The following is a 115,343-nucleotide window of genomic DNA, read 5'->3' as shown; positions in this document are numbered from 1 at the left end:
GCGAGCGCGGTGGCGATCGGCTCGTCGGCCATCTGGGCGCCGCCCGGACCGCCGCCGCCGCCGCTCTGCGCCGCCGCCTCGGCCGCCGCCGCCTCGGCCTCGGCGGCCTCCTTCTTGGCCTGGAGCCTGGGCAGGTACCAGGCGGCGCCGCCGACGGCGGCGACCACCGGCAGCAGGGTCATCATCGGCATGCCGGGCAGCAGGGCCAGCACGCCGACGGCGCCGGCCGCCAGCGCCAGCGCCTGGCTGTGGCCGGTGAGCTGGCCGACCACAGCCTTGTCGGTCGAGCCGCCCATGCCGGCCTTCGACACCAGGAAGCCGGCGGAGATCGAGATGACCAGCGCCGGGATCTGCGAGACGAGGCCGTCGCCGATGGTCAGCTTGGTGAAGGTGTCGAGCGCCGTCATTACCGGCATGTCGTGGCGCAGCACCGCGATGGTGACGCCGCCGATGACGTTGATGAACATGATCAGCAGGCCGGCGACCGCGTCGCCCTTCACGAACTTCGACGCGCCGTCCATCGAGCCGAAGAAGGCGCTCTCGTCCTCCAGCTCCTTGCGGCGGGCCCGCGCCGTGCCCTCGTCGATCATGCCGGCCGAGAGGTCGGCGTCGATGGCCATCTGCTTGCCGGGCATCGCGTCCAGGGTGAAGCGCGCCGCCACTTCGGCGATGCGGCCCGAGCCGGCGGTGATGACCTTGAAGTTCACGATGGTCAGGATGGCGTAGATGATCACGCCGATGACGAAGTCGCCGCCCATGACGAGGCTGGCGAAGGCCTCGATGACGTGCCCGGCGGCGGACGTGCCCTCGTGCCCCTGGGTCAGGATCAGGCGCGTCGAGGCCATGTTCAGCGACAGGCGCAGCAGCGTCGTGATCAGCAGGATCGTCGGGTAGGAGGAGAGCTGGAGCGGCTTCTCGATGAACAGCACCACCATCAGGATCAGGATCGAGATGGTGATGTTCAGGCCCAGCATCAGGTCGAGCATGACCGCCGGCAGCGGCATGATCAGCCCGACGACGACGATCAGGATGCCGATCGCCATCACCACGTCGCCGCGCTTCAGCGACGCCTTGACGACGGCATACATCTCGCCGAACGCGGCCATGTTGCCGGTCGGGCCGGGCGGGCCTCCTGGGTTGTGCTCGGTCAGGGCCATGGGTGGGTCCGTCGTTCAGCCGGTGCCGCGCGGGTTACGCCAGGGCCCGCTGCTCGCCGCCGGAACCCTCGCCGGGGGCCGGCACCGTGCTGCCCTCGTCGCCGTACTGCTTGAGCTTGTTGCGCAGCGTGCGGATCGAGATGCCGAGGATGTTCGCGGCGTGAGTCCGGTTGCCCAGGCAGTGGGTCAGCGTCTCCAGGATCAGGTCGCGCTCGACGTCGGCCACCGTGCGGCCGATCAGCCCCTGGAGCGTGCCGCCCCCCCCGGCGCCGCCGCCGTAGGCGCCGCCCCTGGCGCCCTTCGGCCCGTAGCTGGTCGGCAGGGCGGTGGGCGGGGCCACCGACAGCGGGGTGGGCAGGGCCGGCTGCTGCGGGGCGGCCGGCACGGTGCCGCCGGGGCCGGCGAAGGGGTTGGCGACCGGCGAGTTGGCCGGGATCGAGGAGTGCCCGCCGCCTTCCGGCGCCAGCAGCTGGCTGGTCAGCATGATCGCCTCCGGCCCGACCTCCTCGCCGCGCGACAGCAGGACCGCGCGGTGCATGGTGTTCTCCAGCTCGCGCACGTTGCCGCGCCAATGGTGGGCGCGCAGCATCAGCAGGGCGTCGTCGTTCAGCCGCTTCTCGCCCAGCCCGTTGGCCTCGGCGTATTTCCGCAGGAAATGCTCGGCGATCATCGGGATGTCGGCCGGGCGCTCGCGCAGGGCCGGGATGGCGACGCTGAAGACGTTGAGGCGGAAATACAGATCCTCGCGGAAGTTTCCGGCGCGGACCTCGGCCTCCAGGTTGCGGTTGGAGGTGGCGATCAGGCGGACGTTGACCTTGACCGGCTGCGAGGAGCCGATGCGGTCGATCTCCTTCTCCTGGATCGCGCGCAGCAGCTTGGCCTGGAGGCGCGGGTGCATCTCCGACAGCTCGTCGAGCAGCAGGGTGCCGCCGTTGGCCTCCTCGAACCGGCCGAGCCGGCGGGCGACGGCGCCGGTGAAGGCGCCCTTCTCATGGCCGAACAACTCCGATTCCAGCAGGTTTTCCGGGATGGCGGCGCAGTTCACCGCGACGAAGGGCTCGCCCGACCGGCGGCTCTTGCGGTGGATGTAGCGGGCCATCAGCTCCTTGCCGGTGCCGCTCTCGCCGGTGACCAGGACGGAGGCGTCGCTCGGCGCCACCTGGTCGGCCAGCCGCAGGGTGGCGAGCATCGCCGGGTCGGAGCAGACGATGGAGTGGCTTTCCTCGGCCACCGCCTCCAGCACCGCGGCGATCAGTTCGGCGTTGGGCGGCAGCGGCAGGTATTCCTTGGCGCCGGCGCGGATGGCGCGCACGGCGGCGGCGGCGTCGGTGCCGATGCCGCAGGCGACGACCGGGATGGTGATCCGTTCGGCCTTCAGGCTGTCGATGAAGGTGGCGATGTCGAGCTTGACGTCGATCATCACCAGATCGGCGCCGGCGGCGGCCCGCAGCGCGGTCAGCGCCCCCTCGATGCTGTCGGTGTGCGACACCTTGGCCCCGCGCTTCATGGCGATCTTGCCGGCGGCGGTGATGTAGCCTTCCAACGTTCCAACGATCAGCAGACGCATAGCCTTACGCTCCCACTCTCGGGGCTTCCCGGTCGAAATACTGGATCCGCTTTCCAGGCGGCAGGACGGCGTTCAGGAGCATCTCCAGACGCCGGGGATTTTCTTGGCGCGCGATGGACACGGCGCCGATTGTGTAGAGGGTCTTGACCAGCGCGTCCTCCTCCGCCGCCCGCTCGACCTTGGCGGCGAGCGGGGCGAGGATGACGTTGCCGAGCACCGCCCCGTAGAAGGTGGTCAGCAGCGCCAGCGCCATCGCCGGGCCGATGGCCGACGGGTCGTTCAGGCTGCCCAGCATCTGCACCAGCCCGACCAGCGTGCCGATCAGCCCCATGGCCGGCGCCACCTCGGACGCGCGGCGCAGCACGCCGGCGCTGCGGGCGTGGCCACCGACCGACGCCTCGACCTCGCCGGTCAGCATGCGCTCCATCACGTCGGGGGGCAGCCCCTCGGTGATCAGGGTGACGCTGCGGTGCAGGAAGGGTTCGGCCCGCAGTTCCGGCAGGACGTTCCTCAGCGTTTCCGGCCCGGCCCGGCGAGCCGCCTCGGCCAGCAGCAGGACCTGCCGGGCGACGCCCTTGGGGTCGAGCGTCTGGTGGATCAGCACGGCCGCCGCGTTCTTCCAGGCGACGGCGACGTCGCCGAGCGAGAAGGAGGCCGTCGTCACCGCCAGCGTGCCGCCCAGCACGATCATCAGCGAGGGCGGGTCGAGGAAGGCGCGCAAGGAGCCACCCGCCGTGATGGCGACCAGGATCACGCCCCCCGCCGCCGCCAGCCCGACCAGCGTCGCCACGTCCAGCCCGCCGCGCAGCCGCACGCTGCGCGGCGGGCTGGTCGGGGGGGCGGCGGGCGGCGGCTCCGGCCGGGGGGCCGGCCGGCCGCGCTGGGCGGACGTGTCGGAGGCGTTGGCCATCAGCCGCGGTCCGACTTGATGATTTCGGTCATGGTCACGCCGAGCCGGTCCTCCACCACCACCACCTCGCCGCGGGCGACGAGGCGGTTGTTGACGTAGATGTCGATGGCCTCGCCGACCTTGCGGTCCAGCTCCACCACGGCACCGCGGCCCAGCTTCAGCAGCTGCGCCACCTGCATGGTCGACTTGCCCAGCACCGCCGAGATCTGGACCGGGATGTCGTAGACGGCCTCCAGATCCTTGGCGACCCCGGAGCTGCCGTAGTCGTCCTCTCCCGGGTTCAGGTCGTTCAGCGAGAAGTTGTCGCTCGGCATATCGGTCTCCGGCCTCCTTGTGTCCAGCCTCCCGTCAGACGGGGGCCGGAGTCTCCAGCATGCGGGCGGCGCAACGCTCCACCTCAACCATCAATTGGGCCGTGTCGCGCTCCATGCCACCCTCCGCCCATTCGATCCGGCAACTTCCGGGTGCGAGCCCCGGATCGCCGAGCACCATCAGCCGGGCGCCGAAGCCGCGCGACGCGATGGTGGCGTCGAGATGCTCGCGCACCAGATCCATGGTGTCGTCGGCGACGCGGATGACCAGCCGTGGCTCGTCGATCAGGTCGGTCAGGCAGGCGCGGACCATCGCCTCGACCTCCATCGCGCCGCCGCGCCGCGTCCATTCGGGCATCAGCTTGCGCACGATGGCGAGCGCCAGATGGACCGGCTGGTCGGCGCGCATGGCGTTGGCCGCCTCGCTCTGCGCCAGCAGATGCGCCACCCCGTTGCCGAGCTGGTCGAGCGCGTTGGCGATGCGGGCGTTGACCTGCTCCTCGATCTCGGACTTGCCGCGCTCGTAGCCGGTGTTCTGGCCGGCGACCAGCCCCTCGCCGAAGCCCTTGCCGTAGCCGGCCGCGGTGCCTTCCGACTTGCCGGCGGCGAAGCCCTCGGCGTGGCCCTGGGCGCGCGCCGCCTCGATCTCGGCCTCGCCGAAGGTTGGGGCGGGGGGCGGTTCCGGTTCCGGCTCCGGCTGGGGGAGCGGATCCTCCGTCTCGGGCAGCAGGTCGTCGTCGTCGACATGCGTCATGCGCGGCACGGCGTCCACGTCGAACGACTCGTCGAACAGGAACTTGCGCACGCTCATCGGCGGGCCCTCCGGCCGTCATGGGGAGAGGCGGGCATGACTCAGCTCTCCTGATACAGCCAGTTGCGCAGGATCGACACGGCCTCTTCCGGGTGCTTGTCGACGATTTCGCCGACCTTGCGCAGGGAGGAGGCGCGGACGCGGCCCTCGACGCGGTTGATGTCGATCATCTGCTCCAGCTCCTCGTCGGCCTGGGCGGCCTCCAGCGCCAGATCCTGGGCCAGCGCCCCGGTGGGGGCGGCGAGCGCCGCCGGCATGCCCGCCTGGTCGGTCAACAGGCGATCCATCTCATCCTCCTCCTGCATCTCGGCCTTCTCGAAGGCGCGGGCGATCAGGGGGCGGATGACCAGCAGGATGATGAGGACGGCGACGATGCCGAGCACGACCATCTCCGCGATGCGGAACAGGTCGTCCTTGGCGAGGCCCATGAACAGCTCCTCCGGCTTCTGGATGTCGTCCTCGGGCGACCAGAAGCGCATGTTGACGACCTCCAGCGTGTCGCCGCGCACCGCGTCCAGCCCGACGGCCGAGCGGACCAGCGCCTTGATGCTCTCGATCTCCTGCTCGGTGCGCGGCTGGTAGGCCGGGGGGGCGTCCTTGGCGAGCTGGTAGGTGCCGTCGACCAGCACGGCGACCGACAGGCGGCGGACTTGGCCCGACTCGCGCACGTGCGACTTCACCGTCTTGGTGATCTCGTAGTTGATCGTCTCCTCGGCGCGGTTCGACTTGTTCGAGGAGAGCGGCCCGGCGTTGTTGCCCGACTGGGCGGTCGGCAGGTTCTGGTCGACCGTCACCGGGGCCAGCGGGTCGCGGTCGCTGCTGTCGCTGGATTCGTTGACGGTCTGGGTCGAGCGGACGACCTGGCTTTCCGGGTCGAAGATCTCGGAATTGGTGGTGATGCGGTCGAAATCGAGGTCGGCCGACACCTCCGCCCGCACCTTGCCGTAGCCGAGCGTGCGGCCCAGCAGATCCTCGACGACGCGGGCGAGCCGCGTCTCGTAGGCCTGCTTCTTCTCCTCGGCGTTGGCCATCATGGCGTCGGGCGTGTCGCTGCCGGTGCCGCGCGCCAGCAGCTTGCCCTTGTCGTCGACGATGGAGATGCGGCCGGGGTCGAGGTTGGGCACCGAGGCGGCGATGAGCTGCTGGATCGCCTGGATGTTCTCGCGCGAGAGCTGGGCGCCGGGGCGCAGCTTCAGGAAGACGCTGGCGGTCGCCGGGTTCTGCTGGCGGGCGAACAGCTCGCGCTTGGGCAGCACGAGGTGGACGCGGGCGTTCTGCACCCCGTTCAGGGTCTGCACCGTGCGCGCCATCTCGCCTTCCAGCGCGCGCAGGTGGTTGATGTTCTGCATGAAGCTGGTGGCGCCGAAGCCTTCGGACTTGTCGAACAGCTCGTAGCCGACCGAGCCGCCCGACGGCAGGCCCTGCGCCGCCATCTTCATGCGGACCGGGCCGACCTGGTCGGCGGGCACGGTGATCCTGGTGCCGGTCTTGTCGACCGTGAAGGGGATCTTGGAGGCCTCCAGGCTCTTGGCGATGGCCGCCGCCTCGGTCGGCTGGAGCTCGGCGTAGAGAAGCTCCATCTCCGGCGTGGAGAGGCGCGTCGTCAGGTAGACGAAGAATCCGATCAGGAGGAGACCGACGCCGCCGATCGCCGCGAGGCGCGCGGGGCCGAGATTGCGCAGGGTCTGCAAAAGGTTGTTCACGCGCCATCCCCGATCGGGTTCCGTCCCGGCATTCCCACCTCAAACCGTCAGCTTCGCGATTGCGAAGACAAGGTCTGCAAGTTCCGCGCCGGTCCTGTGCATCAAACAGGCATGCTGCGTCGTCTTGATGAAGAGACGGTTAATTGGCGGCAATTTTTGCCCAGTGCCCGGCAAAACATGCCTAGTGTCCCACAAATGTTGCCGATCGGGCACGGGCCGTCCGGCGATGCCACGTTCGGAAGCGGACGCTCAAAGTCCCCTGCGCGAATCCGGCGTAGGCGTTCTGACCATTGGTCAAGTATCGGGAAATTCCATTCATCCAAACGGAGTAAACGCCTCAGCCCTGGTTGACATCACCCCGGCCGTGACATAGCTGAGTTGTAATTCATGCCCGCATCCGACCAAATCGATTTGTATCCGGGACGGTCCCGGTGCTTCGGACGACCGGTGCGATGGCAGGCCTCCATTTTGCACAAGGGGAACGCCATGAAAAAGCGTGGTCGCGAGAAGAGGGAAGGGTTGAACGACGTCGATGTCTTCGTCGGCCAGCGCCTGCGGGAGTTGCGCATGTTGGCCGGTCTCAGCCAGAGCGACGTGGCGTCGGCGCTCGGCCTGACCTTCCAGCAGTTGCAGAAATACGAGCGCGGCTTCAACCGCGTGTCGTCCAGCCGGCTGTTCAAGCTCGGGCAGTTCTTCCGGGTGCCGGTGTCGGTCTTCTTCGAGGGGCTGGAAAGCCGGCCGGCGACCGAGGACGCCGAGGCGCAGATCGTCCGCACCGATGACTCCGACACCACGCTGCGCTCGCGCGAGGCGCTGATGCTGGCCCGCTACTACCAGAGCATCCGCGACCCGCAGGTGCGCGGCGCCATCCGCGAGCTGGCCGAGCGCTGCGCCGAGCAGTCGGAGGCCGCCGAGGCCGCCGGGGCGGTGGCGGTGCCGCCGGAGGCGCGGCGCGGACGCGGACGGCGTGGCGGCGCGCAGAGTTCGGCCGGTCAGGCCTGAGGGGGACGGGGAGGCCGGCCGCCGCTCTTCCGCCTGCCGGTGCCCGGCCGGTCGGCCGGCTCGGCCAGATGCCTGAGCTGCTCGTAGCGTTCCAGGAACAGCGCGCAGGCGCGCTCCGGACCGACGGGTTGGATCGTCTCCTCCGCCGGCGGCGGCAGGTGCCCCCAATCCATCCAGGCGGGGGGCAGCAGGTCGCGCAGCTCGGTCGCCATCGCCACCAGATCGGCCCGCTTGACCTCCGGCAGGTGGGAGCGGAAGCCGAAGCGCCGGGCCAGCGCCGCCTCCAGCGGGGCAAGCTTGCGGTTGATCTCGTCGCGGCCGAGATAGACCTTCAGCGGCGACGGCCAGTCGCCCTGCACGAACTCGATGCTGTCGTGCCACAGCGCCGAATAGGCGAGCGGCTCCGGCACGAGGCGGGACACCATGACGCTGTGCTCGGCCACCGAATAGAAGGCGCTCGTGGCGCCGCACCAGCGCGGCTGGTAGGCGAGCGCGCGCGCGACGTCCTCCACCGGCAGGCCGGTGGCGTCCGGCTTGGCCAGATCGAGCACGAAGCCGGAGGCGGTGAGGATCGAGGTGCGGCCGCTGGGCTTCCGGAGGAGATCGAGCTGGATCGCGCGGGGCATGGGGACGGGATTTCCAGGAAATCGTGGAGGATGAAGGGTCGGAGGCAGGGGGCGGGGGCCCGTGGGTGGAAGCCGGTCGCCTCAGCCGTCGCCGCCGGATTCGAGGTTCAGGACCATCCGGCTGGTGGCGGCGACCACCGTTTCCAGCAACGGCAGCAGGTCCGCGATGGCTTCGGGGTCGTCGTGCCGGTCGTTGACCGCCCTCGCGATGGCGGCCATGCGCGGCGTCCCGAAATTCGCCGCGAGCCCGGCCAGCGTGTGCGCGGCCTGCCGGATCTCCTGCGGGCGGTCGCCCTGAAGGGCGGCGCGGATGGCCGACAGTTCCCGCATCGCGGTTTCCGGCAGCATGCGGAGCATGCCGTCCAGGCTGTCGCTGCCCAGCGCCAGCCGCAGCTCGGCCTGCTTCACCCGGTCGACCAGCGGCAGGCGCGAATAGCCGCCGCCGTCCGGCACCGGCCGGCCGGGAGCCGGCACGACGCGCCCCTCGCGCGATCCGGTCGCCAGATCGACGATGACGGCGTTCAGGTGCTCCCAATCGATCGGCTTGGTCAGATAGGCGTCGAGGCCGGCGGCGAGATGACCGTCGCGGTGCTCCGGCAGGGCGTCGGCGGAGACGCCGACGATGGGCGTCCGCGACGCCGGGCCATCCATCCGCCGGATCGCCCGCGTGGCCGAGCGGCCGTCGAGGACCGGCATCTCCATGTCGAGCAGCACCGCGTCGTAGTCGTTGGCCCGCACCGCGTCCACCGCCGCCTGCCCGTCCGCCACAGCGTCGACCCGATGGCCGATGCGGGTCAGCATGGTGGTGATCAGCATCCGGTTGATGTCGTTGTCCTCGGCCAGCAGCAGGCGCAGGGACACCGGGCTCGTCGGCTGCGACGCCGGCGGGTGGAGGGCGGCGTGGCGGTGGGCGGCGAGTTCGCCGGTCGGCGGCGCCTCCGCCAGACGGACCTCGATCGAGAAACGGAAGACCGAGCCGCGGCCGGGGGTGCTCGTCACCGCGATGGTGCCGCCCATCGCCTCGACCAGCCGCTTGCAGATCACCAGCCCGAGCCCGGTTCCGCCATACTTCCGGCTGGTCGAGGCGTCGGCCTGGACGAAGGCGCCGAACAGGCGGGCGCGCTGCTCGTTCGTCATGCCGATGCCGGTGTCCTCCACCTCGAAGCGCAGGGTGAGCGGGCGGCTTGGATGGAGGCCGGAGCCCTGGTCGACGCCGGGCGGGGCGGGCGACCAGACGGCGATCTCGATGCCGCCGCGGTCGGTGAACTTGATGGCGTTCGACACGAGGTTGAACAGGACCTGCCGCAGCCGGGTCGGGTCGCCGCGCACATGGCGCGGCGTGTCGTCGGCGATGGAGGCCGACAGGTTCAGCCCCTTGGCGGCGGCGCGCACCAGGAAGAGCTGCACCACGTCGTCGACCAGGCGCGGCAGCGAGAAGTCGATGGCCTCCAGCGTGAGCTGCCCGGCCTCGATCTTCGAGAAGTCCAGCACGTCGTTCAGGATGCTCAGCAGCGTGTCGGCCGACGAGCGCAGCGTCTTCGCGAAGGCCCGCTGCTGGTCGTTGAGGTCGGTGCCCATCAGCAGGTCGCCCATGCCGATGACGGCGGTCATCGGCGTGCGCAGCTCGTGGCTCATCATCGCCAGGAATCGCGACTTGGCGCGGCTGGCGTTCTCGGCGGCGATCCGGGCCTCGTCGGCCTCCTCGCGGGCGCGGTCGAGATCCTCGGCCAGCGCGAAGGTCTCGGCGGCGAGCTTGGTGAGCTGGTCCTGGGCGTCGCGCAGCTCGCGTTCGGAGCGGTGGCTGCGGGTGACGTCGGAGAAGGAGCCGGCGAACCAGCGCACCCGGCCGTCCGGTCCGAAGATCGGGCGCAGCGACAAGGCGTTCCAGAAGGGCGTGCCGTCCTTGCGCCGGTTGAGGATCTCCACCGACACCGCGCGCCCGGCGGCGATGGCGGCGCGGATTTCCGCCGCCGTCGCCGGGTCGGTGTCCGGCCCCTGGAGGAAGCGGGGGTTGCGGCCGATCACCTCCTCCATCGCGTAGCCGGTCATCTCCAGGAAGGCGCGGTTGCAATAGACCAGCGGCGTGTCGGGCAGCGTCGGGTCGGCGACGGCGATGCCGGCGCCCGTCGCCTCGACCACGGCGGCCAGCATCTCGGCCGTCGGCGGACACGGCATGGCGCCGGGCGTCTGGAAGGGGGGGGCGGGGGTCGGCAAGGGGCGGTCCTGGGAGCGGTCCTGAAGGTGGCGGCGGGCTGGCGGCCGGGATGCCGACAGGATACGGCGTCGCGGCCGTCAACGCCACCGCCGCCGGTCATGGTTGGGTCGGCGGATCGTTGCAAAACCCCTGGACAACACGTCCGGAGAAGCATTCTGTTAACGTCTGCGCAACGATGCATCACGAGGATCGGTTCGGCCGGAGCTTTCTTTTCCGGCCTCGGACGATGCACCGCAATTCGGAGAACGGGATGATGCTTGAGGCCGGCAACGGGACCCGCCGCATCCGGACGATCCACGATCTGGGCGTCCTGCTGATCGAGGACGACGACTTCACGCGCCGGCTGATCTCCCGCCTGCTGCACGACATCAGGCTGCGCGTGGTGTTCGAGGCGGCGGACGGCGTCCAGGCGCTCGACATCCTGCGGAAGAACGGCGACGACGTCGACATCGCCATCTGCGATCTGGAGATGCCGCGCATGGGCGGGCTGGACCTGCTGCACGCCCTGCGCACCGCCACCGGCAACCCGCTGGCCGAGCTTCCGGTGATCGTGCTGACCAGCCACCGCGAGGCGGAGGTGGTGAAGCGCGCCATCGCCTACGGCATCTCCGGCTATCTGGTGAAGCCGGTGTCGAAGGCCGACCTGATCAAGCGCCTGACCTTCACCCTGCAAAAGGGGCAGTAGCGCGGCGTCACGGCCGGTGCGCTTGCCGATCCTCCGAACGGCCAAGGGCCTCAACCCGCGCTGGCGCTTTGCCCTGCCATCCTGTAGAAGGGATTCCCTCGCCGTTGCGTTGCGAAAGGTCCATGGGCCCGCATTTCCCGTCTCCCGGCCGCTCCCGCCCGTCTCCACGGCGCCGGGGATCGTCGTGAGCCAAGACCGACCTCCGGGCCGACCTTCGGGCCGATCTCCGGGATTGTCCGACGCCAGCCGTGCCGACCGGGACGCGTCCCACGGCCGCGTTTCCGATCTTCTGAACGAGTTCCTGGCGCGCGACCACGGCCCGCGCATCGCGCTCGGCGACGTGATGACGCTGCTGGGCGACCGCGCCTTCGGCGCGCTGCTGCTGATCCTGTCCATTCCGAACGTCCTGCCGGTGCCCGGCCTGTCCACCGCGACCGGCCTGCCGATGATCCTGATCGGCGCCCAGATGGCCGCCGGGCGGTCCGGCCCCTGGCTGCCGCGCCGCATGGCCGCGGTGACGCTCGACCGCGACGCCTTCCTGGCGGTGATGCGGCGCGCCGAGCCCTGGGCCGGGCGGATCGAGCGCCATCTGCGCGAGCGGCTGCCGCAACTTGTCGGCGCCACGGCGGAACGGCTGCTCGGGGTGGCGGTGATGATCCTGGCCGGCATCCTGGCCCTGCCCATCGTCTTCGGCAACCAGCCGCCCGCCTTCGCCATCGCGCTGATCGCGCTGGGGCTGATCGAGCGCGACGGCGCCTTCGTCCTGGCCGGCCTGATCGCCGGCCTTCTCGCCATCGCCATCATCGCCGCCGTCCTGCTCGGTCTCGGGCAGGCGGGGACGATGCTGTGGCAACAACTGTTCGGTTGAGGGAGCGCCCTTCGGGCACGACGCCATGATCTGGGAACTGCTGGTCATCTTCCTGCTGATTCTGCTCAACGCCTTCTTCGCCATGTCGGAGATGGCGCTGGTCTCGGCGCGCCGTGCCCGGCTTCAGCAGATGGCCGAAAGCAAGGGCGCCCATGGCGCCCGCACCGCGCTGGAGCTGTCGGAGGATCCGGGCCGCTTCCTGTCCACCGTGCAGGTCGGCATCAGCCTCACCGGCATCATCGCCGGCGCCTATGGCGGCGCCACGCTGGCGGAGCGTTTCGGCTCGGTGCTCAACGAGGTGCCGTGGATCGCGCCCTACGGCCAGCCGGCGGCCTTCGCGCTGGTCGTCGCGGCGATCACCTATTTCTCGCTGATCATCGGCGAGCTGGTGCCCAAGCGCATGGCGCTGGTCGACGCCGAGCGCATCGCCGCCTTCGTCGCCGGCCCGATGCGGGCGCTGTCGCGCATCGCCTCGCCCGTCGTCTGGCTGCTCGGCGTGTCCACCGACACGGTGCTGAAGCTGCTGCGCCTGCCCACCTCCCGCGAACAGACGGTGACGGAGGAGGAGGTCAAGTCCCTCATCAAGGAAGGCACCCAGACCGGCGTGTTCGAGCCGGCCGAGCGCCAGATGATCGAGGGCGTCCTGCATCTGGCCGACCGCAGCGTGCGCTCGATCATGACGCCGCGCCCCGACCTGATCTGGCTCGACATCAACGACCCCGCCGAATCGGTGGGGCGCGAGATCCGCGAGAGCGGCTATTCGCGCTTTCCCGTCTGCCGCGGCGACGTCGACGAGCTGGAGGGCATCGTCTCCGCCAAGGCGCTGCTCGACCAGTCGCTGAACGGCGTCTCCTTCGACCTGAGGGCGGCGCTGTCGGAACCGCTGGTCGTCCATGACGGCACCCCGGTGCTGCGGCTGCTCGACCTGTTCAAGCAGGCCAGCGTCCACATGGCGGTGGTGGTCGACGAGTACGGCAGCGTCGAGGGCATCGTGACGATGACCGACATCCTCGAGGCCATCGCCGGCGAGCTGCCCGAGCACGGCCACGAGGGCGAGGCCTCGGCGGTCCAGCGCGAGGACGGCAGCTGGCTGGTCGACGGCATGACCCCGATCGAGGAGGTCGAGGCGCTGGTCGGCATGAAGAACATGAAGGGCGAGGGCGATTTCCACACGCTGGCCGGCTTCCTGCTCGACCGCTTCGGGCATGTGCCGACGGCGGCCGAGCATTTCCATTGGAACGGCATCCGCTTCGAGGTGGTGGACATGGACGGGCGCCGCATCGACAAGGTGATGATCCAGCTCAATCCGGAGCTGTCGGAAGGCTGAGGAACACCGGAAGAGGGAAGGGAACGGGGATGAGCGGCCGCTATTTCGAGGATTTCCGCGTCGGCGACGTGGTCGAGACCGAGGGGATGACCCTCACCGACAGCCAGATCATGGATTTCGCCCAGCGCTTCGACCCGCAGCCCTTCCATGTCGACGCGGTCGCTGCGGCGGACGGGCCGTTCCAGGGGCTGATCGCCAGCGGCTTCCACACCCTGTCGCTGACCTTCCGCCTGCTGCGCGACACCGGGATCATCACCGGCACCAGCCTGGGCGGGTCGGGGGTGGACGAGCTGCGCTGGCTGCTGCCGGTGCGTCCCGGCGACACGCTGCGCGTCCGGATCGAGGTTGCCGAGACCAGGCCGTCGCGGCGCGGCGACCGTGGAACCGTCAAGCTGGCCTACGCCACGCTGAACCAGCGCGGCGAGACGGTGATGACCTGCTTCATGCACCACATCATCGCCGCGCGGACGGTGGCGGTGTGAGCGGGCACCGCGTCACGGCCGCCGGACGGTCTTGACGGACCCGCCCGCGTCCGTACACTCGGGCGCGGGTCTGGTCGGACCCTCCCGTCCGCGGAAAGGGCTGCGCCCGCGACCACAGAGCCCGAGGCCGAGTTTCCTCTCCCTTTTCTGTCTGTCGGCGGACACGGATGCGCATGAAAAGGGATCGTCATGTCCGACCAGAACCGGCGGCCCGGTTGGCCGTTCCGTCTCGACCTTGAGCAGCAGAGGACGCGCGCCAAGGAGCTGCTCCGCGCGCTCCGCGCCGGCGACCCCGAGGCCGTGGCCCGCCTCCGGGAGCATCACCCGAACGCCACCACCACCATCGCCGCCGACGGGCCGCCGCGACTCGCCGACGCCCAGCTCGTCATCGCGCGGGAACTCGGCAGCCCGAGCTGGGCGCGGCTGAAGACGCACATCACGGCCCTGCGACGGGCCCAGGACGCGATCGAACGGACGCTCAACCATGGAGCGCCGCCGCCGGACGCCGGTCCGCGAACCCTGCACCTCCGCTGCGGCTCCGACATCCGGAGCACCCTGGCCGGGGCGGGTTTCGTCGGCGATTTCCTGGAGCATTCCGACCCCTGCGCGTTCGGGCCGGTACCGGAGGGCGACGGCCTGTCCGCCATCCGGGCACGCTTCATCGTCGAGGCCGACGACGGCCTTTCGGACTGGGTGACGGAGGCGGCCATCGCCGGGAAGATGGCGCGGGAGGAGGAGGGGCTGGCGCGGGCCGCCCGCGACTACGAGCGCGTCGTCCTCTGGTGCGAGCATGACAGTTACGACCAGTTGGCGCTTGCCCGCTGGCTCGCGCGATTCCATGAAACCGGATCTCCGGCGCTGCTGGAGATGGTCGCGATCAGCCATTTTCCCGGTGCCGCGCGCTTCATCGGCCTCGGGCAGTTGCCGCCCGAGGCGATCCGCATGCTGTGGTCGACCCGCCGCCCGGTGGCGGCGCCCGCCCTGGCGGCGGGCCGGCGCGTGTGGAACGCGCTGCGCCGCGACGACCCCTCCGAGCTGGCGGCCATCGCCCGGTCGACTCCGGAGGGGTTGCCGGACATGCCGGGGGCGCTCCGCCGCCATCTCCAGGAGTTGCCCTGGACCGGCGACGGGCTGTCGCTGACCGAACGCATCGTCCTCCAGTCGCTCGCGGAGGAGGAGCTGACGGTCGGGCAGGCCTTCGCGCGGCTGATGCGCCAGCGGGATCCTCTGCCCTGGCTGGGCGACCTGATGTTCCTGTGGATCGTCCGGGCCATGGCGAAGGCCGGGGAGCCGCCGCTGGCGATCCTGGACCAGGAGACGGACCAGCCCTGGCCGCGCTGGCGGCTGGCGATCACGCAGGCGGGGCGGGCTCTGTTGCGGGGGGAGCGGGACGGGCTGTCGCTGGCGCCTCCGGTGCGCTGGGTCGGCGGTGTCCGCGTCGCGCCGGGCGTGCCGGGCTGGCGCTGGAACGACGCGGACGCGCGGGTCGAGCGGAGATAGGCGGACGCCGGTCTAGCCGCGCAGGAAGGCGTCGTAGGCGCCCAGCGTCTTCGCCATCGCCGCGTCCTCCTGATCGGGATACCAGACCGTCGCCGGGGTTCCGGTAACGATGGTGCCGGCGGGGGCCAGCTCCCTGGCCTCCGCCAGCCCCTCGACCAGCATGTCGGTGGGGCCGGCGCAGATCAGCGCCGGGCGGGTCAGGCGGGGCAGGGCGGCGCGGGTGTCGTAGCGGAAGGCGGCGCGGTAGGAGCGGTCGTAATGCGCGCCGCTCTTCAACAGGCCGATCACCCAGTCGTGCAGCACCTCCGGGGCGGGAACGCCCAGCGCGCGGCCGGCGGCGCGCTCCTGCCGGTACCACGGCCAGAACAGGAACATGTCGCGCCGCATGTTCCAGGCCTGGAGCAGGTGCAGCCCCCAGCGGTCGGGCCGCAGCGGCGGGAAGTAGTTCTCCAGGATGTCGGCGTTGAAGCCCGGCGGAATCAGCACCGGGGCCTCCAGCACGACGCGGCCGACCCGCTCGGGATGGCGGACCGTCAGTTCCAGCGCCACCAGAGCCCCGGTGTGGGTCCCCCACAGGTCGAAGCGGGCGAGCCCCAGCGCGTCGGCCACCGCCAGCGCGTCCCCGGCCAGAGTCTCGATGTCCACCGTCCGCTCCGGCTTCTCCGAATCGCCGTTGCCGAGATAGTCGGGGGCGATGACCTCCCGTCCGCCGGCAAGCCCTCGGATCAGCGGCAGCAGCGGCGCTGACGACCCCGGCGCCGACTGGAAGGCGAGCAGCGGCGTGCCTCCCGACGCATCCCCCGGCCCGGCCCGCCGCAGATGGACCCGCCCCTTGGGCGTGTCGGCGTAATCGTGCCAGACCGCCGCCGGCTCCGCGAAGGGCCGTGTGGTGGAGGGCCGGGTGGTGAAAGGCCGGGTCGGCGGCAGCGGCCGGCCGGCCGGCAGACCGGCCCTGACGGCGGCGAGCAGGGCCGGGGCCTCCTCCAGCCCCGTCCGTCGTGGAACGGGGCCGCCCGTGCGTGCGCGGCGCGGCATCGCCCCGGCGCAGGACGCCCACAGCGCCGCGTAGCGTTCCGGCTTGACGGCGGCGGCGACCGCCGTGGCGTCGAGCCCGGCCGCGTCCGGCAGCGGGTCGCCGGTCAGGGAGGGGCGGCGCGGGTCGCGCGGGGCGAGGATGTGGGCGTCGCGCAGATGGGCGCACAGCACGGCGAGGTGGGTGCCGTCGGCGCGCGGCGCCAGCGGTGGCGGTTGCAGGCCGCGTTCGGCCCAGGCCTCGGCGGCGTCGGCGTTGACGAGCAGGACGGCGGCCGGCGGGATGGCGAGGGCGTCGGCCAGCGCGACCGCCAGCGGTGCGGTGAGATCGAAGGCCAGCAGGGCGCAGGGGCCGATCCCGGCGGTCGCCGCCGCCTCGGCGACGACCGCCGCCAACCCGTCCACGCCGTCGGCCCAGGCGTTGGCGGAGCCGCCGATGCCGGGCAACTCGACCACCGTGACCGTCCAGCCGGGCAGGCGCCGGGCCAGATCGCCGGCGCGGACCGACGCCGCCGTGATCAGGCCGGGCAGGACCAGCAGGTCGGGGCCGGTGCCCTCCCGCCACAGGCGCAGCTGTCCGGACGCGGTGGTCACGTAATGGGCCTTCGGCATGTCCTCCCTCCCTCTCGATGGATTGATTGTCTGGCGGATCGCGTGTCGGCAGGCCGTTGTAGGGCGGCACTCCGGCTGTTGTTCGATGCCAGGATTGTGCCATTATTTGACACTCAGTTCATAGAATGACATAATTTTCGAAGGAGGAACAAGCCCGACGCGCCGGACGGCTCCGTGTCGCTCCGCGCGCGGGAGCTGGAAATCCATGAAAAATCAAAGAGGAGAGACGCAGGATGGCGTGGCCGGACGGTGAGGGCTTTCCCAAGCGGCGCGAGTTGCTTTTCGGCACCCGCCTTGTACCGTGCTACAGAGAGCGGCCCGCCACGCTCGACGCGATGGTCCGTGCGGCGGTGGAGCGCGCGCCTGGCAGCGAGGCGGTGGTCGATGGCGAACGGCGCTTCACCTATCGGGAACTGGACGCGCTGGTTGCGCGGATCGCCGGGGCGCTGGTCGCGCGCGGCGGCGTGGCGGGCGACCGCGTGGCGCTGGTCCTGACCAACCGGGCGGAGTTCCTGATCGCGTTGCTGGCGGCGGCGCGCATCGGCCTCGTCTCGGTTCCCGTCAGCGCCCGCGAGCAGCGGCCCGGCATCACCGGCATCCTGGCCGACTGCGACGCGAAGTTCCTGATCCACGACGCCGCCCTGGCCGACCGCATGCCGGAGGAGGGCGCGGTGCCGTCGCTCGTGCTGCGCCTGTCCGTCGGCGGGGCGGTCGCGGGCGCCGAACCCTTTGAGGATCTGCTGTCCGAAGCGGAGCGCCCCCTGCCGGAGGTTCCGCGGAGCGAGGAGGACACCGCCGTCATCCTCTACACCTCCGGCACCACGGGCAAGCCGAAGGGCGCGCTGCTGGCGCACGTCAACATCATCCACTCGGCGATGCATTTCGAGGAGTGCTGGCGGTACCGCGACGGCGAGCGCGCGGTCCTCGCGGTGCCGGCGTCGCACGTCACCGGGCTGGTCGCCGTTCTTCTGGCGATGGTCCGCGTCGCCGGCTGCGTCATCCTGATGCCGGCCTTCGACGCGAACGCGTTCCTGGCGCTGGCCAGCCGGGAACGGATGACCACCACGGTGCTGGTGCCGGCGATGTACAATCTGGTCCTGCTGCGCGGCGACGTCTCGCGGCACGATCTGTCACGCTGGCGGGTCGGCGGCTTCGGCGGCGCCCCGATGCCGGAGGCGACGGTCGAGGCGATGGCCGAACGGCTGCCCGACCTGCATCTGTTGAACGCCTACGGCTCGACCGAATGCGCGACGATCATCAGCGTCGTGCCGGTCGGCCGCACGCGGGACGGGCTCGACACCGTGGGGATGTGCGTTCCCTGCGGCGACCTGCGCATCGTCGGCGAGGACGGCCGGGAGTGCCCGGCGGGGGAGACGGGGGAGGTGTGGATCCGCGGGCCGATGACGATCCCCGGCTATTGGAACCGCGAGGACGCGACGCGCGCCGGCTTCGTCGACGGCTACTGGCGGTCCGGCGATCTGGGGGCGCTCGACGCGCGGGGCTGGCTGCGGCTGTTCGACCGCAAGGGCGACGTCATCAACCGGGGCGGCTACAAGATTTACAGCGTCGAGCTCGAGAACGCGCTGGCCCGGCATCCGGACGTCGTCGAGGTGGCGGCCGTCGCCCATCCCGATCCGGTGCTGGGCGAGAAGATCCACGTCTTCGTCACCACCGCCTCGGCGGCGCTGACCGCCGAGAATGTGCGGGTGTTCTGCCGCGCCGCGCTGGCCGAGTACAAGGTGCCCGACCATGTGACGCTGCTTCGGGAGGCTCTGCCGCGCAACGCCAACGGCAAGGTGACGAAACGGGTGCTGCGCGACCGGGTAATGGGCCGGGTGGCGGGAGCGTAGGTCAGGCCGCCTCGGCCTGCAACGCGTCGGCCGTCTCGCTGGTCCAGCGGTAGCCGAAGCCCGGATAGTTGCCGATGCTGTCGAACTCGGCGTCGATGGCGCGGAACTTCTGGCGGATGCGCTTGATGAAGGCGCGGACGTTGGCGCGGAAGCCCTGGCCGCCATGGCCGGCCATGAAGCCCGGACCATGGACCAGGTCGTAGATCTCGCGGTAGGAGACGTCGGCGTCCGGCCGGGTCGCCATCAGCTTGACCATGTTGAACTCGGTCAGCGTCAGGTCCAGGCGCTGGCCCTTCCACAGGGCGCGGCTCTGGTCGAGCCGCAGTTCCAGGTCGCCGATCACCTGCATCGCCGGCCCGGTTTCGGCCGGCGCGTCGCCGTAGGCGACGAGGCCCCGGGTGCTGTCCATCGCCAGCGCCATGCGGCGCAGCAGGATGGGCAGGCGGCGGGTCTTCTCGACGAAATCGACGGCGCCGTTGGCCAGCGCCATCTCCTCGGCGGCGTCGTGGACCTTGTCGGCGAGGCAGATCACCGGCGCGCTCAGGCCGCGGTCGCGGGCGTCGCGCAGGATCGCGGCGGTGTCGGTGCCGGGGATGTTCCAGTCGAGCAGCACGATGTCGGTCTGGCCGCCGTTGGCGAGATAGTCCAGCGCCGGGCCGCTGCGGTCGAACAGGCGGACGTCGTATCCCTGGTCGGCCAGCGTGGTGCCCAGCGCCTCGCGGAAGCGGTCGTCGGCGTCGACCAGGGCGACGCGGGCGATGGCCTCGGCCATGCGGGCGGTGCTGGTGTTGGCGCTGGGGGCGGCGGCGAAGGAAGAAAGGTCGGTGATGGTGGCGGTCGTCATCGGCTTGCTTCTCGCGGAGGTTGGGGTGGGCGGGGCCGGTGTGGCGTCAGTGCCCGCGTCGGTTGCCCAACAATGCGGCCGTTAAGGTTAATGAGCTTTTAAAGTCACATCCGCTACCACTTCTTTGCAACCAAACAGTCACGGAACAGGCAGCGGACGGGGCGAGCGGCCGGATCAGCCGTCCGGCAGATTCAGCCGCTCGCCCCTGTGCAGACGGCGGATCGCGTCGATCAGGACGGCCAGGGAAACCGCGACGGACAGGACGCCGCTCAGGCCCGACCGCCGTCCCTCCTCCAGCAGGGGGGGCCGCATCCGCTCGGTCAGCACCGCCACCGGCGGGTGGGGCCGCTCGGCCAGCAGGGCCTCGATCACCCGGCCGATGCGCCCGACGCTCGGACCGGACCGGCCGATGGCGACCAGCACCACGTCGGCCCGGCCCAGCACCGCGCGCAGGTCGGCGAGCGCCTGCGCGCTCGTCGCGTGCCACGCCGACAGGCCGCTGTCGCTGCCGTTGATGGCCTTGACCAGGCTTTCGCCGAACAGAACCCGGTCGTCGATCACGCCGAGCAGGAGAGGGGCCGACGACGCGTTTCCGTCCCCCCGTCCCGGAGCGTGCCGTGGCGTCGACGGGCGGTCGGCGGCCGTCAGGCCGCACAGCATGACACTTTCCACCGACGTCCTGCACACGCGACCGCCCCCTTCTTCCGGATGCCGACCGTCTTCCGTATCGGGAAACCCACGCAGGCGCGCTGGACGCCAACCTGACCCGTCGAGGCTGCTGCGAAACCGATCCTCCCTTTCCCGGCCGTCATCCCCGCGAAGGCGGCGATCCGACCCTGCCCATTGGTTCCGCTTGGAAGGACCCGTCTCCCCGTCTTCGCGGGGATGGCGGAGGGAAAGGCGGATCCCGGTTCCGATGAGCATCGAGGCTGCGGAGCCGGTGCTTGCGCACGCGGGCGGGGACGATGAAGGATTCTTCGTCCGTCCAAGTCTTCCAATGCAATAATACCGCCTTGTTTCAAGTAAACTTCCGGACGCTTTCCCGTCAACAGCAACATTCCGCCGATCCGTCGTCAAAGCTGACTAAGCCAATCCCGATGGCGGCCATCCGTTTTGACCCCGCTCGATCGCCAGGCATTTTCGGGCAAAGCCGTTCCGGGTTCCGCACGGCACGCCCCCGGTGCCGGGCGGGCGCGGTCGCCGGCCGTCTCTACGTCGGAATTGGTACGGGCAGCCCCCTTCTCCCTGGCGAGCTTCACCGAACTGTGCATTTACCGCCTAACCTTCCCTCAGTACAGTGACGACGCCAGGGAGTGATCACTCATGATCATCGCCGATCATGATAGGGAAGACGGCGACTGGAGAAATCCATTCAAAGACGAATGGGAGAATCATCGGATGGATTTTCTCCGATCGGACTTTGGATGGGACGGGAATGTTCCCATCGAAAGGGGATGGCGGGGGCGCCACGGAAGATTCGAGGTATCACGCCGCAAGGAAAACCATACCGCCGGGGGGCCGGCCACATCGAAGGGAGAAGGGCGACGATGAGCAGCATCAGCATCCATGACGACCCGGCGGCCAGGGCGGGGGGCATCGGCGGGCCGGCGGCACGGACGAGAACGGACCGCATCCTGGTCGTCCTGGTCGACGAGAACAGCCTGACGCGGGACTGCTTCGCGCTCAGCCTCGGCACGCTGGGCGAGGGGATGACGGTGATTCCGGTGGCGTCGCTGCGGGAGGCCGGCGACCTCATGGCCGGCGGGGAGCGCATCGACGTCGTCCTCTGCCACATCGGCGCCGACCGCGCGCTGGGCGAGGCGCGCACGGCGGCGCTCCGGGAAGACGGCGCCCCGGTCCGCGACACCCCCCTGATCATCATTTCGGACCGCGACGACATCGACCTGATCCTGGAATGCCTCGGCCTCGGGGTGCGCGGCTACATCGTGTCGAGCCTCGGTCTGGGCGTCGCGCTGGAGGCCATCCGGCTGGTGGTGGCGGGCGGCACCTTCGTGCCGGCCTCGTCGCTGCACAAGCTCACCCGTTTCGGCGGCCCGCGCGGCGAGCCGGCGGCGTCCGCCCAGGCCAGCATGGAGGGGCTGACGCCGCGCGAGCTGGCGGTGCTGAAATGCCTGCATGAGGGCAAGTCGAACAAGCTCATCGCCTACCAGCTCGGCATGTGCGAGAACACGGCCAAGGCCCATGTCCGCAACATCCTGAAGAAGATGGGCGCCACCAACCGGACGGAGGCCGCCTATCTGGCCCACCGCTGCCTCCTCGACAACGCGCCCCCGGCGGCGGCCCAGGCCTGATCCTCCTGCCGGCGCTGCGGTCCGGGCGGGCGACCGCCCGCCTCCGCTCTTGCGACTAGTCAGGAATGCGCAGGGTTTTTAAAATACTCGCGTGGTGACCACGACCTTTTTTCTACGGTCCACCCATCCGCTTCTTTGGCCGGAGGCGGGGATGTGTCCGATAGTCTCGGGCATCTCCGCCACAGCCGAGGGCCATCCGATGACAAGCGCCAGAATCGACGTGGTCTCGGACATCCGGGGCCTCGCGGCTCTCCGGGACGACTGGAACGACCTCGCGGCGGGCGGGAATCCGCTGCTCCGCCACGAATGCGCGATGGCCTTCACCGAGGCCTATGGCCGCCTCTACGAACCCCGCGCCGTGGTCCTGCGCGACGGGACCGGCGTCCGCGCCATCGCTCCGCTGGCGGCGCCCCGCCTCACCGGCAGCTCAACCCTGCATCTGATGGGACAGCCGCTTCACGAGCCCGCCTCCCTGCTGTACCGGGACGGGGCGGCGCTGGAGGATCTGCTGGCGGCGCTGGTCGGCTGGCGCCGGCCTTTCCTGCTGCACCGGCTGCCAGCCGACCGGCCGGAAACCGACCTGCTCCAGGCGGGGCCGTCGCGCCTGACCCGCTGCTTCACCCGGACCGGGCTGGACAGCGCCTGGGTGCCGCTCGGCGTGCCCTGGGCGGGTTTCGAGGCGGCGATGGCGTCGCGCCACCGCAGCGCCGTCCGCCGGAAATGGAAAGCCGCCGAGAGCCGCGGCGCTGTCGAATTCGAGGCGCTGGCACCCGACGAGGCGCGGGCCGAGGCCGTCCTGCGCGCCTTCTTCCGCATCGAGCATTCCGGCTGGAAGCGCCGCGACGGAACCTCGATCCTGTCGAACCCGCCGATGGAGCGCTTCTTCCTGCTCTACGGGCGGGCGGCGGCCCGGCTCGGCATGCTTCGGATCTTCTTCCTGAAGATCGGCGGGGAAACCGTCGCCGGCCGCGTCGCCGTCGAGCACGGCCGCACCCTGTGGGAACTGAAGATCGGCTATGACGAGCGCTGGAGCGAGTGTTCGCCGGGCATCCTGCTGACCCACGCGACGCTGCGCTACGGCTGCGAGAACGGCCTCGCCGCCCATGAGTTCCTCGGCGTGCTGGAGCGCTGGGAAAACCTGTGGTCGCCGCGATTGCATCGGTACAACGCGCTGCGCGTCTACCCGGCCACCCTGCGTGGCGGCGTCTCCTTCGCCTGCGACCTGACCGAGGTCGCGGTGCGGCGGTCGCGGACCAGGGCCGCCGCCGCCTGCCGAACCGCGCTCGACCGCCTGTCGGCGGCCTGGCCGGGGGCCCGTCCCGGCGCCCGCTTCGCTCCGATGGAGCCGCGCGAGGAGCGCTGAAGGCGGTGGGGGAAGGCGGCGGGAAAAGGCGGGGCGGAATCGAGAAGAAGGCCGGCAGCGGGTGCTGCCGGCCTCAAGTTTCTTCCAATGACCCGTGATCAGGCCGCGTGGGCGAGGTGCGCGGCGTCCAGGTGGCCGAGCGCGTAGGCGCTCAGCTCCGCCGCCGACGCCGTCAGGCCCGTCGCCGTGTCGTGGTGGCTGTCGAGCGCCGCCTCGGCCGCCGGCGCCTGCTGGGCGGCGAGGTGGGTCCACATCGCGTCCGACACCGAGGCCGCGGAGGCCATCGCCGCCTTGGCCGCCGGGAAGAAGGACTTGTCGGCGTTGACCACCAGCGTCCCCTCCCACCACATGTCGGCCTGGCCCTTGACGACCTCCTTGCCGTCCAGCGCGTACTTGTCGTAGCTGACGATGCTGTCGGTCGGCGACACCGCCTTGCCGTTGATCGTGATCTTGCTCACCGTCAGGTTGCGGTCCTGGCCGGCGGCCCAGCCGTCGTTGTCGTACTGCACCTGCACCTTGTGCGCCTGGTCGGCGGTCAGGTTGGTGGTGAAGCTGTAGTCCTTGGCCGTCGTGCCGGTGGTGGCCTCGCCGACCTGCTTGCCGTCGACCAGCAGCTTGAAGTGGGCGTTCACGCCGCCCGCCGGGGTGCCGGTGGCGTTGACCGTGATGGTCGAGTTGCCGTTCGTCGGCGTGGTGGTCGCGCCGGCCGGGAAGTCGGCCTTGCCGGCGTTGACCACCAGCGTGCCGTTCCACCACAGGTCGGCCTGGCCCTTCACCACGTCCCTGCCGTCCAGCGCGCCCTTGTCGTAGGTCACGGCGCTGTCCGTCGCCTTGTAGACGTGGCCGTTGACGCTGACGGTGTTGACCTTCAGGTTGCGGTCCTGGCCGCCGGCCCAGCCGTCGTTGTCGTACTGCACCTGGATCTTGTGGGCCTGGTCGGGGGTGACGTCGGCGGTGAAGCTGTAGTCCTTGGCCGTCGCGCCGGCCGTGCCCTCGCCGACCTGCTTGCCGTCGACCAGCAGCTTGAAGTGGGCGTTCACGCCGCCCGCCGGGGTGCCGGACGCGTTGACCACGATGGTCGCCTTGCCGGCCGTCGGGCTGGTCGGCTCGGTCGGGGCGGTGGGCGTCGTCGGCGTGGTGGGGGTGGTCGGGGCCGTCGGGTTGGTGGGCGTGGTCGGGGTGGCGCCCGGCCCGTCATAGCCCTCCTGCGGCGTCACCGCCTTGGCGCCGGCGTCGTAGGAATAGGCGCGGACGTAGTCCACCTGCTTGGTCGCGCTCATGGTCGAGGCGGCCGGCTGGATGTCCTTGAACACCGCGAGGTTGGTGATGATGTTGGTCGGGGCCGAGGGCGAGCCCGACGCGCTGGCGACCTTCACGCCGTCGATGTACCAGGTCGTGCCGGTGGGACGGATGTCCACGCCGTAGGTGTGGAAGTCCGTGGTCGGATCGAAGGGCAGGTCGTGGATGCTGCCGCCGCCCGAGCCGGCGTGCGAGGTCAGGTAGATCTTCGACTTGTTGTCCGAGTAGTACTCGTAGGCATCGGTTTCCTGCCAGGAGTTCACGCCGGGCGCCTGCCAGGTCCAGAAGGCGGGCCAGAAGCCCTTCTCCGCCGGCATCTTGGCGCGTTCCTCGATGTAGCCGTACTGGAAGGTGAAGGACGGCGAGGTGGTCAGCAGCCCCGAGGTCCAGTCGTAATGGGTGCCCGAGGCCGAGGTGTAGGACTCGCGCTTGGCGGTCAGCGACAGAATGCCATCCGAGACGGTGGCGTTCTTCATCTGGTTCCACTCGAGCTGCCGGTTGCCGAGGTTGCCGTGGCCGCCATCCGCTTCGGCGCTGGAGCTGTCGGTCCATTTGGTCGTGTCGACCTTGGTGCCGTTGAACTCGTCGTCGAAGACGAGTTTCCAGGTGCTGCCAGCCGGGGCCTGAGGGGGGAGGTTCGCCATATCACCGAGTCCTTTGCGAAGTCTGTCGTCAAGCGCTGTTTGCTTGAGACAATATCGCCGCGAACTTATCTAAAATGTTGTGATGCATCCGGGAGACAGTTGGGACGCCTCGCGAAGCCTCCAATCCTGGATTTTCCCCGAATTGTCACGGAACGGTTCAGCGGCCGTAAACCAGTGTGGCCCCTACGGGCCGGGACGCCGGGATGCCGTCCAGCGCGGCAGCAGGAAGACGACGAACCACAGAAGCGTCGCCTGAAGGCGGTTGGTGCCCGCGGTGGGGATGAAGGCGTAGGGGATGGCGATGCTCCACAGGGCGATGATGGTGATCGCCCGGTCGCGCGCCGTCGCCAGGGCGTCGCGCATCAGGGTGCCGTAGAGCGCGACGAAGATCGCGGCGGCCGGAAGCCCGAAGGGGATGGCGATGTCCATCAGGATGTTGTGCGCGCTGTCCACCTTGGCCTCGTACTGGAACAGGTAGGTGAACCAGGGGGCGTAGAAGTCGTGGAAGGCGGTGCTGCCGACGCCGAACAGCGGCGCGTCGCGCAGGATGGCGAGGCCCGTCTCCAACAGGAAGGTGCGCTCCAGGTTGCTCGGCGTCTCCAGGTCGGAGCCGTAGATGGCGTCCGACGGCATGTAGACGGTTCCGACGATCGGCATCAGCGGCAGGGCCAGCAGCACGGCGACCAGCAGCGCCGTGCAGAGGCGCCGGCCGACGACGCGCCCGCCGATCCGGTCGGCCAGGACCCAGCCGAAGCCGAGCAGGATCATCAGCAGCGTCGTGCGCGACAGCGTCACGGCGCAGGAGATCAGCGAGGTGGTGCAGGCGAAGCGCCAGAGCCGCAGCTGCCCGCGCGACATCACCGGGCGCAGCGCCCAGGCGACCAGCAGGCAGGCCGTCGGCGCCGGGGTGATCCATTTGAAGGAATCGGCCGACTCGTTCAGCGAATAGCCGGTGTCGACCCCACCCAGCTCGGCGAGGCTGATGGTGAAGAAGAACAGCCATTTCGACGCGTACATGCCGACGCACATCTTCATGAAGGGAAGCTGGTCCTCGGCGGTCGCGAACAGGATGATCGGCAGCAGCAGCACCGGAAAGCGGAAGGCGGTCTTGGCGATCCCGTCCGCCCCGGTTCCGGCCATGACGTCGGCGAGCACCGTCCACAGCGCGAGCGCGCCGATCAGCGCCAGCCCGACAGCGTGGAACCGGCGCTGGCGCGGGTCGGCCGGAAGGCCGGCGCGCGCCAGCAGGGCGGCCAGCATGACGAACTCGCCGAACTTGACCGGCGCCACCGTCTCCACGGCCATGGAGACCAGATCGGCCGCCAGCCCGAACAGGAACCAGGAATCGGTCAGGGTCAGGGTGCGCCCCGGCGCCACCGCCCCCCCCGGCCGGAAGGCGGGCACGGCGGCGGCCGGCCCGGCCGGGGGCGGCCCGCCGGTCTTCAGCAGGGCGCTCATCCCACGCCCCGCGTGGCCGGGGTCAGCGCCGTCGCCGCCGGGCGGCGGAGCCTCCAGGCGATCGCCGCCAGCGTCGGCAGCAGCACCACGACGGGGTAGGCGGCGACGCCGCCCCAGACGATGCCGGCCGGGCCGAGATGCTCCGCGAGGACGATCTTGGCGGCGACCATCACGACGGTGGCGACGGTCATGATGCGGGCCAGCGCCGGGACGAAGGGGGTGTTGCAGGCGCAGGCGCTGGTCGCCGCGCCCAGCGCGTAGAGCGGCAGCCAGACGGCGCAGGCCAGCATCAGGCCGGCGGGAACGGCGATGCCCGCCCCGACCCAGAAACGCAGGATGTCGTTGCCGAAGCCGGCGAGGGCGGCCGCCAGCGGCAGCGCGATCAGCAGCGCCATCGCCAGCGAGCGGCCGAGGATCCGCCACACCTCAGCCACCCGTCCGCCGGCCAGCGGGGCGGCGTAGAGCGGCCAGTAGGGGACCAGCATCATGCCGATCACCGCCTGGAGCGAGGTGACCAGCTTGACGGCGACGCCGCACTGCGCCGCCACCTCGCCGCCCAGCGCGTAGAGCGCGATGATCGCGTCGGTGCCGATGCAGACGAGGGTCGCCACCGAGATGACGAAGAACAGCGCCCCCGAGCGCAGGAAACGCAGCGCCAGCCGGAAATCCGCCGCCTTGGCTGCGGGGGCGATGGCGAGCCGCCCGCGCCGGAAGAACAGGATGGTGTTGACGACGTTGACCGCCACCGGCGGCACCGTAATGGCCAGCGTCAGCGTGATCATCCCGCCGCCGGCGACGCAGGCGACGGCGACGCACAGCACCATCAGCCCGGTGGCGACCGTGTCCCAGAAATAGTGGATGTGGCTTTCGTGGCAGGCCAGCCGCATCTTGCCGACCACCCCGACCGGCGCCAGCAGGCCGAGGCAGACGACGGCGATGGTCAACGCCAGCGCCCCCTCCCGCGCGGTGGCGGACTGCTGGACCGGCAGCCACTGGTCGATGGGCAGCGTCGCGTGGGCCAGCAGGCTGCCGGCGACGATCAGCGCGCCGAAGGCGAGCAGGATGGCGTAGGCGGTGGCGATGCAGCGCCGGGCGCCGGATTCGTCCCGCGTCTCGATGGCGAGCCCCAGCCGGTTGACCAGATCGCCGCCGATGCCGAGGTCGATGACGCCGCCGAAGGCCATCAGCCCGGTGACGGCGATCCACAGCCCGAACTCCTCGGCGTCGAGGTGGTTGGCGACCAGCGGGATCGTCAGCGCCGTGCAGGCCGCCTGGGCGATCCGTCCGGTTCCGGCGGTGAGCGCCGTCAGGAAGGGCGTCGGGCGCCGTGCGAAGGGTTTCATTCGGTCCCTCGACCTGTCTTTTGCGGGAAAGTGCGATGCCCTCGGGAGATCCGCGCGGAATCCCGAGGCTTGTCCGGGGATGCCCGTGCCTGGCACGGGCATGACGGGCCGGAAGGGCGGGGTGGCCGGTTTCGATCCGGTCATGGCCCCCTCACGACGCGCCGACGCCCGGATGGCTGGCGTAGCCGTAGCTCTGGACCTGCGGCTGGTAGAGCGCCTGCCGGCGCATGTCGACCTGGGTCAGCACCACGCCGATTCCCTGGAGGCCGCCGCTGCGCAGGCTCTTCAGCGCCGCCTGGGCGACGTTCGGCCGCGTGCTGTCCCAGCGCAGCGCCAGGATCATGTGGTCGGCGAGCGGGGCGATGATCCGCGCGTCGGACACGCTCAGCACCGGCGGGGCGTCGAGGACGATCAGGTCGTAGCAGCGCCGGGCCTCCAGGATCAGCCGCTCGAAGTCCAGGCTGCGCAGGATGTCCTCGGGATGGGCGTCGCCGTCGCCGGCCGGGATGAAGTCGAGGCCGGTGTCGGGATCGGTGTGGACCAGCCGCTCGAGTCCGGCGAAACCGGCCTCGAGCGAGCGCAGGCCGGCGATCGGCCGCGGCGGCCTCGCCGACAGCAGCCGGGCCAGGGTCGGGCGCCGCATGTCGCACTCCACCACCAGCGTGCGGATGCGCGACAGCGCGGCGCCGCGGGCGAAGGAGGCGGCGAAGACCGACTTGCCCTCCCCCGGGATCGAGGAGGTGACGAGCACCACCTTGGGGGCCAGCCCGTCGACGCTCTGCTGGACGCCGGTGCGGATCTGGGCCAGCGATTCGCTGTAGGCGCTGGAGCGGTCGCGCGCCACCAGATCGACCGGCCGGCTGTTGCGGCCGCTGTTCCGCCCGCCGCCGCCCCGCCGGGTGTCCAGCGTCATGCCGAGCACCGGCACGCCGAGCAGGGCCTCGGCGTCGGTTTCCGTCCGGATCCCCGCCCGCCGCCGTTCGAGCAGCAGCGCCAGCAGCGCGGCCAGCACGGCCGAGACGACGACCCCGCCGGCCACCAGCAGCGCGCGCGGCGGGAAGGCGTCCTCCGGCACCGGCGCCTCGGAGACGATCCGCGCGTCGGGCGTCTCGGTGCTCTGCTCGGCCAGCGTCTCGCCGGCGCGGTGCAGGAAGGATTCGTAGAGGCTGCGGTCGGCGGCCGCCCGGCGCTGGAGTTCGCGCAGGGCCACCATGTCCTCCTCGGCGATGCCGGCGCTGGATTGCAGGACCTTCAGGCGCTCGCGCGCGGCGGCCTCGCGGCGGGCGGCGGTGTCGACCTCGCCCTGGGCGTTGCGGATGATGCGCTCGACCTCGTCGGCGATCTTGCCGCGCAGGTCGCGCAGCGCCGCCGTCGCCGCGACCACCTCGGGGTGGTTGCCCATGTAGCGTTCGCGCAGGTTGGCGAGCCGCTGCGTCATGTCGGCCTCGCGCTCGCGCAGGCGCTCGATCAGCGGGGATTTCAGCACGGCCGAGCGCGAGGCGGCGCCGTTCGGGTCCTGGGCGGCGCGCCTCAGCTCGGCCAGCGCCGCCTCCTTGTCCGCCCGGTCGGCGGCGATCTGCGACAGCTCCCTGCCGACGCCGCCGAGCTGCTGGGCCGCCAGCGTCTCGCCGCCGACCTGGAACAGCCCGTGGTCGGCGACGTAGCGCTGGACCGCCATGTCGCTCGCCCGCGCCTGGCGTTCCAGCGCCTCCAGCCCGCCCTCGATGCGGCCGTTGGCGCCGCGGATCAGCGCGCGCTTGAGGTCGAGCTGGTCCTTGATGTAGGCGCCGGCATAGGCGTTGGCGACCGCCGCCGCGAGCGCCGGGTCGGTCGAGCGGTAGCGGATGTGGAAGACGTAGGAGCGGCCGTCGACCAGGATCTGGATCCGCTCCTGAAGGGTCTTCGCCACCCGGTCGAGGAAGACGTCGGCGTCGGGGAAGCCCTCGGGCGCCGCCGCCGTCGCCGGGGCGGGAACGGCGGGCAGCAGGCCGGCCGGCAGCCAGGGCGACAGCGCCGCGCGCAGGCGCGCCGTTTCGTTGCGGAGGCGCAGGCCGATGCCGTCGCCCATCCCGTCGCCGAGCGCGTCGCGCCGCCGCGCCGGATCGAGCCGTTCGGCGACCTTGCGGGCCAGCGCATGGGATTGCAGGACGTCGGTTTCCGACTTCACGACGGCGAGGTCGGGGGGCAGGCTCGACACCACGTTGGCGAACTGGAACACCTGCCCCTTGCGGGGTTCGATCATCACCAGCGCGGTTGCCGTGTAGCGCGACGGCACCAGATCGGCGACGAGCGCGAAGAGTCCGCTCAGCGCGGCCGTCACGGCGACGATCAGCGGAAGATAGCGGCGGAACGCCAGGGCCACCCATCTCAGCCCGGCGTCTCCCGGCCCGGCGTTCCACGACGCGCCCGTCCGCGCGGGGTTCGGTTCGATCACCAGCTCATGGTCGAAGCTGTTCCTCCTTGCGGAAAGCGAGCGACGTCTCTCGTCCTGACTGATTGCCATGTGAACACCCCTTGTTTCCCCAACGGATCTTCCAGCGGATGGCCGGTGCGTCCGGCGTCGCCGCTGAAGGCATCCCGGTGGATCGTCGTTCCGACGCCGCACTCGGGAACGCCGGCAGGGCCGGCGTCGCGCGCCCCCGTCCGCCGTCCGGGCGGTTCGGTTCCCGGCATGGCGCACCAAATGATGGGCGTCGGGAAAATAAAATCAGGGCAAATCGGCGAATGCCGACAGAGGGACTGTATCAGCAGGGCGCGCCTGTTTAAAGATTTTGGTCTTTTTTCATTTCGGCTACCGCAAAGAGTACGGGCGATCAACGATGCCTACGCCAAGTTTTTCATGGAAATCCCCAACTCATCATTTTGGCTGGATGGGAATGGGGGCGGTATCGTCCCTTCTGACGAGAGGTGGGAAGCGTCGTCCGATCCGTGGGGGCGGGCATCGTCCTTTGTCGGGCCTGTCGCGGAAACGGCGTCCCTGGCCGGCCCGGCCCCGTCGTCCCGGAACGCGCAACCCGCCCCCGATGCGCTCCGCTTCCTCTTTGGCCTTCGGTTGGGTGCCGCCGGACCTCCGGAATGAGTATTCAAAAAAGACGAGGGTGGAGTTTTTTGAAATCAATTCGAATGAACTTCCATAATTCAATAAAATTCTTGTCGGCAATCCGGACGAACGTAGAGTGATTATTGATAAATATGCATGGTCTAAATTATAACACAAATATACGGCGTGACCTTTGGCCGATCGGGATGGGAATCGTTTTTCAAAAAAGACGAAACCCAAGAATAAAGTTACCGGACAGGATTTATTCCCCCTTTTCGGCCCCGTTTTCGGTCCCATGAACGATGTCCATCCATTCAACATTCATGGCGATCATTCGGAAAGCCGAAGTGCCGCAATGATGGCCTTCGCTTCCTGCCGGAAAGCCCGACGTCCGTGGCCGCGCCGTGATGCAAAGGAGGAACAGCAATGACTTATGGTGTGCTGCGCTCCGACTGTCCTCTTCGCGAGGGCGGCGCGCAAACCCATCAGCGTACCGATCCCCAAGGCCGTCCCCGGATACTCCACGTCACCGAGTGCTTTTCGACCGGCGTGCTGACGGCGCTGGCGATGATCTGCAAGGAGCTGCAAGGGGATTTCTCCTTCTCGATCCTGTACGGACGGCGCTGGGAAACCCCGGCGGACTTCGAGGCGATGTTCCCTCCGGAAACCGTCTTCCAGCCCTGGGACGTCTCGCGCAGCCTCAACCCGCTCAAGGACGTGGCGGCGGTCCGCCAGCTCCGCCGCACGGTGCAGGCGCTCGAGCCCGACCTGATCCACGCCCATTCCAGCAAGGCCGGCGCGCTCGTGCGCCTGGCGTTCCCGCGCGGCCGTCCGTCGGTGATCTACACCCCGCACTGCTACGCCTTCCTGCGCGGCGGCCGGGCGCGGCCGTCGAACCGGCTGTTCTGGGCGGTGGAGTGGCTGCTGGGACGCACCGCGCACACCACCGTCGCCGTCGGGCGGACGGAATACGCCTACGCCCGGCAGGTCGCCCGGCGCGCGGCGATGATCCCGAACATGATCGAGCTGGCCCAGCTCGGCGATGGCGCGGGCCGGACCGCTCCGGCGCCGGACGCCGCGCCGTTGCCGGGCCGCCGCCGCACGGTGGTCAGCGTCGGCTCGATCCGCCCGCAGAAGAATTTTCCGCTGTTCTGCGAGGTCGCCACCCGGCTGGCCGGCGAGGCCGTCGATTTCCTCTGGGTCGGCGCCGGCGAGGTTCCCGCCGGCTGCGCCGTGCCGGACAACGTCGCCATCACCGGCTGGCTGCCGCACGACCGCGTCGCCGGCATCCTGCGGGACGCCGACATCTACATGCAGACCTCGGTGTGGGAGGGGCTGCCCATCTCGGTGCTGGAGGCGATGTCCTGCGGGCTTCCGCTGGTCGTCACCCCGGCGGACGGCAACCGGGAGCTGCTGACCAGCTTCGTCAACGGCTTCGTCTGCGACACGGCGGCCGAGTTCACCGAGGCGATCCGGCTGCTGTGCTGCCACGCGCCGATGATGGAGCGCATGGGGCTGGCGTCCCGGCGGCTGGCCGAGGAGTACGGGGCGGCGCGCGTCGCCATGCGCTGGGTCGATTTCTACACCCACGAGATCGCGGAGCGGGCCGGCCTGCCGCAGGCCGCCCTCCAGGCGCGGCTGCAATAGCGCCGGGCCGGCCGCCACGACCGGGTGCCTGACCACGGACAATGGGGGGAGACATGTCCATAACCCTGCACAACCATCCGCCCCGCCGCTCGGGCCGCCGCCCGGACCGGGCGCGGCGCCGCGAGGCCGCCGGCCCTCCGGCGCTGTACGACAACGCGCTCAAGCGGCTGGTCGACGTCGTCGGAGCGTCGGCGCTGCTGCTGCTGTTCGGCCCCTTGATGATCCTGCTGTGGCTGCTGGTGCGGCGCGACGGCGGGCCGGGCATCTACCGGCAGCCCCGGCTCGGCGCCGAGGGCGTCCCGTTCGACTGCCTGAAGTTCCGCAGCATGTGCGTGGATTCCGAGGCGGCGCTCCAGCGCCAGCTCGCCCGCGATCCCGCCGCCGCCGAGGAGTGGCGGCGGACCCACAAGCTGAGGAACGACCCGCGCGTCACGCGGATCGGCCGTTTCCTGCGGCGCAGCAGCCTGGACGAGCTGCCGCAGATCCTCAACGTGCTGCGCGGCGACATGAGCCTCGTCGGGCCGCGCCCGATCGTCGCCGCCGAGGTGGCGCGCTACGGGCGCTACTTCACCAGCTACAGGAGCTGCCGGCCGGGCATCACCGGCCTGTGGCAGGTGAGCGGCCGCAGCGACACGCGCTACCGCCGGCGGGTGGCGCTGGACCACGCCTACCGCCGGAAATGGCGGCTGCTCCTGGATGCGCGGATCATCCTGGCGACGCCGATGGTGATGATCCGGGGGTCGGGCGCCTACTGACGTCGAGCGCCTTGCACTCCGGACTTGAGAACCCAACCGCGGACCCGAACTTGGCAGGGGGGTGGCATGCTTGGTTTCAAAGCCTCGTCGACGGGACGAACGGCGGCCCTGGGGCTGGCGGCGGAGGGCGCGCCGGCCGCCGCGCCGGCCGCCGCCGCCGCTGGTGAGGCCACTGGTGAGGCCGCCTGGGCGGGCGCGGTCCGCATCCGGTGCTTCGACGCGTGCGAGCCGCTGCGTGAGCGCTGGGAATGGCTGGAGGCGCGGTCGGACGGCTACGCCTTTCAGAGCGTCTTCTGGATGGCGGCGCTGCTGGACACCATCGGCCGCGACCCGTCGGTCCGCCCGGTCATCACGCTGGTCACCGATGCGGATGGGAAGGGCGGGGAGGCCCCGGCCCTGATCCTGCCGCTCATGCTGCGCCGGACGCATGGCGTCGCCACCCTGCGCTTTCTCGATTTCGGGGTCACCGACTACAACGCTCCGCTGATCCGCGCCGACGTCGCCCGGAGGCTGTCGCGCGGCGGATTCCCGGATCTGTGGCGCCGCATCCTCGCCGCCATCGGCGCGGCGGCCGGACCGGTCGACGTCGTCCGGCTGGAGAAGATGCCCGAGCGGATCGGCGGCCTGCCCAATCCGCTGCTCCAGCTTCCCAGCAGCCCGCAGGACATGAGCTATCAGGCGCCGCTGAACGGAGGGTACGACGATTTCCTCAAGCGGCGTTCCCACGGGCTGATGGCGGATTCCCGCGCCAAGCAGCGGCGGCTCTCCCGGCAGGGGGCGGTCGAGTTCCGCATCGTCCGCGACCCGGCCGAGGCCCGGCCGCTGGTCGAGGCGATGATCGCGCAGAAGTCGCGCCGCTACCGGGACACCGGGGCCGAGGACATCTTCCGCAACCCGGCCTGCGCCGCCTTCTACCATGCGCTGGCCGCCGATTGCGGCGAGGGCGGGCGCGGCCATGTCTGCGCCCTGACGGTGGACGGCGAGCCCGTCGCCGTGCATGTCGGCATGGTGGCCGGCGACCGTTTCTATTGGCTGATGCCTGCCTTCGACGGCGACCGTTTCGCGCGCTTCTCGCCGGGGCGGCTGCTGCTGCTCAACCTGATCCGCTGGGCCTGCGACCGCAAGCTGGCGGTCTTCGACTTCACCATCGGCGGCGAGCGCTACAAGCTCGACTGGACCGAGGGGACGATGGCGCTCCACGCGCACGGCTCGGCGCTGACCGCGCGCGGACGGCTGCACGCCTGCGGCTTCACCCTCTGCGTCAACGCGAAGACCGCCCTGCGGACGCGCCATCCCGACGCTTTCCTGGCGTTGAAATCCTTGCAGGCGCGGCTGCTGCGCCGGCCGGTGGCGGAATGAGGCGGGTGGCGGCTCTGGCGGCGCTGGCCGCCGGCCTGTCGGCGTTGCCGCCGGCGGGACCGGCGGCGGCCCTGCCGGAAACCCGGCCGGGGCAGGCCCCCTGGCGGCTGGTCTTCGCCGACGAGTTCGACGGCGACCGGCTCGACGCCGCCCGCTGGGCCACCGCCTACGACCGGCCCGGCGGGATGGCGCGCTCCAACTGGGACAACGGCGAGGCGCAATGGTACCGGCCGGAGAACATCGCCGTCGGCGACGGCCTGCTCCGCCTCGTCGCCCGGCGCGAGGAGACGGCGGATCCGCTCGGCGGCCGCCGCTTCGCCTTCACCTCCGGCATGATCACCAGCAAGCCGTCCTTCTCCTTCCGCTACGGCTACATGGAGGCCCGCATGAAGCTGCCGGCGGGCCGCGGATTCTGGCCGGCCTTCTGGGCCTGGCCGCGGAACGAGCAGTGGCCGCCGGAAATCGACGTCATGGAGTTCTACGGCGACGACCGGACCCGCATCCACCTGACCTTGCACGGCCCGGAGGGGGAGAGCGCGTCCACCGTCCTCCTGCCCGACTGGACCGCCGGCTGGCACGTCTTCGCCGTCGACTGGCAGCCGAACCGGGTCACCTGGTACGTCGACGGGCTGGTGCGCAAGACGACCAGCCGGTCGCCCGACCTGCCGATGTACCTGATCGCCAATCTCGCCGTCGCCAATGGCAGGCGGGCCCCGGCCCCGGACGCCGGCACCCCGTTTCCGGCCGATCTGGCGATCGACTACATCCGCGTCTACGCGCGCGGAACCGCCGCGACGGCGGAAAGCCCGGTGGCGGAAAGCCCGGCGGAGAAGCCGGCGGCGACGCCCTGACCGCCCTGGCCGGCGGGATTTGACCGGCTTATGGCCTCTGGCCCGGCCTCCGGCGATCAGCGGTGGTCGCGGCGCACCGCCTCGAATCTGTCGAGGAAAGCGGCGAGCCCGCGGGTCAGCCCCTCGATCCGGTCGGGCGGCAGGTCGCGCAGGGCGGCGAAGAGGTCGAGATGCGGATCGTGCCGCAGCGCGTCCGCCCCCCCGGGGGTGATCTCGATCCGCTCGACGGGGTCGTCGTCGCGGTCCGTCCGCAGCTTCAGCAGCCCCTTCTCCATCAGGACGCGCACCGTCCGCGCCACCGTCCCGCGTTGCAGATGCTGGAAGCGGGCGAGGTCGGCGACGGTGTGGGCCTCGGCCGGGGCTTGCCGGAAATAGCGGAGCGCCGCCCATTGCGCGGGGAACAGGCCCTCACGGTGGCCGACGGCGTGGATGGCGCGCGAGGTCTGCTCGATGAGCCGCGCGGTGTTTTCCAACGAAGCCATGTCGATCATGGGGCCTACCGGGTCATTGGCTGAGGAGCTTGCGGCCCGTGGCTCGGAGATTCCGTCTCCGGGGCTCGGTCGATGGTGAGTCGGGCGTGTCCAGATCGGGATCGCGCTCCCATCATGTTTCCAAGCATAGCACGTGTATATGATGGCGAATCCATCAATTGTTTGCCGATACTTCGGCCTAATCACTTGAGTTGATAAAATACGCATCCTCTAATTATTTATTTTCTGTCGCCATCCTCCGGATTGGTCGCTCCCGCCCGTCATGACGATGGCGGGCCCCGTCAATCCGGGTCTGGCACCGGAAAATCCGAGGGCGGCGCATGAGCGGTCGATGCCCGCCTCGACTTCCGGCGATCCGCATTGTCCACTCAACGGTGGTAATGAATATTGTCGGGTATTTGCGGGTTTTCATCCTCAGTACCATGAAGCCGACGAGAATTTTGTGAACACCCGGTTTTCTTTGGAGTTCAGCGCCAATGACGGTCAGGATTCTGCTGGTGACCGATGCCGACGACGTGCGCCGCTGGCATCGGTCCATCGACGAGGAGCTTCGCACGGTCGCCGCTGTGCGGACCGTCGGACTGCGGATGGAGACCGTTCCGACGGAGCGTCGGCCGGACCCGTGGTCGGTCCTGCCGGCGCGGGCCCTGCCGCGCGCCGTTCCCGACCTGCGCGCGGCGGCGCGGCCGTCCTGGCCGGCCCTGTCGCCGTCCGATCTGGCGGATTTCGGGCCGGCCTCCACCGATCTGGTCATCGATCTGACCGTCGGGCGGCGCGCGACCCCGCCGCCCGGCGTTCCGGTCTGGAGCCTCGTCACCATGGACGGGCGGGCCTTTCCGCAGGGTTTCCCCTTCCTGGAGGAGGCGTACCGGGCCGGAAGCGTCGCGACCATCGTCCTGGCCGAGCGGCGGGGGCCGGGGGAGGCGGACGGGATCGTCGATTCGATCACGCTGTCGCCGACCCGGCGTTCCTACGCCGCCTTTCTGCGCGAGGCGCTGCGCCTGTCCCGCTCGATGCTCACCGCCCGGAGCGCCGGCCGCCCGGCTTCCGCCGCCTCCTCCCCGCGCCGTGCCCCGCCGGCCCCGGCGGGGCGGCGGCGGGAGCCGGGCGCCGCCGCCCTGCTGCGCTTCCTCGCCCGCGGCCTCGTCGACCATGTCTGGCACCGGCACAAGGACAAGCTGCTGATGGAGGAGTGGAGGATCGGTTATCTCGACCGGCCGATCGGCTCCACCCTGGCCCGGACCGGCATGGCCGACGCCCGGTGGCTCGACATCGGCCGGCCCGGCGGGTATGCGGCCGACCCGTTCGGGCTGCCCGGCGCCGACGACCGGCTCTATTGCGAGGTCTACAGCTGGGCGACCGGGCGCGGCGTCATCCGCGAGATGGCGGTGTCCGGCGATTCCGGCGCGCTGGGGGCTCTCCAGGACTTCGGCTGCGACGCCCATATGTCCTACCCGTGCCTGTTCGAGGAGGGCGGCGAACTCTACTGCGTGCCCGAGCAGCTGGAAGCGCGCGCCGTCACCCTCTTCCGCCACGACCGCGCCGCCGGGCGGTGGCGCCGCTTCGCCACCCCGCTGACCGGCACCCGCGCCGCCGATCCCGCCTTCTTCGTTTTCGGCGGGCGCTATTGGATCGCCTACACCGACGTGGACATCGACGGTTACAACAACCTGTGCCTGCTGCACGCGGAGTCGCTGGCCGGTCCCTGGCGTCGTCACGACCGCCTTCCGGTGAAGATCGACGTGCGGTCGGCGCGGTCCGCCGGGACCCCCTTCTGGCATGACGGGGCGCTGTACCGCCCGGCGCAGGATTGCAGCCTGACCTATGGCGGGGCCATCGCGCTGAACCGGATCCGCGTCTGCACGCCGGACGCCTACGAGGAGGAGGTCGCAACGGTTTTGCGCCCGGACCCCGCCGGCCCGGCGCGGCACGGGTTGCACACGCTGTCGCGCTGGGGCGGGCGGACCCTGATCGACGGCAAGCAATACGCGTTCAGCCTGCCGGTGCTCGGCCGGAAGGTGATGAGAAAGCTGTCGGGACGCCTCGCTCGTCCCGTTCCGGCGGCGGCGGCGGCGGCGGCGGCGGAGAAGGGAAACGGGTCGGGGATCGGGGGTGCGGGCGAGGGGCCTGCGCCGCAGGCATTCAGCGAACGGGGTGGAGCATGAAGATACTGTACCTCATCAACTCCTACGCCGACGGCGGCGCCGAGCACGGGCTCGCCACGTTGGTCGAGAACGGGTTCTTCCAGGGGCACGACCTGTCGGTCCTGGCGCTCTGCAAGGGGACCGGCTGGGCCTGCGAACGGCTTCGCGCCGCGCTGGGGCGCACGCGCGTCGGTTATCTCTACGAGGACGAGGACGTCGGCAACGCCGTCCTCGCCCGTGCCATTCCCCGGCTGGTCGGCGCGCTCATGGACCGTCGGCCCGACGTGCTGTTCCTGTCTCTGCCGCAGGCGAACCTCGCCGGGCGCCTCGCCGCGCTGGCCTTTCCGGCGATGCGGGTCGTCGCCTTCGAGCACACCGTCGATTACCGCCGGCGCAGCGCCGGCCTGCTGATGCGGCTGACGGCCGGCCGCGTGAACGCCGTCTTCTACGACGCTCCCGAAACCTGGGCATCGATCCGCCGCGCCTACGGCGCCGGATGGAGCGGCCCGGCGCTCTACGTGCCGCTGACGGTGCTGCGCTGCCGCGAGGACGAGCCTTGCCGGTCCCGCCGCGGCGAGCCGGACGGCGGCGTTCTGCGGATTCTCACCACCGGCCGCCTGATCGCCCAGAAGAACCAGGAGAACCTGATCCGGGCGATCCGCATCGTGGTCGATCGCGGCCATCGCGTCGTCCTCGACATCGCCGGGGAGGGCGAGGAGCGGGGGCGGTTGCAGACGGTGATCCATGAGCTGGGCCTCGAACGCCACGTCACCCTGCTCGGCTTCATCCGCGACTGCGCGCCCCTGCGCCGTGGCAGCGACATCTACGTCCAGGTCAGCGTCCGCGAGGGGCTGTGCATCGCCGTGCTGGAGGCGATGGCGGAGGGCATGCTGGTGGTGGCGACGGACGTCGGCGGCATCCGCGATTACGGGGTGGACGGCGAGAACATGATCAAGGCGGCGGGAACCGAGCCGCCGGCGATCGCCGATGCCCTGATCCGCGCCATCGACGGGCTGAAGGACAGCGGCCGCATCCGGGGGAACGCCCTGGACACCATCCAGCACCAGTTCACGGAGGCGGCCATCACCGGCGCATGGTCGACAGCGCAGTCGGCCCTGTGCATGCGTTGACGGTCCACTCCCGCGCCGTTCACATCGTGGCGCGCTGTCAACCGGAGCGCGGCGTCCTCCCACCGCAAGTGATCGCTAAGGGAACGGGCTGCGGTTCGGCAGTCGGGGCGCAATCGAAGATTAGGGAGATGACTGTCGCATAGCCACAATGGGCCCCGTTCCCTCTTCCCGTCTGCCCAGATCAGGTTCCGGAATGACCTGTGTATTTGCCCATATTAGACATCGGAAAGGCCATTGTCGTAATCTATAGTGGCTACGGATATGACGGTGTGTTTCCGGTTTCGCAGGAAGCGGCGAACCGCCACGCGCCAGCCCGGCGACGGCCAAACCTTCCAGAAGAAGGGTTGCCGGTGCAGCGGTGATCGGACGCAAACCCCGTCTGTTCCGAAAGCGAGGGGGAGCCGCATGCAGTCTGACAGGAGAGTCCTCGAGCCGCCCGGCCCGCCCGGCGGCCGCGTCCCCGCCATGGCGGACCATGCGGAAGGATCGGCCTACGGTCTGCCGGTCCGGCCCGGCGCGCGGTCAATCCGGGCCTTGCTGCTGGACGGGACGCCGCTGACCCGCGAAAGCCTGTCGATGAGCCTGAACCTGTGCGACGGCGGGCTGCATGTGGCGACCGCCGCGACGGAGGCGGAGGCGGAGGCGGTGATCGGCGCGGCGCCGCCGCCCGACGTCGTGCTGTGCAACCTGAGCGGCACCGCGCCCGACGATCCGGAGATCCGCGGGCTGCTGGAGCGGCTGCTGGGGCGGCTCGGCGCCATCCCGCTGATCGTGCTGGCCGAGTATGAGGACACCGCCGACGCGCTGGCCCTCTTCCGGCTGGGCGCCCGCGGCTACATCGCCACCAATCTCGGCCTGTCGGTGGCGGTGGAGGCGGTCCGGCTGGTCGGCAACGGCGGAACCTTCATTCCGCCGGCCTTCCTCGGCCGTCTCATGCAGGACCCGCTGCCGGGCTTTCCGCCGGGCGGCGGGGCGGTGGCGCCGTCCGGCGATGAAGCGCCGCCGGGCGATCTGACGCCGCGCCAGATCGCCGTGCTGTCCTGCCTGCGCGAAGGCAAGGCGAACAAGATCATCGCCCACGAACTCGGCATGCGCGAGAGCACGGTGAAGGTCCATGTCCGCAACATCCTGAGGAAGCTCGGCGCCACCAACCGGACCCAGGCGGTCTATCTGACCTTCAACCGCCCGTCCGGCTAGCGGCGGCGTCCAGCCGGCGCGCGGGGCGGATCCGGCGTTCGGGCCGCCTGCTTTTTCCCGCCGGCCGCCCCTGCAAAGACATGGCGAAACGACAAGGGGTTGGGCATACTCCGGCCGGTTTTCGATCAGGGTCCGAGCCGACGCCAGGGCTGAACCGCTCCGCGCCGCGCCGGTCCGTTCCGGGGAATTGGGGCTTGTCTCGTATGCTGCGTGCGCTGGCGCCTGTCTGTGCCGTTCTTGTCGCGTCCACCGGGGCCGTTCTCGCCGCCGATCCGCCGGCCGAGCCGGTGCCCTTCGGCGTCGCCGGGGTCGAGGTGGTGGCCGAGCGCGACGCGCCGCAGGCCTGCTTCGCCTTCACGGACCGGCTGGAACGCTCCCGCGCGGTGAGCTTCCGTGATTTCGTGGAGGTCCAGCCGCCGGTCGAGGGCGCCGCCGTGGCGCGCGACCGCACGCTGTGCGTCGAGGGGCTCCAGCACGGACAGAAATACCGCATCACGCTGCGCGACGGGCTGCCCGGCGCCGACGGCAAGCGGCTGCCGGCCGCCGACACCCGCGACGTCGAGGTGCCCAACCGCAAGCCGTCGCTGGCCTTCCGCGGCGCCGGCTACATCCTGCCGCGCGTCGGCGGCGAGGGGCTGCCGCTGCGCTCGATCAACCTCGACCGCGCGAAGCTCCAGGTGCTGCGCATCGCCGACCGGGCGCTGGTCGAGAAGATTTATTTCGGCCGCATCACCCAGCAGATGACCGACTACGACATCGGCGAGATCCTCGACCGTTCCGGCCAGGAGGTGTGGCGCGGCGAGATGGGGATCGGCAACCAGCCCAACAAGGCCGTCACCACCGCCTTCCCGATCGACGGGGTGCTGGGCAGGCTGGAGCCGGGCGTCTACGTCGCCGTGGCCGGCGCCGACGAGATCAAGCCGGGCGGCTGGGAGCAGAAGGCGACGCAGTGGTTCGTCGTCTCCGACCTCGGCCTCAACACCATCCTCGGCGAGGATTCGCTGGTCGTCTTCGCCCGCTCCGTCCAGACGGCGGCCCCCGCCGCCGGGGTCGAGCTGCGGCTTGTCGCCCGCAACGGCGCCGAGCTGGGCAAGGTGCAGACAGGGCCGGACGGGCTCGGCCGCTTCGATGTCGCGGCGTTGCGCGCCGCCGGGACCGAGCCGGTGCAGGCGCTGTTCGCCGCGCGCGGCGCCGGCGATTTCGGCGTGCTCGACCTGACCGCCGGCGGACCGGGCCCGGCCGACCAGTCTCCCGGCGGCCCCCCGGCCGCCGGCCAGCCGCCCGGCGGTCCGCCTTCCGGACAGCCCGCCGCCGCCGCCCGTCCGGCGCCGGGGCAGCCCGACGCCTTCCTCTACACCGAGCGTGGCATCTACCGTCCCGGCGAGGCCGTCCAGGTGACGGCGCTGCTGCGCGACGCCGACGTCAACCCGCCGGCCGCCGCGAAGCCGCTGACCCTGCGCATCCTGCGCCCCGACGGCTTCGAGGCCGAGCGCCGCAGCCTGACCGACGCCGGGGCCGGCGGCTACGCCACCCGCATCGACCTGCCGATGAACGCCTATCCCGGCACCTGGAGCGTCGTCGCCCACGCCGAGGGGGAGGGCGGCGCGCCCGGCTCCTCCGGTCTGGGTCCGCTGCTCGGCCGCGCCGAGTTCCTGCTGGAGGATTTCGTCCCGCCGCGCATCGACGTGACGCTGGCCTCGCCGACGCGGGAGCTGACGACCGAGGGCGCCGCCACCCTGTCGCTGGACGGGCATTACCTCTACGGCGCCCCCGCCGCCGGGCTGCCGGGCGAACTGGCGGTCACGCTGCGCGCCGCCGGCAACCCCTATCCGGAACTGCCGGGCTACCGCTTCGGCCTCGCCCAGGAGGAGGTGAAGCCGGTGCGCAGCGAGCTGCCGGGCTTCATCACCGACGCCGCCGGGTCGGCGACGCTGGCGATCAACCTGCCCAAGCCGCCGGACAGCACCCGGCCGCTGGAGGCGGTGGTGCGCGCCACCCTGTTCGACATCGGCGGGCGTCCGGTCGGCCGCGACCTCGTGCTGCCGGTGCGCCACCAGCCCTTCGCCATCGGCATCAAGCCGCGCTTCGAGGGCGACGGCGTGCCGGAGGGGGCGACCGCCGGGTTCGACGTGATCGCCGTCGGTCCGGACGGCAAGCCGGTCGACCGCGCCGACCTCTCCTACGACCTGTTCGAGGAGGAGTACGACTACGCCTGGTTCGAGGCGAACGGCCGCTGGGACTACAAGGTCACGGTGCGCGACCAGCGGGTGACCGGCGGCACGCTGGCGCTCCAGGCCACCGCCCCCGGTTCGGTCGAGGCGCCGGTCGCCGCCGGCCGCTACCGGCTGGAGGTGTTCGATTCCAAGACCGGCGTGGCGAGCAGCCTGCGCTTCGCCGCCGGCTGGTGGATGACGCCGACGGCGGGCGACCGGCCCGACCAGGTCGACGTCACCGTGATGATGCCGGCCCACACCGGCGGCGAGACCGCCTGGGTCCATGTCAAGCCGCCCTACCGCAGCCAGGTGCTGGTCGCCGTCGCCGACCGCGCGGTGAAGCACGCGGTCACGCGCGAGATCGGGCCGGAGGGCGCCTTCTTCGAAATCCCGGTCGATTCCGGCTGGACCGGCGGCGCCTATGTGCTGGCGACCGCCTTCTCGACCCCCGACCCGCAGGATCCGGCCTCGGCCAAGGGGCCGCCGCGCCGCGCCGTCGGCCTGTCCTGGCTGGCGATGGACCCGGCGCCGCGCACGCTGGGCGTCCGTCTGGCCGCCCCGGCCGAGAGCGAGCCGCGCCGCAACCTGACCGCCGAGGTGACGGTCGAGGGCGTCGCGGCGGGCCAGCCGGCCTTCGTGACGCTGGCGGCGGTCGACGAGTCGGTGCTGCAATTGACCGACCAGCCCTCCCCCGATCCGGCGGCGCATTATCTCGGCAGGCGCCGGCTCGCCGCCGAGCTGCGCGATTCCTACGGCCGCCTGATCGACCCGGCCGGGCTGGATTCCGCCCGCCCGCGCGGCCCGGCGGCGCCCCGCCTGCGCCAGATCGCCGGGCTGGTGCCGCCCAAGTCGGAGCGGGTGGTCTCGCTGTTCTCCGGCATCCTGCCGGTCGGCGCCGACGGCAAGCTGTCGGTCCCCTTCGAGCTGCCCGACTTCCAGGGCCGGCTGCGGCTGATGGCGGTGGCGTGGAGCGGCGGCAAGCTCGGCCGCGCCGACGCCAACGTGCTGGTCCGCGACCCGCTGCTGGCCGACGCCGTGCTGCCGCGCTTCCTGGCGCCCGGCGACTCGGCGCAGGTGCTGGTGACGCTGGACAACCTGAACGGACCGGCCGGCGACTACCGGGCGGAGCTGACCGCCGGGGGGGCGGTGACGCTCGACAACGGCACGCTGGAGGTGCCGAACCTCGCGCGCGGCAAGCGGGCCGCCGCCGGGCGGGTGCTCACCGCGTCATCCACCGGCGCCGGGCATGTCACGCTCGACGTGACCGGTCCGGGGGGCTTGCGCGTCACCCGCCGCTGGGACGTGACGGTGCGCCCGGCCACGGCGTCGGTGTCGCGCCACAGCTTCGCCGCCCTGGCCACCGACAGGAGCCTGGCGCTTCCCGTCGACGCCACCGCCGGGCTGCGGCCGGAGACGGTGGCGGTGGGTGCGCTGGTGGCGCCGCTGCCCGACCTCGACGTTCCGGGCCTGCTCTTCGCGCTCGACCGCGCCGGGGTGGGCGGGGCGGAGCAGACCGCCAGCCGCATCCTGCCGCTGCTGTCGATGAGCGACGCCGCCGCCACGCTGGGCATCGCTCCCGAGGATCGCATCAAGGCCCGCGTCCAGCGCGGCATCGACCGGCTGCTGACCTTCCAGCGGCTGGACGGCGCCTTCGCCGCGTGGTCGCCGCGCGGCGAGCTCGATCCCTGGCTGACCGCCTACGCGGTCGACGTGCTGGGCCGCGCCAAGGCCGCCGGCTATCGGGTGCCCGACCAGCCCTACCGCAAGGGGCTCGACTGGCTGAAGCAGGCCATCGACAACGCCTGGGTCGAGACCGCCGACCTGCCGGGCCGCGCCTACGCGCTCTATGTGCTGGCGCGGGCCAAGATGACCGACGCCGGGGCGGTGCGCTATTTCCAGGAAACCTACTGGGACCGCTTGCAGACCGATTTCGGCCGCGCCCAGATCGCCGCCGCGACCGCGCTGCTCGGCGACGTTCCCCGCGCCACCGAGGCCTTCGCCAAGCTGAGCGGCGCCCGCATGGTCTCCGCCAGCTTGCGCGACCACGGCTCGTCCCTGCGCGACGAGGCCGGCGTCGTCGCCCTGATGGCGGAGAGCCGGGCGGTGGAGCGCGACCGGCTGTTCCAGGCCGCCGACCGTGTCGCCAAGACCTTCGCCGCCGTCCGCACCACCAACCCGCAGGAGCAGGCGTGGCTGTTGCAGGCGGCCAAGGCGCTGATCGACCGCGCCCAGCCGATGAAGCTGGTGGTCGGCGACCAGACGGTGGAGAACGCCAAGCCGCTGTTCCAGCGCATCGACCCGGCGGCCGTGCCGGCGGTGCGGAACGCCGGGGGCGAGGTGCGGCAGACCGTCTCGGTGGTCGGCGTGCCCGAGCAGCCGGCGGCGGCGGACGAGCAGGGCATGACCATCGCCCGCCGCGTCTTCGACATGGCCGGCCGGCCGGTCGATCTCGCCGGGGTGCGCCAGAACGACCTGCTGGTGGTGATCCTGGAGGGCGAGGCCAAGGATCCGCTCGACCATTCGGTGCTGGTCAACGACCCGCTGCCGGCCGGATTCGAGATCGAGAATGTCCGGCTCGCCAACAGCGGCCAGCTCGGCAACCTGTCCTGGCTGGGCGATCTGTCGGCGGCGTCGCACGTCGAGTTCCGCGACGACCGCTTCCTCGCCGCCGTCGACCTGCCCAAGCAGGCGCCGCGCTTCCGGCTGGTCTATCTGGTGCGGGCGGTGACGCCGGGCGACTTCGCCCTGCCGGGCGCCACCGTCGAGGATCTCCAGCGCCCCCACCTGTCGGCCCGCACGGCGCCGTCGCGGCTGCGGGTGCTGGGCGAGTAGGAACGGCGCGAAAGCGATCGCGTCATCGATGCCTTCCGTCATGACCGGGACAAACCCGGTCATGACGTGACTAAAAGCCCTGTGGCTGTTCCTGTGCGCGTCCCGAGCGCCCGGCAGCGGTGAGCGGGCGGCTTCGGGTCTGCTCCGTTCCCATCCCCTCCTCGTCGTCCGGATCGCCCCGCTCGCGCCGGACGGCGCGCCTGTGCGACAGGACGCTCAGCGCCACCGCGACCAGCGCGCAGAGCGCGGTCAGCGCGACGTAGAAGGCCAGCGCCACCCCCACCGTCAGCGTGCCGACCAGCACCATGGCGAGAATCCAGACGCCCAAAGACACGATGGCGCGCGATGACATGGGTTGTCTCCGTTCCCCTGTCCCAACTCCGCTGTGAGCGGGCGGTCCCGATCCCTATTTGAACGTTGACCCGGTTGCGCCGTTCACGCGGACGAGCCTGCCATAGGCACGTCGCGCGGGCGGGCGCGGCATCCTGTCACTGCGCGGGCGCGCCGCACCCGCTCGGCCGGGGAACGGTTCGGCCGCCGGGCGGAAGGCAGGGGTGGGAACTGGTTGGTGGACTCAACAAGAGCGTTGACAGTATACGGGAGTCACTTTACCTTTACGTAAACGTGAGGCGAGAGGCGGGGCGCGATGCGGATGGAGATCGGCGGCGGAGCGACGGGACGGGGGGCGGACGACCGCTGCCGTTCGATCGGCGAGCTGGCCGAGGAGTTCGGCCTGACCCACCGCACCATCCGCCATTACGAGGAGGAGGGGCTGCTGGCGCCGGGGCGCGACGGTCAGGCCCGTGTCTACGCCCACCGCGACCGCGCCCGGCTGGCGCTGATCTGCCGCGGCAAGCGGCTCGGCTTCAGCCTCGCCGAGATCAAGGATTTCCTGACCCTCTACGACGCCGACGACGCCCAGGTCGAGCAGATGCGCTACGCGCAGGCGCTCGCCCGCGGCCGCATCCAGGCGCTGGAACGACAGCTCCAGGACGTCCAGCAGACATTGCTGGAGCTGCGCACCCTCGACACCCAGATCTCCGAGCATCTGAGCCGCCAAGGCACCACGGAGACGCATCCCATGGAGGAGAAGCACTCATGAAGTCGGTCGTCATCGCAGGCTACGCCCGTTCGCCCTTCGCCTTCGCCCACAAGGGCGAGCTGACCAAGGTCCGCCCCGACGACCTGCTGGCCCGCGTCATCGCGGCGCTGGTCGATCGCACCGGCCTCAACCCGAAGGACGTCGAGGACGTCGTCGTCGGCTGCTCCTTCCCCGAGGGCGAGCAGGGGCTGAACGTCGCCCGCACCGTCTCCTTCCTGGCGAAGCTGCCGCTGACCGCCGCCGCCACCACGGTGAACCGCTATTGCGGCTCGTCGATGCAGGCGATCCACCAGGCGGCGGGCGCCATCCAGATGGGCGCCGGCGAGGTCTTCGTCTGCGGCGGCGTCGAATCGATGACCCGCGTGCCGATCATGGGCTTCAACCCGATGCCGAACCCGGCCCTGAAGGACGCCTATCCGGAGGCCTACTGCTCGATGGGCGTCACCGCCGAGAACGTCGCCCGCAAGTACGGCATCAATCGCGCCGACCAGGAGGCGCTGGCCGTCACCTCGCACGCCAAGGCCGCCGAGGCCCAGGCCGCCGGCCGCCTGTCCGACGAGATCGTCGGCATCCAGACCCCGGCCGGTCTGGTCGAGCGCGACGGCTGCATCCGCCCCGGCACCACCGTCGAGGGGCTGAGCGGCCTGAAGCCGGCCTTCACCGCCGACGGCTCGGTCACCGCCGGCACTTCCTCGCCGCTGACCGACGGCGCGTCGGCCGTGCTGGTGACGACCGAGGAGTACGCGCGGGCCAACGGCCTGCCGATCCTGGCGAAGATCCGCTCGATCGCGGTGGCCGGCTGCGAGCCGGAGCTGATGGGCCTCGGCCCGGTCCCGGCGACCCGCAAGGCGCTGGCCCGCGCCGGCCTGTCGATCGGCGACATCGACCTCATCGAGATCAACGAGGCCTTCTCGTCGCAGGCCATCGCCTGCATGCGCGACCTCGACATCGACCCGGCGAAGATCAACCTCGACGGCGGCGCGCTGGCGCTCGGCCACCCGCTGGGGGCCACCGGCGCCCGCATCACCGGCAAGGCGGCGGCGCTGCTGAAGCGCGAGGGCAAGCGCTTCGCGCTGGCCACCCAGTGCATCGGCGGCGGCCAGGGCATCGCCACCATCCTGGAAGCGGTCTGACGGCAGCGCGGGCATCAGGGAGGAAGAATCCATGAAGATCGAACGCGCCGCCGTGATCGGCGCCGGTGTGATGGGGGCGGGCATCGCCGCCCATTTCGCCAACGCCGGCATCCCCGTCGTCCTGCTCGACATCCCTGTCAAAGATGGGGCCAAGGAGGGTGACCGCAGCGCCATCGCCAAGGGGGCGGTGGCGAAGATGCTGAAGACCGACCCGGCCCCTTTCATGCATCCGAGGAACGCCAAGCTCATCACCACCGGCAACCTGGAGGACGATCTCAACCTGCTGGCGGACGTCGACTGGATCGTCGAGGCGATCATCGAGAATCCGGCGATCAAGGCCGACCTCTACAGGCGCATCGATCCCGTCCGCAAGGAAGGCTCGGTGGTGTCCTCCAACACCTCGACCATCCCGCTCGCCGTGCTGACCGAGGGGCAGAGCGACCGCTTCAAGCAGGATTTCCTGATCACCCACTTCTTCAACCCGCCGCGCTACATGCGGCTGCTGGAGATCGTCGGCGGGCCGAAGACCCGCGCCGAGGCGCTGGCCGCCGTCGCCGACGTCGGCGACCGCCGGCTCGGCAAGGGCGTCGTCCATTGCAAGGACACGCCGGGCTTCATCGCCAACCGCATCGGCGTGCTGTGGATCCAGGCGGCGGTCAACGCCGCCATCGACCTCGGCCTGACGGTGGAGGAGGCGGACGCCGTCGGCGGCCGTCCGATGGGCATCCCCAAGACCGGCATCTTCGGCCTGATGGATCTGGTCGGCCTCGACCTGATGCCGCACATTGCCAAGAGCATGCTGGCGACCCTGCCGGCCAACGACGCCTACCGCGGCGTGATGCGCGAGCACGCCGTCATCACCAGGATGATCGCCGAGGGCTACACCGGCCGCAAGGGCAAGGGCGGCTTCTACCGCATCAACAAGGCGGGCGGCGGCAAGGTCAAGGAATCGGTCAACCTGCGCACCGGCGAGTACGCCCCGTCGGAGAAGGCCCGGCTGGAGAGCGTGTCGGCCGCCGGCCGCGACCTGCGCAAGCTGTGCGAGCACCCCGACAAGGGTGGGCAATTCGCCCGCCGCGTGCTGGCTCAGACGCTGGCCTACGCCGCCAGCCTGGTGCCGGAGATCGCCGACAGCATCGTCGCGGTCGACGAGGGCATGCGGCTCGGCTACGCCTGGAAGCAGGGGCCGTTCGAGCTGATCGACCGTCTCGGCACCGGCTGGTTCGCCGAGCTGTGCAAGTCCGAGGGCATCCCGGTCCCGGCGCTGGTCGAGACCGCCGCCGGCCGGCCCTTCTACCGGGTCGAGGACGGCAAGCTCCAGCATCTGACGACGGCGGGCGTCTACGACAATGTGGTGCGCCCGGACGGCGTGCTGCTGCTGGCCGACGTCAAGCGCGCCGCCGGCAAGCCGGTGTGGAAGAACGCCTCCGCCAGCCTGTGGGACATCGGCGACGGCGTGCTGTGCTTCGAGTTCACCAGCAAGATGAACGCGCTGGACGGCGACACCATGGCCGCCTACGGCAAGGCCATGAAGCTGATCGGCGACGGCAAGAGCGGGGCCTGGAAGGCGCTGGTCATCCACAACGAGGCCGACAACTTCTCGGTCGGCGCCAATCTGGGCCTCGCCCTGTTCGCGCTGAACATCGGCCTGTGGCCGCAGATCGAGGAGATGGTGGAGGCCGGACAGCGCACCTACCGCGCGCTGCGCTACGCCCCCTTCCCGGTGGTGGCGGCGCCCAGCGGTCTGGCGCTTGGCGGCGGCTGCGAGATCCTGCTGCACTCCGACCATGTCCAGGCCCACGCCGAGACCTATGTCGGCCTCGTCGAGGTCGGCGTCGGGCTGATCCCGGCCTGGGGCGGCTGCACCGAGATGCTGGCCCGCCACGCCAGGAACCCCAAGGCGCCGCGCGGGCCGATGCCCCCCGTCGCCAAGGCCTTCGAGATCATCAGCACCGCCACCGTCGCCAAGTCGGCGGCCGAGGCCAAGGAGCTGCTGTATTTCCGCAGCACGGACGGCATCACCATGAACCGCGACCGCCTGCTGGCCGACGCCAAGGCCAAGGCGCTGCAACTGGCGGAAAACTACAGCCCGCCGGAGAAGGACAGCTTCGTCCTGCCCGGCCCGACCGCGCGCGCCGCGCTGGAGCTGGCGGTCGAGGGCTTCGCCCTTCAGGGCAAGGTGACGACGCACGACAAGGTGGTCTGCGCCGCGCTGGCCGAGATCCTCAGCGGCGGTGCCGACGCCGACGCCTCCAAGCCGGTCGGCGAGGATGAACTGCTGGAGCTGGAGCGCAAGGCGTTCATGGATCTGGTGCGGACCAACGGCACCATCGACCGGGTCGAGCACATGCTGACCACCGGCAAGCCGCTGCGGAATTGAGGGGGGATTGAGAGATGCCGATCTACAAGGCTCCGCTTGAGGACGTGCGCTTCGTCCTCGACGAGATCGTCGGGCTGGACAATCTGACGGCTCTGCCGGGCTACGCCGACGCCACGCCCGAGCTGGTCGGGCAGGTTCTGGAGGAGGGCGCCAAGCTCTGCGAGGAGGTGCTGTTCCCCCTGAACCAGTCGGGCGACGGCGAGGGCTGCCATTTCGAGAACGGCGTCGTCCGCACGCCGAAGGGCTTCAAGGAGGCCTACACCACCTACATCGAGGCCGGCTGGCAGGGGCTGGCCTGCGACCCGGCCTATGGCGGGCAGGGGCTGCCGAAGCTGGTCAACACCATGCTGGAGGAGTTCATCTGCTCCGCCAACCTCAGCTTCGGCATGTATCCCGGCCTGTCGCTCGGCGCCTACAACGCGCTGGCGATGTACGGCTCGGACGAGCTGAAGACGCGCTTCCTGACGCGTCTGGTCGACGGCACCTGGTCGGGCACCATGTGCCTGACCGAGCCGCATTGCGGCACCGACCTCGGCATCATCCGCACCAAGGCGGTGCCGGCGGCGGACGGGTCCTACGCCATCACCGGCACCAAGATCTTCATCTCGGCCGGCGAGCATGACCTGACCGAGAACATCCTGCATCTGGTGCTGGCCCGCCTGCCCGACGCCCCGGCCGGGACGCGCGGCATCAGCCTGTTCCTGGTGCCGAAGTTCATGCCCAAGGACGACGGTACGCCCGGCGCCCGCAACGGCGTCGCCTGCGGCTCCATCGAGCACAAGATGGGCATCAAGGCGTCCTCGACCTGCGTCATGAACTTCGAGGACGCCACCGGCTGGCTGGTCGGCGAGCCGCACAAGGGCATGCGCGCCATGTTCGTGATGATGAACGCGGCCCGTCTGGCCGTGGGCATCCAGGGGCTGGGTCTGGCCGAGGTCAGTTACCAGAACGCCGTCAACTACGCCCGCGAGCGGCTCCAGGGCCGTTCGCTGTCGGGGGTGAAGGCGCCGGACAAGCCGGCGGACCCGATCATCGTCCACCCGGACGTGCGCAAGAACCTGTTGACCGCCCGCGCCTACACCGAGGGTGCGCGTGCGCTCGGCGCCCTGGTGGCCTACAAGCTCGATGTCGCCGAGAAGCACGCCGACGCCCGCACCCGCCGCGACGCCGACGAGTTCGTGCAGCTGATGACGCCGATCGCCAAGGCGCTGTTCACCGACATCGGCTTCGAGGCCGGCAACATCGCGGTGCAGGTGCATGGCGGCCACGGCTTCATCTGGGAGACCGGCGTCGAGCAGTATGTCCGCGACGCCCGCATCTGCCAGATCTACGAGGGCACCAACGGCATCCAGGCGCTCGATCTCGTCGGCCGCAAGCTGCCGCAGGACATGGGCCGCTTGCTGCGCCACTTCTTCCACCCGGTCGGCCGCGACATCGAGGCGGCCATGGAGGACGACGCGCTTGGCGAGTTCGTGATGCCGCTGGCCAAGGGCTTCGCCAAGCTCCAGCAGGCCACCGCGCTGATCGCCCAGAAGGGGCTGAAGGACCCGGAGGAGGCGGGGGCGGCGGCGACCGACTATCTGCGCCTGTTCGGTCTGGTGGCGCTGGGCTGGATGTGGCTGACCATGGTGCGGAAGGCCAAGGCGAAGCTGGCCGCCGGCGAGGGCAACGCCGCTTTCCTGGAGGCCAAGATCAAGACCGCGCGCTTCTACATGACCAAGCTGCTGCCGCAGGTGAACGCGCTGTTCATCACCATTACGGCGGGCGCCGCCCCGCTGATGGAGATGGACGAAGCGGCCTTCTGACCGCCGGTCTCCGTACGGTTTCCAGGGATGCGTTTCCTTCGACCGCCTCCGGCGCCAGCGCGCCGGAGGCGGTTTTTTGTTTGGCTTCCGAATGGTATGGAAAATAAGCGGTTGCCCCTTTTGGCATAAGTTCTAGAATGGTGGTGACACTTTTGGGCCATGGGACAGGCTTCGGCGGGCAGCCTTTTTGCCAATGGGTTAGGCATGTGACAAAAGTTAATTTCTGGTTGTGGATAACTGACGGGGCGTGTTACATCTGATTAGGCATTACGTTCGGCCTGGGCCTGCTATATCCTTTGGATTTTATGAATAGGCGGGTCGAGCAGTTCTTCGCTCTTTTTGTGGCCGTTGCCTGACGCGAAGAGCCTGCCTTCAAAGAGTTGCAAGTGTGTGTGCGGGAGTTTGATCGATGAAGATCCTGATCGGTGACGATCATGTGCTGTTCCGGGAAGGTCTGCGCCGGCTGCTGGAGCAGCTGAAGGAAGGCGCGACTTTCGGGGAAGCGAGCAACTTCGACGAGCTTCTGGCGCTGGCGGGCGCGGGCGAGGCCTATGACCTTGTTCTGACCGACCTGCGCATGCCGGGTTGGCCCGGCTTCAGCGGCATCGAAGCGCTGCGGGAGAAGCAGCCGGGCGCCAAGGTGGTCGTGGTGTCGGCGTCGGAGGCGCACAGCGACGTGCGCGAGGCGCTGGAGAACGGCGCCTCCGGCTACATTCCGAAATCCTCCAGCGTGAAGATCATGCTGAGCGCGCTCGACCTGATCTTCTCGGGCGGCGTCTATGTGCCGGCGACGGTGCTGCGCGAGGGCGCGGAACCGGAAGCCCGCGTGGTCGTGCCGCCGGCCGACCCGCAGTTGGAGCAGCTCCTCACCCAGCGCCAGCGCGAGGTCCTCGACCGGCTGCGCGAGGGCAAGTCGAACAAGCAGATCGCCCATGAGCTGGGCCTGTCCGAAGGCACGGTGAAGATCCACATGACCGCGATCTTCAAGTCGCTGGGCGTGCGCAACCGCACCCAGGCGGCGATGGCCTTCCCGCAGTCGCACTCGGCCTGACGGAGCGGTGGCCTTTCCATCGGAGTCCGTCCAAGGGACCCCAAGGGACCCCAAGGGACCATGGAACGGCCCGATCCTCTGACGACACCCTGCCTTTGAAGAAGAAACGGCGCCGCCTGCCCAGCTTCAGGGGACGGGCGGCGCCGTTTTCATGGGCGCGGGGCCGCCGTTCAGCCGATTCCCGCGACGAAGCCGCGCAGCGACTCGACCTCAAGCTCGGCGTCGTCGATGCGGGCCTTCACCACGTCGCCGATGCTGATGACGCCGACGATCCGGCCATCCTCCAGGATCGGGATGTGGCGGACGCGGCGGTCGGTCATCACCGCCATCAGGTCGGCCACGGTGTCGGTCGGCTGGCCGGTGATCAGCTCCCGCGTCATCAGATCGGCGGCCGGGCGCGACAGGGCGGCGGCGCCGTCGCGGGCGATGGCGCGCACGATGTCGCGCTCCGAAAGGATGCCGGCCGGGTGGCCATCCTGCTCGATGACCAGGACGGCGCCGATCCGATGCTCGGTCAGCAGCTGCGCGATGGCGCCGACGGTGTCGGCCGGCGTGGCGGACACGATGCGATGGCCCTTGCGCTTCAAGACGGCGGCGACGTGCATAGGGTGGGGCCTCCCTCCGGTTTCCCATTGAGAGACCATGGTCCGTCGAAGCCGTGTTGCAAGGGAAGCCGCACAAAAGGAAGGGCCGGCCACCCCGAAAGGGGTAGCCGGCCCGTCTTTCTCAACCCGGCGGGGCGGATCGCTTAGAAGCGGTAGCCGACGCCGATGCCGATCAGCCACGGATCGATGGTGACCTTGGAGTTCACGTCGACGCCGAGGTTGGTCTTGGCCTTCCAGTCAGTCTTCAGGAAGATCTTCTTGACGTCGAAGTTCAGCGACCAATTGCCGGCGATGGCGACGTCGACGCCGGCCTGGAGAGCCCAGCCGAAGCGGTTCTCATAGTCGGTGTCGATCACGGCGAGGCCGGCCGAGTTGACGCTGTTGGCGGCCTTCTTGTTGTAGAACAGGGTGTAGTTCAGGCCGGCGCCGACGTAGGGGCTGATGCGCTCCTTCGGCAGGAAGTGGTACTGCACCGTCAGGGTCGGCGGCAGCAGGGACACCTTGCCGGCTTCGACGCTGCCGCCGAGCGCGGGCAGGATGTTGCCCTTCACGCGGTGGCGGGTGGTGCCGGCGATCAGCTCGGCCGCGATGTTCTCGGTGAAGAAGTAGGTGAAGTCGACTTCCGGGATGTAGTCGTTGCCGATCTTGGCGTCGCCGATGTCGGCGTTCAGCGCCGGGGCGTTCAGCCTGCCCTTTTCCTGCGGGATCACGGCGAGGCCGCGCGCACGGACGACGATGTCGCCGGCCGACTTGCCCTTGAAATCCTGAGCGAGCGACGGGGAAGAGATGGCGACCAGAGCCGAAGTCGCCAGCAGGGCGGCGGCGGCGCGCGACAGGATGCTCATGGGGAGTGCTCCAGGCGAAATGCGTTGTTTCTGATTTGTGGCATCAGCCGATGGAGGTATTACCAGACTCGCCGTGGGGCTACTATGGGTGTCGGGGCGGAGCACAACCGATCCCGGCCCGTTGCAGCAGCTCTGCAACAGTGACGAGTTGTCGCATAGACAATCAAATCAAGGGTTTGAGGGCGCCGAAACGGATGGCGCCTGCGCCAGACAGTTCTGGATGATGGCGTAGCATTGGCCAAGTCGTGTGGCGCCGCCCGACGATCCGCCGTAAGTCACGCGCTCCACCACACCGTTGCGCAAACTGAAGGTTGCGTCGCAGTCGAAGCTGTAGACTTCCGATCCATAGGCCGGCCAGCCCCAGCCATAACCGTAATGCGGCCCCCAGCCGGACCCGTACAACCCGACACCCGGACTGGGGTAGGAGGCGATGCGGACGCTGCGGTAGGTGAAGAACTCGCGGTTGTCGACCGCCGCCTGCCGGTCGGGGACGCCAGCGCAGGAGAGCAGAGTGGCCTTCGGCATGCCGACCAGCGCGGTCTGCGCCATCAGCGCCTGATCGGCGGCCGGGTTGGCGCAGGCCGCCAGGGTGCCGACGACGAAGCCCCAGCGCAGCAGATGACGCATCGACATGACGACCCTCCCTTTCGGCACCCGCCCTTTCGGGACCCGCGTCGCCACCTGGCGCATGTCAGCGCAGGCGGGACGGCGACAAATCCCGCTCGGTCACGCCCAGCGCCCGGACGTCGGGCGGCAAACCGCCGCCGGTGGCGAGCGCCGCCGCCGTGCGGCCCATGGCGGGTGCGGTCTGGATGCCGTAGCCGCCCTGGCCGGCCAGCCAGAAGAAGCCCTCGGCCTGACCGTCGAAGCCCACCACCGGCACCCGGTCGGCGACGAAGCTGCGCAGGCCCGCCCAGCTGTGCGCGAGTCGGTGAACGCGGAAACGCGACGCTTGTTCCAGCCGGTCGACGGTTTCCGCGATGTCGATCTCCTCCGGCTGGACGTCGCACGGCGCCACCGGGGTCTCGTCGGCGGGGGAGGCGAGCAGGCGCCCGGCGTCGGGCTTCACGTAGAAGCGCTCGCCGACGTCGCAGACCATCGGCCAGCCGTCCAGCCCGGTCTTGTCGGCGGGATCGGCGAAGACCGGATCGAAGGTGATGGCGGTCCGCCGTTTCGGCACCAGCCCGATCGTCCGCACCCCGGCCAATTCCGCCAGCGCGTCGGCCCAGGCGCCGGCCGCGTTGACCAGCACCGGCGCGGTGAAGCCGCCGGCCGGCGTGTCGACCACCCACAGCCCGTCGCGCCGGGCCAGCCCCGACACTCCGGCGTCGGTGACGATTCGGCCGCCGCGTGCCTTCAGCCCGCGCAGATAGCCTTGATGAAGGGCGTGGACGTCGATGTCGCGCGCGTCGGGCTCCCACACCGCGCCGACGGCGTAGTCGGGGCGCAGGAAGGGGGCCATCGCCAGCGTGCGCTCGCGGTCGAAGCGCTCGACCGAGGGGGTCAGGCTGCGGCCGTCGGCGAACTCCTTCTCCAGCAGGTCGGTCTGGTCGGCGCGGCCGACGAGCAGCACGCCGCGCGGCGTCAGCAGCGGATGGTCGGCGAAGCCGGCGGGGGGCGCCGTGTAGAAGTCCCAGCTCGCCACCGTCATGGCGCGGACGGTGCGGTGCCCGTAGGTCTGGGTGTAGAGCGCCGCCGAGCGGCCGGTCGAATGATAGCCCGGCTGCGACTCGCGCTCCAGCACCGTCACCCGGCCATGGGCGGCCAGTTCGTAGGCCGCCGACGCGCCGGCCATGCCGGCTCCGATCACCAGGAAATCCGCCCGTTCCACGCTTGCTTGCTCCTCTCGGCCCGGTTCTTCTTATGGGGTGCCCGCGCCCTGCCGGGGCAGGTGGTCGGGCAGCGACACCATTTCAAGGATCAGCTTCTGCCGCAACGCCTCGATGAAGCTGGCGCGGTCCATCGCCGATTTCGCGAAGCTGCCGGGGCCGCCGATGACGTGCTCCTCGAAATACTCCTCCAGCCAGGGGAATTCGTCGAGGATCGCCAGCCCGTTGACGATGACGCCGCGCCTCGTGACGCGGTCGCGCGCCGTCGCCGGGTCGAGGCCGCTGTTGGAGAAGCCGTTGGACACGAGGTCGATGACGCGGCGGGGTGCGTTACCGCCCCCATCGCCGCCCCCATCGCCGCCTGGGGCGAACAGCTTGGCCGCCTCCTCGATGGCGCTGCCGATGGCGGTCGAGTCGCCCTGGAAGCCGCGCGGGGTGGCGTCGATGCGGTCGGCGAAGCGCCGGGCGTCCTCGGGGGTCTTCAGCAGCGTCCAGGGGATCAGCACCTTCAGGCTGTGCGGGCCGGAATAGGCCGTCAGCGTCACCAGCGCCCCGCCGGCCGACAGCGCGTCGGCCACCGACGGATCGCGGAAGGCGGCGGCGTGGCCCTGGAGCTGGAACTCCAGGTCGCCCTGGGTGATCGAGGCCGAGCCGTCGAGCGCCAGCACCAGCGCGACCCCGGCCCCGGATGCCGGCTTCGGGTCCGGTTTCGGTTCGGCGGCGGCGGGTCCGGCCAGCAGGGCGAGGGCGGTGAGCAGGGAGAGCAAAACGCGCGGCATGGACACCCCGAAGCGAAAGGCGGCTCAGGCGTTGGACAGGGCGTGGCGGACCACCTTCACCATCACCGACGGCAGGGCCTGGTCGCCCAGCCGGTCGATGGGCACCCACAGCCCGTCCGCCGCCCGCCAGCGCTCGCCGGCCTGGGCGGCGACCACCCCAAGTTCCAGGTGAAAATGGCTGAAAGTGTGGCGGACCAGCCCCGGCAGCCGGCGCCAGGGGGCGGAGAGCGGCTGCTCCGCCGACACCGCCGCCTCGTCCGGGGCCTCCGGCCCCCAGCCGGTCGAGGGCACCTCGGTCATGCCGCCGAGCAGACCGTCCTCGGCCCGGCGGCGCAGCAGCACGGCGCCCTCCGGGTTCAGCAGCCAGTAGGCGACGCCGCGCCGGGTCGGCTTGTCGGCCTTGGCCGCCTTGCGCGGCAGCGTCTCGGCGATGCCGGCGGCCCGGCCGTCGCACCATTCGGCCCAGGGGCAGAGCATGCATTTGGGCTTGCGCGGGGTGCAGACGGTGGCGCCGAGATCCATCATCGCCTGGGCGAAGTCGCCGGGCCGCTCGTCGGGGGTCAGGGTGGCGGCCAGCCGGCGCAGCGTTGGCTTGGCGTTGGGCATCGGCGTCTCGACCGCGAAGATGCGGGCGACGACGCGCTCGACGTTGCCGTCCACCACCGTCGCCTTGCGGCCGAAGGCGATGGAGCTGACCGCCGCGGCGGTGTAGGCGCCGATGCCGGGAAGCTCCAGCAGCGCCGCCTCGCTCTCCGGAAAGGCGCCGCCGTGGCGTTCGACCACGGCTTGCGCGCATTTGTGCAGGTTGCGCGCCCGTGCGTAGTAGCCGAGTCCGGCCCAGGCGACCAGCAGGTCGTCGAGCGGGGCGTCGGCGAGGTCGCGCACCGTCGGCCAGCGTTCGGTGAAATTGCGGAAATAGGGGGCGGCGGCCGGCACCGTGGTCTGCTGGAGCATGATCTCCGACAGCCAGACCCGGTAGGGATCGGCGGTTTCGCCGGGCTTGGCGCGCCAGGGCAGGTCGCGGCGGTGACGGTCGTACCAGGACAGGAGCCGCGCGGCGGCCTCGGCGGAATCACGGATCATGACGGGAATAGATAGAGCCCATCCGGCGTCTGGAGAAGAGGGCTTTGAAGGGCAGGGGGTGAACGCGGATGGACGCGGCATGGACCGGGGGCGACGCCCCCTTCGCTTCCCGGTTCATCCGTGGCGGGCGCCAGCCCGCATCCGTGTTCATCCGTGTCCTTCGACGCCTTCCGGCATCGCGCGCCGCCCCGCTGGGAAAGCGCCCCCGCTTGCGCTACGGTGCGGCCACCCCACATGACCCGCCAGGAGAACGGCGCGGGCACGCCAGAGGAGCATCGGCAGCGAATGAGCGGACCACGGCGCATCGGACAGACCGTGCCGGAGGTGGCGGGCAAGGTGCTGGGCAAGCGCGGGCTGGCCTTCGGCGCGCTGATCACCGACTGGCCGGCCATCGTCGGTCCGCAGCTCTCGCTGCGCACGGCCCCCGACAAGCTGAGCTTCCCGCGCGGCAAGCGCGAGGAGGCGACGCTGCACATCCGCGCGATGGGCGCCATCGCGCTGGAGCTCCAGCATCTGGAGCCGCAGATCATCGAGCGCATCAACAGCTTCTTCGGCTACCGCGCGGTGGCGAGGATCAAGCTGATCCACGCGGCCCTCCCCGCCGCCCCCTCGCCGATGCTGCGCCAGCGCGCGCTGACGATGGACGAGGAGATTTCCGTCACCACCACGCTGGCGGCGGTCGAGGACGAGGAGCTGCGCGCCACGCTGGAACGGTTCGGCCGGTCGCTGCTGGCCCGTCCGGCCAAGCGGCCGGGGCGCTGAGGCCGCCGGCGCTTGCCGGGGCGGCCGGTCATTGTCTATACATCGACAACATCTGGTAAGGATGAAGGCATCGTGAACCGCAAGATTTTGGGACTCGCCGGGCTTCTCGCCGTTGGGATCACCGCCACGCTGGGCGGGGCCGGGCTGACCGCCGCGCCGGCCTCGGCGCAGGCCGCCGCCCCGCTGCCGCCGCTGGACCAGCTGCTGGCCGAGCGCGTGCTGGGCGATCCGAAGGCCCCGGTGACGATCCTCGACTATTCGTCGATGACCTGCCCGCACTGCGCCGTCTTCCACACCGAGGTGCTGCCGAAGATCAAGGAGGCCTACATCGACACCGGCAAGGTGAAGCTGGTCTTCCGCGACTTCCCCTTCGACAAGGCGGCCTTGAGCGCCAGCATGCTGGCCCATTGCGCCCCGACCGAGCGCTACTTCCCGCTGACCGACGTTCTGTTCAAGAGCCAGGCCCAGTGGGCCCGCGCCGCCGATCCGGCCAAGGCGCTGGCCCAATACGGCAAGCTGGCCGGGATGAGCCAGGAGACCATCGACGCCTGCTTCGCCAACACCCAGCTGGCCGACGGCATCCTGAACAGCCGCATGGTCGGCCAGAACCAGCACAAGGTGGAGGCGACCCCGACCTTCATCCTCAACGACGGCAAGGAGAGGGTCGAGGGCGCGCAGTCCTTCGAGGTCTTCGCCAAGGCCATCGACAAGCTGCTGAAGTAAAAAAGGTCGTTTCCCGGTGCAGTTCACGCGTCTCCGCCTGTCCGGCTTCAAGTCGTTCGTCGATTCCACCGATCTGGTGATCGAACCCGGAATGACCGGCATCGTCGGCCCCAACGGCTGCGGCAAGTCGAACCTGGTGGAGGCGCTGCGCTGGGTGATGGGGGAAACCTCGGCCAAGCGCATGCGCGGCGACGACATGGACGACGTCATCTTCGGCGGCACGTCCAACCGGCCGGCGCGCAACCTCGGCGAGGTGGCGCTGGTCGTCGACAACCGCTCGCGCACCGCGCCCGCCGGCTTCAACGAGCTGGACGAGCTGGAGGTGACGCGGCGGATCGAGCGCGGCTCCGGCTCCGACTACCGCATCAACGGCAAGCTGGTGCGGGCGCGCGACGTCCAGCTGCTGTTCGCCGACAACGCGTCCGGCGCCAACTCCCCGGCGCTGGTCAGCCAGGGCAAGGTCGCCCAGATCATCGGCGCCAAGCCGCAGGACCGCCGCAGCCTGCTGGAGGAGGCGGCCGGCATCACCGGCCTGCATTCCCGCCGGCACGAGGCCGAACTGCGGCTGAAGGCGGCCGAAGGCAACCTGACCCGCCTCGACGACATCATCGGGGCGATGGACACCCAGCTCCAGAGCCTGAAGAAGCAGGCGCGGCAGGCGGCCCGCTACCGCAACCTCTCCGAACACATCCGCAAGGCCGAGGCGGTGCTGTGGCATCTGCGCTGGCTCGCCTCGCGGGCCGACCTCGAACGCGCCCACGCCGCCTTCGCCGCCGCCGAGGGCGCGGTGCGCGAGCTGATGCTGTCGGTCAATCATCTCACCACCCGCCGGACCGAGGCGGCCGCCGGACTGCCCGAGAAGCGCCAGGACGAGGCGCGGGCGGCGGCGGCGCTGCAACGGCTGGTCATCGCCCGCGAGCAGCTCGACGCCGAGGAGCGCCGCGTCGCCGAGCAGCAGCGCGCCCTGCATTCCCGTCTGAATCAGATCGCCGGCGACCTCGGCCGCGAGGAGGCGCTCGCCGCCGACGCCGGGGAGGCGCTGGCCCGTCTGGTGGCCGAGCGCGACCGGCTGACCGAAGCCCAGGCCGACGAGGAGATGCTGGAGGAGGCTGCGCGCGAGGCGCTGGCCGAGGCGCGCGAGGCGGTCGACGGGCTCGACCGCGAACTGACCCGGCTGACCGAGGCCGTCGCCGCCGACGAGGCCCGCCGCGCCGCCACCCAGCGGCAGGCCGGCGAGCTGGAAACGCGGGTCGCCGGTGTCGCCAAGCGGCTGGCCGAGCAGCAGGCCCAGCGCGCCGCCCTGGAGGCCGAGATCGCCGGGCGGCCCGACGTCGCCGAGGCCGAACTGGCGGTCGAGCTGGCCGAACAGCGGCTCGAGGAGGCCCGCGAGGCGGCGGAGACCGCTGAACGCGCCAAGGCCGACGCCGAACCGGCGCTGTCCCGTGCCCGCGAGGGGCTGTCCGCCGCCGAATCCGCCCATGCCAGGCTGCGCGCCGAGGAGCGCGCGCTGGCCGAGCTTCTGGCCGCCGGGTCGAGCGGCCAGTTTCCGCCTCTGGTCGACGCGGTGACGGTGGACCCTGGGTATGAGGGAGCGCTGGCCGCCGCGCTGGGCGACGCGCTGACCGCGCCGCTCGACGAGGCGGCCCCGGTGCATTGGCGCCATTTCCCGCTGCACGACAGCATGGCCGCCCTGCCGGCCGGGGTCGAGCCGCTGGCCGCCCGCGTCGACGGCCCGGCCGCCGCCGCACGCGCGCTGGCCCACATCGGCGTGGTCGGCGACGCCGCGACCGGCGCGGCGCTGGCGCCCGCGCTGGCGCCGGGGCAGATCCTGGTCAGCCGCGACGGCGGGGCGTGGCGCTGGGACGGCTTCACCGTCCAGGCCGGGGCGCCGACCGCCGCCGCCGTCCGCCTGAAGCAGCGCAACCGGCTGGCCGAGCTGCGCGGCGAACTGGACCTGTCCGAGGAGCGCGTCGAGGCGGCGCGCGAAACGCTGGACGCCGCCAAGCGCGCCATCGAGGATGCCGTCCTGGCCGACCGCCGCGCCCGCGAAGCGGTGCGCGAGAGCTTCGCCGCCGTCAACGCCGCCCGCGACCGCCACGCCAAGCTGGCGCGCGAGGCCGACGCCGCCGCCTCGCGTCTGTCGGCGCTGGTCGAGTCGATCGAACGGCTCGACGCCGACCTGCTGGAGGCTGCCGCCCGGCGCGACGAGGCGCTGGAGCTGCTCGAGGCGCTGCCCGACGCCCGCGAGGGGCGGGAGCGGGTCAGCGAGCAGCGCACCATGCTCGCCGAACGCCGCGCCGCGCTCGCCGAGAAGCAGAACGGGCTGGACCGCCTGACCCGCGAGGCGCAGTCCCGCCGCCAGCGTCTGGCGGCCATCGCGGCGGAGGTCGCCTCCTGGGACACGCGCTCGGCCGGGGCCGGCGGGCGGGTGTCGGAGCTGCGCGCGCGCGCGGCTGCGGCGGAGACCGAGATCGCCCAGCTTGCCGGCCGTCCGGCGGCGATCGCCGCCGAGCGGCAGGAGCTTTTCGACCGCACCGCCGAGGCCGAGCGGACCCGCAAGCGCGCCGTCGATGCCCTGGCCGAGGCCGAAGGACGCCTGGCCGAGAGCGAGAAGGCCCTGCGCGACGCCGAGGCCGGTCTCGCCGATTCCCGCGAGGCCCGCGCCCGCGCCGAGGCGGCGGTGGCGACGGCGATGCAGCAGGCGCAGACCCTGACCGAACGCATCGCCGAACGGCTGAACTGCACGCCGCAGGACACCCGCGCCGCCGCCGAGCTGGCCCCCGGCGAGGAACTGCCCGACGCGGCGGGCGTCGAGGCCCGGCTCGACAAGCTGACGCGCGAGCGCGAGGCCATGGGGCCGGTCAATCTGCGCGCCGAGATCGAGGCGGCCGAGCTGGAGGCCCAGATCGGCGGCCTGCATGGCGAGCGCGAGGACCTGACCGCCGCCATCGCCCGCCTGCGCCAGGGAATCGCCAGCCTGAACCGCGAGGCGCGCGAACGTCTGGTCGCCAGCTTCGACACGGTGAACCGCAATTTCCAGGATCTGTTCACCCGCCTGTTCGGCGGCGGCAAGGCGCATCTGGAGCTGGTCAACGCCGAGGATCCCCTGAGCGCCGGCCTGGAGATCTACGCCAGCCCGCCGGGCAAGAAGCTTCAGGTGCTCTCGCTGCTGTCGGGCGGCGAGCAGGCCTTGACGGCGCTGTCGCTGCTGTTCGCGGTCTTCCGCTCCAACCCGGCGCCGATCTGCGTGCTCGACGAGGTGGACGCGCCGCTCGACGAGGCGAATGTCGGGCGTTTCTGCGATCTGGTCGAGGACATCGCCCGCCAGGGCGACACGCGCTTCCTGATCATCACCCACCACCGCCTGACCATGGCGCGGGTCGACCGCCTGTTCGGCGTGACGATGGCGGAACGCGGCGTGTCGCAGCTCGTCAGCGTCGACCTGACGGCGGCGGAGGAGCTGCGCGGGGTGGCGTGAGGCTATCGGCCGGCTCCCCTCTCCCCGATTCCCGGAACGCCCCGTCCCGCCCGAACAGCGCCAGCAGCCCGTCGCCGAGCACGCCGCGCCACGCGTAGTAATCGTGGCCGGCGGCGTATTCGCGGTAGGCGACGTCGTATCCCCTGGCCTCCAGCACGTCGCGCAGATGGCGCGAGCTTTCCAGGATGCCGAGATCCCCGGCGCTGCCGGATTCGAACAGGCCGGCGCTGAGGAAGAAGCGGACCGGCGCCCGTTCCGTCGTCGCGACCAGCCCGGCGACATGCTCCGGCCGCTCCCGGGGGGCGTCCTCGGGGTGCCACCAGAAGGAACCGGAGATGGACAGCGCGTTGCCGAAACGCTCCGGGTGGGCCAGCGCCGCCGTCGCGGCCGCCAGCCCGCCATAGCTCGACCCCGCCAGCACCGTGCGCTCCGGCCGGGGCGTCAGCCCGGTCCGTTCGGCCAGCCAGGGCAGCAGTTCGTCCGCCAGCATGGCGGCGAAGTCCGGGTTGCCCGGCAGCTCGCGCGCCCGCGCCTCGGCGCTCGGGTTGGCGATGAGGGCCGTCACCACCGGCGGCAGCCGGCCGTCGGCGGTCAAGCGGTCGAGGATGGCGGGCGCCCGCACCCGGTCGCGGTAGTCGGGGCCGTCGAACAGCAGCAGCAGGATGGTGTCGGGCCGCGCCGGATCGAAGCCGGCGGGGGTATGGATCGTCACCTCCCGGCTGTTGCCGAGCCGCCGGCTGTCGAAGCGCCGGCTGTCCAGGCGCCGGCTGTCCAGGCGGCCCGCCGGCGCCGCGGCGTCCGGAACGCCCGGCTGCGGCGGGGCGGCTGGCAGATCGACGACGGACCAGCGGTTGTAGCGGTCCGGCGCGTCGGACGGCCAGGAGCGCGGGTTCAGCGGATCGGCCTGGGTCTGCGCCAGGATCGCCTCGCGGCAGGCCCGGCAACTCGCCGGAAAATCCGGCACGTCGGGGGCGATCTGGTAGGACAGCCGGGTCGAATCCGGGACGACGAAGCTCTTGAACCAGACGTCGCTGGTCCCGAGCCGCTCCAGCCGCTCATGGTCGGAACTCGGCCCGCCGAGCAGCCGGACGTTCTGCCGCGCGCCGCGCGCCAGGAAGGTCATCACCACCGTGCCGGGGCCATGCGGCTCGGTCAGCGGCGTTCCCGTCCGCGCCACGCGCTCCCAGAAAGCGTCCGTCGTCTCCCCCCGCTCCAGCGCCCCGGCCAGGGCGGCGACGGTCGGGCTGTCGAAGACGCGCGGATTCGGGAACTGGCCGCTGCGTCCGATCCGCCGGGTGAGGGTGAGGCTGTAGGCCCCGGCCTCCCGCCCGCTGACGCGGAGCGCCGCGTGGGCCGGCTCCGCCACGAAGCGGAAGCTGGCGCGTCCGGTCGAGCCGCCCAGCAGCAGCCGGAGCGGCCGGCCCCCGGCATCGACCAGCCGGAGATCGACCGGCAGCGGGCCGCTGTCCAGCAGCCCCTCGACATAGTCGCCCTCCGCCAGCGCCAGCGGGTGGGTGCCGCCGTCCGGTGTCCCGGAAAGGGAGGCCGCGACGGGGCTGTCGAGGGCGACGGGGACTCCCGCCCCGGCGGCGGGAGGGATCAGCCCGAGCATGAGGGCCACCAGGAGGGCGCCGGAGAGGGCGGGGCGTCGTGCGTCCATGATGCGGCGGATCGGGGCATCACGACGCCGCCCGCGCAAGGGGCGGGGCGGGGGCGTCGGCCCTCTCCGTCTCCGCGATCACCCGGTCGAGCAGCGGCCCGACGACGCGCAGCGACGAGGGCGAGATGATGTCCTCGTGCGAGCAATGGTCGAGCCGGTGGACGGCGAGCCGCGCGACCCGGCCGGTCCAGCTCCCCTCCGGGTCGATCTCCGGCGGGATCGACCTCTCGGCGACGAACAGGGTCAGCTCGCCGTCGTAGGCGGGGGTCGCCGCCTTGGACAGCAGGGCCACCGCGTCCTTGTAGTTGTCGAAGATGTGGCCGAACATCTCCGCCTTCTCGCGGCGCAGGGAATCGTCCATCACGTCGGCCATGGCGTCGGCGATGAACTGCTCCTGCTCGCGCTCGGCGCCGAGGTTGGCGTCCTCGCGCCCCAGCCCGCTCCAGTCGTGCGCCTCCGCCGGGTAGGTGTCGAGCAGCCCGAGGAAGGCCACCCGCTCGCCCAGCCGCCGCAGCCGCACCGCGAGGCCGTAAGCGACGGTGCCGCCCAGGGAATAGCCGAGCAGGAAGTACGGCCCCTGCGGCTGCACCGCGCGCAGGATGGCGAGCTGGCGGTCGCACACCTCGTCCATCGTCGCGCTGAGCGCCACCGGGCCGTTCGGCCGCGGCGATTGCAGGCCGATGATCGGCCGGTCGCCCGACAGGTAGCGCGACAGCACGCTGTACTGCCACGCGATGCCGGAGCCGGGATAGACGCAGACCAGCGGCGGACCGGAGCCGTCGCGCAGGTGGATGACCGGCTCGAAGCCGTTGCGGGCGAGGTCGCCGGCCAGCTCTCCGCGGGCGAGATGCGCGGCCAGCCGGGCGACGGTCGGCGTCACCATGATCTGGCCGACGGCGATCTGCCGGCCGAGGTCGCGGCGGATGCGCGCCGCCAGCCGCATCGCCAGCAGCGAATGGCCGCCGATGGCGAAGAAATCCTCGTCGGCGCCGACCCGCCCGACCTCCAGCAGTTCGGCGAAGATCGCCGCCAGCCGGCTTTCCAGCCCCGGCGCCGGCTCCCGCCCGCCGGACCCGCCGGAACCAGTACGCGCGGCGTCCGGCGGGGGCAGCGCCTTGCGGTCGAGCTTGCCGTTGGCCGACAGCGGCAGCGCGTCCAGCCGCACATAGGCGGCCGGCACCATGTGGGCCGGCAGCGCCGCCTCCAGCGCGGCGCGCAAGGCGCCGGTGTCGAGATCTGCCCCGGCGGCGGGCACGACATAGGCGACGAGCTGGCGCTCGTCCATCCCGTCCCTTGCGGCGCCGGGCCTGGCGGCGCGTTCCCCGCCGAGCGTCACGGCCTGAACGACCGCCTGGGCGATTCCCGGCGTCCGCTCGATCACGCTCTCGATCTCGCCCAGCTCGATGCGCTGGCCGCGAATCTTGACCTGATGGTCGGTGCGGCCGAGATACTCGACCTCGCCGCTCGCCAGCCAGCGCGCCATGTCGCCGGTGCGGTACATGCGGCGGCCGTGGTCGAACGGGTCGGCGACGAAGCGGCCGGCGGTCAGGCCGGGCCGCCCGAGATAGCCGATGGCGAGCTGGTCGCCGCACAGATACAGCTCCCCGGCCGCGCCGACCGGCACCGGGCGCAGGCGATGGTCGAGGATGCGGAGCTGCGTGTTCCACACCGGCCGGCCGATCGGCACCCCGGCGCCCTCGGCCGGCAGGTCGCCGAAGGCCGGGCGGTGGGTGACGTCGACGGCGGCCTCGGTCGGGCCGTAGAGGTTGTGGAGTTCCGCCGTGAAGCGCCCGGAGAACTCGCGGGCCAGCGTCTTGCCCAGCGCCTCGCCGCTGCAAAAGACGCGGGTCAGGCTGGCGCAGACCGGGGCGTCAGGGCCGAACAGCTCGGTAACGGTCGCGGTGAAGACCGCCAGCATCGACGGCACGAAATGCATCGTGGTGACGCGGTGCGCGTCGATCAGCCGGACCAGGGCGGCCGGGTCGCGGTGGGCGTCGGGCGGCGCCATCGCCAGCCGGGCGCCCACCATGTGGGACCAGAAGAATTCCCACACCGAAACGTCGAAGCCGCAGGGCGTCTTTTGCAGGATCACGTCGTCGGCGCCCAGCGGGTACTCGTGCTGCATCCACAGGATGCGGTTGACGATGGCGCCGTGCGAGACCGCCACCCCCTTGGGTCGTCCGGTGGTGCCGGAGGTGTAGATGACGTAGGCCGGGTGCTCCGGCGTCAGCCCGTCGGCCAGCACGGAAAGATCCGTTTCGGCGTCGGCGTCGGCCAGGGCGTCGAACGCCAGCACGGGAACCGCGCCGCCGAACAGCGGGCGGGAAGCCGTGTCGGTCACCAGCGCGCGCGGCCTGGCGTCGTCCAGCATGAAGGCCAGCCGGTCCGCCGGATAGCCGAGGTCGAGCGGCAGATAGGCCGCCCCGGCCTCGATCACCGCCAGCAGCGACAGGCTGAGCCGTGCCGAGCGCGGCAACCCGACGGCCACCACGTCGCCGGTCCGCACCCCCATTGCCCGCAGCCGGCTGGCGAGATGCGTCACCTGTTGCCGCACCTCGCGGAAGGTCAGGCGGTGCGTGTCGTCGATCAGTGCCAGCGCGTCCGGCGTCCGCGCCGCCTGGGCGGCGAGCGCGTCGCGCAGCGTCAGCGGCGGCACCGGCCGCGCGGTGGCGTTGACCGCCGCGACGAGGCCGCGTTCCGCCGCCGTCCACAGCGGCAGGGCGGCGACCGGAGTTTCCGGCTGGGTCGCCAGCGCTTCCAGCACGCCGAGGATCCGCTTGGCCAAGGCATGAGGGTCGGCCACGGCGCCGCGATTCTCGACCAGCAGCGTCAGCTCGCGGCCGGGCAGCACCAGCAGGGCCAGCGGGTAGTGGCTGTAGCCCCGGTTGTGGATGCCGGTGATCGCCACCCCGTCCAGATCCAGGCCGAGATAGTCGCTGTCCGGGTAGTTCTCGACCACCAGCAGGGTGTCGAACAGCGGGCCGCCGCCGGCCAGCGCCTGGATCTCGGCAAGGCCCAGACCGTCATGCTCCATCAGCTCGACATGGCGGTCCTGGATGCCGGCGACCTGCGGCCAGAGCGGGGCGGCCGGGTCGAGGCGGACGCGCACGGGAACGGTGTTCAGAAGCAGCCCGACCTGCTCGGCTATGCCCGCCACGGCGCCCGAGCGGCCGGACAGCGGCGTGCCGAACACCACGTCGTCGCGCCCGGCCAGCCCGCTCAGCACCAGCCCCCACACCGCCTGCATCAGCGCGTTGACGGTCAGGCCGTCGCCACGGAGGCGGGCCAGCAGCGCGTCGGTCAGCGGCGCCGGCAGCGTCACCGCGCATTCCTCGACCGTGGCGGCGGGGGGCGCGCGGTCGAACAGGATGGTCGGCGTCGCGCCGTCGAGCGCCGTCCTCCACACCGCGCGGCTGGGGTCCCGGTCGCGGGCGAGGAGTTGCCCGACCACCGCCGGGTAGCCGACCGCCAGCGGTGGCAGGGGTTCGTCCGGCCGGCTGTAGGCGGTCAGCAGGTCGCGCAGGATCAGCGGGGTCGACCAGCCGTCCACGATCAGATGGTGGATGGCGATCAGCAGCCGGTGGCGGTCGGCGCCGTCGCGGACCAGCACCGCGCCCAGCAGGCCGAGGGCCCGGCCGGTCGCCCCGTCGCGGGCCACCAGCTCCGCCTCGATCCGCGCGTGTTCCGCCGCCCGCTCGGCCTCGCCGAGCGCGGCGAGGTCGTGCTCCCGCCACGGCCAGAGCGGCCGGTCGCCACCGGGAAGCGTTGGGGGCAGCGCCGGGATCAGGAACAGCGGCTCGTCGCGCCCCTCATGGTCGAACAGCCCGCCGAGCTGCGGATGGCGGCGCAGCACCGCGTCGAGCGCGCGTCGCAGCCGCCCGACGTCCAGCGGTCCGTCGAGGGCGAGCCGGGTGATCGCGTTGTAGACGCTGGCCCCGTCGCCGAGCTGGGTCTGGAACAGCATGCCCTTCTGCAAGGGCAACAGCGGCACCGCCGCCGCGAGCGCGCCATGGCGGGCGGTTAGCGCCGCCAGCTCCTCCGCCGGCAGGGCGAGGGACGGTGCCGCCGCCGGGACGGCCGGGGACATCGGCGTCAGCGCCAGCGCCATGCGCCGGGGGTCGCGGCCGGCGAAGACGTCGCGCGGCCGCAGCAGGAAGCCGTGGGCGCGCAGCTCGCTGCCGAGCGCGATGGCGGTGATGCTGTCGCCGCCCAGCGCGAAGAAGTCGGTCTCGGCCCCGACGGCCGTCCGCTTCAGCACCTTGGCCATCGCCCGGCACAGCAGCGCCTCCGCCGGGGTCGCCGGGGCGGATTCGCCCTGCGGCGCCGTGGGGACGGGCAGGCGGGCCTTGTCCACCTTGCCGTTGACGTTCAACGGGAAGGCGTCGAGCACCACCAGCGCCGAGGGCACCATATAGTCGGGCAGCGTCTCGCGCAGGCCGTGCAGCAGATCGCGGGACCGGCCGGCCCGCTCCGCCTCCGCCACCCCCGGCACGACGCAATAGCCGACCAGCCGGTGGCTGTCGTTCACCGCCTCGGTCAGCACCAGGGCGCCCTCGACGCCGGGCAGCCGTTGCAGGGCGCCCTCGACCTCCGGGATCTCGATGCGGTAGCCGCGCACCTTGATCTGGTGGTCGGCGCGGCCGATGAAGGCGACCTGACCCTCGCCGGTCCAGCGCACGAGGTCGCCGGTGCGGTACATCCGCTCGCCCGCGCGGAAGGGGTTGGCGACGAAGCGCTGGGCGGTCAGGCCGGGCCGCCCGACATAGCCGGCCGCCAGCCCGGCCCCGGCGATGTACAGCTCGCCGACCGCGCCGACGGGCACCGGATGCAGGTGGCGGTCGAGGATGTGGACGCGGACGTTGCCGACCGGCCGGCCAACCACCGGATCGTCGGAGGCGTCGACCGGCGCCCGCAGCGTGTCCACCGTGTTCTCGGTCGGGCCGTAGAGGTTGCAGGCCATCAGGTCCGGGTGGCGGCGGAGTTCCGCCCACAAAGCGGGGGAGGCCGCCTCGCCGCCGATCAGGATCACGGTCGGGTGGTGGCGGCCCGGCGCCATCAGGTCGCAGGCCAGCATCTGCGCGCAGAAGGAGGGCGGCAGGTCGAAGGCGTCGATGCCGCGCCGGTCGGTCTCCTCGGCCAGGGCGTAGGCGTCGCGCCGCATCTCCTCGTCGAAGACGTGCAGCTCCTGCCCCAGCAGCATCCAGAAGATCTGGAGCCAGGAGGAATCGAAGGCGAGGGAGTGGGTGTGGGCGGCGCGCAGCGCCCGGCCGGGGTTGCGCCGCGCGAAGGCGGTGAGCGCCGGACCGTAGAGCGTGCCGCTGTGCGACAGCAGCAGGTTCAGCAGGGCGCCGTGGGTGTTCATCACCCCCTTCGGCCGGCCGGTCGAGCCGGAGGTGAAGATGATGGTGGCGACCCCGTCGGCCGTCAGCGGCCCCGTCCGCTCCGCCGCCGCGACCGGCGCGCCGGGCAGCGCGGCGCAGGCGGCGAGGATCTCGGGGTCGTCGAGGCACAGCGTGTCGGGCCCGGCCGGCAGGCGGCCGGCGACGGCCCGCCAGGACAGGGCGCAGCGCGGGCCGGCGTCCTCGCACATCATGGCGAGCCGCTCGGTCGGGTAATCGAGGTCGAGCGGCAGATGGGTGGCGCCGCTCGCCAGCACGGCGAGCATGGCGACCACCGCGTCGGCCGAGCGCGGCACCGCCACCGCCACCACGTCGCCGGGACCGACACCGCGAGCGATCAGCAGCCGGGCGACGCGGGCGGCGCAGCGTGACAGTTCGCCGAAGGACAGCGCCGTGTCGCCGAAGACCAGGGCGGTGGCGTCGGGCGTCTCCGCCGCCTGCCGGTTCAGCACATCCACCAGGGTGGCGGGCTGCGACGGCGGAGCGAAGACCGGCCCGGCCGACCAGCCGGCGATGGCGGCGGCCTCGTCGGCGTCGAGCAACGGCAGGCGGGCGGGCGGTTCGGCGCCGGGACGCAAGCCGGCGTCGAGCAGGTGGATCAGGCGGCGGGCGTGGCGGACCAGATCCGCGCGGTCGTAGCGGCTGCGGTCGGCGCGCAGCTCCAGCGCGACGCGCTCGCCCTGGGTCAGCAGCCCGAACTCGAAATCATCGACCGGGCCGGTGGCCAGATGGTGGGTGATCGCGGCGATGCCGGCGAAATCCAGATCGGTGTCGAACATCCGGTAATTGACGACCGGGCCGTACAGCGCCTTGCCCGAGCCGACCTGACCGAGGTCGCGGGGGATACGCTCGGCGTCGTAGCGCTGGTGGCGCCGCGCCTCCTTCAGCGCGGCGCGGACCCGGCCGGCGGCGTCCAGCAGGCTCGCCGTTCCCGTCAGGTCGATGCGCACCGGCAGCACGTTGACCACCGGCGCCACCGAATGGATCGCCACCGATCCCATCCGCCGCATGAAGGGCATGCCGACCACCGGGGCCGGCTCGCCGGACAGCCGGTGCAGGTAGACGGCGATGGCGGCCATCAGCAGGTCGGCCACCGCGACGTTGCCGGCCTGGGCGTGGTCCCGCAGGGTGGCGGTGAGGGCCGACGGCAGGTCGGCGGTGTGGGCGACGACCTCCGAGGTCGCCTGCTGCTCGGTCGGCTTGGCGCCGCGCGCCGACAGGGTGAGGGGCGGCGGAAAATCGCGGCAGCGCTCGGTCCAGAAGGCGCGGTCGCGGGCGAAGGCGTCGGACGCTGCGTAGGCCGCCTCCTCCTCGACCACCGCCGCGACGGGAACGAAGGGGGACTCGCCGGCGGGGGCGTCGGCGCACAGCGCGCTGTAGAGGCCGGCGATGCGGCGGGTCAGCGCGTTGAAGCTGAAGCCGTCGAGCATGATGTGGTGGTAGCGCTGGTACCAGATCCAGCGCGGCGCCCCCGCGGACGACAGGTCGAACAGGATTTGCCGGCACAGCGGGCGCTCGCCGTCGGCCGCCAGATCCCCGGCGAGGTCGGACTCCATCAGCGTCCGGGCGGCGGCCTCGGGATCGGGCGCCGCCGTCAGGTCGATGCGTTCCGGTTCGGGGACGGTGTGGCCTTCATTCCCCATGGTCTGGACCGGAACGCCGTCCCGCTCGCCGAAGCGGGCGGTCACGGTGTCGGCCTCGGCGAGCCCGAGACGGATCGCCCGCGCCAGCCGGTCGGCGTCGATGGGGCCGGGCAGCTCGATGGCGTGCGCGATGACGTAGGCGTTCTTGGCGACGGCGACGTGATCCGCCAGCCAGATGCCGAGCTGCGTGCCCACCAGGGGAATGTGCCGCATGGCCGTGTCCTGTTCGTCGTGTTGTGCGGAGCCGGGCGATCAGGCGCCGGCGGGGGCGAGGCCGGCGGGGGTGAGCCCGGTCCAGGCGGATTCGACGTGCTCCAGGCAGGCGGCGCGCTCGGCCGGCCCGAAGACGGTCCGCCAGCCCTCCGGCACGGCGGCGAAGACCGGCCACAGGCTGTGCTGCCGGGCCTCGTTCACCAGCACGAGGAAGGCGAGGCGGTCGTCGTCGAACGGGTTGACGTAATGCTCGTTGGTCATGCGGTCCTCGGATCCGTTGGGGTGTTGGCGGAGCGCTCGGAAAGCGTCACGCCGCGAGCGTCGCGCCGCCGTCGACCAGGATGTCGGCGAGCGTGATGTGCCCGGCGGCGGGGGAGGCGAGGAAGGCCACCGTCTCGGCGATGTCGCGCGGGGTCGCCAGCTTGCCCAGCGGGATGCCGACCTTGTACTGGGCGGGATTGCCGCGGATGGTGGCCGCCGCCCCCTCCGGCCCGGTCCACATGGCGCGCTGCATCGGCGTGTCGGTGGAGCCGGGCGACACCACGTTGCAGCGCACGCCATACTCGGCCAGTTCCAGCCCGGCGGTCAGGGTCAGGCTGGTCAGCGCCGCCTTCGACGCCCCGTAGGCCGCCATGCCGACGCGGGGCACTCGCGCCGCGTTGGAGGAGACGCTGACGATGCAGCCCCGGCGGTTGCGCTTGAAGGTCGGAATCGCCGCCCGCATCATGTGGAACGGGCCGGAAAGGTTGACCGCCAGGCTGTCCGCCCAATCCTCCCCGCTCAACGCGTCGAGCGCGCCGAGCCGCAGGATGCCGGCGACGTTGACCAGCACGTCGGGCTCGCGGCCCTCCGCGACCAGCGCGCCGCAGGTCTCCGCGACGGCGGCGGCGTCCGCGATGTCGAGCGTCACCGCGCGGAAGGGCCGGCCGCCGGCTTGGCCGGCCGCGTCCCACGCCCGGTCGAAGCCGACGACTGCGGCGCCGCGCGCGTGGAAGATCTCCGCCACCGCCAGCCCGATGCCCTGGTTGGCGCCGGTCACCCAGACGGTCTGCCCCTGGAAGAGCGTCATGTCGGCGCTCCCGCTCAGGCCGGGACGGCCAGCTTGGCCCGCAGCAGCGCCCACCAGCCGTCGATGGTCGGGCGCGCCGCCAGCTCGGCGAAGCCGATCTCGATGCCGGCCGCCTTCCAGCCGTTGACGAGCTGCATCACCGTGATCGAATCCAGCCCGAAATCGAGCAGATTGTCGGCGTCCCCCGGCGCCTCGTCGAGCGCTGCGGCCAGAATCCGCCGCAGCCCCTCCTTCGTCAGCGCCTCGGGCGCCGGCTCCAGCAGGGCGCTGGAATGGAGGGTGCGGCCGGCGTTGCGGGCGACGTAGCGCAGCGCCATCAGATGGTCCTCGCGCGTGAAGTCGGCGATGGCGTCGGCGATCAGGAAGGGCTTGATGCCGCGCATGAAGGCCTCGACCGCCGTCTGCATCACGCCGATGTGGCCGTAGACGCCGCAGATCAGCAGCTGGTCGCGCCCGCTCTCCGCCATCATCTCGGCGAGCGGCGCGCGGAAGAAGGCGCTGTAGCGCCATTTGGTCAGCACGCGGTCGTCGGCGTCGGGGCGGAGCGCCTCGACCACGCCGGCCAGCGCCGGCTTGGCGGTCAGCCCCGGCCCCCACAGGTCGTTCAGAAGTCCACGGTCGGCGTCGGACTGTTCGGCCGGCTGGGCGGTGTAGACGACCGGCACGCCCTGCGCCTTCAGGTGGCGCTTGAGCTTGGCGATGGTGGCGATGCAGGAGTCGATGGCCGGGTTGGCCGGGCCGAAGAACTCCACGAAGTAATCCTGCATGTCGTGGATCAGCAGCACCGCGCGGGCCGGATCGACGGTCCAGGACACCTTGTCCTGGGGCAGTTCCCCGGACGTCGGCAGGGCGTAGGGGGCGATGGATCGGATGGTCATGATGCGATGGTTCCCGTGGAGACCGGCCGTTCAGGCGGGGACGGAGGTTTGTTCGGCGATCGTCTGGGCGGCGTCCCGCTTCAGCCGGTCGCGCAGACTCTGCTTGTCGATCTTGCCGACCGCCGTCTTGGGCAGCTCGGTGACGAAGACGAAGCGGTCGGGCAGTTTGTAGTCGGCCAGCCCGCGCTCGCGCAGGAAGCGCCGCAACTCCGACGGCCGGGTGTCGGACGGCGCGAGCAGGAAGGCGCAGGAGCGCTCGCCCATCAGCGGATCCGGCATGGCGACCACCGCCGCGTGGCGCACCGCCGGGTGGCCGGCCAGCACGTCCTCGACCTCCTGCGCGTCGATCTTCTCGCCGCCGCGGTTGATCTGGTCCTTGCTGCGGCCGCAGACGATCAGGTTGCCGTCGGGGGTCCGGCTGACCAGATCGCCGCTGCAATAGAAGCCGTCGGCGTCGAAGACGCGGGCGTTGTGCAGGTCGGCCTTGTAGTAACCCCGGAAGGTGTAGGGGCCGCGCGTCCACAGTTCCCCGGCCTCGCCGGGGGCGACCGGATGGCCGGCGGGGTCGAGGATGCGGACCTCGTCGTCGGCGCTCATCGGCCGGCCCTGGGTGTTGACGATCGTCCAGTCGTCGTCGTCGAGCCGCGTGTAGTTGACCAGCCCCTCGGCCATGCCGAAGACCTGCTGCAAGCGGCAGCCGAGCCGCTCCGCCACCCGCTCCGCCACCGCGGCGCTCAGCTTGGCGCCGCCGACCTGGACGATTTCCAGGCTTGACAGGTCGCGGTCGGTGCGGCCGGCCTCCTCCAGCCAGAGCGACAGCACCGGTGGCACCAGCGCCGCCCAGGTGACGCGGTGGGCCTCGATCAGCGCGAAGCAGGTCGCCGGGCCGGGGTCGCCGGCCATCACCACCGCGCCGCCGGCCAGGAAGACGCCCAGAGCGCCCGGCGAGCTGAGGGTGAAGTTGTGCGGCGCCGGCAGGGCGCAGAGGAAGCGGCAGGAGGAGTCCAGCCCGCAGACCTCGACGCTCTGGCGGACGCTGTAGAGATAGTCGTTGTGGGTGCGCGGGATCAGCTTCGGCGTCCCGGTGCTGCCGCCGGAGAGCTGGAAGAAGGCCAGCCCGGTCGGGTCGATGGCGGGATCCGGGGTGGCGCCCTCCGTTGCCGCCAGCGGCGCGTCGTCGGCCCAGGCGAACCCGCCCAGGCATTCCTCCGGCGTCCGCTCCGCCCCGTCGAGCAGCAGCACTCGCTCCAGCCCGACGCTTTCGCCCAGCGCCGCCAGCAGCGAGCCGGGCCGTTCCCCGGCCGGATCCTCGGCGACCAGCGGGTGGCTGCGCGCCAGCACGGCGACGCGCGGCTCGATCTGGCGGGCGTAGGCCAGCAGCTCGAAGGCGCCGTGGTTGTTCAGCGCGTTGACCGGCACCGCGCCGCATTTCAGCAGCGCGAAGAAGACGAGGTGGAACTCCGCGCGGTTCGGCAGCTGGACCAGCGCCGTGTCGCCGGGCCGCAGCCCGCGCGCCTGGAACGCGCAGGCCAGCCGGTCGGACAGGCGCTCGACGTCGGCGTAGCGGAAGCGCCGTTCGCCGCACAGGATGGCCGGGGCCAGCGCGGCCTTGCCGGTGTGGCGGGAGATCACGCTGGTCAGCGGCTCGTCCCGCCAATAGCCCTTCGCGCGGTAGAGGGCGGCCGTCTCTTGCGGCCAGGGGGTGTAGGGAACGCTCACGACGCCAGCTCCACCGAATTGCCGGCCTTGGCGGACGCGTTCACCCCGAACAGGTTCAGCATGGTGGCGAGCTTCGCGGCGGTTTCCGCCCATTCGGCCGAGGGGGTCGAGTCGGCGACGACCCCGGCGCCGGCGTAGAGCCGCAGATGCCGCCCGCTGACCACGCCGCAGCGGATGGCGAGCGCCCATTCGCCGTTGCCGACGCTGTCCATCCAGCCGACCATGCCGCCGTACCAGTTGCGGGAATAGCCTTCGAGCAGCCTGATCGCTTGCTGCGCCAGATCGGTCGGCGTGCCGCAGATCGCCGGGGTCGGGTGCAGCGCGTGGGCGAGGCGCAGCGGCGACACCATCGGGTCGGCCAGTTCGCCGCTCAGCTCGGTGGACAGGTGCAGCATGGTCGGCGTGCGGATCACGCTCGGCTCCGGGGGCACGGTCAGGGCGGTGCAGTGGCCGGCCAGCGCCGCGCGCACGCCGTCGACGACGTAGCGGTGCTCGATCTGGTCCTTGGCCGAGCCGAGCAGCGCCTGGATGCGCCGCTTCTCCTCCTCCGCCGACGGGCTGCGCGGGGCGGAGCCGGCCAGCGGGTTGCTGACGACGCTGCGGCCGGTCTTGCGGATCAGCAGCTCCGGGCTGGCGCCGATCAGCGTCCCGTAGGCGACGGGAACCGAGAAGACGTAGGCGCCGGGATTCTGCCGGAGCAGCGCGTGCATCAGGCGGCGCGGCGCGAAGGGCTGGCGCGCCTCGATGTCGAGCGGACGCGACAGAACGACCTTGCGCAGATCGGTCGAGCCGAGCAGGGCGAGCGCGCGGGCGACCGAGCCTTCGTAAGCGGCGCGGTCGATCGTCTCGGCGACCGTGGCGATGTCGGGCGGGGCGTCGTTGGCGGCGTCGGGCACCAGGCGGGCGGCGTCGACGAACGCGTGGCGTCGCGGGATGAAAAGCTGCGCCGGCAGGCGGCCGTCGAAGGGCACGGCGCCGACCAGGATCGGGTTGTCGATCCCTTGGGCCTTGCGCTTGCGGAAGGCGCGCTCAAGCGCCGCGTCCCACGAGCCGTCGGCGTAGGAGCGGTCGTCGAGGGCGACGGGCAGCCGTTCGTCGACGCCGTACGCCTTCAAGACCCGTCCTCTCGACGCGAAGGCGAAGTCCGGATCGGAGCGGTCGCCGCCGGGCGGCTCTTCCCCGGCGGGCAGATGAATAACGTCCATGGGCACCGAACCTCCACTGGCCGTCCGCAAGCGTGGGAACGGCCGATGTCAACGTGGGTCTGGGAAGCGCGCCGCTGTCGGAACTGGATGGGCGCACGGAAAACCGCCCGGCGTGGCCGGCGGCGCAATCTTGGAGGAACGCGTATATATGCAAATGATTCTTATTATCATAATAAGAAGAACCCCTATTGCGCGCAAGTGAATAATGAATGACTCGCAATAGGACGTTTTCTCGGCAAAACCTCTCTTGCCGGGACCGGGCATCACCCGGTCCGGTGGCGGCCTTCCGACGGTCTAGGGCGTGCCGGCCTGCGGGCGCGGCCGGCGCGTGGCGTGGCCGGCGAGGGCGCGCAGCCGGTCGGCGGCGCGGAAGACCAGCGACAGCGTGACCGGCAGCACGCTGATGGTCACGAGGCTGGAGAACAGCAGCCCGAACAGCACCACCAGCCCGATTCCCCGGTACAGCTCGGTGCCGGCGCTGGGAATCAGCACCAGCGGAATCAGCCCGAAGATGGCGGTGACGGTGGAGATCATGATCGGGCGCAGGCGGGTGCGCAGCGCCTCCTCCACCGCCCCGGCGATGGCCATGCCCTTGATGTTGCGGTTCTCCGCCGCGCGCTCGACGATCAGGATCGGGTTGTTGACCACCGTGCCGACCAGCACCAGGAAGCCCAGCATGGTCAGCACGTCGAAGGGCTGCGGTGGCAGGCCCCACCGGGCGGCGGCGGCGTTGTAGAGCCACAGCCCCACCAGCCCGCCGCCGATGCCGGTCGGCACCACCGCCATGATGATCAGCGGGTAGCCCCAATGGGCGAAGACCGCGACCAGCACCAGATAGGCGATGGCCGCCGCCAGCAGGAAGCCGCCGGTCATGGCGGAGCGGATCTCGTCGAGCGAGCCGCCGGCCCCGCTGATGCGGGTGGCGATGCCGTCGGGGATCACCCCCTCGGAGCGCAGCCTGGCGACCAGTTCGTCGCGCACCTGGGCGATTCCGGTCTCCAGCGCGACGGCGGGCGGCGGCATCAGCGTCAGGGTGACGGTGCGCAGCCCGTCGATGCGCGCGATGCTGGACGACCCGACGGTCTCCCGCAGCTCGGCGAGGCTGGACAGCGGCACCGGCGCGCCGCGTCCGGTGTGCAGCACCAGATTCTCGAAATCGGAACGGTCGCGCCCGGCCTCGCCGGAGACCCGCAGGTAAATGTCGAGCTTCTCGTCGTTCAGCATGTATTCGTCGGCGAAGGCGCCGTCCGAATAGGCGCGCAGCGTGTAGCCCAGCTCGGTCAGGCCGATGCCGAGGTCGCTGGCGCGCTCCCAGTCGGGGTGCAGCTCCAGGAAGGGCTGCGACATGGCGAGCGTCGGTGGCGACGGGTCGCTGTTGACCTGCCCGCCGGCGAACAGCGCGCCGGCGCGGTCGAGCACCGTCAGCGCGGTGGCGTAGAGCGTGCGCACGTCGCCGCCGCTCAGCTCCAGCCGGATCGCCCGCGAGCCGCCGGCGTTGCCGGAGAAGATCGAGCCGCGCGCCGCGAAGCCCCGCATGCCGGGGATCGCGCGCAACTGGCCGGTGATCGACCCGATCAGCGCCTGGCTGTCGGCCCCGGAGGCCGGTTCGGAGACGAAACGCAGGAAGCCGGGGCGGATGAAGCTGAGATTGACGGCCAGCGGCGGGACGCCGCCGACGGTGCCGCTCGCCGGATCGGCGCCGACCTGTCCGCTCAAGGCGGGATCGATCCGCTCCCAGATGCCGAGCATGGTGTCCATGTTGTAGCCGGGCGGCGCCGACATGAAGCTGAAGACCGTCGCCTCCTCGCCCTCCGGCAGATACTCGGCCGGCGGCACCATGTGCAGGAGGACGCCTACCACCGCCGCGACGGTCAGGCCGAGCAGCGCCAGCTCCCGCCAGACGCCGCGCAGGATCCAGCGCACGCCGGCCGCCGTCGCCGCGGTGAAGGCGGCGCCGAAGCGGCCGAGCCCGCCGCTGCCCGGCAGGGTCGGCGCGATCGACCAGCGGGCGGCCGCCATCGGCACGATGGTGATCGACACCAGCATCGACACGACGATGGCGCCGGAGATGGCGACGGCGATGTCGGAATAGAGCTGTCCGGCCTCCAGCTGGAGGAACAGCACCGGCAGGAACACCATGACGGTGGCCAGCGTCGAGGACAGGATCGCCGGCCACACCTCGCGGACGCCGTCGAGCGTCGCGGCGGCGCGCGCCTTGCCCTGCTCCAGATGGCGGCCGATGTTGTCGAGCGCCACGATGCTGTTGTCGAGCGTCATGCCGATGGCGAGCGCGATGCCGGACAGCGAGATGACGTTGATGCTGCGGCCCGCCGCCGCCAGCACCAGCAGGGTCGCGAGCACGCAGACCGGCATGCCGGCGGCGGCGATCACGGTCGCCGGCAGCGAGCGCAGGAACAGCAGCAGCACCAGCGCCGCCAGCCCGCCGCCGAGCACCAGATTCTCGACGACGTTGCGGATCGCCTGCTCCATGTAGCGCACGTCCTCGGACAGCAGCCGCATGGTCAGCCCGCGCTCCTTCAGGGCGTGGCGGTTCAGATCCTCGACGGCGTCGCGCACCGCGTCGCGCACGGCGATCACGTTGGCGCCGGCCTGCTTGCCGATGCCGATCAGCAGGGTCGGCCTGCCGTCGGCGAAGGCGAGGCTGCGCGGCTCCTGCGTCGCCATCGCCGCCTCGCCGACGTCGCGCAGCCGGATGTAGCTGTCGCCCTCGCGCGCGACGATCAACTCGTTCAGCGCGTCGAGATCGGCGAAGCGGCCGATGGTGCGCAGGAAGTAGCGGCGCTTGCCGAACTCCTTGTCGCCGCCGGAGACGTCGCGGTTGCGCTGGCGGATGGCGTCGCGCACCAGGGCGACGTTGAGCCGCCGCGCCGCCAGCTTCAGCGGGTCGAGCCGGACATGGATCTCCTGCGCCGCGCCGCCGATCACCTCGGCCGCCGCCACGCCGGGCAGCCGCTCCAGCCGGGGGCGCAGGACGTTCTCGACCCAGTTGGTCTCGCGCTGGATGGGCGCGTCGTCCACCGCCCCCGCCAGCCGCTCGATTCCGTAATAGAGGAAGGGGTCGTCGGAGGCCGACTGGGCGAGGATGCGCGGGCGGTCGACCGTCTCCGGGTAGTCGGTCACCTGCGACAGCGCGTTGTCGATGTGGATCATCGCCTCGTTGACGTCGACGCCCGGCGGGAACTCCAGTTCGACGCTGCCGCTGCCGAACTCGGCGCTGGAGGACAGGCGGCGCAGGCCGGGGATGGCGCGCAGGTATTTCTCCTGCTCGACCAGGATCTCCTGCTCGACGTCCTGCGGCGTGGCGCCGGGCCAGCTGGTCTCGACGCTGACCACGCGCGGGCTGACGTCGGGGATCATCTGCACCGGCAGGCGCAGCACCGACACCACCCCCAGCAGGCACAGGATCAGGATGCCGATCAGGACGACCAGGGGATGAGCGAGGACGAGGCGGAACATGCGTCTTTCCCCTCAGCCCAGCGTCTCGGGCACGACCGGCTGGCCGGGGCGCAGCCCCTCGTTGCCCTGCACGACGACCAGATCGTCGGGACGCAGGAAATCGCCGCCGTCGGGGGCGGCGATCTCGACCCAGCCGCCGGCATGGCGGCCGGTGCGCACCTCGACCGGCCGGGCGGTGGCCGGGGCGCCGTCGCCGCCCGATCGCACCACCCAGACGCGGGCGCCGCCGTCGGCCTTGCGAACCACCGCGTCGGCGGGGACCTGCAAGGCCGCGTCGTCGCGGCCGTGGTCGAGCGCGAAGACCACGCGGGCCGACATGCCCGGCATCAGGGCGCCCGTCGGGTTGGGCAGGCCGATGTGGACCAGGAAGCTGCGGCTGACCGGATCGGCGGCGGGGACGATCCGCTCGACGCTGGCCGCGATGCCCCCGGCTCCGTCCCGGTTCCCGCCGCTGCCTTCGGCGGCGAGGACGGTGACGGGGGTGCCGGCGGCGATGCGGCCGAAATGGCGTTCCGGCACCGCGACGTCGACGCGCAGCGGGTCGGTGCCGGTCAACCGCAGCACGGCGCCACCGGTGCCGACCCACTGGCCGCGCTCGGCCTGGCGGCCGGTGACGGCGCCGGCGAAGGGGGCGGCCAGGGTGTGGTGCCGCAACCGCTCGCCCTGGATGGCGACGGCGGCGCGGAGCTGGCTGACGCGGGCCTCCTCGATGGCGGCCTGCGCCGTCTGGGTCTGCGACTTCGAGCGTGAAACGCTCTGGGTCCCGGCCAGCGTCTCCGCCTCGCGGGCGAGGCGCCGGGCGTCGCGGTGGAGATGCTCGGCCTCGCGCAGGGAATGCTGCAACCGCTCCAGCTCCAGCCGGGCGACGGTGTCGTCGAGCCGCAGCAGCGGCTGCCCGGCCTCGACCCGGTCGCCGGCCTCGACCAGCAGTTCGGCGACGTGGCCCTCGACCTGCGGGGTCAGCGCGCTGCTGCGCGGCGCCACGAGGTTGCCCGGCAGTTGCAGCGTGTGGCGCAGCGGGGCGGCGACCACCGCCGCGACCTTCACCCGCATCTGCGCCGCCGCCGGAACGGCGGCGGCCGGCAGGACCAGCAGGCCCAGGGACAGGCACAGGATGGTTGGCAGCGCGGGCTTCATGGTCGGTTCCGTGGAATGGTGAGGCGGTTCGGTTCAGTCGCCCTGCGCCCCGGCCAGCGCCGGGTCAGCCAGCGCTGGGTCGGCCAGGGGCGCCCGCCGCACGGCGGGGAGCAGGGCGGTCATCAGCCCGCAGAGCGCCAGCGCCGACAGGCCGAACAGCAGGATGCCCCCGGCCGGCGACAGCAGCGTCGCCAGCAGGCCGAGGCCGAGCGTTCCGGCGCTGTCGCCGAAGACGTCCTGCGCGGTCCACAGGCTGTTGACGCGGCCGAGGAAATGGTCGGGCGTGTGGCCCTGCACGATGGTGTATTGCAGCAGCGAGGCGATCGAGACCGCGTAGCCGAACAGCACCAGCGCCGGCAGCGCGACGAACAGGCTGCCGCCGGCCCCCAGCGCCGTCACGCAGGCGAAGGCGCCCATGCACACGAGGCTCATGGTCAGGCCGGGCCGCGCCACGCGCGTCGCCCAGCCGCTGAGCGCCGCCCCCAGCGTCGCCCCGACCGGCACCGCCGAATAGAGCAGCCCGACCGCGAAGGCGCCGCCGCCATAGACGTCCTGCGCCAGCGCCGGGAACAGCACGCGGATGGCGGTGGTGAGAGTCATCAGGCTGCCGAGCCCGACCACCCCCAGCACGACCGGGTGGCCGAACAGGAAGCCGAAGGCGTCGGCCAGCATGCGCAGCGGGTGCCGGACCTCCCCGGCGTCGGGCATCATGCGCGGCAGTCCCAGCAGGGTCAGCACGGTCAGGCCGGTGCCGACGGCGGTGCCGACATAGGCCCAGCCGACCCCGGCCGAGGCGATGACCAGCCCGCCGAGCGCCGGCGAGACGATGGTCGCGAAGCGCATGGTCAGCATGCCGAGCGCGCGGGCCTGCATCAGGTTGGCGCGGCCGACGATGTGCGGCATCGCCGCCATCAGGGCGTTGACGCCGAGCGCGCCGAAGAAGCCGTCCCAGAAGGACAGGGCGTAGACCGCCGCCAGCGACGGCGACGGCAGGAAGCTGTTGACCGCCAGCCCGACGAATCCCAGGCCGCAGACGCTGCGCGCGATCAGGATCAGGCGGCGGCGGTCGTGCCGGTCGGCGAGCACGCCGCCGAGCAGCAGGCCGATGAACATGCCGACGCCGTCGCAGGCCACGGCCAGCCCGACCGCGGCGCTGGAGCCGGTCATCCCGTAGACCTGGACCGGCACCGCCACCGCCAGCAGCCCGAGCCCGAGCAGCGAGATGGTGCGGGCGACCAGCAGGCGGCGGAACTGGACGTTGGTCCGCAGCAGGCTGCAATCGACGAAGAGGTTCGACAGCGTCATCGGCCAAGCTCCGCCGCGTTCGGCGTTGGGTATGGAAAGGGACGCGGCCCCATCCCGCCGCCGGCCAGGATGGGGAACCGGAACGAACGTCCGGGACGGGGCCGCGAGGCGTTGCCGGATCGGAACCGCCGGATCAGAACCGGTAGTTGGCGCTGACGTAGTAGTTCCGCCCCAGCTCGTGGGTCTGGAAGCGGGGGGTCTTCTCGGTCAGGATGACGTTGGTGATGTTCTTGACGCCGGCCTGGAGGCGGATGGCGTCGTTGACGTCGCCGGTGACGCCGAGGTCGAAGGTGGTGTAGCCCGGAACCTTGTTGGTCACGTTCGTGCCGCCTTCGAACTGCGGGCCGGTGTAGTGGGCCGACGCCGCCACGCTCAGATCGTCGAGCGCCTGCCAGGTCAGGGTGCCGTGGGCCTTGTGCGCCGGACGGTTCTCCAGCGTGCCGCCGGTGATCTTGTTCTTGGCGTGCAGGTAGGCGTAGTTGCCGTTGAAGGTCAGGCCGGAGATAATGTCGAACGAACCGGCGATCTCCAGGCCGCTGAGGTCGACCTTGTTGATGTTGGTGTAGTTGCGCTGGACAAGGACCGGATCATAGGTCGGGTCGATCATGTCCTTGACCTTGTTCTTGAAGACGACGGCGTTGACGTCCCAGGTCTTCTCGCGGATCTCGAAGCCAACCTCGTAGTTGGTGCTCTCTTCCGGCTTCAGGTTCGGGTTGCCCGACAGGAAGCAGCGGCCGCCGCAGCTGATGACCCGGTATTCCGGGTTGAGCTGGTAGGCGTCCGGCGCCTTGTAGCCCTGGCTGACGCCGGCCTTCAGCGACATCTTGTCGGTGACGCGGTAGACGAGGTTGGTCCGGCCGGTGAACTGGCCGCCGAAGATCTCGTGGTGGTCGTAGCGGCCGCCGACGGTGACGATCAGCGCGTCGGTCAGGTTGACGGCGTCCTGGAGGTAGGCCGCCTTCTGCGTGATCTCCGACTTTCCGCTTGTCACGTAGGTGGCGGGATCCTCGATGGTCTGCTTGCGGTATTCGGCGCCGGCCGTCAGGTTGTTGAAGCCGAGCGCGAAGTTGGTGCGGCCGTGCAGGAACAGGTTCTTCTCGGACAGGGACCGCTGCCGGGGCGCGTTGTAGCTGGAGTTGTAGTCGTCGATGTCGGCGTTCTCGTAGTTCGCCTCCAGCATCGTGGTGCCCCAGCCCCATTTGCCGGTGTGGCTGAGGGCGAAGGTGTTCCGCTTGACGTCCTGGTCGCTGTAGGACGGAACGGCGTCGTAGATGTTGTACGGGCGTTCGTCGTGGTTGTAGGCGTAGGAGAAGTCCAGGATCTGGCTTTCGGTCGCCTCCCAGCGCAGCGCGGTCCGCATGTCCTTGAGATTCTTCTTCTCGTAGATCGGGACTGTGCCGTTGTTCTTGGAGCCGTGGTACCAGGGCTGGCGGTTGTACAGCTCGCCGGCGATCGAGGCCGACAGCTTCTCGGTGATCGGGCCGGCGCCGTACAGGTTCAGGCGATACTGGTTGCCGTCCTTGCCGGGATCGACCAGACGGTATTCGGCGCCGACGCTGCCGGTCCATTTGTCGGACGGCTTCTTGGTGATGATGTTCACCACGCCGCCCATGGCGTCCGAGCCGTAGAGCGCCGACATCGGGCCGCGCACCACCTCGACCCGCTCGATCGCCGACAGCGGGACCGCGTGGTAGTCGAAGTCGCTGCCGCGCCACAGGGCGTCCGACGAGGAGATGCGCTTGCCGTCGACCAGCACCAGCGTGTAGTTGGCGCCCAGGCCGCGGATCACCACCTCGTCGCGGCCGAGATTGTCGGCGTTGTCGTTGATGCCGACCGTCTGGCGCAGGATGTCGGGCAGGCCGTTGGACGGCCCCTTGTGCTCGATGTCCTCCGACGTGATGACGGTGGTGAAGGCCGGCGCGGTCAGCGTGCTCTGCTCCGTGCCGCTCGCGGTCACCGTCACCGGCCCCAGCGTCTGGGTGGCCTGCGAGGCATCGCTCTGGGCGAGCGCCGCCGGGCTGAGGCCGGCCAAGGGGCCCGCCACCGCCGCCGCGATCAGAATCTTGCCAAGCCCGGCGCCCGCCGTTTCCGCGCGCGCCTCTTCTTTTGCACACGCCCCCGCTGTGCAGTCGATCATGTCCGTTTACCCCTGTTTGATAGACCTAAAAACGCAAATGCGACTCAATCGCATATTCCCGCACCGCTTGTTATCGCATATCCATTTTCGCAGCAAGGGTTATGACGTTCGGTCGGAAATAAATTTGCAATCTAATGCGTTGGATATCCGCCCGCTGAAAAATCGAGGCTCGATCATGGCAGGGGAACAGGCTGCCCCGCCGTCGTAATCACGGGGGTCGGCAAAGTCAGGCCATGCGCGTCGGCCGATCTGTATTGGATGATGTTTATGGGTTGTGGATTCTGATCATTCGGCTGCTTTCATGGAAACGGGGTTGACGATTCCCGACCAGACGCTGTCGCGCGGCCCCTGCTGGACGCGGCGTCCGGTGGCGCGCGCCAGACCGGCGAACCCGGCGGCGCCGGCCAGCGCGACCAGATCGACGGCGATCAGCTCGGTGGAGGCCCACAGCCCCAGGCCGGGCACGGCCAGGGCCAGCAGGCTGGTGAGGGGAATGGCGGCGGTCGTGGCGGCGGCCATCCACAGCAGCTCGCTTCCCGCCCTGGCGGCGCCGCGGGCGAAGGCCCAGGCGCAGGAGGCGAGGAACACCGCGTAGTAGACGCCGTAATGCCAGGCGTTGAGATCGGTCACGAGGCCGTTCAGCCATTTGCCGGCGGCGATGGTCAGCGACAGCCCGCCGACGCAGCCCAGGCAGACGCCGACGGTGCCGGCGGCGAGCAGGGCGGTCGAGCGGCTCTGCGCCACCGGCCCGCCGGCCCGCCGTTCGGTCCTGCGGCGCGATTCGATCCACAGCAGGTTGCCCGAATAGAACAGGAAGGCGCCGGCCAGACCGAGGAGGAAATAGGTCCAGCGCACCACGCCGCCGCCGAAGCTGCCGAAATGCAGGGCGAAGAAGGCCGACACCATGGCCGACCAGGACCCCTGGTGGCCGGGCATGTATTCGGTGTCGATGACCGCCCCGCTGGTGGCGCTCATCAGCACGAAGCCTTCGCGGCGCACCAGACGACGGGGATCGTGGCCCCACACGCGCACCGTGGCGCTGCGGGTGTTGGCGTCGTGGTATTCCAGGCGGACCGGGATGAAGTCCGGGGAGAGCGCCTTGGCGCGCGCCAGGAATTCGATCGGCGGCAGCATGGCGGCCGGCTGCGGATCCTTCCTCACCGCGCGGAAGGGGCTGCTTTCCATCATCACCGTCCGCATCCGCCCGCCATAGACCGCCTCGTCGAGCGCGTCGTAGATCTGGTCGTGCAGCCCGAACACCACCGCCGACAGGGCGATGACGATGTGGAAGGGCAGGCTGACGATGCCGACGATGTTGTGCGCGTCGAGCCACATCCGCTTGAGGTTGCGGCCGACCCGCAGGACGAGGAAATCCTTGACCAGCGAGGGCAGCAGCACGATGACGCCGGAGACCAGCGCCACCACGTAGAGCGCGCTCGCCACCCCGGTCACCATGGTGCCGATGTCGAGGTCGCCGGGGACGCCGACGGTGCGGTGGACGATGTCGACCAGCATGCCGACCCCGGACGGGTCGAGCTGCTCGATTCCGACCGTGCCGTCGGGTTGGAGCGTCGCCGACCAGGGGGCCGGATCGTAGCGCATCGACTCCCAGGTCAGGCGCAGCGGCTGTTCCCCGGCCACGCCGCCGTCGCCATGCTCCAGCGCCAGCGTGAAGTCCCTCGCCGCGTTGGGGCGGAGCGCCAGGGTGGCGGCGATCAGCTCGTCGGCCCGCTCCAGCGCCAGCGGCGTCACCGCGGAGGGTGGCGTGACCCAGCGCTCCAGCGGTTCCTTGAACATGGTCAGGGCGCCGGCGTAGAAGGCGATGAACAGGATCAGCCCGGTCACGATGCCGGTCCAGCTGTGGACCGTCCGGTAGAGGCGGACAATGTCGGCGCGCATGGGCGGGCTCCGGAATTCAGGCCGTCGGGGGCGGGCGGTCATTGGGCGAGGGTGCGGGCGGCGTGCAGCGCGGCGTAGGCGAGCAGATTTGCTCCCCCCAGCCAGAGCCAGGCGCGCAGGCCGCTGCGGAACAGGAAGCAGAAGCTGACGACGCCGAGCCAGATCGGCGCCACCATCCACATGTTGAACTGGATCTTGTTCAGCGCCCTGGGACCGCCGGGACCGGCCCAGGCGAACAGCCCGGACAGGGCGATCGCCAGGGTGAAGCCGAGCAGCGTGCCGGCCAGGCTCTTGCTCCACCAGTCGGGGCGGATGGGCGGACGGGGGCGCGGGGTGGCGGCGGTCATCGCTCACGCCCTCTTCGACAGGACGGGCAAGGCGACGGCGACGAAGGGCAGGGCGGTGAACAGCGCCATCGCCACGGTCAGGCTGGTGAACAGCGCCGTGACCGGATGCTGGACCATCGACCACAGCAGGCCGCCGGACAGCAGCGCCATGCCCCCGACGAGGCGGCTGGGCCAGGCCGGCCAGGTCTCCCTCACCCATTGCTGGCGCGGCGCCGCGAGATACACGCTGAGCGCGCCGGCGGCCGTGCAGACAAGGGCCAGAAGTTGAATGATGGCGTCAGCCATGGAATCCGCCTCCACGCAAACCGCGACAGTCTCAAGCGATGAACATTCCAGCCCTTCTGCCTACTCCCGGCTGAAATCGCAAGTGATTCTTAATTGCGGGTGCGGTGCGTCATGGTGCCGCGGATGGTTCGCCGGGAAAACCGTGGCGGCTGAATCTCCGGCCGGTTCCGTTGGCCGGGATGGCGGCCGCAATGGAAAAAGGGCCATGACCGCCGCCGGTCATGGCCCTTCCGAGGGGGTGAAACTGGTCTTTCCCCGGTTCCCCGGTTCAGCGGGTCAGGCGCGGTTCGGGCAGGCCCTGGGCGCCGGGATCGAACATCAGGACGCGCCCGCCGTGCGGATCCTCGGCCAGATCGGCCGGGCCCCGGCTGAGCGAGGTGACCAGCAGCGTCCGCAAGTCCTCCCCGCCGAAGGCGCACATGGTCGGCTTGCGCATCGGCACCTCGATGCGGCGGTCCAACTCGCCGCGCGGGGTGAAGCGCTTGATGCAGCCCTCGTCCAGGCAGCAGATCCAGTAGCAGCCGTCGGTGTCCACCGCCGCGCCGTCCGGCCGCCCGGTCATTGCCCGCATGTCGACGAAGGGGCGCCGGTTGCCGGCGGCGCCGGCGTCGGGGTCGTAGTCCCAGGCCCAGACCATCCGCACGTCGCGGTGGGTGTCGGACGCGTAGAGCGTCCGCCCGTCCGGGCTGAAGGCGGAGCCGTTGGGGATGACGAAGCCGGTCAGCCCGGTCTCGACCAGCCCCTCGGCGCGGGTGAAGCGGTACCACGCGCCGGACGTGTCGCCCTGCGTGATGTCCATCACCATGCCGGACACCCACAGCCGCCCCTGCCGGTCGCAGCGCCCGTCGTTGAAGCGCATGCCCTCCTTCGGGAAGGGGCTGCCGGCGAGATGGGTGAGCACCACCTCGCCGCCGGCCTCCGGCAGCTCCGCGTCGAAGAGGCCGGTCTGGCAGGCGACCACGACTCCGCCAGCCGGGCCGGCATCCGGGCCGGCATCCGGCCGCAGCACGAGGCAGCCGACCAGTTCGGGCAGCGTCCAGTCGCGCCGCACGCCGCTGGACGGATCCAGCCGGTGGATGCGGCGGCCCGGGATGTCGATCCAGGTCCAGCTGCGGTGGTCGGCGTCCCAGACGGGATTCTCGCCGTTGCCGTTGCGGAGATCCGGTTCGATGACCGAATCGAGGCCGATGGTGGTGACGGCGACGGTCATTTCGCCGGTTCCGCCCGTCCCGTGGTTCGCCCGCCGGACGCCGCCGCCCGATCGGCCCGCCAGCGCTTCACCAGCGGCAGCAGCATCGTCAGGATGGCGACGGTCAGCAGGATCGCCGTGATCGGCCGGCTGTAGAGGAAGTCGTAACTGCCGCCCGACAGCGACAGGGCGCGGCGGAAGTTGGCCTCGGCCATCGGCCCCATGATCAGCGCCAGCACCACCGGCGAGGCGGGGAAGTCCCATTTCTGCATGAAGTAGCCGGCGACGCCGGCGGCCAGCATGATGCCGATGTCGAACAGGCTGTTGTTGATGGCGTAGGTGCCGACCACGCAGAGCGCCAGGATGACCGGCGTCAGCACCGACTTCGGCATCTGGAGGATGCGGCCCATGAAGCGCAGCGAGCCCAGCCCCAGCACCAGCATGCCGACGTAGCAGAAGATCATGCCGGCGAAGAGGGTGAAGACCAGATCCGCGTGTTCCTTGAACAGCAGCGGCCCGGGCTGAAGCCCCTGGAGGGTCAGGGCGCCCAGCATCACGGCGGTCACCGCGTCGCCGGGAATGCCCAGCGTCAGCATCGTCAGCAGGGCGCCGCCGGTGCAGCCGTTGGCCCCCGCCTCGCAGGCGGCGACGCCGCCCAGCTCGCCCTTGCCGTAATTCTCCGGCGTCTTGCTGAAGCGCCGGGCCTCGTTGTAGGCGACGTAGGCGGCGATGTCGGAACCGGCGCCGGGAATGATGCCGATGACGATGCCGAGCACCGAGGAGCGCGACACGACGCCGAGCAGCGCCTTGTAGGTCGCCCAGGGCGGGATGATGCGGCCGAGCGCCGCCGCCATGCCGAGCCGGACCTTCGGGTCCTCCAGCGACTTGAAGGCTTCGGCGGCGGCGAACAGCCCGATCATCACCGGGATGAAGGGGACGTTGAACAGCTCGGTGTAGCCGCCGGTGAAGCGCGGGAAGCCGCCCATCGGGTCGAGCCCGACGGTGGCGATCAGCAGGCCGAGGAAGCCGGCGATCAGCCCCTTGACCACCGACTTGCCGGAGATGCTGGCGATGATGCTGAGACCGAAGACGGCGAGCGCGAAGCTCTCCGAGGCGCTGAACTCCAGGGCGAAGCCGGCGAGCACCGGCGCCAGGAAGATCAGCACCAGGATGCTGGCCATGCCGCCCAGGAAGGAGGACAGGGTGGCGGTGCCGAGAGCGACGCCGGCCATGCCCTTCTTGGTCAGCTCGAAGCCGTCCATGGCGGTGGCGGCGGCGGCCGGCGTGCCGGGGATCTTCAGCAGGATGGCGGTCACCGACCCGCCATAGACGCCGCCGAAGAAGACGCCGGAGATCATCAGCAGGCCGGACACCGGATCCATGCCGAAGGTGAAGGGCAGCAGGATGGCGACGCCCATCGTCGCGGTCAGGCCCGGAAGGGCGCCGATGATGATGCCGAGGGCGACGCCCACGAGGGACAGCAGCAGCGCCATGGGGTTGGCGGCCAGCGTCGCGACGCCGTTCATCAGCATGCCGAATTCATGCATGGCGGCGCTCCTTCGCGGCGGGAGGACGGGACGACGGGATCATTCGAACAGGCTCCCCACCGGCAGCGGCACCTGGAGGGCGCTCTGGAAGGTGAAATAGATCAGGGCGGTCACGACGACGGCGATCACCGGATTCCACAGCGGGCTGCGCTGCCCCATCAGCCACATCAGCGCGGCCATGTAGACCACCGTGGCGACGGCGTAGCCGACATACTCCATGGCGACCAGGCAGGCGGCGGTGGCGAGGATGCCCAGCGCCACGCCGAGATAGCCGGCCACGCCGACCGGCGGGGTATCGTCGGCGATGGTCGGCGTGCGCAGCGTGTTGGCGATCAGGATCAGGCACAGCACGATCAGCACGGAGGCGTGGATGATCGGGAAGCGGGCCGGGCCGACGTCGGCGGCCAGCATGGTCTTGGGGAAATCGCCGGTGGAGGCGATGGCGGCGGCGGCCACCGCGATGAGAATGACGGCGATCACCAGATTGGCGATCTTGGTGGACAAGGGCGCGCCGGCCCCGCCGCCCTGGACAGGTGCGTTGCTCATGTGTCGGACTCCTCGGAAGGAAGCGGCGCCCCGGCGGCTTCGCGCCGCCGGGGCGCCGCGCCCGCCCGCTTTACTTGGCCATGCCGAGCTGGGTCATCAGGTCCTTGAAGAAGGCGTTGTCCTTCTGCATGGCGGCGCCGAACTCCGGACCGTCCGCGTAGGCCCAGGTCAGGTTCATCTTGGCGAGCTGCTCGCGGAAGGACGGCTCCTCGGCCGCCGCCTTGCTGGCGGTGCGCAGGGTGTCGACCACCGCCGCCGGGGTCTTCTTCGGAACGACGATGCCGCGCCAGGTGGCCACCGACAGGTCGATGCCCTTCTCCTTCAGCGTCGGGACCTCGGGGAAGGCCTTGGGGCGCTCGTCGGCCATCACCGCCAGCATGCGGAGCTGGCCGCCGGCGACCTGGCTCGACACCTCGGCCGGGCTGACCGAGACCGCCTCGATGTGGCCGCCCAGCAGGGAGGTCACGGCCGGGTTGGCGCCGTCGAACGGGATGTGGTTGAAGGTCAGGCCGGTCTTGCTCTGCAACGCGGCGGCGGCGAGGTGCCAGATGGCGCCGGTGCCGGAGTTGCCGATGCGGACCTTGCCGGGGTTGGCCTTGGCGTCGGCCAGGAACTCCTCGATGGTCTTCCAGGGCGCGTCGGCCTTGACGGTGATGGCGCTCGGCTCGGCGTTCAGGCGGGCGATCGGGGTGAAGTCGTCGACCGAGAAGCGGGCGACGCCCATGTGCGGCAGCAGGGTGATCTCGACGGTGCCCATGCCGATCTTGTAGCCGTCGGCGCGGGCGGCCATGATCTCGGTCAGGCCGACGGCGCCGCCGCCGCCGGTCTTGTTGACGACGCCCATCGACTGCGGCAGGTGCTTCTTGGCGGCGTCGGCGTAGGCGCGGGCGACCAGATCGGTGCCGCCGCCGGCAGCATAGGGCACGGTCAGCTCGATCGGCTTGGTCGGGTACTCGGCGGCCTGCGCGCCGGCCATCAGGCTGGCCGAGGCCAGGACGCCGACGACGGCGCCGGTCAGAAAGCGATAACCCTTCATAAGCGTTCTCCCAGGAACTTTGCTTGGTGGAGACAGACGGGAAAAGCGGACGGCGTCGCCGTCAGCGCGGGTTCAGCGCCGTCCAGGACGCGACGAAGGCGTCGGCCCGTTCGGCGATCTGTGCGGTGGTCATGCCCGGCTTGTAGAGCGCCGATCCCAGCCCGAAGCCGGCGACGCCGACCTCCAGGAAGGGCTGCATGGTGTCGGGGGCGATGCCGCCCACCGGCAGCAGGCGGGTGCCGGCCGGCAGGACGGTGCGGATCGCCTTGACGATGGTCGGGTTGATCTGCTCGGCCGGGAACAGCTTCAGCGCGTCGGCGCCGGCCGCCAGCGCGGCGAAGGCCTCGGTCGCCGTGGCGATTCCGGGCACGCAGGCGAGACCCGCCGCCTTGGCGGCGCGGATCACCGCGGTGTCGGCGTGCGGCATCACGACCAGATCGGCGCCGATCTCCTTGAGGCGGGCGACCTGCGCCACCTCCAGCACGGTGCCGGCGCCGACCAGCGCGTCGCGCGGCAGGATGCGGCGGATGGCGGCGATGCTGTCGAACGGGTCGGGCGAGTTGAGCGGCACCTCGATCAGCCGGAAGCCGCGCTCGTAGAGGGCGCGCGCGGCGTCCTCGCACTCGCTGGGCTTCAGGCCGCGCAGGATGGCGACCAGCGGCAGGGCGGCGAAGGCGGCGTCGATGCGGGCCTTCAGGCTGTCTTGGGGCAGGCTGTCGTCAGACATGGGTGTCCTTTCCGGCCGGCGGCACGATCAGGCCGGCGGCGATGGCGAACTGGAACAGGCCCCTGGGGGCGGTGTTCTCGAGCCGGGCGGTGGGCTCGATGCCGAGCAGGCCCAGGCCCTGGACGTAGCGGCGGCACAGCGCGCCGTCGCCGATCAGCAGCAGCGGCCGGCCGCTGCCGGGCGCCGCGCCCCCCAGCGCCGCGCCCGTCCGGGCGAGGCCGGAGATCATCTCGTGCCCGATCAGCAGGCCGGACAGGAAATCCTTCAGCAGCTCCGGCGCCATGCGCTTGGTGATGCCGAGCGTGCGCGCGGCGAAGATCTGGTGGGTCAGGTCGCCCGGCCCGCTGGCCCGCGCCGCCCGGACGCCCTCGGCGAAGGCCGCATCGCGGGCCTCCGCGCCGGCTTCCACGTCCGCCGGCATCAGGCGTCCGAGGATCGAGTGTTTGGTCAGCACGGCGAAGACCTCGCCGGTCATGTAGGTGGCGAAGCGGGTCATCCGCCCGTCCTGGATCTGCACCCATTTGGAATGGGTGCCCGGCAGAACCATGCAGGATTCGCGCGCCCAGTCGGGGCGGTCGGCGAGCACGCCGGCGATCTGGATCTCCTCGCCGCGCAGGATGTCGGGCGGCGCGTCGGGCGGGGCGTAGGTGACGCCGGGCGCGATCAGGATGCGGACGCCGGCCGCGCTGTCCACCGCGATGGCCTTTGATGCCAGCGTGCTGGTGTCGGCCGGGCAGGCGACGTAGGGCGCCTCGGCCCAGCCCTGGGCGCTGCCGACCATGCCGCCGGCCACCACCGGAACGCCGGGGTTGGCCGCCAGCCAGTCGCCGCACAGGCCGGCGAAGGCCTGCTCGAAGCCGGGCAGGCCGGGCTGCGGCAGGTTCTGGATGCCGTGCGCGTTGGCGCGCTGGTCCAGCACCGCGCCGGCGCCGTCCATGAGGAATCCACGCAGACTGGAGGTGCCCCAGTCCAGCGCGATCAGGGCAGCCCCGTCGCGCTTCCGTCCTGTTTCCATCCCAATTCCCTTGATATCGCGTCGGCGGCCGCGCGGACGACCGGTCCGAGTTCCGCCATCCGTTCGTCCGGCATGTAGGGCACGGCGCTCGCCACGCTGATCGCGGCGACCACCTGATTGCTGATGTCGCGCACCGGCGCGCCGACGCAGCGGACGCCGATCTCGTTCTCCTCCAGGTCGAGCACCCAGTCCCGCCGCAGGAAGCCCGCCATCAGCTTCTCGTATTTCGGCCAGGGCTGCGGACCGGGCCGGCCGCCCACCGTGTCCGGCGCCGTCGCCACCGCGTCGTGCAGCTCGCGCCAGCGCGACGGCGGCATTCCCAGCATCAGCGCCTTGCCGATGCCGGTCGAGGCCAGCGGCATGCGCAGGCCGACGCGCGAGCGCATCTCCAGCCCGCGCGTGCTCGGAATCTTGTCGAGGTAGAAGACCTCGTCGCCGTCGACCACGCCGAGATGGACGGTGTCGCCGGTCCGCTGGGCCAGCGCCTCGATGTGGGGCCGGGCGAGCGCCACCAGCGGGCGCTGCTCCAGCGCCTTCATGCCGAGCTGGATCAGCTTCGGCCCCAGCAGATAGCCCTTGTAGGGGACGTGGTGCAGATAGCCCTCGGCCACCAGGCTGTTCAGCATGCGGTGGACGGTGCTGCGCGGCGTGTTCAGCCGCGCCGCGATCCCCTTCACCTCCGTCGTGCCCGTCGCCACGCACTCGATCGCCGCCAGCCCGCGGAGCAGGGTCTGCGTGCCGGTGGCCTGCCGCTTTTCAGGCATGGCCGGATCGATCGTCTCAGTGGGCCGGGTCATGGGGTCGGTTCTGGTGGGCATTGCGTCGCCTCGATGACGGGACCTTAGTGGTCGCGTTGTATGTTGTCAAATCCAACATACACGCTACCACATAGTGAGACATTTGTGGATCGGACGATCTGACGCAGCGGTGTCGGGAAACTTGACCCGTTCTCCGCGTCTCCCTAACATCCTGCTGATATTGAGCATTATCTCTCAATATATGAGACATTAGGCGTTTGGTCCGCCGATCGCCCCACGCCGCGTCCGGCCGGACGCGGGGCGGGGGGACGCGGCCCGCGCCTGCGTTTTCCAACGATGGGAAGGAAGGGCTCTCGCATGTTCGGTGATCTGAAAGGCCGGCGCGTTCTGGTGACGGGATCGACCCAGGGAATCGGCCTGGCGGCGGTGGAGGCGTTCGCCCGCCACGGCGCGCTGGTCGGCATGAACGGCCGCAAGGCGCCGGCCGATCTCGACTCGACGCTGGCCCGGCTGAACGCGCTGGACGGCGAGGTCGCCTTCCTGCCCGGCGACGTGTCGTCCAGCGAGGGGGCCAAGCGTCTGGTCGAGGAATTCGTCGCCCGCTTCGGCGGCATCGACGTGCTGATCAACAACGCCGGCGGTCTGGTCGGCCGCAAGCCGCTGGAGGAGATCGACGACGACTTCTTCGACGCGGTGACCGACCTGAACGCGCGCTCGGCCCTGATGGTCACCAAATACGCCCTGCCGCACCTGAGGGAATCGGCGAAGCGGAGCGGCACCACCGCGTCGGTGATCCTGGTCGGCTCGGTCGCCGGCTACACCGGCGGCGGCCCCGGCGCCGGGCTGTATGGTGCTGCGAAGGCGTGGCTGCACAACATCCAGAAGAACTGGGTGACCTTCCACACGAAGGACGGCATCCGCTTCAACACGGTGTCGCCGGGCACCTTCGACACCGCCTTCCACGCCGACAAGGACACCGACACCAAGGCCCGCATCGGCGCCGGCTTCCCGATGGGCCGCTTCGGCCGTCCGGAGGAATGCGCGCCGACCTTCCTGTTCTTCGCCTCGCACGCGTGCAGCGGCTACATCACCGGCCAGATCCTGGACGTGAACGGCGGCCAGTACATGCCCTGATCCGGGCATGGGGCACATGGGGCATATGGGGCAAGGGCGCGCCCGGTCGCCGGGCGCGCCCTTGCCGATCGGGGGGAGCCTTTACCGCCGGCCGAGCAGCTGGCGGCGGGCCAGCGCGCGGTGGATCGCCCGGCGTTGGGCCACCGTGCGCGGACGGCCGTGGACGCCGCTGGCGAACAGGCCGTCCAGCCCCTGGCCGAACATCTCCCAATTGCGCACCGGCCCGCTGTCGATGTGCAGGAAATGGGAGCGCGGGTACCAGCCGACCCCGCCGCGCTTCAGGTCGAGCGCGCTGCGGTGGGCGTCCGGCAGGCGCGCTGGAAAGGTGATGTCGAGCGCCCGGCCGAGCAGATGCTGGCTGCGCTCGGCGACCCCGAGGCTCCTGGCCGCCAGCTTGGCGTTGGTTTCCGGGGTGCGGTAGGCCGACAGGATCGACGCCTTGCTCTGGCCGACGATCTCCATGATGTCGGCCAGGAAATCGAGAACCCCGACATCGACCGGCCCGGTCTTGTTGGCGTGGTGGTCGCGCAGCACCTGGGCGAGATCGGCCATGGCGTCGGGCAGCGGGCCGGACTCGTCGCGGTAGGGGCCGTCGAACGTCTCGCCCGTGTGCTCGTTCCGCAGCGACAGCCGGCGCGGGGGCGAGGGCACGGCCAGCGCGCTGCCGGGCAGCAACACCAGGGCGCCGCAAGCGGCGAGCAGATCGCGGCGCTTCAGGGAAAAGGGGATGCGGGGCATGGCCAGGGGATTTTGCTTCCGGAAAGGAACGTCCCCAAACTCGGCAAATTGATTTTAAATCGCAACTGGAAACGTAGGGACCTCTCTCGAAAGGGGACGTTCACGCCGCCAGATGCGCGCGCACCGCAAGGGCGGCGCGGGTGACGGCGCCGTCGGCCGCCTCGACCAGCCGGGTCATGTTGGCGAAGGAGTGGGGCAGGGACTCGTGGACGGTCAGGTCGAAGGGCACGTCGGCCGCCGCCAGCCGCTCGGCCAGCCGCAGGCTGTCGTCGCGCAGGCAGTCGAGCCCGGCGGCGAGCAGCAGCAGCGGCGGCAGGCCGGACAGGTCGGCCAGCAGCGGGGCGGCGCGCGGGTCGCGGGTCGGTTCGGCGTGGCCGAGATACTGCTCCCAGTACCAGCGCATCCGCGCCGTGGTCAGGCCGTAGCGCCCGTCGCCGAAGCGGCGGTGCGACGGCGTGTGGAAATCGTGGGCGAACATGCCGTAGAACAGCAGCCCGAAACGCACGCGCGGCTCGCCCGGCGCGCGGGCAGCGAGCGCGGCGCCCAGCGCCAGATTGGCACCGGCGGAATCGCCGCCGACCGCGAGGCGCCCGCCGTCCAGCCCGTGCGCGGCACCCTCGCGCGCCGCCCAGCGCAGGGCGGCCAGCGCCTCGTCGTGCTGGTGCGGGAATCGGTGCTCCGGGGCCTTGCCGTAGGCGACCGCGACCACCGCCGCGCCGCTGCGCAGGGCGAGCAGCCGCAGCAGACGGTCGTGGGTGTCGACGCTGTTGACCGCGAATCCGCCGCCATGGAAATAGACCAGCACCGGCAAGGGACGGTCGTCGGACGACGGCGGGCGGTAGAGCCGCAGCCGCAGCGGCCCGGCCGGGCCTTCCGTCTCGATCGCGCGGGTGGGGATCGGCGGGGCGTCGCGGTTCAGGAAGAGGTGCGCCCGCTCCGCCGCCGCGCGCGCCTGACCGAGCGGCATGGCGAGCGGGTCGGCGGAGACCAGCCCTTGCGCCCGCATCGCCTCGTGCAGCGCCACCACCTGCGGATCCAGGCGGTCGAGCGTGAAAAGCTGGTTGCTGCCGTCCGGCATGGCGTCCTCCCGGTGATCGAACGATCGGTGGAGAGGACGCTACGCGGCTTTATTTCTACTGTCAATATAGACTATATTTCCAGATAACAGCGAAATTGAATCGTGAAATCATCCCCTCAGCCATGACCGAGCAAGCCCGCCACGTCCAGTCCGAATCCGCCGCCGATCCGGTGCAGCGCCGCCAGCGTGTCGGGGTCGAGCGCGATGCCCTGCTCGGCCACGCGGGCGGCGTGCTCGCGCTCGGGATCGCCGGGGATGCGGACGCGGTCGATGCCGGGGGCGGGCGGCGTGTCCTCCATGTGGTCGAGCACGGCGTCGGCCAGCGCCTGCCAGCCCGGCCCGGCGACGCGCGCGGGGTCGAGGATGAAGGCCAGCGCGTTGTTGACCACCCGGCCCGGCCGCAGATTCTCGGGCAACGCCGGCAGTCCGGCGGCGATGGCGCCGGCCAGGATCTCGCAGGCGAGCGCCAGCCCGTAGCCCTTGTGGCCGGAATTCCGCCCGCCGAAGGGCAGGATGGCGCCGGTCGGCTCGCGGAACATCACGCCGGGGTCGCCGGTCGGCCGTCCGTCGGGATCGACCAGCAGGCCGTCGGCGACCCGCTCACCCTTCGCGGCGGCGACCCGGCATTTGTTGGCGGCGACGGCGCTGGTCGCGAAATCCAGCAGCAGCGGGGCGTGGCCGGGCGTCTCCGGCACGGCGACGCAGATCGGGTTGGTGCCGAGGCGCGGCCGTGCCCCGCCATGGGGGGCCGCCAGCGGCCGGCTGACCACGTTGACGAAGAAGATTCCGATCAGCCCGGCGGCGATGCATTGCTCGCCATAGGCGCCGACGCGGCCGATGTGGTGGGCGTTGCGCAGCGCCAGGATGGTGGCGCCGCTGCCGGATTTCGCCCGCGCGATCGCCAGATCGGTCGCCTCGCGGGCGATCACCTGCCCGTAGCCGACGTCGCCGTCCACCACCAGGAAGGGCGGCTCGTCGCGCACGACGCGGGCGTGGCGGTTGGGGGTCAGGTATCCGCGCTCCAGGCTGGTCATGTAGACGGCGATCTGGCACACGCCATGGCTGGCGTGGCCCTTGGCGTCGGACTCGACGAGGTTGGCCGCGACGATGGCCGCCTCTTCCGGATCGCTGCCGGCGCGGCGCAGGATGGCGTCGAGCGTCGCCGTCAGGCGGGCTGCGGAAAAGCGGACCGTGGGAGAGGACGGGACGGAAGACGGGCTCATGGGTTCACTCGCGACGAAAGGCTGGGATGAGATGACGGGGGGCAAGCGCTGGGTCGTCGGCGTGACCGACCACATGATGGGGCCGCCGGACCTGGAGGCCGCGGTGCTGGGCGATTCGGTGGAGATCGATTTCTTCGACACGCGCCGCGAGGAGGAATTCGACCCGGCCCGGCTGGCGCGGCTCGACGCGCTGCTGGTCTGGGGGGCGCCGGTGACCCGGCGCAGCGTGCCGCACCTGACCCGCTGCAAGGGCGTGGTGCGTTTCGGCGTCGGCTACGACAGGATCGACGTCGCGGCGCTCGCCGAGGCCGGCATCCCCTTCGCCAACAACCCCGATTACGGGACGGAGGAGGTCGCCGACCACGCGGTCGCCCTGATCCTGTCCTTGCAGCGCCGCCTGTGGGAGCATGACGCCCGCGCCCGCTCCTACACGGCGACGTGGCAGACCAACACGCTGACGCCGCTGCTGCGCGGGTCGCGGGCGACGGTCGGCGTGGTCGGGGTCGGGCGCATCGGCACGGCGGTGGTCAACCGGCTGAAGCCCTTCGGCTACCGGATCCTCGGCTTCGACCCGCAGCAGCCGGCCGGGCACGAGAAGGCGGTCGGCTACCACCGAATCCGCCGTCTCGACGATCTGCTGGGCGAATCGGACATCGTGACCTTCCATTGCCCGCTCGACCGTCACACGCGCGGGCTGCTGGACGCCGAGCGGCTGGAGCGCTTCAAGCCGGGCGCCATCCTGGTCAACACCGCGCGCGGCGAACTGCTGGACGGGCTCGACGGGCTGGAGGCGGCGCTGCGCAGCGGCCGGATCGCCGCCGCCGGGCTCGACGTGCTGCCGAGTGAGCCGCCGGCCGCCCACCCGCTGCTGACCGCGTGGCGCGAGCGGGCGGACTGGCTGGCCGGCCGTCTGGTGGTCACGCCGCACAACGCCTTCCATTCCGACGCCGCCGCCGTCGAGATGCGGACCAACGCCGCCGAGACGGTGCGCCTGCTGCTGGAGGAGGGAGCGCTGCGGAACCGGATCGTGGAGCAGGGGTGACGTCGCCTCGGCTCTCAGAACGCCGGCCAGTCGATCGGCTGGTGGCGGTCGAGCGTCCGGTGGACCGGCGGCAGCGGGTATTTCAGCCCGGTGGCGCAGTTGAACAGCACCGCCCGCTCGTCCCTGGCCACCCGGCCGTCGGAGAGGGCCTGCTTGTAGGCGGCGTAGGTCGCCGCCCCCTCCGGGCAGAGCAGGAAGCCTTCTTCCCGCGCCGCCTCGTCGAGCGCGGCCTGGATGGCGGAATCGTCGACCGCGATGGCGAAGCCGCCGCTCTCGCGCACCGCGCGCAGGATCAGGAAATCGCCGACCGCCTGCGGCACGCGGATGCCCGACGCGATGGTGTGGGCGTCCTCCCAGCGCGGCGCGTGCTCCTCCCCGGCCTCCCAGGCGCGGACCATCGGGGCGCAGCCCGACGCCTGCACCGCGACCATGCGCGGGCGCTTGGAACCGATGAAGCCGATCGCCTCCAGCTCGGCGAAGGCCTTCCACATGCCGATCAGGCCGGTGCCGCCGCCGGTCGGGTAGAAGATGACGTCGGGAACCTCCCAGCCGAGCTGCTCGGCCAGCTCCAGCCCCATCGTCTTCTTGCCCTCGATCCGGTAGGGCTCCTTGAGGGTGGAGACGTCGAACCAGCCGACCTTGGCCTTCCCCTCGCCGACGATCTTGCCGCAATCGTCGATCAGACCATTGACCCGGTGGACCGTGGCGCCCTGAAGTTCGATCTCGGAGACGTTGACCTCCGGCGTGTCGGCCGGGCAGAAGACGGTCGTCCGGATGCCGGCCCGGCTGGCGTAGGCGGCCAGCGCGGCGCCGGCGTTGCCGTTGGTCGGCATCGCCATGTGGGTGATGCCGAAGCCCTTGGCCATCGACACCGCCATCACCAGCCCGCGCGCCTTGAAGGAGCCGGTGGGCAGCCGCCCCTCGTCCTTCACCAGCAGCTCGGCCGCGCCCAGCTTGGCCGCCAGCCTGGGCAGCGGCACCAGCGGGGTCACCGCCTCGCCCAGGCTGATGATGTCGGCGGTGCGGCGGACCGGCAGCAGCTCGCGGTAGCGCCACAGATCCTGCGGGCGTTCGGCCAGCGCCGCCTTGGTCAGCGCGCCCTTCACCCCCTCCAGGTCGTAGCGCACCAGCAGCGGCTTGCCGGCCCTGGACAGGTTGTGGACCGTGTCGGCCTCGTGGCGCTCGCCGATGAGGCCGCACTCCAGGTGGGTGACGAAGGTCGGGCGTTCGGTGGTGAGGTTGGCGTCGAAACGTGGTGCGGTCATGATGTTCAGCGAACCATTCCCCATGCGCGCACGGTGTGCGCCTCGATCCAGCGGAAGACGACGTTCTCGACCAGCAGCCCGATCAGGATGACCGAGGCGAGGCCGGCGAAAACCTTGTCGGTGTAAAGCTCGTTGCGGTTCTGGAAGATGAACCAGCCCAGTCCCCCCTTGCCCGACGAGACGCCGAACACCAGCTCGGCGGCGATCAGGGTGCGCCAGGCGAAGGCCCAGCCGACCTTCAGCCCGGTCAGGATCGCCGGGAAGGCGGCCGGGATCAGCACGGCCAGCACGTAGCGCGGCCCGCGCAAGCCATAGTTCCGCCCGGCCATGCGCAGCGTCTCCGACACGGCGGTGAAGCCGGCGTGGGTGTTCAGCGCCAGCGGCCACAGCACGGCGTGGACCAGCACGAAGGTCAGGCTGACCGCCCCCAGCCCGAACCACAGCATGGCGAGCGGCAGGAGGGCGATGGCCGGCAGCGGGTTGAACATCGAGGTCAGGGTGGAGAGCAGATCGTCGCCGATCCGCGTCGACACCGCCAGCGTGGTCAGCCCGATCGCCAGCACCACGGCGATGGCGTAGCCCTTCAGCAGGATCGACAGCGACACCCAGGCCATCGACAGAAGATTGTCGCGCAGCACCGCGTCCCACAGCGCCGCCGCCGTGGCGGTGAAGGTGGGGAACATCAGCGGGTTGTCCTGCCACAGCGCCGCCGCCTGCCAGATCGCGGCGACCACGGCCAGCAGCAGGGCGCGGCGCAGCGCGGTGACGTTGGCCAGCCTCTCCCACGGCGACAGCGGGCGGGCGACGTCGCCGATCGCCCCGGTGGCGGCGACGCCGCGCTCGTATTCCGGGCGGATCGGCGGGGTGGGACGCGGCGCGGCGGGGCGTGGGGCGCGCGCGATCGACAGGTCGGTCATGGGTGGGCTCCCGCTCCGCCGGCTTCCACCTCGTCGGCGAACAGCATGGCGTGGATGCGGCGGGCCGCCGACTGGAAGGCCGGGCTGCCGGTGGAGGCGAGGTCGAAGCCGTGGCAGTTCACCTCGGCCTTCACCTGTCCGGGGTGCGGCGACAGCACCAGGATGCGCGAGCCGACGACCAGCGCCTCCTCGATGGAGTGGGTGACGAACAGCATGGTGAAGCGCACGTCGTCCCAGAGCTGGAGCAGCTCCTCCTGCATCTTGCGCCGGGTCAGCGCGTCGAGCGCCGCGAAGGGCTCGTCCATCAGCAGGATGTCCGGCTCCATCGCCATGGCGCGGGCGATGGCGACGCGCTGCTTCATGCCGCCCGACAGGGTGTGCGGGTAGGCGTCGGCGAACTTCGACAGGTTGACCTTGGCGATGGCGTCGAGCGCCTTCTCCTCCGCCTCGCGGCGCGTCGCCTTGCCGCTGGCGAGCAGCGGGAACATGACGTTCTGCTTGACCGTCTTCCAGGGCGGCAGCTGGTCGAACTCCTGGAAGACCATCATGCGGTCGGGGCCGGGCTGCGTCACCGCCTGCCCGTTGAGCCGGATCGCCCCCTCCACCGGCGCCAGGAAGCCGCCGACCGCCTTGAGCAGCGACGACTTCCCGCAACCGCTCGGCCCCAGCAGGACGAAGCGCTCGGCCTGGAACAGCTGGAAATCGACCCGGTAGCAGGCCGTCACCAGATGGTCGCGCGTCTTGTACTGCAAGGTCACGCCCGACACGTCGAGCAGCGGGCGGTGCAGGGCGGCGGCGGGGGCGGCGTCCGGGGAATAGGATGATTCCACGGCGGTGCGGGAAAGGGCGTTCATGGCCTCAGCTCCCGGTTTCGCTGTGGAGATCCTCGAAGAAGGTGTCCTTCCACGAGGCCGGCTTGTTCCTGATGGCGCCGACCTTGTGCATGAAGGCGGCGAACCGCTCGATCTTCTGCGGCGCCACCGTGTACTGGATGTCCGGATCCTTGAGCAGCGTCAGCACGAAGGCGCGGTCGAGGTCGCCCTTGTTCTGCGCGAGATAGGCGTCGGCGGCGGCCTCGTGGTTGGTGTTGATGATCGCCACGGCCTCCTTCAGCGCGTCGAGGAAGGCCTTGTAGGTCTTGGGATTCTTGGCGCGGAAGGCTTCCTTGCACCAGATCAGGTTGAAGGTGTGCGGGCCGCCCAGCACGTCGTAGGAGCTGAAGACCCTGTGGATCTTCGGGTCCTGGAGCTGCTGGTACTGGAAGGGCGGGGCGGAGATGTGGCCGGTGATCTCGGCCGAGCCCGACAGCAGCGCCGCCGTGCCGTCCGGGTGGGGCAGCGAGACGGTCAGCTTGTCGAGCGCGTCGAACCGGCCCTCGCCGAAGGCCTGCTCGGTGGCGATCTGGAGGATGCGCGCCTGGACCCCGACCTTGACCGCCGGCAGGGCGATCTTGTCCTTGTCGGTGAAGTCCTTGACCGTCCTGACGCTCGGGTTGGTGGTGGTGAGGAACAGCGGCATGCTGTTCAGCGCCGCGATCGACTTGACGTTGGCGCTACCCCTGGTGCGATCCCAGATGGTCAGCATCGGGCCGACGCCGGCCGAGCCGAGGTCGATGCTGTCCGACAGCAGCGCGTCGTTCATCGCCGCACCGCCCGAAAGCTGCGCCCATTCGACCGTGACGTCGATGCCCTGCGCCTTGCCGTGCTTCTCGATCAGCTTCTGGTGGCGCAGGACATGCAGCGGCAGGTAGCCGAGCCCGAACTGTTCGGCGATGCGGATGGTGCCCTCGGCGGCGGCCGGGCCGGCGAGCGATCCGAGCAGCACCGCGGCGCCGACGGCGGCCAGCAGCGCGCGGCGGACTCGTCCGGGAAGCGAGGGGGTTTCACGATTCACGGCGGTGGATGATGCGGAATGGATGGGCGGCATGCGGCGATGATTCCCTGCTCGTCGGCGATAAAAAGCAGAATTGCAATGTGATTTATGATTGGGATTAGGATGAAGAACGTAAAATCAGGAGTCAATTCAAAATCTATAAACCTACATGCATATAGGTTAATGGTTTCGCAGCAACCCGATGATGGAATGCCGCTCCCCAAGCGCGCGACGGAGGGGCAACGGATTGGGAAAGCTGACGAACGGATCAAAAAGAAAAGGGCCCGGCCGTTTCCGGCCGGACCCCTTCGTCCGTTTTGCGTGCCTGTCGGGTGGGACGCGTTCAGAAGGCCAAGCGGGTGTCCAGCATCAGGATGTGGGCGCGGTCGTTCAGGTCGGTGCCGATCAGCGAGGCCGAGGACAGGGACGAGCGGACATAGTCGTACTCCACGCCGGTCGTCATGCCAGGGGCGACGGTCCAGGTGACGCCGGCCTGCCAGATGTCGGCCTTGGCCGGGATGCTCATGGTCGCCGAATCGTTGCCGAGCGCCCGCAGGTAGTTGGCCGCGAAGACCAGCGGGCCGCTGGTGTACTGCGCGCCGACGATCACGTTCTGCTGGGCGCGGGCGTCGGCGATGCCCTTGGCGTAGCCGCTCTTGCCGCTGTAGGCGTAGCTGGCGCCGACCTTGACCGGGCCGTAGCCGATGTTGGCGCCGACATGGACCGAGTTCAGATCCTCGTAGGACTGGCTCGTCACGCCGTCGGACTGCCGGACGGCCTTGCCGGTCTGGTAGAAGGCGCTGGCCTCGATGGTCAGCTCGTCGAAGACGGCCTGGTAGGCGCCGCCGGCCTCGACCACGTCGTGGAAGGACAGGGCGTCGCCCAGCGCGTCCACCTTGCGGCGGTTGACCGACGTGTTGGAGTCGCCCAGCCGCGGGGTGTAGGACGCCGCCAGCTGGAACCCGTAGAGGGACGGGGTGATGTAGATGAGCTTGGTGCCCGGATCGTAGGAGACCAGCGTGCGCAGGCTGGTCGCCGCCAGCGGCAGCGCCGCGTAGGTGGTGGAGCCGTGGAGGAACAGGATGCCGTTGCTGTCGGGGCTGCCGGCGATGCCTTCCAGGTTGGGGCCGATGATGCCGTACTCGTCCGACAGGCCGTTGATCACGCCGGCCTGCACCGTGCCGAAGGCGCCGGTGGCGTAGAGGAAGGCGCGGTCGTTCTCCACCGTGCGTCCGGCCACGGACGGGTCGCCGTTGCCGGCCAGCAGGCGCAGGCGCGCGCCGTACTGAAGCCCGTCCTCGGTGGTCACCGCCGGGTTGACGGTCAGGCGGAAGCGGTTGGCGAACTCGCTCGACCGCAGGCCGTCGTCCTGCCGCTGGTTGATGTAGGCGGCCTGGAAATACGCGTCGCCGCCGACGATGACTTCGAAGTTGGGCTCGGCCGAGGCCGGGGCGGACAGGGCGGCGCCGGCGGCGCCGGCGAGGAGGGCGGCGAGGAAGCGGGCGGACAGACGCATGGCGGCGATGATTCCGGATTCGGGTAGGGACGGAAGGCGGATGGACGGTCAGGCGGCGGCGCGGACGGTGAACCAGCGGCGGCCGAAGCCGGTCAGGTTGGCGTCGTCGAGCCGGGCGAGGCAGAGGATCTCCACGCTGTCGGCCCAGCGCGGGTTGATGCGGCGGAACTGGGCGACGGCCGGGCTGTCGAGCTTGGCCTCGCTGATGGCGCGGGCCTCCTCGGTCAGGCCGTAGCCCTGCCAGTTCCAGTCCACCGTGCCGGTCTCCGCGTCGTAATACTGGGCGAAGCACTCACGCCCCACCCAGTCGCGCACCGCCCGGTCGAGCGGGCCGGGCGGCTGGTCGGCGTGCGGCGTGTGGCCGGTGAACAGCATCGGCATGTAGCGGTAGGAGCGGTAGCCGACCGCGCTGTAGCTCCAGTACCAGAGGCGGCCGGAGCGGTCGGCGCGCGCCCGCTCCATCATCTCGGCCACCATCGAGCGCACCAGACCGTTGGAGCCCCAGTAGCGGCGCTCCAGGATGCAGTGGGCGGTGTGGAGGACGCCGACGGGAGTGCCGTCGATCTCCGCCTCGCGCCTGTAGACGGTGGCGAAGCCGACCAGCGCGCCGGTTTCCGGCTCCTCCTGGAGGACGCAATGGTCGAGGTCGGCAAGTTCCTCGTTGAAGTAGTCCTCGCCGTAGCCCTCGAACCAGACGCTGAGCAGGGCGAACATCACCGACCGTCGTTCGGCGGTCAGCTCGGCGGGGCCGACGATGCTGGTGCGCAGCGGGCGCGGGTTCATCCGGCCTCCGCGCCGAGATAGCGCGAGGCGCCGGCCGCGCGGACGTCGGCGCAGATGTCCTCGTAGTTGCAGGTCAGCTCCTCGCCGGCGGCGATGTCGCGCAGCGCCACGAAACGCCGCCAGTCGCCGGGGTCGGAGCGCCCCATGCTGGGCTCGTCCGCGTGGTTGACGAAGCGGGCGTTGTCGCCGAGCAGCAGAATGCCGAGCCCCTCGATCACGCAGCCGTGCGCGTTGACCAGCCGCACCACCTCCGGGTAGTCGGCCAGCAGCGCGCCCTCGGGATCGAGCAGATGGTCGATGCGGGCGTCGAAGGTCCACATCGGCGTGCCGGCGGCGACCGGCTCCTCGGTGAAGAGGCCCAGCCCGTGGATCGGGCTGGAGTCGAGGCGGGTGGGGATCAGAAGGGGCATGGCGTCCGTCTCTTCGGGAAAGGCGTGTCGGGCCGACGTCGTATCAGGCGGCGACCGGGGCGGCCATCAAAGCCTCGTCGAACTCGAAGCTGCTGGCGTCGTCCACGAACTGCTCGCCGATGGTGGCGTCGCTGCTCGCCAGGCAGGTGCCGAGGTAATCGACGAAGCGCGGCGGCGGGGCGAAGCCTTCGGCCAGCAGGCGGCTGTTGTCGAAGGCGATGTCCTGCGCGACGAAGCGGTGGTACTTGCGCGCGCCCACCGCCATCGTCCGGTTCAGCAGCGTGCGCTCCGGGAAGGCGGCGCGGAAGGCGGCGTCGAACGGCTTCCAGCCCTCCGGCCCGTGGTAGTCGAAATGGACGTAGGGACGGCCGGTCCCCTCATGCCCATGGGCGCGGAAGCCCGCCTCGAAGTCGGTCCAGGTGGTGCGGGCGGCCTCGCCCGACGTGACGTGGTAGAGCGTGTGCTTGAGGTCGGGCTTGCGCAGCAGGTCGTGCAGGCGGGCCGAGGCCCAGTCCACCGGGATGATGTCGATGTGGCCCTGGGGCAGGGCCGGCAGGATGCCGGTGCGGTCGAGCAGGCGGTAGAACCAGAAGATGCTGGCGCTGGGCCGCACGCCGAGCTGGGTGTGGCCGACCACGATGGACGGGCGGGCGACGATCAGCGGCAGCTCGGGGAAGGCGGCGGCCAGGGCGCGCTCCGCCGCCGCCTTGCTGCGGGTGTATTCGGCGATGTGCGGGGCGCCGTGGCCGGGGGCCTGCTCCTCGTGCACCATCTGCATGTGCGGGGCCTCGCCGCAGCAAAACGCGGTGCCGATGTGCAGGAAGCGCTGGAGGTGCGGCATGCGCCGCGCGCGGCCGGCGAGCGCCAGCGTGCCGTCGACGTTGATCTCCCACACCGACTGGCGGCTGTCGAAGGAGGTGTCGGCGGCGACGTGGACGATCTGCGTCACCTGATCCAGGCGCGGGTCGGTGCTGGTCGCCAGCGACTGGAGGTCGCCCGGCAGGATCTGGCACAGGCGGGCGGCGGCCTCGGCGGTGGCGCGGTCGCTGTGGCGGTTCAGGTTGGTCGCGAGACGGGCCCGGCAGGCCGCTTCGTCCGCGCCGCGGATCAGCAGCAGGCAGTCGGCGGCGGTGCCGTTGCGCACGGCGTCGAGGTAGAAGGAACCGCCCAGGAAGCCGGTTGCGCCGGTGAGGAGAAGCATGTGGGACCTCGGTCTCGCTTTGAGGTTGCGGGAGGGAGTGTGGGTGGCCGCCGTCTCAGGGAGAGGCGGGAAGAAGTTCCGGCGCCGCCAGCACCGGCGGGTCGATGCGGCGGATGCCGCCCTGTTCGACCTGGAGCTGGACGTCGGCGGCGTCGAAATAGGCGTCGTCGTGGGTGACGGCGATCACGGTGATGCCGCGCGCCTTCACCCAGGGCAGGATCTCGCGGTAGAACTTGCGGCGGAAATAGGGGGACTGGTCGGCCGCCCACTCGTCCAGCACCAGAACCGGCTTGCGCTCCAGCAGGGCGGCGATCAGCGCGAGGCGCTTCTTCTGGCCCTGCGACAGCTCCACCGTGGTGAAGGCGCGGCCGTCGAGCGCCACCTTGTCGGACATCTCCAGCAGGTCGAGCAGCTCCTCGGCGAAGCCGTCCTCGGTCGACAGGGCGCCGTAGAGCTGGCGGGTGACGTGGCTGTCGGAGAAGACGACGGCGAACAGGTCGCGGTAGGCGGCCAGCGCGTCGGGTCCGACCGGCGCGCCGTCGACCGCCAGCAGGCCGCGCTGGATCGGGTAGAGGCCGAGCAGCATGTGGATCAGCGTGCTCTTGCCGGCGCCGTTGTGGCCGGTGACGAAGACGATGTCGCCGCGCTCCACCGTCAGATCGACCGGACCGACGGTGAAGGAGCCGACCCCGTCGCGACCGGCGTGGCGGAACACCGCGCCGTCGAGCGCCAGGGTGGAGAAGCCGGTGAAATCGGCCGCCGGTGCCGCCTTCTGCGGACCCTTCGCCGGGGGCGGCGCCTTCAGCTCCGCCTCCACCGCCAGGTAGGAGCGGGCGGCGGTCTCGGCCGCGAGGTAGGAGGGGTAGGAGGCGACGATGGTGATGACCGGGTAGGCGATGAAGGCGGCGGCGTGGCCGGACAGCACGACGGTGGCCACGTCGGTGGTGGTGACCGCCGGCAGCAGGAAGATGATCCCGGCCAGCGCCGCGTAGTAGGTCAGCTCGCTGATGGTGAAGTAATGGCTGTATTCGGCGCCGAAGCGGTGGCGCTCCTGTTTCAGGGCGTTGGCGCAGGCGGTGGCGTCGGACAGCGCGTTGGCGGCGCGGCGGCGGTTCAGCTTGCACTCGCGCAGGGTTTGCAGGATGTGCTCCGACCGCTCGGTCAGCGCGCCCTCGGCCTCGTGGATCGTCTCGGACAGCAGCTCCAGCCGGATGACCGAGCGGCCGATCAGCACGCCGCCGAGCACCAGGAAGCCCAGCACGATGAGCACCGCCGCCCCCGACAGCGAGGCGAGGTAGAGCAGGCACAGCACGATCGCCGCGACCGACTGGAAGCTGATGACCAGCGTCGGCACCGCCTGCGCCAGCAGTTGCAGCTCCGGCCCCGCCACCTGGGCGAGCCGGCTGGAGCCGACCGCCATGGTGTCCGGCAGGTCGGCGGCCAGCGCGCGGCGCAGCAGGTCGACGCGCAGCACGGCCAGCGCCGCCTGGAGCCGCTTGGACGCGGCGTTCATCATCCAGCCCTGCGACATCCGCCACAGGAAGGCCGACAGCAGGAAGACGATCAGCAGCCGTTGCAGCTCGTTGGCGTCGTGCAGGGCCAGCAGCGCGTCGTTCAGCGAGGTCAGCAGGGCGAGGTTGAGCGCGGCCGCCAGCACCGCCAGCAGCATCAGCGGCTGGATGTTGCGGAGAGCGTCGCGTCGCAGGAGGCGCCAGAGGTCCATCGCCGCCTCACTTCGGCTGGATCATGTCGAGCAGGCGGGCCGGCGACATCTTCGACAGGATGGGCGCGGACGCCGCCGTCTTGGTTTCGCCACCGGCCGGCGCGTCCGGCTTGACCGCCGGGGTCGGCGGAACCGCCGCGTGGCTGGACGGGACCGGGCCGGGGGCGGGGTTGGTGGCGCCGGTGTTCAGGCTGGGCATCTGGCCGACCGGCGCCTGTCCGGGCGTCCCGTCGCCGGTCAGCGACGGCAGCTGCGACACCGGCGGCACCGCGACGCTGGTCGGCACGCCGGGAATGGCGGGGGCGTGGACGGTGGACGGTGTGCCGGGGGGGGGGACGCCGGGGGCCGGGGCGGCGGCGAGGCCGGCCGGCGCCGGAAGGGGGTTCTGGCCGTTGGCCGCGTCGAGGATCAGCGGAAGCCCGCCGCTCGCCGCGTTGCCGATCACGACGATCTTGGCGTTGGGCGAGTGCGCCAGCTCCAGCGTCGCCTCGATGCCGCGCCAGCGCAGGTAGTTCTCGGTCAGGTTGGCCTGCACCGTCTCCTGGAAGGCGCGGATGCCCTGGCCCTCGAGCTGCTTGCGCTGGCTCTCGAACAGCTCGCGCTGGAGGCGGAACTGGTATTCCTGCGCCGCCTGGTCCTGCTGGATCTTGCGCTCGATGGAGGCCATGATCGCCTCGGGCAGCGAGACGTTGCGGATCAGGATGTCCTGGATCAGCAGATAGCCGGTCTTGGTCCGCCCGTCGGGCTTCGGCACGTTGTCGGCGCCGATGAGCTGGGCGTACATCACGCGGTCGGCGACCTGCTCGTAGGCCTCGGTCTGCACGCGCAGGCGGCGGTGGGCGTACAGCTCGTCCGCCTTGAAGCGCGACACGATCTCGCGCGAGACCGAGCCGACCTCCGGCACCAGCAGCACCTCCAGGTAACGGTTGCCGACATGCTTGTGCAGGGCGGCCAGCGTCTCCGCGTAGGGGCGGTAGCGCACCGTGATCTCGATGCTGACGTTCAGGCCGTCGTTGGCGATGGCCGAATAGGAGCGGGTGTCCTCCTGGAGGCGCAGGTCGTAGATCTCGATCTTGTCCCACGGGAAGATGACGTGCACGCCCTCGGGCAGGGCCGGGCCCATCTGGGTGCCCTCGTGGAAGCGCTTCCACAGCACGCCGCCGTGGCCGGCGGGGATGAAGACGACGATCGACGGGGCGAAGTAGAGGAAGATCAGGATCCCGACCAGCAGCGTGCAGAGCAGGGACCGGCGGTGCTCCTCGTACCAGAAGGCCAGCTGCGCGCGCAGGCGCGACTTCGGCTTCGGCAGCGCGTCGACGTCGTCGGTGGCGAAGGCGGCCTGGTCAGCCATATCACGCGGTCTCCTGAAGGCAATCCAATGGGGCGCGGGGTGCCGCGGTCGTCGCGGCCGGCACGCTCATCCGCCCGTTGGCCATGCGGATGGTGACGTCGCACACCGACGAGACGTCGCCGTCGTGCGACACGAAGATCACGGTGCGGCCCAGCGACTGGAGCTTGCCGATGATCTCGTTGGTGAAGCGGGTGCGGAACTCGGCGTCCTGGTCGGACGTCCATTCGTCGAGGATGATGACCGGCCGCCCCTCCGCCACCGCGACGGCGAGCGCCAGACGGCGGCGCTGGCCCTTGGACAGCTCGCGGTTCAGCAACCCCTCGCCGTTCTCCGGCACCAGATGGGCGATCTTCAGATAGTCGAGCATCTCGCGGAACAGCTCGGCGTCGAAGCCGGGGCCCTGCGGCAGCCGGGTGAAGATGTGGTGGTCCTGGAACACGGCGCAGAACAGGTCGCGGTAGGATTCCAGCCGGTCGGTCTCCACCGGCTGCCCGTCGAGCAGCACCTGCCCCTCGTCGGGGCGGAACAGCAGCGGGATGACGCGCAGCAGGGTGGACTTGCCCGACCCGTTGGAGCCGACGATGCCGACGACGCTGCCGGCCGCGATGGTCAGGTCGACCGGGCCGATCTCGAAGGGCTCGGGCCGCAGCCCGGCGCGGTAGGCGAAGCGGATGCCGCGCAGCTCGATGGCCGTGAAGCGGCGCGGCGCGCGGGCCAGCCGCGACGGCGCGTATTCCGCCGCCGGCATGGTGGCGAGCAGGGCGGTGAGCTGGCTCGCCGCGTCCTCCGCCGCCACATAGTCGGGCACGGCGTTGAGGAACTTCGACAGCGGGCGGGCCAGGAACAGGATGACCGAGGTCACCAGCGGCAGCTCGGCCACCGACATCGCGCCCATGCGCGGGAAGATGAAGACGAAGACCGCCGAGAAGCCGATGATGATGGTGGCGATCCACGAGAACAGGTCGCCCAGGTTGCGGCCGTGGCGGCGCTTCAGCTCTTCCCACTGGGCGATGTCGGCCTCGACCGCCTGGCCCAGCTCGTCGCGGCGCGCCTTGCCCAGCTTGATCTCGGCGTTGCCGCCGACCAGTTCGGAGAAGCCCTGGAGCATCCGGATCTCGGACTCCTTGGCCTCGCCCAGCAGCGCGCGGGTCTTCTGCGCCTCGCGGACGTACCAGCCGCCGACGAACACCGCGGCGACCAGCAGCAGCGTGGCGCCGACGGTGGTCAGCGTCCAGAGGTAGAGGTAGGCGACGGCCGCGACCAGCATCATGTTGGAGGCGATCGACAGGTTCGGCAGCAGCGCGGCGATGCGCTCCAGATGGTAGTTGCCGAGGTCGAAGGAGCGCTTGGCCTGGAGATCCAGGATGTCGGCGTGGCCGCCCAGCGTGACGTGGTGCAGGAAGCGGCGGCGCACCTCGGCCAGCGCGCTGAAGGCGGTGGTCAGCAGCAGCGAGACGAAGCGCTTGCTGAAGGCGTAGGCGACCAGCAGCGACAGGCAGAAGACGAGGAAGGGGGTGTCCAGCACCTCGCCGCGCAGCCAGCCGCTCAGCTCGGCGCTGAGGCTCATCAGGCTGATCAGGTTGGCGACGGCGGCGGTGCAGCCGGTCAGCACCAGCCGGGTCAGGATCGGCCGGTCGGCCAGCCCGATCAGCGGCAGCAGGGCCGAGGCCGGCTTGCTGGGCGGAAGCTTGCGTGCGCCCGCTTGGGTCGTGCTCATCGCGTCCTCACTCCGCCAGCCAGGAGTCGACGATGCGGGCGATGGTGCCGTCGTCGCGCAGCTTGACGAAGGCGGCCTGGAGCTTCTCGGCCTTCTCCTTGCGCGCCTTGGGCAGCGCGATGTAGCGGGGGATCAGGCCGAGCGGCTTCGACAGGACGCGCACGTCGCGCAGCCGCCCGTCCTGCTTGGCCATGAAGTTCAGCACATGCAGGTCGCCGACGATCACGTCGACCCGGCCCAGCATCAGCCGGCGGAAATTGACGACGTTGCTGCTCGACGCGACCTTTTCCAGATAGGTCGCGGCGTCGAAGTCGGGCGCGTAGGAGAAGCCGTCGACCACGCCGATGCGGTAGGGCGTCAGATCCTCCAGCCGGTCGAAGGTGATGCTGGAGTCCTTGCGCACCATGAAGACGGTGGTGCCGGTGCGGAAGGGGCCGATCATGTTGTACTGGGCGAAGCGGGCCGGCGAGGCGATGAACTGGAAGCCGACGTCGGCGGTGTTCTCGTCCATCGAGCGGACGACCTCGCTCCAGGACAGCGGCCGGTACACCGGGGTGATGCCCAGCTCCTTCACCAGGGCGGCGACGATCTCGGTGTCGATGCCGGTGCGCTTGCCGTTGAAGGAGTAGTTGTAGGGCGGGAAATGGTCCTCGGACGCGATGGTCCAGTATTCGGCGCGCGCCGGAGCCGCCGCCAGGGCCGCCGCCGCGAAAAGCGCCAGCAGGAGCGCCGCCAGCAGACGTGTCGTCGTCATGGCCATGCCCGCCATCTCCGTCACGCCTCCGCCGGCTTCTTGCGGCGGCCGGTCAGGAGGATCATGACAAGGAGGGCGCCGGGCGGGGTCAGCACCACCGCCAGGAAGCCGTAGAGCAGGAAACCGCCGCGGCGGCCGATCCCCAGAAACCCGACCAGCAGGCAGAGACCGATGTAGATCAGCTCGAACACGGTGATGCTTCCCTTGTTGCCCGGCGTCCCGCCTTGGGGTCGGCGCCGGCTGCGCCGGCCCCGATCAGCGTCGGATCAGCCGGCCTTGCGGGCGGCGTCGCCATCCATCTGCGGCGCCTCGACCGGGGCGTCGGCGGCCTCGGCGTTGGTCTTGGCAGCCTCGAATTCCTTGCGGAAATGCTCGCGCATCGTCTCGATATCGAGGTCCAGCAGCGTGCCGCCGGTCTCGAAATGCTGGGCGAACACGCGGCCGAGCGCCTGGGTCGCGGCCAGCGACAGGGCCGGCATCACCGCCACGCCGAGCGCCGTGCCGATGAACGGGACGGCCTTGACGGCCGAGCCGAGGACGCTGGAGCTGAGGGCCCCCGGCATCACGCCGCCGAGCAGGGCGCTGACGATGGCGCGCGTGCGCTCCTGGGCGAACTCGACCTCGTACAGCTTGGCCAGCTTGTGGATCAGGTTGAGCTGCGCCGCGCTGACGGCGGCGACGTCGGCGCCGGGCACGGGGATGAGGCCGAACGCGCCGGAGGCGTAGCTGTGGTACTTGATCAGGTCCTGGGCGCGTTTCTTGCGGTCTACCATGATCCGAAACCTTTCAGGGGAACGGTGGGTTGTGTCATGCCGGTGGAAGTCAAAGCTCGAAGCACACCTTTCGGAATGCCCTGGCCGGGAGCGTGGGGCGTTCCAGGCGAAGCAGAGCGCCAAATGTCAATTTTCTGTCGACTGATTGGCAAAGGAATGACGTCTGCCGCGCGCTGGCGGCCTCAATATTCGTTGCATTCTGGATTGCCGTAGGCCGGGCGTATCAATTCCGCCGACGCTCTCAAAACAGTATCATTGTGATACGTTTCGATCGCTTAACAACAGATTAAATTCCTCTCAGGGTTAACGCAACCTCTTGTGACCGTTGTTGTTTGTTGTGACGAATTGTAACGCTTAAATATATTTTCCTTCCGTCTAAGAAAATTTCCCGACTTTTACTGGGGGAAACGGATCGGCAGATCGGGAAGGCGCAGCGGGGCGTTTCCGCGCGTGCCGGCCCGCACCGAGGCGGCCATGAACAGCACGGTGTCGCGCGCCGGCTCGCCGCCGATGGTCTGGGTGGGCAGGGCGATGCGCAGGACACCGCCGGATCCGGAGGCGCCTGCGGCGCCGCCCTCTCCGCCGGAAGCCCCGCGCCCCTTCACCAGGCGCAGCAGGGCCCAGGGGCCGCGCTCCACCATGGTCACGGTGTCGCCGGCCGCCGCCTCGGCCGCGCTGGCCGCCGCGCTCCTCGGACGGTAGGGCGAGCCGGCGGCCCAGCGGAAGCTCAGCATCAGCGGCTGTCCGACCTTCCAGAGCAGCGGCTCGGCGCCGGTGCCGGCCCCGACCGAGCTGGTGCCGGAGCGGGCCGACCAGTCGATGATGTGCTCGGCCCCGACCTCGCGCGCCCGGTTGACGCCGTAGGTGAGGTCGACGGTCATCACCGCCGAGCGGGCGACCGCCTCCATCAGCGGCCGTGCCGCTTCCATCCGTTCCAGGAAGGCGGCGAGTTCGGGGGAGGCGCCGCGCGTGACGGCGGCCCGGTTCTCGTCGAGCGTCTGGTAGAAGCGGCGGACGTCCTGCGGATCCGCGTCCGGCGCGCTGCGCGCCAGATCCGGGCGCACGAAGGGGAAGCGGCCGGCCAACGTCTGCGAGAAGCTCGCCGCCAGCTTCGCCACGGCGGCGGAGTTGTCCGGAACGGGCGGCGGCGGAGCGAGGAACTCCGGAGCCGGGGCCGGCGTCGGCGGGGGAAGCGCTGCCGCGACCGTCACCGCCGGCTCGACTGGCGACGGCACGGGGGGCGTGGCTTCCACCACGGGCGCGGGCCGGGAAGGCTCCGGCTTGGCCGGTTCGGGTTTGGCGGCCTCGGGTTTGGCGCCCACCGTACGGGCCGGTTCGGGCTTGGCTCCGCCCGTCTCGGGCGGCGGGGGTTGGGTCGCTGGGGCCGCTGGGGCGGGCGGGGCGGGCGGGAGGGTGGCGGCCATCCGCTCCGGCAGCGCGTCGATCCCCGGCGCCAGCGTCGGCGTGCCGCCGTCGTCCAGTGCCAGCAGGATGCGGCCG

Annotated in this window: 89 protein-coding genes (2 of these 89 cut by a window edge); 27 read left to right on the top strand and 62 right to left on the bottom strand. The window is 70.9% G+C overall.

The window, feature by feature from the left end; genetic code table 11:
- The 6 genes in view from flhA to fliF are tightly spaced (at most 41 nt apart) and all read right to left on the bottom strand, a layout consistent with a single transcriptional unit that may run on beyond the window.
- Window positions 1-1,157 carry the 5' portion of a flagellar biosynthesis protein FlhA gene (gene flhA, locus JN22_RS13120; RefSeq protein ID WP_143268280.1) on the bottom strand. It extends 1,015 nt beyond the left edge of the window, so only the first 1,157 of its 2,172 coding nucleotides appear in the window; its start codon is at window positions 1,155-1,157; its stop codon lies beyond the left edge, outside the window.
- 34 nt (window positions 1,158-1,191) lie between these two features.
- The gene (locus tag JN22_RS13115; protein WP_085554328.1) at window positions 1,192-2,724 is read right to left on the bottom strand and encodes a sigma-54-dependent transcriptional regulator; all 1,533 of its coding nucleotides are present in this window, start codon (window positions 2,722-2,724) and stop codon (window positions 1,192-1,194) included.
- A 4-nt stretch (window positions 2,725-2,728) separates the two neighbouring features.
- A complete protein-coding gene (locus JN22_RS13110; protein WP_085554327.1) occupies window positions 2,729-3,634 on the bottom strand; it encodes a motility protein A in 906 nt (301 codons plus the stop codon).
- Window positions 3,634-3,948 carry a flagellar motor switch protein FliN gene (gene fliN, locus JN22_RS13105; protein WP_085554326.1) on the bottom strand — a complete coding sequence of 105 codons (315 nt, stop codon included), beginning with the start codon at window positions 3,946-3,948 and terminating at the stop codon, window positions 3,634-3,636. The genes JN22_RS13110 and fliN overlap by 1 nt, the downstream gene beginning before the upstream one ends.
- A 34-nt stretch (window positions 3,949-3,982) precedes the next feature.
- Window positions 3,983-4,756, bottom strand: coding sequence for a FliH/SctL family protein (locus JN22_RS13100; protein WP_085554325.1), 774 nt, complete (start codon window positions 4,754-4,756; stop codon window positions 3,983-3,985).
- A gap of 41 nt (window positions 4,757-4,797) precedes the next feature.
- On the bottom strand, window positions 4,798-6,459 hold the full coding sequence (gene fliF / locus JN22_RS13095) for a flagellar basal-body MS-ring/collar protein FliF (protein WP_085554324.1): 1,662 nt from the start codon (window positions 6,457-6,459) through the stop codon (window positions 4,798-4,800).
- A gap of 486 nt (window positions 6,460-6,945) precedes the next feature.
- Here fliF and JN22_RS13090 point away from each other — a divergent pair, with 486 nt between their 5' ends.
- The gene (locus JN22_RS13090) at window positions 6,946-7,461 is read left to right on the top strand and encodes a helix-turn-helix domain-containing protein (protein ID WP_085554323.1); all 516 of its coding nucleotides are present in this window, start codon (window positions 6,946-6,948) and stop codon (window positions 7,459-7,461) included.
- Here the strand turns inward: JN22_RS13090 and JN22_RS13085 are convergent.
- Window positions 7,452-8,087, bottom strand: coding sequence for a hydrolase (locus tag JN22_RS13085; protein ID WP_085554322.1), 636 nt, complete (start codon window positions 8,085-8,087; stop codon window positions 7,452-7,454). The two genes, JN22_RS13090 and JN22_RS13085, sit on opposite strands and share 10 nt — an antisense overlap.
- Before the next feature lie 81 nt (window positions 8,088-8,168).
- Entirely contained in the window at window positions 8,169-10,301 is a 2,133-nt protein-coding gene (locus JN22_RS13080) for an ATP-binding protein (protein ID WP_282183171.1), read from the bottom strand.
- A 251-nt stretch (window positions 10,302-10,552) separates the two neighbouring features.
- Between JN22_RS13080 and JN22_RS13070 the strand changes: the two genes are divergently transcribed.
- The 5 genes from JN22_RS13070 to JN22_RS13050 all read left to right on the top strand — a co-directional run bounded on the left by JN22_RS13070 (window position 10,553) and on the right by JN22_RS13050 (window position 15,164).
- On the top strand, window positions 10,553-10,987 hold the full coding sequence (locus JN22_RS13070; protein WP_085554679.1) for a response regulator: 435 nt from the start codon (window positions 10,553-10,555) through the stop codon (window positions 10,985-10,987).
- 232 nt (window positions 10,988-11,219) lie between these two features.
- Window positions 11,220-11,855: an exopolysaccharide biosynthesis protein gene (locus tag JN22_RS13065; protein ID WP_223677701.1), complete on the top strand. Its 636-nt coding sequence runs from the start codon at window positions 11,220-11,222 to the stop codon at window positions 11,853-11,855.
- A 25-nt stretch (window positions 11,856-11,880) separates the two neighbouring features.
- Window positions 11,881-13,182, top strand: coding sequence for a hemolysin family protein (locus JN22_RS13060; RefSeq protein WP_085554319.1), 1,302 nt, complete (start codon window positions 11,881-11,883; stop codon window positions 13,180-13,182).
- 29 nt (window positions 13,183-13,211) lie between these two features.
- On the top strand, window positions 13,212-13,664 hold the full coding sequence (locus JN22_RS13055) for a MaoC family dehydratase (protein WP_085554318.1): 453 nt from the start codon (window positions 13,212-13,214) through the stop codon (window positions 13,662-13,664).
- A gap of 189 nt (window positions 13,665-13,853) precedes the next feature.
- Entirely contained in the window at window positions 13,854-15,164 is a 1,311-nt protein-coding gene (locus JN22_RS13050) for a DUF1835 domain-containing protein (protein ID WP_085554317.1), read from the top strand.
- Between the two features lie 12 nt (window positions 15,165-15,176).
- Here the strand turns inward: JN22_RS13050 and JN22_RS13045 are convergent, their stop codons facing one another.
- Window positions 15,177-16,808, bottom strand: a complete 1,632-nt coding sequence (locus JN22_RS13045; RefSeq protein WP_085554316.1) for an alpha/beta fold hydrolase — start codon at window positions 16,806-16,808, stop codon at window positions 15,177-15,179.
- A 233-nt stretch (window positions 16,809-17,041) separates the two neighbouring features.
- On the opposite strand from JN22_RS13045, the gene JN22_RS13040 reads away from it, so the two are divergent.
- The gene (locus JN22_RS13040; RefSeq protein WP_085554315.1) at window positions 17,042-18,658 is read left to right on the top strand and encodes a class I adenylate-forming enzyme family protein; all 1,617 of its coding nucleotides are present in this window, start codon (window positions 17,042-17,044) and stop codon (window positions 18,656-18,658) included.
- Window position 18,659: 1 nt separating this feature from the next.
- On the opposite strand, the gene JN22_RS13035 is transcribed toward JN22_RS13040, so the two are convergent.
- Together JN22_RS13035 and JN22_RS13030 are read right to left on the bottom strand one after the other, a co-directional pair.
- The gene (locus JN22_RS13035) at window positions 18,660-19,502 is read right to left on the bottom strand and encodes a response regulator transcription factor (protein ID WP_223677700.1); all 843 of its coding nucleotides are present in this window, start codon (window positions 19,500-19,502) and stop codon (window positions 18,660-18,662) included.
- 174 nt (window positions 19,503-19,676) lie between these two features.
- Window positions 19,677-20,162, bottom strand: coding sequence for a response regulator (locus JN22_RS13030; protein WP_085554314.1), 486 nt, complete (start codon window positions 20,160-20,162; stop codon window positions 19,677-19,679).
- Between the two features lie 887 nt (window positions 20,163-21,049).
- On the opposite strand from JN22_RS13030, the gene JN22_RS13025 reads away from it, so the two are divergent.
- Together JN22_RS13025 and JN22_RS13020 are read left to right on the top strand one after the other, a co-directional pair.
- Entirely contained in the window at window positions 21,050-21,814 is a 765-nt protein-coding gene (locus JN22_RS13025; protein WP_085554313.1) for a response regulator transcription factor, read from the top strand.
- A 199-nt stretch (window positions 21,815-22,013) separates the two neighbouring features.
- Window positions 22,014-23,177, top strand: coding sequence for a GNAT family N-acetyltransferase (locus tag JN22_RS13020; RefSeq protein WP_085554312.1), 1,164 nt, complete (start codon window positions 22,014-22,016; stop codon window positions 23,175-23,177).
- A 98-nt stretch (window positions 23,178-23,275) separates the two neighbouring features.
- Here JN22_RS13020 and JN22_RS13015 read toward each other — a convergent pair whose 3' ends face one another.
- From JN22_RS13015 to JN22_RS13000, 4 genes are all read right to left on the bottom strand, one after another.
- Entirely contained in the window at window positions 23,276-25,120 is a 1,845-nt protein-coding gene (locus JN22_RS13015; RefSeq protein WP_085554311.1) for a carbohydrate-binding domain-containing protein, read from the bottom strand.
- Between the two features lie 183 nt (window positions 25,121-25,303).
- Window positions 25,304-26,578, bottom strand: coding sequence for an O-antigen ligase family protein (locus tag JN22_RS13010; RefSeq protein WP_085554310.1), 1,275 nt, complete (start codon window positions 26,576-26,578; stop codon window positions 25,304-25,306).
- Window positions 26,575-27,921, bottom strand: a complete 1,347-nt coding sequence (locus JN22_RS13005; protein WP_085554309.1) for a lipopolysaccharide biosynthesis protein — start codon at window positions 27,919-27,921, stop codon at window positions 26,575-26,577. Before JN22_RS13005 ends, JN22_RS13010 begins: the two co-directional genes overlap by 4 nt.
- Before the next feature lie 151 nt (window positions 27,922-28,072).
- A complete protein-coding gene (locus tag JN22_RS13000; RefSeq protein WP_085554308.1) occupies window positions 28,073-30,424 on the bottom strand; it encodes a hypothetical protein in 2,352 nt (783 codons plus the stop codon).
- Between the two features lie 1,086 nt (window positions 30,425-31,510).
- On the opposite strand from JN22_RS13000, the gene JN22_RS12995 reads away from it, so the two are divergent.
- From JN22_RS12995 to JN22_RS12980, 4 genes are all read left to right on the top strand, one after another.
- On the top strand, window positions 31,511-32,608 hold the full coding sequence (locus JN22_RS12995) for a glycosyltransferase (protein WP_223677699.1): 1,098 nt from the start codon (window positions 31,511-31,513) through the stop codon (window positions 32,606-32,608).
- Between the two features lie 53 nt (window positions 32,609-32,661).
- A complete protein-coding gene (locus JN22_RS12990) occupies window positions 32,662-33,363 on the top strand; it encodes a sugar transferase (protein ID WP_085554306.1) in 702 nt (233 codons plus the stop codon).
- 66 nt (window positions 33,364-33,429) lie between these two features.
- Entirely contained in the window at window positions 33,430-34,722 is a 1,293-nt protein-coding gene (locus JN22_RS12985) for a GNAT family N-acetyltransferase (protein WP_085554305.1), read from the top strand.
- A gap of 5 nt (window positions 34,723-34,727) precedes the next feature.
- On the top strand, window positions 34,728-35,573 hold the full coding sequence (locus JN22_RS12980) for a glycoside hydrolase family 16 protein (protein WP_179166145.1): 846 nt from the start codon (window positions 34,728-34,730) through the stop codon (window positions 35,571-35,573).
- A 56-nt stretch (window positions 35,574-35,629) separates the two neighbouring features.
- Here JN22_RS12980 and JN22_RS12975 read toward each other — a convergent pair whose 3' ends face one another.
- Window positions 35,630-36,064 (bottom strand): MarR family winged helix-turn-helix transcriptional regulator, encoded by a 435-nt coding sequence (locus JN22_RS12975; protein WP_179166144.1) that lies wholly within the window; start codon window positions 36,062-36,064, stop codon window positions 35,630-35,632.
- 476 nt (window positions 36,065-36,540) lie between these two features.
- Here JN22_RS12975 and JN22_RS12970 point away from each other — a divergent pair, with 476 nt between their 5' ends.
- From JN22_RS12970 to JN22_RS12955, 4 genes are all read left to right on the top strand, one after another.
- Window positions 36,541-38,229, top strand: coding sequence for a glucosamine inositolphosphorylceramide transferase family protein (locus JN22_RS12970; protein ID WP_085554302.1), 1,689 nt, complete (start codon window positions 36,541-36,543; stop codon window positions 38,227-38,229).
- Window positions 38,226-39,338, top strand: coding sequence for a glycosyltransferase (locus JN22_RS12965; protein WP_085554301.1), 1,113 nt, complete (start codon window positions 38,226-38,228; stop codon window positions 39,336-39,338). Before JN22_RS12970 ends, JN22_RS12965 begins: the two co-directional genes overlap by 4 nt.
- Before the next feature lie 405 nt (window positions 39,339-39,743).
- Window positions 39,744-40,535: a response regulator transcription factor gene (locus JN22_RS12960; protein WP_179166143.1), complete on the top strand. Its 792-nt coding sequence runs from the start codon at window positions 39,744-39,746 to the stop codon at window positions 40,533-40,535.
- Window positions 40,536-40,738: 203 nt separating this feature from the next.
- A complete protein-coding gene (locus tag JN22_RS12955) occupies window positions 40,739-45,580 on the top strand; it encodes an alpha-2-macroglobulin family protein (protein WP_085554299.1) in 4,842 nt (1,613 codons plus the stop codon).
- Window positions 45,581-45,650: 70 nt separating this feature from the next.
- Here JN22_RS12955 and JN22_RS12950 read toward each other — a convergent pair whose 3' ends face one another.
- Window positions 45,651-45,932 carry a hypothetical protein gene (locus tag JN22_RS12950; RefSeq protein WP_085554298.1) on the bottom strand — a complete coding sequence of 94 codons (282 nt, stop codon included), beginning with the start codon at window positions 45,930-45,932 and terminating at the stop codon, window positions 45,651-45,653.
- A 294-nt stretch (window positions 45,933-46,226) separates the two neighbouring features.
- Here JN22_RS12950 and JN22_RS12945 point away from each other — a divergent pair, with 294 nt between their 5' ends.
- The 5 genes from JN22_RS12945 (at window position 46,227) to JN22_RS12925 (ending at window position 53,051) form a co-directional block, all read left to right on the top strand.
- The gene (locus JN22_RS12945; RefSeq protein ID WP_085554297.1) at window positions 46,227-46,682 is read left to right on the top strand and encodes a MerR family transcriptional regulator; all 456 of its coding nucleotides are present in this window, start codon (window positions 46,227-46,229) and stop codon (window positions 46,680-46,682) included.
- Complete coding sequence (locus JN22_RS12940; RefSeq protein WP_085554296.1) at window positions 46,679-47,815, top strand: thiolase family protein; 1,137 nt, start codon at window positions 46,679-46,681, stop codon at window positions 47,813-47,815. The genes JN22_RS12945 and JN22_RS12940 overlap by 4 nt, the downstream gene beginning before the upstream one ends.
- 31 nt (window positions 47,816-47,846) lie before the next feature.
- Complete coding sequence (locus JN22_RS12935; protein WP_085554295.1) at window positions 47,847-50,195, top strand: 3-hydroxyacyl-CoA dehydrogenase/enoyl-CoA hydratase family protein; 2,349 nt, start codon at window positions 47,847-47,849, stop codon at window positions 50,193-50,195.
- Window positions 50,196-50,209: 14 nt separating this feature from the next.
- Window positions 50,210-52,000: an acyl-CoA dehydrogenase C-terminal domain-containing protein gene (locus JN22_RS12930; RefSeq protein WP_085554294.1), complete on the top strand. Its 1,791-nt coding sequence runs from the start codon at window positions 50,210-50,212 to the stop codon at window positions 51,998-52,000.
- Window positions 52,001-52,409: 409 nt separating this feature from the next.
- Window positions 52,410-53,051 (top strand): response regulator, encoded by a 642-nt coding sequence (locus tag JN22_RS12925; RefSeq protein WP_085554293.1) that lies wholly within the window; start codon window positions 52,410-52,412, stop codon window positions 53,049-53,051.
- A gap of 170 nt (window positions 53,052-53,221) precedes the next feature.
- Here JN22_RS12925 and JN22_RS12920 read toward each other — a convergent pair whose 3' ends face one another.
- The 6 genes from JN22_RS12920 to mutY form a co-directional block, all read right to left on the bottom strand.
- Complete coding sequence (locus JN22_RS12920; protein ID WP_085554292.1) at window positions 53,222-53,656, bottom strand: CBS domain-containing protein; 435 nt, start codon at window positions 53,654-53,656, stop codon at window positions 53,222-53,224.
- Window positions 53,657-53,799: 143 nt separating this feature from the next.
- The gene (locus tag JN22_RS12915) at window positions 53,800-54,501 is read right to left on the bottom strand and encodes an OmpW/AlkL family protein (RefSeq protein WP_179166142.1); all 702 of its coding nucleotides are present in this window, start codon (window positions 54,499-54,501) and stop codon (window positions 53,800-53,802) included.
- A 168-nt stretch (window positions 54,502-54,669) separates the two neighbouring features.
- On the bottom strand, window positions 54,670-55,134 hold the full coding sequence (locus JN22_RS12910; protein ID WP_085554291.1) for a hypothetical protein: 465 nt from the start codon (window positions 55,132-55,134) through the stop codon (window positions 54,670-54,672).
- Between the two features lie 58 nt (window positions 55,135-55,192).
- Complete coding sequence (locus JN22_RS12905) at window positions 55,193-56,332, bottom strand: NAD(P)/FAD-dependent oxidoreductase (RefSeq protein WP_085554290.1); 1,140 nt, start codon at window positions 56,330-56,332, stop codon at window positions 55,193-55,195.
- Window positions 56,333-56,362: 30 nt separating this feature from the next.
- A complete protein-coding gene (locus tag JN22_RS12900) occupies window positions 56,363-57,109 on the bottom strand; it encodes a DUF1194 domain-containing protein (protein ID WP_085554289.1) in 747 nt (248 codons plus the stop codon).
- Between the two features lie 24 nt (window positions 57,110-57,133).
- Window positions 57,134-58,192: an A/G-specific adenine glycosylase gene (gene mutY, locus JN22_RS12895; RefSeq protein WP_085554288.1), complete on the bottom strand. Its 1,059-nt coding sequence runs from the start codon at window positions 58,190-58,192 to the stop codon at window positions 57,134-57,136.
- 285 nt (window positions 58,193-58,477) lie between these two features.
- Here mutY and JN22_RS12890 point away from each other — a divergent pair, with 285 nt between their 5' ends.
- The 3 genes from JN22_RS12890 (at window position 58,478) to smc (ending at window position 63,155) form a co-directional block, all read left to right on the top strand.
- Entirely contained in the window at window positions 58,478-58,954 is a 477-nt protein-coding gene (locus tag JN22_RS12890; RefSeq protein ID WP_085554287.1) for a DUF721 domain-containing protein, read from the top strand.
- Between the two features lie 72 nt (window positions 58,955-59,026).
- Window positions 59,027-59,677, top strand: a complete 651-nt coding sequence (locus JN22_RS12885; protein ID WP_085554286.1) for a DsbA family protein — start codon at window positions 59,027-59,029, stop codon at window positions 59,675-59,677.
- Between the two features lie 16 nt (window positions 59,678-59,693).
- Complete coding sequence (smc, locus tag JN22_RS12880; RefSeq protein WP_085554285.1) at window positions 59,694-63,155, top strand: chromosome segregation protein SMC; 3,462 nt, start codon at window positions 59,694-59,696, stop codon at window positions 63,153-63,155.
- Here smc and JN22_RS12875 read toward each other — a convergent pair.
- The 21 genes from JN22_RS12875 to JN22_RS12775 all read right to left on the bottom strand — a co-directional run bounded on the left by JN22_RS12875 (window position 63,109) and on the right by JN22_RS12775 (window position 94,385).
- Entirely contained in the window at window positions 63,109-64,815 is a 1,707-nt protein-coding gene (locus JN22_RS12875; RefSeq protein WP_085554677.1) for an alpha/beta hydrolase-fold protein, read from the bottom strand. The genes smc and JN22_RS12875 overlap by 47 nt on opposite strands.
- Before the next feature lie 19 nt (window positions 64,816-64,834).
- Window positions 64,835-72,070 carry a non-ribosomal peptide synthetase gene (locus JN22_RS12870; RefSeq protein WP_085554284.1) on the bottom strand — a complete coding sequence of 2,412 codons (7,236 nt, stop codon included), beginning with the start codon at window positions 72,068-72,070 and terminating at the stop codon, window positions 64,835-64,837.
- A 39-nt stretch (window positions 72,071-72,109) separates the two neighbouring features.
- Window positions 72,110-72,331 (bottom strand): MbtH family protein, encoded by a 222-nt coding sequence (locus JN22_RS12865; RefSeq protein WP_085554283.1) that lies wholly within the window; start codon window positions 72,329-72,331, stop codon window positions 72,110-72,112.
- A gap of 46 nt (window positions 72,332-72,377) precedes the next feature.
- Window positions 72,378-73,139 carry a 2,3-dihydro-2,3-dihydroxybenzoate dehydrogenase gene (gene dhbA, locus JN22_RS12860; RefSeq protein ID WP_085554282.1) on the bottom strand — a complete coding sequence of 254 codons (762 nt, stop codon included), beginning with the start codon at window positions 73,137-73,139 and terminating at the stop codon, window positions 72,378-72,380.
- A 14-nt stretch (window positions 73,140-73,153) separates the two neighbouring features.
- Complete coding sequence (locus JN22_RS12855) at window positions 73,154-74,017, bottom strand: isochorismatase family protein (protein ID WP_085554281.1); 864 nt, start codon at window positions 74,015-74,017, stop codon at window positions 73,154-73,156.
- A 30-nt stretch (window positions 74,018-74,047) separates the two neighbouring features.
- Complete coding sequence (locus JN22_RS12850; protein WP_179166141.1) at window positions 74,048-75,736, bottom strand: (2,3-dihydroxybenzoyl)adenylate synthase; 1,689 nt, start codon at window positions 75,734-75,736, stop codon at window positions 74,048-74,050.
- Window positions 75,733-76,941 (bottom strand): isochorismate synthase, encoded by a 1,209-nt coding sequence (locus JN22_RS12845; RefSeq protein WP_085554279.1) that lies wholly within the window; start codon window positions 76,939-76,941, stop codon window positions 75,733-75,735. The genes JN22_RS12850 and JN22_RS12845 overlap by 4 nt, the downstream gene beginning before the upstream one ends.
- A gap of 294 nt (window positions 76,942-77,235) precedes the next feature.
- On the bottom strand, window positions 77,236-80,418 hold the full coding sequence (locus tag JN22_RS12840; protein ID WP_085554278.1) for an efflux RND transporter permease subunit: 3,183 nt from the start codon (window positions 80,416-80,418) through the stop codon (window positions 77,236-77,238).
- Window positions 80,419-80,430: 12 nt separating this feature from the next.
- On the bottom strand, window positions 80,431-81,555 hold the full coding sequence (locus JN22_RS12835) for an efflux RND transporter periplasmic adaptor subunit (RefSeq protein ID WP_085554277.1): 1,125 nt from the start codon (window positions 81,553-81,555) through the stop codon (window positions 80,431-80,433).
- Window positions 81,556-81,588: 33 nt separating this feature from the next.
- Window positions 81,589-82,860 (bottom strand): enterobactin transporter EntS, encoded by a 1,272-nt coding sequence (entS, locus tag JN22_RS12830; protein ID WP_179166140.1) that lies wholly within the window; start codon window positions 82,858-82,860, stop codon window positions 81,589-81,591.
- A 133-nt stretch (window positions 82,861-82,993) separates the two neighbouring features.
- The gene (locus JN22_RS12825) at window positions 82,994-84,997 is read right to left on the bottom strand and encodes a TonB-dependent receptor domain-containing protein (RefSeq protein ID WP_143268278.1); all 2,004 of its coding nucleotides are present in this window, start codon (window positions 84,995-84,997) and stop codon (window positions 82,994-82,996) included.
- A 285-nt stretch (window positions 84,998-85,282) separates the two neighbouring features.
- The gene (locus JN22_RS12820; RefSeq protein WP_085554276.1) at window positions 85,283-86,896 is read right to left on the bottom strand and encodes a PepSY-associated TM helix domain-containing protein; all 1,614 of its coding nucleotides are present in this window, start codon (window positions 86,894-86,896) and stop codon (window positions 85,283-85,285) included.
- Window positions 86,897-86,934: 38 nt separating this feature from the next.
- Window positions 86,935-87,243 carry a hypothetical protein gene (locus JN22_RS12815; RefSeq protein ID WP_085554275.1) on the bottom strand — a complete coding sequence of 103 codons (309 nt, stop codon included), beginning with the start codon at window positions 87,241-87,243 and terminating at the stop codon, window positions 86,935-86,937.
- 3 nt (window positions 87,244-87,246) lie between these two features.
- Complete coding sequence (locus tag JN22_RS12810) at window positions 87,247-87,528, bottom strand: hypothetical protein (RefSeq protein WP_085554274.1); 282 nt, start codon at window positions 87,526-87,528, stop codon at window positions 87,247-87,249.
- Window positions 87,529-87,796: 268 nt separating this feature from the next.
- Complete coding sequence (locus tag JN22_RS12805) at window positions 87,797-88,738, bottom strand: SMP-30/gluconolactonase/LRE family protein (RefSeq protein WP_085554273.1); 942 nt, start codon at window positions 88,736-88,738, stop codon at window positions 87,797-87,799.
- The gene (locus tag JN22_RS12800) at window positions 88,735-90,264 is read right to left on the bottom strand and encodes a tripartite tricarboxylate transporter permease (protein ID WP_085554272.1); all 1,530 of its coding nucleotides are present in this window, start codon (window positions 90,262-90,264) and stop codon (window positions 88,735-88,737) included. Before JN22_RS12800 ends, JN22_RS12805 begins: the two co-directional genes overlap by 4 nt.
- Window positions 90,265-90,303: 39 nt before the next feature.
- A complete protein-coding gene (locus tag JN22_RS12795; protein WP_085554271.1) occupies window positions 90,304-90,810 on the bottom strand; it encodes a tripartite tricarboxylate transporter TctB family protein in 507 nt (168 codons plus the stop codon).
- A gap of 70 nt (window positions 90,811-90,880) precedes the next feature.
- On the bottom strand, window positions 90,881-91,846 hold the full coding sequence (locus JN22_RS12790; RefSeq protein ID WP_085554270.1) for a tripartite tricarboxylate transporter substrate binding protein: 966 nt from the start codon (window positions 91,844-91,846) through the stop codon (window positions 90,881-90,883).
- Between the two features lie 61 nt (window positions 91,847-91,907).
- A complete protein-coding gene (locus tag JN22_RS12785) occupies window positions 91,908-92,573 on the bottom strand; it encodes a 2-dehydro-3-deoxy-6-phosphogalactonate aldolase (RefSeq protein ID WP_085554269.1) in 666 nt (221 codons plus the stop codon).
- Entirely contained in the window at window positions 92,566-93,588 is a 1,023-nt protein-coding gene (locus JN22_RS12780) for a 2-dehydro-3-deoxygalactonokinase (RefSeq protein ID WP_085554268.1), read from the bottom strand. Before JN22_RS12780 ends, JN22_RS12785 begins: the two co-directional genes overlap by 8 nt.
- The gene (locus JN22_RS12775; RefSeq protein ID WP_143268277.1) at window positions 93,552-94,385 is read right to left on the bottom strand and encodes an IclR family transcriptional regulator; all 834 of its coding nucleotides are present in this window, start codon (window positions 94,383-94,385) and stop codon (window positions 93,552-93,554) included. The genes JN22_RS12780 and JN22_RS12775 overlap by 37 nt, the downstream gene beginning before the upstream one ends.
- 318 nt (window positions 94,386-94,703) lie before the next feature.
- Between JN22_RS12775 and JN22_RS12770 the strand changes: the two genes are divergently transcribed.
- Window positions 94,704-95,480, top strand: a complete 777-nt coding sequence (locus tag JN22_RS12770) for an SDR family NAD(P)-dependent oxidoreductase (RefSeq protein WP_085554267.1) — start codon at window positions 94,704-94,706, stop codon at window positions 95,478-95,480.
- Between the two features lie 81 nt (window positions 95,481-95,561).
- On the opposite strand, the gene JN22_RS12765 is transcribed toward JN22_RS12770, so the two are convergent.
- The 3 genes from JN22_RS12765 to JN22_RS12755 all read right to left on the bottom strand — a co-directional run bounded on the left by JN22_RS12765 (window position 95,562) and on the right by JN22_RS12755 (window position 98,519).
- The gene (locus JN22_RS12765; protein WP_085554266.1) at window positions 95,562-96,218 is read right to left on the bottom strand and encodes a DUF882 domain-containing protein; all 657 of its coding nucleotides are present in this window, start codon (window positions 96,216-96,218) and stop codon (window positions 95,562-95,564) included.
- 100 nt (window positions 96,219-96,318) lie between these two features.
- Window positions 96,319-97,296: an alpha/beta hydrolase fold domain-containing protein gene (locus JN22_RS12760; RefSeq protein WP_085554265.1), complete on the bottom strand. Its 978-nt coding sequence runs from the start codon at window positions 97,294-97,296 to the stop codon at window positions 96,319-96,321.
- Window positions 97,297-97,412: 116 nt separating this feature from the next.
- Window positions 97,413-98,519 (bottom strand): malate/lactate/ureidoglycolate dehydrogenase, encoded by a 1,107-nt coding sequence (locus JN22_RS12755; RefSeq protein ID WP_085554264.1) that lies wholly within the window; start codon window positions 98,517-98,519, stop codon window positions 97,413-97,415.
- Here JN22_RS12755 and JN22_RS12750 point away from each other — a divergent pair.
- Window positions 98,518-99,561, top strand: coding sequence for a C-terminal binding protein (locus JN22_RS12750; protein WP_211099646.1), 1,044 nt, complete (start codon window positions 98,518-98,520; stop codon window positions 99,559-99,561). The two genes, JN22_RS12755 and JN22_RS12750, sit on opposite strands and share 2 nt — an antisense overlap.
- A 14-nt stretch (window positions 99,562-99,575) precedes the next feature.
- On the opposite strand, the gene JN22_RS12745 is transcribed toward JN22_RS12750, so the two are convergent.
- The 15 genes from JN22_RS12745 to JN22_RS12675 all read right to left on the bottom strand — a co-directional run.
- Complete coding sequence (locus JN22_RS12745) at window positions 99,576-100,826, bottom strand: threonine synthase (RefSeq protein ID WP_085554673.1); 1,251 nt, start codon at window positions 100,824-100,826, stop codon at window positions 99,576-99,578.
- A 5-nt stretch (window positions 100,827-100,831) separates the two neighbouring features.
- Complete coding sequence (locus tag JN22_RS12740) at window positions 100,832-101,743, bottom strand: ABC transporter permease (RefSeq protein WP_085554262.1); 912 nt, start codon at window positions 101,741-101,743, stop codon at window positions 100,832-100,834.
- Entirely contained in the window at window positions 101,740-102,597 is an 858-nt protein-coding gene (locus JN22_RS12735; RefSeq protein ID WP_085554261.1) for an ABC transporter ATP-binding protein, read from the bottom strand. Before JN22_RS12735 ends, JN22_RS12740 begins: the two co-directional genes overlap by 4 nt.
- A gap of 4 nt (window positions 102,598-102,601) precedes the next feature.
- Window positions 102,602-103,669, bottom strand: a complete 1,068-nt coding sequence (locus JN22_RS12730; protein ID WP_085554260.1) for an ABC transporter substrate-binding protein — start codon at window positions 103,667-103,669, stop codon at window positions 102,602-102,604.
- 289 nt (window positions 103,670-103,958) lie between these two features.
- Complete coding sequence (locus JN22_RS12725) at window positions 103,959-105,131, bottom strand: porin (RefSeq protein WP_085554259.1); 1,173 nt, start codon at window positions 105,129-105,131, stop codon at window positions 103,959-103,961.
- 48 nt (window positions 105,132-105,179) lie between these two features.
- The gene (locus JN22_RS12720) at window positions 105,180-105,914 is read right to left on the bottom strand and encodes a hypothetical protein (RefSeq protein ID WP_179166139.1); all 735 of its coding nucleotides are present in this window, start codon (window positions 105,912-105,914) and stop codon (window positions 105,180-105,182) included.
- Window positions 105,911-106,324: an SET domain-containing protein gene (locus JN22_RS12715; RefSeq protein WP_085554258.1), complete on the bottom strand. Its 414-nt coding sequence runs from the start codon at window positions 106,322-106,324 to the stop codon at window positions 105,911-105,913. Before JN22_RS12715 ends, JN22_RS12720 begins: the two co-directional genes overlap by 4 nt.
- A gap of 43 nt (window positions 106,325-106,367) precedes the next feature.
- Window positions 106,368-107,525, bottom strand: coding sequence for an SDR family oxidoreductase (locus tag JN22_RS12710; protein WP_085554257.1), 1,158 nt, complete (start codon window positions 107,523-107,525; stop codon window positions 106,368-106,370).
- A 55-nt stretch (window positions 107,526-107,580) separates the two neighbouring features.
- On the bottom strand, window positions 107,581-109,248 hold the full coding sequence (locus JN22_RS12705; RefSeq protein WP_085554256.1) for an ATP-binding cassette domain-containing protein: 1,668 nt from the start codon (window positions 109,246-109,248) through the stop codon (window positions 107,581-107,583).
- A 7-nt stretch (window positions 109,249-109,255) separates the two neighbouring features.
- Window positions 109,256-110,599 (bottom strand): prohibitin family protein, encoded by a 1,344-nt coding sequence (locus JN22_RS12700; protein WP_085554255.1) that lies wholly within the window; start codon window positions 110,597-110,599, stop codon window positions 109,256-109,258.
- 1 nt (window position 110,600) lies between these two features.
- Window positions 110,601-112,316, bottom strand: coding sequence for an ATP-binding cassette domain-containing protein (locus JN22_RS12695; RefSeq protein ID WP_085554254.1), 1,716 nt, complete (start codon window positions 112,314-112,316; stop codon window positions 110,601-110,603).
- Window positions 112,317-112,323: 7 nt separating this feature from the next.
- Window positions 112,324-113,070 (bottom strand): substrate-binding periplasmic protein, encoded by a 747-nt coding sequence (locus JN22_RS12690; protein WP_223677698.1) that lies wholly within the window; start codon window positions 113,068-113,070, stop codon window positions 112,324-112,326.
- Between the two features lie 20 nt (window positions 113,071-113,090).
- Complete coding sequence (locus JN22_RS12685; RefSeq protein WP_179166138.1) at window positions 113,091-113,261, bottom strand: hypothetical protein; 171 nt, start codon at window positions 113,259-113,261, stop codon at window positions 113,091-113,093.
- 75 nt (window positions 113,262-113,336) lie between these two features.
- Window positions 113,337-113,843: a YcjF family protein gene (locus tag JN22_RS12680; protein ID WP_085554252.1), complete on the bottom strand. Its 507-nt coding sequence runs from the start codon at window positions 113,841-113,843 to the stop codon at window positions 113,337-113,339.
- Window positions 113,844-114,238: 395 nt separating this feature from the next.
- A protein-coding gene (locus JN22_RS12675; protein ID WP_223677697.1) for a type VI secretion system protein crosses the window boundary here: on the bottom strand, window positions 114,239-115,343 show its 3' portion. It continues 2,198 nt past the right edge of the window; only the last 1,105 of its 3,303 coding nucleotides appear in the window; its start codon lies off the right edge, out of view; its stop codon occupies window positions 114,239-114,241.

It is taken from the genome of Azospirillum agricola, assembly GCF_020005195.1.
Classification (GTDB): domain Bacteria; phylum Pseudomonadota; class Alphaproteobacteria; order Azospirillales; family Azospirillaceae; genus Azospirillum; species Azospirillum agricola.
The sequence above is the reverse complement of the archived record's forward strand: the minus strand, read 5'-3'. Positions and strand labels throughout refer to the sequence as shown.

Coding starts and splice junctions, on each gene's coding strand:
- JN22_RS13115 (WP_085554328.1), bottom strand. CDS start 2,724: ATGCGTCTGCTGATCGTTGGAACGTTGGAAGGCTACATCACCGCCGCC.
- JN22_RS13110 (WP_085554327.1), bottom strand. CDS start 3,634: ATGGCCAACGCCTCCGACACGTCCGCCCAGCGCGGCCGGCCGGCCCCC.
- fliN (WP_085554326.1), bottom strand. CDS start 3,948: ATGCCGAGCGACAACTTCTCGCTGAACGACCTGAACCCGGGAGAGGAC.
- JN22_RS13100 (WP_085554325.1), bottom strand. CDS start 4,756: ATGAGCGTGCGCAAGTTCCTGTTCGACGAGTCGTTCGACGTGGACGCC.
- JN22_RS13090 (WP_085554323.1), top strand. CDS start 6,946: ATGAAAAAGCGTGGTCGCGAGAAGAGGGAAGGGTTGAACGACGTCGAT.
- JN22_RS13085 (WP_085554322.1), bottom strand. CDS start 8,087: ATGCCCCGCGCGATCCAGCTCGATCTCCTCCGGAAGCCCAGCGGCCGC.
- JN22_RS13070 (WP_085554679.1), top strand. CDS start 10,553: ATGATGCTTGAGGCCGGCAACGGGACCCGCCGCATCCGGACGATCCAC.
- JN22_RS13060 (WP_085554319.1), top strand. CDS start 11,881: ATGATCTGGGAACTGCTGGTCATCTTCCTGCTGATTCTGCTCAACGCC.
- JN22_RS13055 (WP_085554318.1), top strand. CDS start 13,212: ATGAGCGGCCGCTATTTCGAGGATTTCCGCGTCGGCGACGTGGTCGAG.
- JN22_RS13050 (WP_085554317.1), top strand. CDS start 13,854: ATGTCCGACCAGAACCGGCGGCCCGGTTGGCCGTTCCGTCTCGACCTT.
- JN22_RS13045 (WP_085554316.1), bottom strand. CDS start 16,808: ATGCCGAAGGCCCATTACGTGACCACCGCGTCCGGACAGCTGCGCCTG.
- JN22_RS13040 (WP_085554315.1), top strand. CDS start 17,042: ATGGCGTGGCCGGACGGTGAGGGCTTTCCCAAGCGGCGCGAGTTGCTT.
- JN22_RS13035 (WP_223677700.1), bottom strand. CDS start 19,502: ATGACGACCGCCACCATCACCGACCTTTCTTCCTTCGCCGCCGCCCCC.
- JN22_RS13030 (WP_085554314.1), bottom strand. CDS start 20,162: ATGCTGTGCGGCCTGACGGCCGCCGACCGCCCGTCGACGCCACGGCAC.
- JN22_RS13025 (WP_085554313.1), top strand. CDS start 21,050: ATGAGCAGCATCAGCATCCATGACGACCCGGCGGCCAGGGCGGGGGGC.
- JN22_RS13020 (WP_085554312.1), top strand. CDS start 22,014: ATGACAAGCGCCAGAATCGACGTGGTCTCGGACATCCGGGGCCTCGCG.
- JN22_RS13015 (WP_085554311.1), bottom strand. CDS start 25,120: ATGGCGAACCTCCCCCCTCAGGCCCCGGCTGGCAGCACCTGGAAACTC.
- JN22_RS13010 (WP_085554310.1), bottom strand. CDS start 26,578: ATGAGCGCCCTGCTGAAGACCGGCGGGCCGCCCCCGGCCGGGCCGGCC.
- JN22_RS13005 (WP_085554309.1), bottom strand. CDS start 27,921: ATGAAACCCTTCGCACGGCGCCCGACGCCCTTCCTGACGGCGCTCACC.
- JN22_RS13000 (WP_085554308.1), bottom strand. CDS start 30,424: ATGGCAATCAGTCAGGACGAGAGACGTCGCTCGCTTTCCGCAAGGAGG.
- JN22_RS12990 (WP_085554306.1), top strand. CDS start 32,662: ATGTCCATAACCCTGCACAACCATCCGCCCCGCCGCTCGGGCCGCCGC.
- JN22_RS12985 (WP_085554305.1), top strand. CDS start 33,430: ATGCTTGGTTTCAAAGCCTCGTCGACGGGACGAACGGCGGCCCTGGGG.
- JN22_RS12975 (WP_179166144.1), bottom strand. CDS start 36,064: ATGATCGACATGGCTTCGTTGGAAAACACCGCGCGGCTCATCGAGCAG.
- JN22_RS12970 (WP_085554302.1), top strand. CDS start 36,541: ATGACGGTCAGGATTCTGCTGGTGACCGATGCCGACGACGTGCGCCGC.
- JN22_RS12965 (WP_085554301.1), top strand. CDS start 38,226: ATGAAGATACTGTACCTCATCAACTCCTACGCCGACGGCGGCGCCGAG.
- JN22_RS12960 (WP_179166143.1), top strand. CDS start 39,744: ATGCAGTCTGACAGGAGAGTCCTCGAGCCGCCCGGCCCGCCCGGCGGC.
- JN22_RS12955 (WP_085554299.1), top strand. CDS start 40,739: ATGCTGCGTGCGCTGGCGCCTGTCTGTGCCGTTCTTGTCGCGTCCACC.
- JN22_RS12950 (WP_085554298.1), bottom strand. CDS start 45,932: ATGTCATCGCGCGCCATCGTGTCTTTGGGCGTCTGGATTCTCGCCATG.
- JN22_RS12945 (WP_085554297.1), top strand. CDS start 46,227: ATGCGGATGGAGATCGGCGGCGGAGCGACGGGACGGGGGGCGGACGAC.
- JN22_RS12940 (WP_085554296.1), top strand. CDS start 46,679: ATGAAGTCGGTCGTCATCGCAGGCTACGCCCGTTCGCCCTTCGCCTTC.
- JN22_RS12935 (WP_085554295.1), top strand. CDS start 47,847: ATGAAGATCGAACGCGCCGCCGTGATCGGCGCCGGTGTGATGGGGGCG.
- JN22_RS12930 (WP_085554294.1), top strand. CDS start 50,210: ATGCCGATCTACAAGGCTCCGCTTGAGGACGTGCGCTTCGTCCTCGAC.
- JN22_RS12925 (WP_085554293.1), top strand. CDS start 52,410: ATGAAGATCCTGATCGGTGACGATCATGTGCTGTTCCGGGAAGGTCTG.
- JN22_RS12920 (WP_085554292.1), bottom strand. CDS start 53,656: ATGCACGTCGCCGCCGTCTTGAAGCGCAAGGGCCATCGCATCGTGTCC.
- JN22_RS12915 (WP_179166142.1), bottom strand. CDS start 54,501: ATGAGCATCCTGTCGCGCGCCGCCGCCGCCCTGCTGGCGACTTCGGCT.
- JN22_RS12910 (WP_085554291.1), bottom strand. CDS start 55,134: ATGTCGATGCGTCATCTGCTGCGCTGGGGCTTCGTCGTCGGCACCCTG.
- JN22_RS12900 (WP_085554289.1), bottom strand. CDS start 57,109: ATGCCGCGCGTTTTGCTCTCCCTGCTCACCGCCCTCGCCCTGCTGGCC.
- mutY (WP_085554288.1), bottom strand. CDS start 58,192: ATGATCCGTGATTCCGCCGAGGCCGCCGCGCGGCTCCTGTCCTGGTAC.
- JN22_RS12890 (WP_085554287.1), top strand. CDS start 58,478: ATGAGCGGACCACGGCGCATCGGACAGACCGTGCCGGAGGTGGCGGGC.
- JN22_RS12875 (WP_085554677.1), bottom strand. CDS start 64,815: ATGGACGCACGACGCCCCGCCCTCTCCGGCGCCCTCCTGGTGGCCCTC.
- JN22_RS12870 (WP_085554284.1), bottom strand. CDS start 72,070: ATGCGGCACATTCCCCTGGTGGGCACGCAGCTCGGCATCTGGCTGGCG.
- JN22_RS12865 (WP_085554283.1), bottom strand. CDS start 72,331: ATGACCAACGAGCATTACGTCAACCCGTTCGACGACGACCGCCTCGCC.
- dhbA (WP_085554282.1), bottom strand. CDS start 73,139: ATGACGCTCTTCCAGGGGCAGACCGTCTGGGTGACCGGCGCCAACCAG.
- JN22_RS12855 (WP_085554281.1), bottom strand. CDS start 74,017: ATGACCATCCGATCCATCGCCCCCTACGCCCTGCCGACGTCCGGGGAA.
- JN22_RS12845 (WP_085554279.1), bottom strand. CDS start 76,941: ATGGACGTTATTCATCTGCCCGCCGGGGAAGAGCCGCCCGGCGGCGAC.
- JN22_RS12840 (WP_085554278.1), bottom strand. CDS start 80,418: ATGTTCCGCCTCGTCCTCGCTCATCCCCTGGTCGTCCTGATCGGCATC.
- JN22_RS12835 (WP_085554277.1), bottom strand. CDS start 81,555: ATGAAGCCCGCGCTGCCAACCATCCTGTGCCTGTCCCTGGGCCTGCTG.
- entS (WP_179166140.1), bottom strand. CDS start 82,860: ATGACGCTGTCGAACCTCTTCGTCGATTGCAGCCTGCTGCGGACCAAC.
- JN22_RS12825 (WP_143268278.1), bottom strand. CDS start 84,997: ATGATCGACTGCACAGCGGGGGCGTGTGCAAAAGAAGAGGCGCGCGCG.
- JN22_RS12820 (WP_085554276.1), bottom strand. CDS start 86,896: ATGCGCGCCGACATTGTCCGCCTCTACCGGACGGTCCACAGCTGGACC.
- JN22_RS12815 (WP_085554275.1), bottom strand. CDS start 87,243: ATGACCGCCGCCACCCCGCGCCCCCGTCCGCCCATCCGCCCCGACTGG.
- JN22_RS12810 (WP_085554274.1), bottom strand. CDS start 87,528: ATGGCTGACGCCATCATTCAACTTCTGGCCCTTGTCTGCACGGCCGCC.
- JN22_RS12805 (WP_085554273.1), bottom strand. CDS start 88,738: ATGACCGTCGCCGTCACCACCATCGGCCTCGATTCGGTCATCGAACCG.
- JN22_RS12800 (WP_085554272.1), bottom strand. CDS start 90,264: ATGCATGAATTCGGCATGCTGATGAACGGCGTCGCGACGCTGGCCGCC.
- JN22_RS12795 (WP_085554271.1), bottom strand. CDS start 90,810: ATGAGCAACGCACCTGTCCAGGGCGGCGGGGCCGGCGCGCCCTTGTCC.
- JN22_RS12790 (WP_085554270.1), bottom strand. CDS start 91,846: ATGAAGGGTTATCGCTTTCTGACCGGCGCCGTCGTCGGCGTCCTGGCC.
- JN22_RS12785 (WP_085554269.1), bottom strand. CDS start 92,573: ATGTCTGACGACAGCCTGCCCCAAGACAGCCTGAAGGCCCGCATCGAC.
- JN22_RS12780 (WP_085554268.1), bottom strand. CDS start 93,588: ATGGAAACAGGACGGAAGCGCGACGGGGCTGCCCTGATCGCGCTGGAC.
- JN22_RS12775 (WP_143268277.1), bottom strand. CDS start 94,385: ATGACCCGGCCCACTGAGACGATCGATCCGGCCATGCCTGAAAAGCGG.
- JN22_RS12770 (WP_085554267.1), top strand. CDS start 94,704: ATGTTCGGTGATCTGAAAGGCCGGCGCGTTCTGGTGACGGGATCGACC.
- JN22_RS12765 (WP_085554266.1), bottom strand. CDS start 96,218: ATGCCCCGCATCCCCTTTTCCCTGAAGCGCCGCGATCTGCTCGCCGCT.
- JN22_RS12760 (WP_085554265.1), bottom strand. CDS start 97,296: ATGCCGGACGGCAGCAACCAGCTTTTCACGCTCGACCGCCTGGATCCG.
- JN22_RS12750 (WP_211099646.1), top strand. CDS start 98,518: ATGGGTTCACTCGCGACGAAAGGCTGGGATGAGATGACGGGGGGCAAG.
- JN22_RS12755 (WP_085554264.1), bottom strand. CDS start 98,519: ATGAGCCCGTCTTCCGTCCCGTCCTCTCCCACGGTCCGCTTTTCCGCA.
- JN22_RS12745 (WP_085554673.1), bottom strand. CDS start 100,826: ATGACCGCACCACGTTTCGACGCCAACCTCACCACCGAACGCCCGACC.
- JN22_RS12740 (WP_085554262.1), bottom strand. CDS start 101,743: ATGACCGACCTGTCGATCGCGCGCGCCCCACGCCCCGCCGCGCCGCGT.
- JN22_RS12735 (WP_085554261.1), bottom strand. CDS start 102,597: ATGAACGCCCTTTCCCGCACCGCCGTGGAATCATCCTATTCCCCGGAC.
- JN22_RS12730 (WP_085554260.1), bottom strand. CDS start 103,669: ATGCCGCCCATCCATTCCGCATCATCCACCGCCGTGAATCGTGAAACC.
- JN22_RS12725 (WP_085554259.1), bottom strand. CDS start 105,131: ATGCGTCTGTCCGCCCGCTTCCTCGCCGCCCTCCTCGCCGGCGCCGCC.
- JN22_RS12720 (WP_179166139.1), bottom strand. CDS start 105,914: ATGAACCCGCGCCCGCTGCGCACCAGCATCGTCGGCCCCGCCGAGCTG.
- JN22_RS12715 (WP_085554258.1), bottom strand. CDS start 106,324: ATGCCCCTTCTGATCCCCACCCGCCTCGACTCCAGCCCGATCCACGGG.
- JN22_RS12710 (WP_085554257.1), bottom strand. CDS start 107,525: ATGCTTCTCCTCACCGGCGCAACCGGCTTCCTGGGCGGTTCCTTCTAC.
- JN22_RS12705 (WP_085554256.1), bottom strand. CDS start 109,248: ATGGACCTCTGGCGCCTCCTGCGACGCGACGCTCTCCGCAACATCCAG.
- JN22_RS12700 (WP_085554255.1), bottom strand. CDS start 110,599: ATGGCTGACCAGGCCGCCTTCGCCACCGACGACGTCGACGCGCTGCCG.
- JN22_RS12695 (WP_085554254.1), bottom strand. CDS start 112,316: ATGAGCACGACCCAAGCGGGCGCACGCAAGCTTCCGCCCAGCAAGCCG.
- JN22_RS12690 (WP_223677698.1), bottom strand. CDS start 113,070: ATGACGACGACACGTCTGCTGGCGGCGCTCCTGCTGGCGCTTTTCGCG.
- JN22_RS12680 (WP_085554252.1), bottom strand. CDS start 113,843: ATGGTAGACCGCAAGAAACGCGCCCAGGACCTGATCAAGTACCACAGC.